The sequence below is a fragment of the Nonomuraea sp. B208 genome (assembly GCF_057536035.1).
This window is the reverse complement of the sequence record NZ_BAAJOU010000029.1, coordinates 54,163-136,947: the sequence shown is the minus strand read 5'-3', so window position 1 is coordinate 136,947 and position 82,785 is coordinate 54,163. Positions and strand designations below refer to the sequence as shown.

Below are 82,785 nucleotides of genomic sequence, written 5' to 3'. Positions count from 1 at the left end.
GCCGGACACCGACGAGTACACGCCGCTGCTGAAGGACTTGGACCGGGGTGACCGGGTGTTCTTGCCGAACCCGGGCGGGCGCGGCGGGCGCGAGGTGATCCTCCTCGGCGTGCCGGAGAAGGTGGGGACGGGCCCGCGGGCTCGGGCTCGCATCTCGTACGTGGGGAAGGACGGGCGGCGCGGGTCGGAGACCCGTTCGTGGAACGCCAAGCTGACCGTGCTGCGCGGCTGGGAGCCGGTGCCCGCCGACGACGGCAGCGCCGCGCCGGATGCGGGGCGGCGGCTGGAGCGCGAGCTGTCGCTCCGGCCGGGCCTGGTGCCGCGCGAGGTGGAGCAGCGTCTCGCGACGGCGCGCGGGCGCCTGATCGAGGCCCTCGGCGGCGACGACTACCGGGCCGTCGAGCGTACGTCACTCGACTACGAGCGGGAGCTGAACGCCGCCCTGCGAGGGCTGGACCGCCACATGCCGAGGCGGGACATCGCGCAGGAGGAGATCACGAGGACGAGCCGCGCCGTCAGGGGCGCCCGGCACGAGTGGACGCAAGCCCACAACGAGCTGCCCGACCCGGGCACGCTCGACGTGGCCAGGCTCAGTGATGACGAGCTGGACGAATGGGCGTGGCGGGCGCGGAACAACGGGGCGGGTGACGGCGTCGCTCAGCGGGTCCTGACGAAGGTGACCGACGAGCAGGGGCGGCGGCAGGCTGAGCGGGAGCGTGGGCGGGATGAACCCGCACAGGTTGACACGAATCGTGATGATCCTGCTACTTTAAGTTCTACAATGGGCGCCCCCAAGACCGGGCCAGCGCCGACCGGAGAGAGCCCGGCCGAGGGAGGAACCGATGGCGATGACGACGGACGAGCTGGTGAGCCTCGCTCGCCGGTACTGGGAGACGTACCTGCCGAAGGCGTACGCCGACCTGGAGAATCCGGACGAGCACTTCCTGACGCTGGCGCACCGGGTGGAGGACCTGGTGGACGAGCGGGCCGAGGACCTGGCCGGGAGAGCGCCCGAGGGCGAGAGCTTCGAGGATCGTCTGGGCAGGCAGCGGAACGCCGAGACGACGGCCTGGGGGATGGTGCTGCAGGAAGAGGTGTACCTGACGCCCGAGCCCGGCAGGGAGAACGAGGAACTGCCGCCGGCGTAGCCTCCGGCAGCTTCCGGCCGGCGTCCCAGGACGATCTGGCCCCGGCGGGTGAGAAGGCGAAAGCCCGCGCGAACATCGCCGCCGTCCGCACCCTCCGGCAGTTCCAGGCCGAGAACCGTCCGGCGACGGAGGAGGAGCGGCGGATCCTGGCCCGCTGGTCGGGCTGGGGTTCGCTGCCGATCGTCCTGGAGTCGGAGCCGCTTCCGCAGGAGAAGCGGTTCCGCGACGACGACGGCAATCCCGACCCGGCCAAGTTCGACCGCGCCCTGAAGCGGTGGCAGTCGTTCGCGCCCGAGCGCGCTGAGCTGCGGGGGATGCTGAGCGACGCCGAGTGGCGCAACGCCGAGGTCAACACGCTCAACGCCCACTACACCGACGCCGCGATCGTCTCCGAGGTGTGGGACGCGGTGCGGGCGCTCGGGTTCAACGGTGGCAACGTCCTCGAACCCGGCTCCGGCTCAGGCACGTTCATCGGGCTCGCCCCCGAGGGCGCCCACATGACCGGCGTGGAGCTCGACCCCACCACGGCGGGCATCTCCCAAGCGCTGTACCCGGACGCCGTCGTCCGCAACGAGAGCTTCGCCGACACCCGCGCCCCCGCCGGCTCATTCGACGCCGTGGTGGGCAACGTGCCGTTCGGCGACTACTGGCTCGTGGACCAGGAGTACAACCCCGGCAAGAAGCACTCCATCCACAACCACTTCATCCTCAAGAGCCTCGGCCTGACCCGGCCCGGCGGCCTGGTCGCCGTCATCACCTCGCGCTACACCATGGACTCCGAGGACTCCTCGGCGCGGCGCGAGATGGCCCGCATGGGTGACCTGGTCGGCGCGGTGCGGCTCCCGTCCGGCGCCCACCGCAGGGCCGCGGGCACGGACGTCGTCACCGACCTGCTCATCTTCCGCAAGCGGGAGGAGGGCGAACCGGCCGGGGACACCTCCTGGATCAACGCCCCGTTGACCGACGTCAACGGCAGTCAGCACCCGATCAACAGCTACTTCCAGCAGCACCCGGAGAACATCCTCGGTGAGCTGACCACCGGGCGCGGGCAGTTCACCGACCACGACATCGTGGTGAAGGGCGAGCGTGACGCCGCCCCGGCGATGCGGGAGGCGCTCGACCGGATCGTGGCCGACGCCCAGCAGCGCGGCGACACGTTCGAGCAGTCCGCCGCCCCGGTGGAGCGGCTACAGCTCGCCTCCCGCCACGAAGGGCACGACGGGGCGCTGCACCTGAACGACGACGGCTCGTTCTCCCAGGTGCAGAAGGGCGTCGCCAATCCGGCCAACGTCCACCCCTCCCAGGTCGAACAGCTCACCGCGCTCGTGGGGCTGCGCGACGTCGCCCGCGCGCTCCTCGCTGAGGAGAACGCCTCAGAGGCGGACACGCCGCGCATGGCCGAGCTGCGCGCCGAGCTGAACCGCCGCTACGACGCCTACACCCGCAAGTGGGGGGCGATCTCCAAGCGCGCCAACCGCCGCTTCACCCCGGCCGAGGCCAAGCAGAAGGCCGACAGCGAGGGGCGCAGCGTCACCGAGTCGGAGAAGGCGTCCACCGCTGTCGGGTTCATGCGCACCGACCCGGCCGGCGCCGTGGTGTTCGCGCTGGACGACTACGACCCCGACACCGGCAACACCCGCAAGGCCGACATCCTGTCGCAGCGGGTCGTCGCCGCGAAGAAGCCGATCACGTCGACGGACGACCCGGGCGAGGCCTTGGCGGTCGTCATCGACCGGTTCGGCGAACTGCGCCTGGACGAGGTCGCCAAGCTGCTCGGCGTCGACGAGGAGACGGCGCGGCAGCGTCTGGGCAACCGCATCTACGAGCAGCCGCCGTTCTACACCGAGTCGGGCGAGCCGTACTACCTGCCCGGCCAGGCCCAGTACGTGGCAGCGGCCGACTACCTGTCGGGCAACGTCCGGCAGAAGCTGGCCGCCGCCCGGCAGGCGGCCGCGAACGACCCGCGTTTCGCGCTCAACGCCGCGGCGTTGGAGGAGGTCCTCCCCCGCGACCTCACCCCGGGGGAGATCGACGCCAAGCTCGGCGCGGCGTGGATCGACGCCGCGACGGTCACGGAGTTCCTGCGCGAGGTCCTGAACGACCCCAGCGTGCGCGTCAATCACGCGGGCGGGTCGCTGTGGGAGGTCAACGGCAACAAGGACGGGTACGAGGCCCGCAACACCTACGGCACGGACTTCAAGCAGTGGTCGGCGATCGAGATCGCCGAATCCCTGCTGCGCCAGGCCACGATCAAGGTCACCAGCTCCACGCCGGGCGGCGGCAGCGTCCCGAACCCGGGCGGGACGATCGAGGTCCAGCAGAAGGCCCAGGAGCTCGCCGAACGCTTCTCCGAATGGGTGTGGGAGGACGCCGACCGGGCCGAGCGGCTGGCCCGCGTCTACAACGACCGGTTCAACAGCATCGTCCTGCGCTCGTACGACGGGGCGAACCCGCTCCTGCCCGGCCTCGCGCACGGGTGGAAGCCGCGTGAGCACCAGAAGGCGGCCGTCGCCCGCATCGTCAACGAGCCGGCCGCGCTGCTCGCGCACGAGGTCGGCGCCGGTAAAACCGCCGAGATGGTGATGGGCGCGATGGAGTTGCGCCGCACCGGCATGGCGAAGAAGCCGGCGATCGTGGTCCCGAACCACATGCTCGAACAATTCACCCGCGAGTTCCTGGAGCTGTACCCGAACGCCAAGATCCTGGCGGCGGGGACGAAGGACCTGGAGAAGGACAAGCGGCGCGAGTTCGTGGCCCGCGCGGCGACGGGCGACTGGGACGCCGTCATCCTCACTCAGAAGGCGTTCGAGAAGATCGACATGCACCCGGACGTGCAGCAGGCGTACCGGGATGACGAGCTGAACAAGCTCCGCGACGCCGTCGAGCGCGCCAAGGCGTTCGGTGAGGACTCCCGCCTGCTGAAGCGGCTGATGCGGCAGCTCGTTCAGGCCGAGGAGAAGATCAAGGCCAAGCTCGCCGGCGCCAAGCGCGACGAGGGCAACATCCACTTCGAGCACACCGGCATCGACTACCTGATGGTGGACGAAGCCCACATGTACAAGAACCTGCGCACCCCGTCCCGGATCGAGGGCGCAGGGATCGACGGGTCGGGCCGCGCCAGCGACCTGCACATGAAGCTCCACTACCTGCGCGGCCGGTCGGAGTCCGGCCGGATCGTCACGTTCGCCACCGGCACCGACATCGCCAACTCGGTGACCGAGGCGTACGTGATGATGCGGTACCTGCGCCCGGACCTGCTCGAAGAGGCCGGGATTGACGACTTCGACACGTGGGCGGCCACGTTCGGCGACGTCATCACCGACATCGAGCTCAACCCGGACGGCAACGGCTTCCGGCAGAAGGCCCGCTTCGCGAAGTTCCGCAACGTGCCCGAGCTGTTGCGCATCTACCGGGTGTTCGCCGACGTCAAGACCGCCGACGACCTCGGCCTGCCCACCCCGCCGGTGCGGAAGGACTCCAACGGCAACCGCGGCGAAACCGTCGTCGTCCCGGCCACGGCCGAGCAGCTCGACTACATCGCCGACCTGGGCCGCCGCGCCGAGGACATCAAGCGCAGCAGCCCCCGCCGGTGGATCAACGGCATCCCCGAAGACGAGTACATCGCCAAGTACGGCGAGCCGGACCCCGACGACCCGGACGTGCGGATCGTCGAGGACAACATGCTCAAGATCTCCGGCGACGGCAAGCGGGCCGCGCTGGACATGCGGCTGCTCGACCCGACCCTGGAGCAGGCGGGCGGGAAGCTGGAGGTCGCCGCAGGCAAGATCGCCGAAATCTACGAGCACTCCAAGGACTGGCAGTACCCCGTCCGCAAGGACAGCGAGGAGATGCACCCCACTGCGGGCGCGCTCCAGATCGTGTTCATGGACCAGGGCACGCCGAAGAAGAAGCCCGGCAAGCCCCGATCGACGCAGGTGGCCGCCGAGAAGCTGAAGAGAGGCCAGTGGGTCGACCACAACGGCGTCCCCGCGAAGATCACCGGCATCACGTGGGACACCGACGAGCAGGTGTACGTGATCGACCTGGAGCGGCCGTCCGGTGCCACGGCGAGCATCGAGGCGGGCCGCGGCGACAAGATCACCAAGATTCCGGAGCCGAAGGGCGACGTCTCCGACGAACCCGGCGACGCTCCGGCCGGGGACGGCGACACCTCGACGTGGGCCGCCTACGACGAGATGAAGGCGCTGCTCGTCGCCCGGGGCGTCCCGGCCGAGAAGATCCGCTACATCCACGAAGCCTCGACGGACGCGCAGAAGGCGAAGCTGTTCGAGGACGCCCGCAACGGCAAGATCGCCGTCCTGCTCGGCTCCACGGAGAAGATGGGCACCGGCACCAACGTGCAGGCCCGCGCCGTCGCGCTCCACCATATGGACTGCCCGTGGCGGCCGGCCGACCTCGCCCAGCGCGAGGGGCGCGTGGAGCGTCAGGGCAACTTCAACCTGGACCATCACGACAAAGACGTCCGAATCCTCCGATATGTGACGGAAGGGACGTTTGATGGATATAGCTGGCAAACGGTCGAAAGAAAGCAGAAGTTCATCGCCCAGATGAAGAAGGGGTCGCTGGACGTCCGCGAGATCGAGGACATCGGCGACGCCGCCCTGTCCTTCGCCGAGGTCAAAGCCCTGGCGACCGGCAACCCGTACCTGATGGACAAGGCGAAGGCCGACACGGAGCTGAACCGGCTGGAGCGCCTGAACCGAGCCCACGACCGCAACCAGGGCAACCTCGCCCAGCAGATCACCCGCGCCGACCAGATGATCGGCGAACTGACCGCCGACATCCGCGAGTGGCACGAGGCGATCGCCTCCCGCGTGGACACGCGCGGCGATCGCTTCGTCATGAAGGTCGGCGACCTGGAGACCGACAAGCGGCCCGACATCTACGAGCCGCTGCTGAAGGCGATCCGCGACGTGCGGGACGGGCCCGCAGCCGAGGACCGGCCGGTCCCGATCGGCGAACTCGGCGGCCACACCGTGTACGCCACCAAGACGCGCCGCTACTACGGTGACCAGCTCTACCGGGTGATCGACGTCGGGTTCGACTTCTCCGGCGGCGTCTCCTCCTACCGGGGGCACCAGCTCACGGACGGGTCCGGCAACGGCATCCTGCGCGCGCTGGAGAACCGGCTCGCCGGTCTGGAGCCGCAGATCGAGGCCGCGGAGAAGCGCATCACCACGCTGCAGGAGCAGGCGGCGAAGATGCGGGGCGCGGTCGGCAAGCCGTTCAACAAGGCCGGGCAGCTCGCCGAGGCGCGCGAGCGGTCCCGCCTGCTCGGCGAGATCATCCGCGTCCAGTCGCACCTGGACGAGATGAAGGCCACCACCGAGAGCGACCAGTACAAGGCGGCGGCCGAGGAGTTGGCGCTGCTGAAGGGGCAGCTCGATTCGCTGCGGCCGGCGCCGACGCCGGACCCGGTGACGGACCCGGACCCGGACCTGAACGTGGTCCTGGACGACCCGACGCCGACCGTGCACGCCGACGACGACGGGTTCGCCGTCCCGGACGTGCCGGACTCCCCCGACGTCGCGGCCCCGGCCGCCGATGTGCTGCCCGACGCGGACGAACCGGACGAGTTCGTACCGAACGGAACTTCCCGCGCGGGAAGCTTCGATGCCGGTCCGGCCCCTGCTGATGAGCCCGAGCCTGTGGGAGACGACGACCAGGCCGCCCCGGTGGAGGAGCCTGCCGAGCGGCGGCAGCGCACCCAGGAGCCGCGGGCCCGTGCCGAGGTTCCGGCCGACACCACGCCGGATCCCGCGCCGAGCCCGGCCACCGGCGACGTGGACGAGCCCCCGCCGCTGGCCGACGTGGACGAGCCAGCCGACGTTCCGGCGGCCGACGTGGACGAGCCCGCGCCCGTGGTGGAGCCCGGGGCCGACGCCGTACGGGAGACGGAGGCGGTGGAGCCAGAGGCCCTGCGGCCAGGCGACCGCATCCGGTTCGTCCGCACGAGCGACGGCGTGCGCCGTGTCCGCACCCGTGGCGGCGGTACCCGGCTCGCCCAGTCCGGTGGGCGGGTGTGGGAGGGCACCGTCCCCGACAACTACCGGCCTGGCAGCGCCGTACGCCTCCAGGACGTGGTGGAGACCGAAGGCGATCAGCCGCCCCGCCACGTGGCCGACCCCGGCCTTGTACGGCTCACAGACGCCGTTGATCGTCTCGGCACGGACGAGGCGGCCACCTCGGCCGCCGAGGCCGCCAGGCTGCGCGACAGCCGCGAGCAGGCCCGCGAGCAGAACCGGCGCGAGCAGGCCGAGCGGCGCCGCCAGATGCTGGAGGAGGAAGGCGGCACCGCCCTGGCTGACGCCGTCGAGGCGTTCGAGGCCGCCGCCGCCCAGGGCAGCGGCGCGTCCCGGCGGGAGATCGAGGACGCGTGGCTGCGCGCGGACGCGGCGCTCGCCTCGGCCGAGGAGACCGCGACGCATTGGGCGCGTCAGGCGCAACTCAAGACGCTCCGCTCCACCCTGCGCGACCGGCTGCGCATGGCGGGCGGCCGCGAGGGTGAAGCGCGCCGCCGGGCGGCCGAGTGGGAGCAGGCCAAGGCCGACGCCGACCGGATCGCCGACGACGGCGCCCCCGAGCCCGCACCCGCCGAGGACCTGCAGCCGGGCGACCGGGTGGACACGCCGGCCGGTGACGAAACCGTCGTCGTGGAGGAGGTCACCCGCGCGGGCGACATCACCTTCACGACCGAGCGGGACGCCGACGACCGGCGGACGATCCGCGCCCGCAAGGAGGGCGCCCAGGTCACCAAGCGGTCCGGCGGCCGGAAGGCCCCGGAGATCGACCAGGTGCAGGCCGCCGACGTCGTGGTCGGCGAGTGGCTGATCGACGACGACGGCACCGCCGCCAAGGTCGTCACGATCGACCGGGACGGCGACCGGATCACGTTCGAGGTGGTCGGCCCCAACGGGCCCAGCCTGGTGGACGCCGACTTCGGCGAGACGGTGACACGCGGCCGCGGGCTGCGCATGAAGAGGCCGCGCCCGCCGCGCCCGCCGCGCGAGCGCAAGCCTCGCTCCACGATCACGGCGCTCGATGACGGCACGCCCGCCACCCGAATCCGGCTCCGGTCCGACATCCGCAAGCGGGTGCTCGCCCTGGCGATCGAGGACGACGTGAACGCGCCCGAGGTGGCGCGTACGGCGGCCGCGCGCCTGCGCGCGTCGCAGCCGGTCAGCGCCGAGCAGATGCGCGCCCTCGGCCAGTACCTGCGCACGCTGGCCGCCCAGGACCGGCCCGCCGTACAGCGGCGGTCCCTGGAGCGGGCCGCCTCCTGGGTGGACGCCTCCTACGCCCGCCTGGCCGGGTATCCGGCGCCGCCGCACGAGTCGCACCGCGACGCGCCGGAGAAGGCGTACCCGGAGAACCTGACCGCCGGCGACATCATCGCCATCCCGGACGGCGCGGGCGGCGACATCCGGCCCGTCCGCGTGGTCGACGTGAAGCCGACGCCGCGCATGCCGTTCGTGACCGCCACGGTGGAGCACGGCGACGGCCGCCGCGAGCAGCGCATCCTCGCGGCCGGGGTGGACGTGTGGCTGATGCCGGACCTGCCCGCCGACGTGGACGTGTCGCCGACGCCGGACGACGAGTTCGACCCGGAGGAGCACATCCACCCGGACCGGCTGGAGGTCGGCGACGCGATCCGCCACCCGGTCGGGACTTCGCCGATCGGACGGGTGATGGCGATCCGCAAGACCTCGCGCCCGTTCGCGGACGTCGAGGAGTGGCAGGTGGATCTCGCCACCGTGGACGACCAGGACCTGCCGATCAACCAGACGAGGGTCACGCTCACCTCGCGCGGCGGGCCCTCCGTGGTGCGCACGTGGCGCGGGGAACTGTCGAAGCCGCAGCCGTGGGACTCGGCGCTCGACAACAGCACCGGCGACGGCATCATCAGCCCCGCCCAGGTCGAGGTGGGCGACCGGATCACCGTCACCGACGCCGCGGGCAACGTGCAGGAGGGCGTTGTCACGGCGCTCGTGGGCGTGTACGGCGACGACGGGCTGCAGATCGGCAACACGGCGCTCCTGCGCGGCTACGACGGCGAGGGCGACTTCGCCGGCCTGCTGGCGGGCACGGAGATCATCCGGCACGCGAAGGGCGGCGCCGGGGCGCAGGAGCGCATCCGCGCCCAGATCGAGGCGCAGGAGAAGGCCGCCCGCCAGCGCGCCGTCACGCGGGCACTCGCGGACGCGGAGACCGGCCTGTACCGGCAGGTGGCAGCGACCCTGCTGGGCGAGCTCGACAACACCCCGGTGGTGCCTGCACGGGACCGGGGCGACGACGAGGTGTACGGGCAGGCGCTCACCCGCCTTGAGGAGGTGTGGCGGCGCCAGCCGGAAGGACTGGCCGAGCAGGTGGCCGACGCGCTGGAAGCGCCCACGGAGGAGCAGCACGCCGAGATCGTCCGCACGCTGCGCCCGGTGGTCGCCGAGGTGCGCGACCGGGCGGCGGCGAACATGACGGCGGCCATCGCCGAAATCGACCCGATGCCGGGCGAGACGTGGGATCAGGCGCTGCGCCGCGTCATGATCCAGTACAGGGACATGCCGCCGTCCGACTCGCTCGCGCGGGCGGGCGAAGCCCTCGCCAAGGCCGACCTGGACGGCTCGACGGACACGGCCGTACCGGACGTGCCCGCCGTGAAGGAGGCGGATCTGCCCGCCCGGATGGCCGCCTACCGGGCCGCGCTGCCCGAGGACCTGGCCAACATCGGTCGCAAGCAGGTGCGTCGGCCGGTGTTTCGCCCGACCACGCTGGCCGACCTGGAGGCCGGGCGCGTTCCGGCGGCCGACACGGTCACGACGTGGGTGGACGACATCGCCGCCGATGGCGGGCCGGGCGAGCACGCGATGCGGCACGTGGCCGTGCTGCGCGCGGCCGGAGCGGACCTGGACGACATCTACCGCGCCCGGCTGGCGGCGGCCGAGCCGAAGGGGACCGACGCCCAGGTCGAAGAACTGACGGAGCGGGCCCGCATCCTGCGGGAAAACGCGTACGTCGCCGACCGGAACGTGATGGAGGCGAAGAATCGCACCCGCACTCAGGTGGCCAAGCAGTTCGGCTACTCCTCGATGAGGACGCTCAACTCGGGCGCGTCGTATCAGGAGAAGCTGCGTGCCGCGAAGGCGTGGGAGGACGCCTACGCGGCCGAGGTGAAGGAGCGCGACGACGCCATCGCCGCCTACCGGGCCGCCACCGACGACCTCATGGCGAACATGCGCGCAGGCCGGGAGGCCCGCCGCCAGGCCGCGATCGAGGCGCTCTCCACGGTGCGGGACCTCGGCGGCGAAGGGATCGACTACCGCGGCTACGGGGGGTCGCTGCTCGACTCGGACCGGTACTTGCAGGCGATGCGGATCGCCGAGGCTGGCTACCCGTCCGACTGGCTGGCGCTGGCCCGCGACGCTGGTCCGATCAACCTCGAACCGGGGCGCGGCAACTACGCCCAGCGCGGCATCTTCGGCGACAAGCCGCGGATCACGCTGCCGTGGGAAGCGCCGCGCCACACCGTGGCCGTCAACGGCGAATGGGTCGAGGAGGAGATGCCCGGGTCGCCGATGGTGGGCGGCAACTCCGCCACCCGCGGATCGGTGCACGAACTCGGCCACCACATGGAGAAGATCGTGCCCGGCCTGATCGCGGCCGAGCGGGCGTTCCTGTGGGAGCGCACCTCGACCGGGCGCGTGGGCGAGCGGGAGCGCAACCTGGTCCAGGAGAAGCCGAACGGCGCCGAGACCATCCGCTACCGGGATGGCGGGTTCGCCGACGACTACACCACCCGCGAGTACGACGATCACTCGTTCGAGCTGTTCACGGTCGGCGTTGAGACGCTGCTGGCGGGGTCCACGTACGCGGACAACGACGACGATCACCGGGCGTTCACCTTCGGCGCGCTGGCGCTGCTCGGCACCAGCACGGAGGGGCCGCGCCGGTCTCCGCTGACTGGCGTCAACCTGTCGGAGCTGTCCGAAGCCGAGCTTCGGGCCCTCCTCGGCCGGGTGTGGGGCAACGCGGACGAGGTCGCCCAGGTGATGGCCGCGCTCGACCGGCTCGACAACCGGCAGGACGATCCGCTCGCCGGGGTGGAGCTCGAACGGCTCGACCTCGGCGACCTCGTCAGCCTGCTTGGGCAGGTGGACGACGACTACAGCGTGGCCCGCATCAGCGCCGCCATGGAGGCGTGGGAGGCCGAGCGGCGGGCGCAGGACGAGGAGGATCGGGCGTTCGCGGAGCGTTCGGCCCGCGTCGACCAGCTCATCGCTGAGGGGGTGCCGGAGCTGGAGGCGTGGGCGCAGGTGCACGGCCTGTCGTACGAGCAGGTGGAGCGCGACGTGCGCGCCGGCGACCGGATGGCCGGGGAGACTCGCGACCAGATGGCCAGGCGGCACTACGACCTGTGGCTCCACTCCCAGTACCTTCAGGCAGTGGCCGACACGAAGGGCTACCTGCTCAACCCGGACGGGGTCGCGGCTGGGGTGGACGAGAAGTCGCTGTTCTCCGGCCGTCGCGACCGCGCCCGCAAGTACGCCAGCGAGGAGCTGCGCCGGTGGTTCGACGGGAACGGGTGGATGAACTTCACCGAGTTCAAGGCGCAGATGCTCGACAGGGAACGAGACCAGCGGGCCGCCAGGGCGGGCCGGGGCGCACGAGACTTCAACCGGTAAGGGAGCTGACCAGATGAGCGAGAGCGTGTCGCGGGTGGCACTGGCCGCCGCCCGCACCGCGGGCCGCACCACGGCGTGGGCCGGGCGGCCGATCACGGCCTGCCCCTACCCGGCGGGGCCGCGCCGGTTCGCGTTCGTGGACGCCTACCTTCAGGTGCGTCCCCCGGCGGCCGGGGCGGTCGCCTACGACGAGCAGGAGGCATGACGGTGGAGAAGGTGTACGGGTACATCAACGGCATCGCGTACGCGGTCACGGTCGGGCAGGCCCGCCCGGACGCGGCTGACACGGTTGGCGTCGTGTCCGGCTCCCCCCGCGCGGTGTCGCTGCTGCGCGTCCGCAACGGCGACATGATTGAGCAGCCGCACCATGCCCCGATCCGGCTGGATGTCAACGACCCGGCGTCGGTGTTGGCCGCGCTCACGGCCTGGACTGAGGTAATAGAGAGGACCAAGAACTGAGCAAGCCAGCGACCGAGGGTGCTTGATGTTAATGCGAGGCGTACTGAGGGTGCGGCTCCCGTTCTGGCAGTGCTCAGCTCGCTGGTATACGCGTAGTTCGTTGGCTGATCAGTCGCTCATCCAGGTGAAGGTGAGTCGCTTGCCGAGATTCTCCGAGACATTCAGAGTCTTGGCTGCAACCCAGGCGCCTAGTCCGATGACGCCGTGTTTCCAGAAGTCGAGCTGGATGGTGCCACCGAGATCGTCCAGGGTGAAGGCGCGTGTGCTGATTCGGTGCTCGCTGTTCACTCCCAGTTCGCCCGCGGTCACCCACGTCCCGCCGATGTGGGTCCGCACCGGCATGGTCTTCCATGCCCAGAGCTCATCGCTGAGGACGAGGCGGAAAGTGATGCGATCGTCCGCACCGATTGTCTCCACTTCAAGGCGTACGAGGTTGTGACCGTCATCGATGATGTTTCCGCTGATCAGTCCCGATGCGGCTGCTCGCAGGAATTGGAGAGATGGAGTTGCGCTCACTTCTTTGAGGCCTTGCGTGCCATCGAGTTTATCTTCGGGCATTTCGGTTGTCCCTATCTTGTCGATGTATTAGGGTTCGCCTTTTATTGATCAACCTCCTCGCCGTATGTTGCATATTGATCAATGCAATCCTTGTGATCTATTCGACGGGGCTAGCGAAAGTAATCCTCTAACGTCTTTCTCAACATCGCCATAGCGGGTTCATGCGTGGTGTGTCCACTTTCGGACATCTACAGGAGCCGCCCGAGATGACGCAAGCACCCGCGACGGGCATCCTCCCGCCCTATGGACTCGGGGATCTGGTGGCGTGTCGGCTTCGTGATCGGGGTCATGATCGGCGCGGCGCTCCTGCTGCTCTACATGACGCTGTGGGCGCCGCGCGTGGTCGTTCTGGTGCCGGCCGACCCGCCCGCCACCCCCACACCACAACCGGGGGTAGAGATGACCTTGTACGCCAAGAGCGGCAACACGTACGTGCAGCTCACCAAGACGGCCGCCACCGCGAAGACGGCTGCGTACGTCGAGAACGACCCGCTGATCAAGATCAGTGAGGACCTGCTGGAGGGGACGCGGCCGGACGGGACGGCGTTCCCGGAGGGTCGCATGTCGGTGCGGTTCCCGGCGGGCAGCGTCGTGCGCAAGTCGGTGTTCGACAGGTGCTTCCCCGACGCGACCATCGAGTCGGTGTTCCCGGCGTCGGGCGCGGCCGCGGGCGGCACCGCCCTCACCATCCGAGGCCGCAACTTCACGCCCGGCACCACCGTGACGATCGGTGGCACGGCCGCCACCGACCTGGTGGTGAAGAACGAGACCCTGATCGAGTGCAAGAGCCCGGCGCACGCCGCCGGCGCGGTGGCCGTCGTGGTCACCACGGACGCGGGCGCGGCGACGAAGGCAGGTGGCTTCACCTTCGCCTGATCGTGGGTGACCCCACCCACCTCACTGCGGCATCGTGAGGTGGATGGGGGATGCACCCTACCCGGCCGTCTCGTCATCGCCTTGATCGCGCCGATTCCGGCCATCCCTGAGTTGCCGCAGCGCGATCAACGTGCTGGGGACGCTGCCAATTAAGGCGATGAAGCTCGCAATGTCGCCGGCTGCCTCGATGAACTCGTGCATCGAAGAGGAGACCCTTCCCGTTGGCCTGCCTTGGCCGGTGGTCTCCTCTGTCGTCAGCACAGAGAAGACCTCCGGCTTATGGCACGCATGCCGATAAGCCGGAGGTCTCTCCCACCTTGATCACCGAGCTTGCACTCGGCAGAGTTCAAGGCCGCATACCCGGGGGCCCCATGGCGCGGGACTGCACCGTACTGACGACTATGTCGCTTGCGGGATACTCCCCTCTCTGCCTCCTACGGTAGCTCCAGACACCCGGGCTTGCGCGGCTGTTACATGTTCTCGCTCGGGCGACGTTAGCGCTGCTTTCGGGCACTCTGCCCCGGTTCGCATGCCGGGAGGGGGCCCAAGGTGCAAGTGCAGCTCGAACACAAGTCGGTGGCGGTGTCGCCGCTCGCCGCGGCGGCAGACGATCCCGTGGGGACGATCCGCTGCCTGGTCGCGATCACAGGGATCGAGGACAACGTCGGCGACATTATCATGCCCGGCGCGTTCTCCCGCACGATCGCCCTGCGCAAGCCGAAGGGCATCCACTCCCACGACACCAAGGCGTGGGTGTCCCGTGCGGAGGAGTACGAGGAGTGGCTGCCCGGCGATCCGCGCCTGCCCAAGGAGACGAAGGACGGCAAGCCGTGGCCGCCGCAGGCCGGCGCGGTGTTCGTGCGCGCCTTCTACAACCTGAACGCCAAGCGCGGTCGCCAGGCATATGAGGAGGCCGCGTTCTACTCCGAGACGAATGAGCAGGAGTGGAGCATCGGCTACTCGGTGCCGCCCGGCGGCGCCCGCATGGACGCCAAGACCGGCGTCAGGCGCATCTACGACCTGGACTGGTTCGAGTACAGCCAGGTCCTTTTCGGTGCTGCCTCGCACACCATGACTTTGTCGGTGAAGTCCGGCATGCCGCCGGTCGAGCGGGAGGCCGACCCCGGGGCGGACGGCTGGAACGAACTGCTCGACGGCTACGACGAGCCTCCCGCCACGGCCGAGGCTGAGCAGGCGCGCAGCGTGGACGAGCTGCGGTCCATGGTGTCGCTCACCATCCCCGCCGATGTCGCCGAGCAGGTGACGGTCGAGGGCGGGCTGCCGGCGGCCGAGCTGCACGTGACGCTCGCCTACCTCGGCGAGGGCCTGGACGATGCCGCGCTGGCCGAGGCGGCGCTGGTGGTGGAGAAGGTGGCGGCCGAGTCGGGCCCGCTGTCCGGGATCATCGGCGGCGTCGGCGTCTTCCCGGAGAGCGACGACGGCATCCCGGCGTGGGTGCCGGTGGACGTGCCCGGCCTGACCGAACTTCGGCAGAAGGTCGTGGCCGCGCTGGACGAGGCCGGCATCTGGTACGCGGTCGATCACGGGTTCACCCCGCACATGACGCTCACCTACCTCGCCCCGGGCGACCCGATGCCCGCGCCGGTGGAGGTCACGCCGGTCACGTTCGGGGCGCTGACCCTCGCGGTCGAGGACGACCACGAGGATTTCCCGCTCGCCGCCGGTCCGGCCGAGCCCGCGCCGGAGCCGGGGCCAGCACCCGCGCCGGAGCCTGCGGGGCCGCTGGAGGACCTGGAGACGCCGGAGGACGGCGACGGCCTGGCCGTCAAGCGCCACTCCCCCGGCCTGGAGGTCAAGGCCGGACGTGTCCTGTCCGACCGCAACCTGCGCAGGATGGCGCAGGCCCTGGACATCCTCAAGGAAATCATGCGGGAGGCCGGCGTCGAGGTCGCCGACGAGCACGACCCGGCCCGCCGCCAGGCGCCGGAGCTGCCGCCCGAGCCGATGACTCACCCCGACTCGACCGCGCCCTCAGCGCTGCCCGAGGAGGTGAAGACGCTCACCGTCGAGCAGCTGCACGCGGGCAAGGCGATTCTTGACTTCCTCGCGGAGGCGGGGTGAACGTGCTGCGGCTGGTGCCGGTGAGCTTCGCGCAGGCGTGCGCGTACGTGGACGGCGAGCACCGGCACTTGAAGGCGCCGCGCGGGCACAAGTTCTCGATCGGCGCCATGGTGGACGAGCTCGACCCGCGCACCGGGAAAATGAGCGAGGGCGAAAACCTGGTCGGGGTCGTGATCGTCGGCCGTCCGGTCGCGAGGCTGTTCGACAACGGCCGGACGCTGGAGGTCACCCGGTGCGCAACGGACGGCACCCGCAACGCGTGCTCGCGGCTGTATTCGACGGCCTGGCGTGCTGGGCGGGCGATGGGCTTCACGCGGATGATCACCTACACGCGGGCCGACGAGAACGGGGCATCGCTGAAGGCCGCCGGCTGGAAGGAGATCGCGGCACGGCGGCCGCGCGGCTCGTGGAGTTGCCCGTCGAGGCCGCGCGGCGATGATGGCGTGGAGCGGATCGGGCGCACCCTGTGGGAGGCCCCAGGATCGGCCTAGCGGCCCTCGTAGTCGTCGATGGCGTCGAGGACGGGCTTGATCACGGCCGCGTTGCCGTACTTGCTGGTGGGAATCTTCCAGCGGGTCACGCCGGTCGGCGTCGACCACTCCAGGGTGCCGCCCGGCTTGGGCACGTCGAACGAGTAGTAGAGCACTTCGGGGCTGCCCGGCTGAATGTTGATCCAGGGGCCGTCCGTACGACCTACCCACGGGCTGCTCATCGCGTTGCCCGAGGTGTCGGTGTAGGCGCGGCCGCCGATCCTGATCCGCCAGCCGCTCCGCTCCGGCGTGCTGGGGATGCGCTCAGTCTTGGACAGGGCCGTCACCTTGACCGCGATGGCGACGAACCACTTCTCTCGCGGCTGGGTGAACTTCGCGTCGCTCGGCCGGTGGTAGTAGACGCCGACCGGCGTGATGCGGAGCGGGCGCCCCTTCTCCCCCTTGATGCGGATCGACTGGCCGAATTTCAGCACCTTCGGAGCCGCCGCCACGGTAGTCGCCGTGGCGTTCGCCGACGCGGGGGCGGCGGTGAGCGCAGCGACGGCGAGTAAGCCGGCTGCGGGCAGGGCGGCGAGTCGGTGCAGGCGCATGAGGACCTCCAAGAGTCTTCGGATCGTTCCACTCCCCCGAGCTTGATCACCCTAGTGGCGCTGGGCGGCGCGACGTTAGCACCGATTCGGCCTAGCTTGCCGCCTTGATCACGGGGTGTCCCGGTGCTGACCGGGCGCGGATCGCACACAACCGCACACCGATGTCAGCCAAACCGGGGGGTAAGGCAGATGACTGCCGTCGCAGAGAATGCGCGGATCCGGGAGCTCAAGAGTCTCCTGGCCGAAGAGGGCGCCAAGATCGAGCGCATCCAGAACAGCATGAAGGACGAGACGGGCCGCGGCCACTTCGTCATGTCCAAGGAGATGCACTCCGACTACCTCAAGAGCGTCGAGCGCGCCGAGGAGATCCAGGCGTTCATCGTCACCGAGCAGAAGGCCGCGGGCATCATGTCCTATCTGGCCGAGCCGGAGACCACGCCCGTGGCTGGCCGGATGGCGGCCGACCGTCAGCGCGGCCTGGAGCGCAAGAGCCTGTCCCAGCACTTCATGGAGTCCGAGGCGTACCAGGACATGAAGGCCCGCGACTTCCGCGAGCCTCGCGGCGTCGTCACCATCGACCAGGGCCTGTACTCCTTCGAGGAGCAGAAGGACCTCTTCACCCTCTCGGGCGGCACCCACACCACGCCGGCGTTCGGCCACGAGGAGTCGATGGGCATCTCGGAGCGGCAGCGCCGCCCCAACCGCGTCCGCGACCTGTTCCCTGCTGAGCGCACCACCGCCAACATCATCTCCGGTGTCCGGCAGACCGGTTTCGTCAACAACGCCGGCATGGTGCCGGAGCGGACGGCCGCGAACGGCGGCCCGGCGACGGGCGGCCCGACCGACACGTGGGGCAAGCTGCCGCGCAGCTCCATCCAGTTCGAGCCGTACACGCGTCCGATCAGCGAGATCGGCCACTACGAGACGATCCACAAGAACACGCTCGCGGACGAGAGCAGGCTGCGCGGCATCCTGGAGCGCGACCTGATCGACGGGGTCAAGCTCAAGGAGGACGAGCAGATCCTCTTCGGTGACGGCCTCGGCGAGAACCTGCTCGGCATCACCCAGACCCCGGGCATCCAGCTCTACACCGGCCTCGCCTCGGACAAGAAGACCGCCCAGGTCCGTCGCGCCCTGACCAGGGCAATTCTCAGCTACTACGACCCTTCGGGCGTCGTGATGCATCCTTTGGATTTCGAGGACATCGAGCTGGAGGAGGACAAGCAGGGCGGCTACAGGGTGGCCGTCAGCGTTGCGATTGGCGCGGAGAAGCGCGTGTGGAGGCTCGCCGTCATCGACACGCCGGCCATGGTGCAGGGCCGCTACCTGCTCGGCGCGTGGGGCTACGGCGCGAAGCTGTTCGACAGGGAGACCGTGGTCGTCCAAGCTTCGACGGAACACGGCCAGAACTTCATCGAGGGGACCGTAACGATCAAGGCCACTGAGCGGATTGGCCTTGCAACCGACAGACCGGAGTCATTTGTGTTCGGCTCCTTCACTGCTTACAGCGGCTCGTGAGCGGCCCGGTAGAGCAGCCGTCCGCCCCCGTCGAGGGGGCGGACACCGCCGCCGTCAAGCACCCGCCCAACTGCCGCTGTATCAAGCCCAAGCCAGCGCCGGTGACGCCGCAACGCGCGGAAGAGACCAAGGCCCGGCCAGCCTCGGCCGAACTGCCGCCCACCCAGGCGGTCAGTATCGACATCTACGCGAAGGGCCCGTCAGTGCCGCCGGAGGAGCGGACGGGCCCCCACACGGTCACTGTCCCGCACCGGATCGTGCTCGACGGCCAGCCGGTGTACCTGCCCGCGGACTCCCAGATCACGGTCACGGCCGGAACCATGGAGGCTACGGCCGTCACCCTGACCCTGTTCGCTCGCAGGGTCCGCATCGGGTATGACGACGAGCTGGATGGGCCGGTCGGCCAGCCTGCCGGGCAGCCCGCGCCAGCGGCCGACGCCTGACCCAGGATCGCCCTGATCCCCGCCGTGCGCACGGCGGGGATTTCGGCGTTCCCGCACCTGGCGGGCCGAAAAGACGTAAGCGTGTGATCTTGCTACGGTCCCCCGCCATGACGACAACCCTCCCGCCCGAGGCTCGGGCCCGCGCCGCTGTGCTCTACCAGTCGGGCGCTTCCATCCGCGCGATCGCCACCGCCCTCAACGCGAGTTACAGCCGCGTACGCAACAGCCTGATCGAGGACGGCGTGCCGCTCCGGCCGCGCGGACGCCCCAGCTCCTCCCCCGCCCCGGCCAGGATCGTGCAGCCGCCCTACCCGGTGTCGCACGCTCGGGCCCGCCGCCCCTTCCCGCTGGAGAAGGCGACCGCCATGTACGAGGCGGGCAAGACGCTGCGCCAGATCGCCGCCAAAACCGGGTACTCGCGGTCGCGGGTGCACGTCTACCTGACGGAGGCGGGCGTCCAGATGCGCACCGTCAAGCACCCGCGCGCCTCCCGCATCACCGCGGCGAAGCGCCGAGCGATCCTGCGAGGCGTCCGGGCGGGCCGCTCCAACGCCGAGATCACCACCCAGGTCCGTACCACTACGACCACGATCAACCGCGTTGTCAGCGAGGCGGGTCTCGCGCCGCGCCGCCGCACCCGCAAGCACGACCACGACCGGATGAAGAGGCTCCGCACCGTCGAGGGCTGGACGCTCGCGGAGGTCGCGGCCGAGATGGGCACGACACCCCAGTACGTGTGGACGATCGTCAACGGCTGCCACCTGAAGTCGTACGTGAAGCGCGGCCACCGCCGCGCGCACGCCGATGCGACGTAAAGCCCGGCATGTGCTTGAGTCGGCGACGACTTCGAGCGGACCAGGTCAGGGAGGGCAGCGGTGACGACGAGCACGAGCCGTAAGGCACGCGGCAGCAGCGCGGAGGCGACCGCCGCCGCCCCCGGCCAGACGGACGCCGAGCAGGCCGGCAAGCCCGGCCAGGACCAGGCCGGCGAGCCCATCGCGGCGGGCCCCGCGGCTGATCCGGCGCAGGCCGCGCCGCTCGCCCCGCCCGCCCAGCCCGCCCAGCCCGCCCAGCCCGCCCCGGACCCCGGCCCTGCGCCGAAGATCCGGATGCTGGCCACGCCGGGCGCCGAGTTCGTGGATCTGCTGTGGGGAGACAGCGACCCGAGCGGGTCGAAGGAGAAGGCCCAGCCCGACGAGCTGTTCCATGACCCGGGCGAGCAGTTCTCGTACGTCCTGGTCAAGCGCCCGCTGGTACGCCTGTTCCACATGCCTGGCGGGGACGGCAGCATGCTCGGCGAGCAGCTTTTCAAGGGCAAGAACGTGCCCGTCAACAAGGCGCACGCGCGGAAGATCCGCGAGGACCTGGCGGCGATCCGCGCCGCCGAATGAAAGCTCGCGCGGGTCTGGCCTGACGGCGACGGGCGGCACGGGCTTGGTGTCTCTGGGGGGTGGCACCAAGTCTCGCGCCCGCGCCGACCAGGCCGGGCCCGCGCGGAAGACACCGCTCCCGGGCCTGGTCCCAGCGGACGCGGCCGAGTCGGAGGGAAGCTAAGGCGTTCGACGGTGGGGGACCCCGAATGCTGACCCTTGCTCCGCATGGTGCGGGGCCGGTCGACCGGCCTGGGAGCGGGAAGACGTTGGCAGCCTGGCGGGCACGAGACCACGGGGGAACGGCATGGATCTGGTCACGCCCGAGCAGGTCGCCGTACGCGCCGGGCTGCCGACACCCTTGGACGCTGACGTCCGCGCGGCGGTCGAGGAAGCGATCGAGGATGCGTTCGACGAGGCGGCCACCTACCTGTGCTGCTCGCCCGTCCCGGAGACGTTCACGCAGCGCGGCGTCGTCCCGGACGGGCGCGGCGGTTGGCGGCTCGACCACGAACCGCTGATCGAGGTCCTGTCGGCGACGCCGGAGGTGCACCCGGTGACCGGGGTCGCCACCGACGCGTTCACAATCGTCTACCGGGCGGGGCTCGACCCGGAGGGCAACCGCAGGTACGGGCGCACCCTGCGTCGCTTCGTCCTGTGGTCGGCGGTGGCGAACCCGATCATCCGCCGCATCGCCCAGGCGAAGGGCATCCGGCTCATCACGAGCGTCAACGTCGAGGGCCAGGGCGTCACCTACGAGTCGGGGCAGGCCGCGGCAGGGTCGGGGGTTGCGGGGGCTCCCCCGACCTTGGCCGACCTGGACGAGTGGGTGACCTACACCGTGTACCAGCGGCCGGGCCGCGCCCCGCACCCGATCGAGACGGGCGCCGCATGGCTGTGATCGGCGCCAACCTGATCCTCGGCCTGCGCCGGCGGACGGCCGGGGTGGACCCGCATGGGACTGCTGTGGCTGGTGTGCTTGGTGGGGCAGGTGAGTGGAAGCCTGGCCGGATCGTGACCCGTCCGGAGGTGGACGGGGACGGCGAGACGGGGCCGGGCGTGTGGGTGCTTGCGGTCGATCCGTCGTGGTGGCCGTTCGCCGCGCGTGACGTGGTGGTCGAGCAGGGCGCCGGCCAGGCGTGGACGGTTGTGAAGGCCGTACTGCGGCGCAGCGACTTCGACTCGGCGGTGGACTACGTGCGGGTGCAGGCGTCTCCGGCCGGGGGAAACGAGGAAGGGCCCGCCGTGGCGGGCCCCTCGTGATGATCTTGTCGCACATGTGCGACAAGATCATTTACTGCTTTGTGCTGCCACTCGGGCGGCGCGGAGCCTCTTGGCCGCGTTCTCCAGGACCGCCGCCATCTCCTCGGCCTGCTCGGGGTTGGTCCGGGCAAGCTGCTCCAGCGCGGCATCGTCACGCCAGAGCGTCACGCCCTTCGTGTAGCGGGGCAGCAACTCGGGCGCCGGCTTGTCGGGTAGCGGTGCGGGCTCCTCGGGTCCCAAGACCACGTGCAGTTCGTCCACGGCCTTCTGCAGCGACGGTGGGGAGGTGTCTTCCCGCTTCTCGGCCAGACTCCACACCTTCTGTCGGGTGACGGCGTCCTTCAACCTGGCGAGGATCGCGATCTGTCGGAAGGTCAGCCGCTCGACGTGGGGCAGGTCGCGGTGGACCGGGGCGGCCTGCATCATCTTGTAGGCGTGCTGGCGGGAGATGTTCAGCCGCTGCTCGACGTACTCCTGGAACGACTTGTAGCCCAGGAGGCTCCACAGGTCGTCTTTCTTGACCGCCTCCAGCGCCAGACCCTGGGTGAGGGTCAGGTACCGGTCAGCGCGCTCGACAGCGCCGTCGTGGGCCTCCTGTGCGGCCAGGATAATCCGCTCGTAGTGGATCAGCTTGTCGCGCGGGTCGGCCGCCTCTGGCGCGGCCTCGAACTGCGGGCCAGTCGGAACCTGGAACGCAGGCTGAGGGACGCCGAGCACCGTGCCAACGAGCGCCGAGTCCGGTGGAAGGTCGAGGACACCGGCGCCTGCTCCCCCGCCGCCGGCGGCGTTGAGCTTGGCCAACTCCTCCTTCGCCTTATCCAGGGACTTGAACGCGGTGTCGGCGCGGTCTTCCCCACTGCGGCCGCCCCCGGTGCGCTGCCGCTTGGGCCGCTGGCGCTCGCTGGGTTCGGTCATTGTCTCCGTCACCTAGTTCCCTCCGTCGAGGCTGACCGCCTTCTTCGGGTCAGCGGGCACCTCGTCCAGGTCGAGAGCGAAGGCGACGATCTCGGCCAGGATCTCGGGGTACTGGACCCATTCGCGGGGGAAGACGGGGAACGCCTCGGCGTACTTGCCGTTGTCGTACAGCGGCATCGGCAGAACCGGCCGCTTCTTCTCGGCGAGCCGCGCGTACGACTTGCGGGTGAGGTGGGTGTCCTTGCCGCCGGGCTTCTTGGCGCGAGCGAACATGACCACGCTGGCCAGTTCCTTGATGGCGTCGATCCGCTCGGCGAGCTCGAACGTCGGGTCGAGCTGGCTCGTGTCCATTGGGGTGGACTGGCACGGGATCAGGAGGGTGTCCGTCACGTACAGGGCGGACTCAAGGACGCCCTTGTGCTGGGGGCCGGTGTCCACGACGAGGTGCTTGAATTGGCCCTCCATCGCCTTGATGCGCTTGGCCAGGTCCGGTGTTCCCCAGGCCATGACCTGAAGGTTGGTCGGCCAGTGCTCGCCGGCGCCGAGCTTCCACAGCAGGCAGGAGTTGTTGGTGCCGTCGCCGTCCACGAGGAGGACGTTCTCCCCGGTGAAGGCCACGAGAAGGGCGAGGAAGACGGCGGTGGTGGTCTTGTTGACTCCGCCCTTGAGGTTGCCGATGGTGATCCTGATCGGCTGACCGTTCGCCACGATGGCGGCGACGATCACTTGCAGGTAGGCGCGGTCCTCGGGGGTCATCAGCTCCCACAGGATGGAGAGCTGCTTTTCGACTTCCTCGCGGTTGAGCTGGACGGGGGCAGGTGGCATGGTCACCGGCTCCACCTCGCCGAGCGGTGTGTGACGTGCATGGATGTCCTTCCAGTGATGAGGTGGCGGCTCCGGCCGGCTCAGGGGGGCGGCGGGAGTCCCACACGAGGACATCCTAGAGAGTTACGAGCGCACGGTCTCGGACAAAGAGCGGCGCCGCGCAGACGAAAGGGCCGCCGCCCCGATCCGGGGTGGCGGCCCTTTCAAACCTCATCACTGGTTCGCGCCCCAGCATACCGGCGCGGTCGGCCCTGGTAGAGGGCTATCGCGAAGCCCGCCCGCAGCGTGTTGATGATCTTGTCGCACATGTGCGACAAGATCATCAGGCTCTCTATCCGGGATGGCAGTGAATCTTCACCGTGGCGATCCACCGGCTGCGGCCGTCCGCCTCAGCCACAGGCCCGCCGCCGGCCGATGACTCGACTTCCGTGATGACAACCTGGCCGTCTTCGTGCGGCCGGGCCGGCAGGGCGGTCAGCTCCTCCAGGGCGACGTACAAGATGTGGCGTAGCTGCCACTCCCCCACCGGCGCCTCGACCGAGTCGAGCGCCTCCAGCTTGAGCAGGACTCGCATCTCCCCCGTCCGCAGGTTCTCGCTGCCGCCGGGCGTGGGCCGTACCCGCAGGCGCGGGTACGGCGGGACGTGCTTGGCGCCGACTCGCCCCGCCCCGCCCAACTCGGCCGCCAGGCGGGCGCTGCCGGTCAGGAGGTCGATGGCGGGCGGGATCGGGTCGGCGTCAGCGATCGAGTGCATGGAGGCTCCGGGCCTACTCGGCCTTGCCGCCGCTGGCGGGCTTGGTGGCCACGGCCGGGGCGGGCTTGATCGGCTTCAGCGCGTCCGCCCATCTGGCGCGGTTGTTGGTGTCCGCGCCGAGGACGAACCCGGCGCCGGCCAGCCGCTCAGCCTCACGGCGCAGCAGGGTGAGCTGCTCTCGGACGTTGTAGACGCGCGGCTCCAGGCCCAGCTCCTCGGCGTCCTTGGTGCGCAGCGGGTGGGCCAGGGTGAAGGTGACGTACTGCTCGGACATGGTTCTCCCCCAAATCGGTGGCTGGTCGCCGGGTATGGTGCCGGGCTCGGGGCTTAACGTCGCCTCGCCCTGCTGCGGGCGGCGGCGGCGCGGACGGCTTCGGCCACCCAGCCGCCGCCGCGCTCGGCGTGTTCGGACTCGGCGACCCGCTTGAACGACACGGTGACGGCCGCCGCGACCTCGTTACCGCGCGGCTGCGCGGGGGTGGAGCGGACCTGCGACGCGATCGCCCCCGGCACGTCCACGGCCTCGCACCGGCAGTTCGCCACCTGGTGGACGGGGAGCCGCTCGTCGCGTGGCCGGTCGGCCAGGTCCCACACTCCTTCCAGCAGCTTCCAGCCGCCGCCCCGGTTGACGGCCTTGCCGTCCCGGCCGCGCCCCTTGGGCACGTACTCCATCGCGGGCAGCCGGAAGTCCAGGTTGGCGGGAATGGTCTGGCCGTGCGCTTCGGCGTGAGCGGGCCGCACCTGCTCGTCGGCGTCGGTCTTCCACGTCTTCGCGGCGGGCGCGTTGCCGCGCAGGCCCTGGGCGACGTCGTCGGCGACCTGGTCGACGCGGCGGGCCACCTTGGCGGCAATCTGCTGGGCGAGGCCGCGGTTGATGCGGGTCTTCGTCATGGGCAGGCACGGTACTTGATTACTGCCTTAAGGCAGAGGAGGCCAGATAGCAAAATCTATCTGCCACAGAGCGGCGCGTCCGGTCAAATGGAAGCATGGCTGCAGCAAGCTCCCCTCTACGCCTGACAGAAGAAGAACGCTGGGCCCGCCTTGCGATCGCCACCTTGAGCGGCGGTTTTGGGATGGTGGCGTTTCTAGCATGCTTCGGTTTGGTGTTTCATTACTGCTTCTATTGGCTGGGCGATCTCGTTCACCTTGGCGAGGTTCTTTCATGGGTGGACCGGCTGGTCCCCGAGCCTCGTTTGAAGTTGACACTTGATCCACTTTGGATCGACAAGATCAAATGGGGGTTGGGGATCTTGCTCGGCCTCTACGCATTCATCTCCGGTGCACGGGGTGGCTGGCAGATGGAGCGTGAGGTCTGGCAGGGCGAAGACGACCTCCGCAAGATCGAACCCGTACTGCGAAAGCTCACAGCTGAAGCTGAGGACCAGCAACGGCTCATCGAGATGACCCGGGAGCAGGCCGAGGCGATCCACCGGTTTATCCAGGGCGATAGGCAAGCAGAACGGCGGCAACAGCGGCGCGAGCAGTGGAGGTTCCTGCTTATTAGTCTCGTGGCCTCCGTCCCCATCGGCATCATCATCAACCTCCTAACAGGCTGACCAAATCCGCGCAGCGCGACCTAAGCACCCGGATTTGGCATGGTCGGGGGCGTGAATACGACCCCTCCCCGCCGTGTCCTCGATGTCGATGAGGCCCGGCGTCTCTACCTTGATGAGCGGCTGAGCGTGCGGACGATCGGCGTCCGTCTCGGCTGGTCTCACACCGCCATCCACGAGGCGCTCGTCGCCGCGGGGGTGACGATGCGGCCGCGCGGCGGCCCGTCGACCAAGCGCATCCCCGCCGGGACGCGGCAGGCGATCGTGGTCGCCTACCGGGCGGGGGAGAAGACGGCCGCGTTGCGGGCCCGGTTCGGGGTGTCGGCCCAGTCGATCCGGAACATCGTGGCCGAGGCCGGGGTGCCGCTGCGGCCGGGCGGCCGCGCGCCGGGCGGGCGGCGGCGCCGGTTCGACCGGGGCAGGGCGGCCGTCCTGGCGGGGCAGGGGTGGCCGGCCGGGGCGATCGCCATCATGACCGGCTTCTCAGAGGGGCACGTCCGGCGGGAGCTGCGGGCCCTCGGGTACGGCCGCCGTCCGATCCCGGCGGGGGAGGCGCTGGCGATGGCGTACGACCGGGCAGGCTCGATCCGCCGGCTGGCCGCCGAGCTGGAGTGTTCGCCGGGCCGGGTGAAGGCCGCGCTGGAGCGAGATGGGATCACCCGGTTGCCGAAGGCGGCCGAGCTGGTGGCCTTGGTGCGGGAGGCGGGCGGCAGGAGGGCGGCAGCGACGTTGGGGTGCAGCCTGGCCAGGCTGCGGGCCGCGCTGGAGGCGGCGGGGGTGCCGGTCAGGACGGTGCCGGCGGCAGCCTGACCGCAGGCATGCGGAAGGGGCGGCACCCGCACAGGATGCCGCCCCTTCGCTTGTGGGCCTACTCGGCGATGAGCTGCTTGTAGATGGTCTTGGCCTTCATGATCAGGTTTTCACCCGCCCCCACGCGTACGGACCGCTGTCCGTGTATCCAAGACTCGGCGGCGCCGTAGATCCTGATCTGGGTGTTGAGAGCCTGGACACGCGCGTCATAGTCTGCGCGGTCGGGTGCCTCGGCGAGCCACTTGGTGACCGTCTCGACGTCGTGTGGCAGGTGCTCCATCCGGTTGTACGCCTTAACGTCCCGGTTGGCCGTCGTGGCGGTGAGGTTCAGGGTGGCGAGGCTGAGCGCTGTGCTTCGGACGGTCAGCATGTCGGGTGCGGGCCTGACGGGGCGGACCTGACGGACGATTGGCGTCGGCTCGGTCTCCTCGGCGGCCGGGGCGGGGCGCTTGCGGGTCAGGTTGAGCATCGGGGTTCCTTCCTGGGGTGGTCCCGGCACCGCTCGCGCGGTACCAGGGGTGGGTCACTGGTTGACGGCGGTGTCGGTACCGGCGTCTGCCGCTTCGGTACCGGCGGGCTCGGAGGAGTCAGGCCCGGTACCGGTGGTGCTGGTACCGGACGGGTCGGGGGAGTTGGGCGCGGTACCGCTGGCGTCGGTCCCGGCGGGCGGGGTGGGCGCGGTACCGGCGTCGGCCGGTCCCGCCTTCTCCGGGCCGGTACCGGTTCCTCTGGTACCGGCCTGGGCGGTGGTACCGGCGCCGGCCGCCTCGACTGCGGTCGCGATGTAGGCCCGGATCCGCAGGGCGCGGCCGCTGCCCATGCCGCCGTCCATGAGGTTCTGCTTGGTCGGCGTGACGCCGGGGTTGGCGGCCATGAACTGCTGGGCGAAGTCGATGTCCTGGGCGGTGAGGAGCGTCGTGCCCTGCTCCTGCTGGGGGCGGGGCGCGGGGGCCGGCCTGGGCGGGCGGCGGCGCGGTGGTACAAGCGGGCTGCCCGGGGTTGTAGCGGCCCCTGAGGCGGTACCGGTCCCGGGGGTGCTCGCCGGTACCGGCGCGGTACCGGGGCCCTGCGGTACCGCCGTCCCGGTGCCGGTGCCGGTGTTGGGGCGGGCGCCGGGACCGGACTTCGCCTCAAGGCGGCGGGCCTGCTGCTCGGCTGCCCGCGCGGCGCGGGCCCGGTCCTGCTCGGCCGCGCGCTCGGCGCGGGCCCGGTCCCGCTCGGCCGCCTCGGCGCGGTCCTGGTTCTGCAGGGCGCGCAGGTGCGCGATGGCGGCCAGTACCACGGGCGGTACCGCGCCGATCAGTACCGCCAGCATCACGCCGTGCCCGGACTCTGCGCGGTACCGCAGCATCGTCAGGGCGTGCGAGACCGAGTTCAGTACCACGCTGCCGCCGATCGCCCACCAGGCACCGAGGCGGGCGTGATCGCGGGTGGCCTGGCTGATCCACTTGCGGCGCATCAGCCAGGCCCGCGCGGTGGCGATGGCGTAGAAGTCCACCGCGACGGGCAGGGCCCACGCCATGCGGATCGTCCAGCCGTTCGGCAGCTCCCACTCGGTGGACCATCCGGCCAGCTCGGCAAGGTGGGTGAGCGTGTCGAACGACACCCACAGCACCACGGCGCCGATGCCGAGGAACAGCACGTCGCCGAGGAGGTCGCGGTCAAGCTCACGAGTCTTAGTCACTGTCAGTCACTTTCAAGGGGGTTCGTGGGCGGGGCGGCTGTGGGGGTGTGTGGGTCGGGGAGGGGGAGGGGGTTGGCGGGGCTGGAGCGCTGCGCGGGGGAGGGGTCTGGGGGTCGCACAACCCCCACACGCGAGGCCGTTTCTGCTGTTCACGGCTGGTGTGCGGCCCCCACGTGGGAGGGTGTGGGGGTGTGGGACTCCCCCACGTGGGGGTCGTGGGGGTCGCCGCCCTCCCGGGCCTCGTCCCGCCGGTCACCCTGCGTGGCGGGCAGGAAGTCGGCTCGGTCGTAGCCGCGGCGCCGCTGACCGTTGCGCTCGAACGGGTTCTTGAGCGCGGTGACGCCGTACGGGGCGAGCGCCGCCGCGAGCTCGTTCTTGCTGGGGAAGCCGAGCGCGGCCGCCAGGTCCTCGGAGTGGATGCGGGTGTCGCCGGCCGCTTGGAAGACGGCCAGCGCTCGCGCGATCAGCTCCGGCACCTGCCCCGTGGCGGGCAGCGCCGCCGCGATGCGGACGTTCGCCGACGTCGTCGGAGGGCGGCCCGCCAGGGCGGCGGCGATGTCCATCGGGTGCGGCCAGTCCGCCATGTTCGCGCCGAACTCCAGCGCGAACCCGCCCGTCTGCTGCTGCGGGACGGCAGGCACTGGAGCGGGCGTGTGCACGGCCGGAAGCGCCGCCTGACCGTCCTCGTACTCGTCGTCATCGACGTCGAGGTCGGTGAACGCCTCCCGCATCCGCTCGTACCGGGTGTCGAACAGCTCGCCGATCGCCGCGCGAGCGGCGCGGACGGCGGCCGGGTCGAACTCGGGCCGGATGCGAGAGATCGCCACGGCGGCGCGGCCGATCTGGAGGAACTCCATGAACGACGCCTTGAAGGGGCGCGGCCGCTCCTGGTCGTGCTGGATGAAGGCGCAGCCGGGGCCGTCGAGGTCCTCGATGCTGATGCCCTTGTTCCAGCCGAACAGGTAGGCGATCTCCTCGGCGTCCTGCACGAACATGCCGATGCGCAGCGTGGACTGCTTCTTGACGTTCGGCGAGATGACGTCGGAGGTGGCGCGCAGCGCGGAAAAGTACACCTCGACCGCCTCGTTGCGGCCGATCCGCTGCACCTCCTCCATGTTGGCGCGGAACTCCGCGTACAGCGGGTGAGCCGACGCAGCCATGCCCTCGGCCGACTCGTCCATGAGGACCACGTACGCGGGCAGCTCCGGCGAGATCGGCAGGAGCTGGGAGTTCGCCGCCTTCTTGATCCGCCGCGTCGACTTCTTGCGGTCCTTGGCGATCGCCAGGAGCGCCCGCGACACGAGCACGGCCTCCTCAATGTTGGAGGCGGCCCAGCCGAGCGGGCACCGCTCGATCTCGCCCTCGATCCACGGGTCGAGCCACGCCTGGGAGACGCCGCCGCCGTTGAGGTCGATGTGGATGACGATGGCGTCGCGCGACCGGCCCACCTCGGCAGTGGTGACGTGCAGCAGGCCCGTCTTGCCGCTGCCGCGCTGGCCGGTGAACAGGCCCGCCTTCTGCCGCAGCACGACCTCGACGGGGGAGCCGTCGCGGAACTCGCCGAGCGTCTTCGGGTCCAGGAACGAGGTGGCGGTGAAGTCCTCCGGGTAGGGGATGGTCTCGGCGAGCCGGTTGACGGTGCCGACGCGCAGCCACGCCGAACCCCGGTCGGGGCCCTTGGTGACCTCGACGCCGCACCCGTTCGGCAGGCGCGCGTCGGAGGCGAGCGCGTCCGCGCCGCGCTCCAGGTCGGAGCGGGTACGGCCGCCGCCGGGCAGACGGACGAGCAGGTCGTAGCCGGTGCGGCCGGGCCAGAACCGCAGGTCCTCGACCAGGACGTTCATGGTGCAGACGCGGGCGATGCGCCGCTCCCAGTCCTGGGCGAGGCGGGAGGTGGAGCGCAGCACGAGCGCTCCGCGGCCGGCGGCGACCTCCAGGCGCTCCCGGTCGCGGGAGGCGAGCGGGGAGGCGAGGGTGGCGGCGAGCGCGCCGATGCCGAGCGCGGCGAAGCTGCCGGTCTGCCACAGGCCGGTGGCCAGGACCCAGGTCAGCCACGTGCCTGCCCCGCACCAGCACGACAGCCGGTACAGCAGGGCGGAAGGGGAAGCGTGGCGGGCGTTGGCCACCACCGTGGTGGCTGCGGCCGCGACGGTGCCGGCCGCACCCCACACGGGATGCAGGCCGAACACGTCGCCGAGGGCGCCGGTCGCTGCGAGGGCGCCGGTCGCCTGGACGGCCGAGGCGAGGACACCCTGAAGCGCGGTCGGCTGCTGCCGCCGGTTGCGCTGTGGGGTGGTGGTGGCCACGTGCTTCTCCTTCGGTGTCGTGCAGGTGCGTGCGTCGAGGCGGATGGGGTCAGGCGGGCATGTTCCAGAGGTGCTCGTTGATGCGGGGCTTCTCGCGGCGGGCGATGTCGTCGGCGTGCGCCTGGCGGAACGTGGCCGCGAGCTGCTGGGCGGGGTCGATCAGGGCTGCGGAGCCCTTGATGAGGTGCTGGAAGTGCTCGACCACGGCCAGGTGGATCGGGTAGGCGGCCTGCAGTCGGGCGCCGAACCGCTGGTAGGAGAGGGTGAGGTTCTGCCCGACCTGGTGGAGGGCGTCCAGGTGCTCGGCGACGATCATCATGTCGGGCACGGTGTAGCTGGAGGCGGCGCCGATCATCTCGGCGGACATGATGACGAGCGGGTTGTCGGCGCTGCTGGTGGCGATGATGCGACTCACGGTGGGGGCGCTCCTTCCGGGACGGGGCTGGGTCGAGTCGGCGGGGTTCGGGGTCGAGGTGCGGGGCTGGTCGTTGCCGGCGGCCTGCTGCCCGGCCTGCTGCTCGGTGGTGGGGGCGGGGGCTCGGCCGAGGAGACGGCGGGCCCGCGCGACCAGTCGGGCGAGCAGGGCGTGCAGGCCGATCCGGGTGGCGGTGTCCCATGCGTGCAGGCGGCCCACCATGCGGGCCAGGTCGGGCCGGAAGCGGAGCTGCCAGCCGCGCGAGCGGCCGGTGCGCCGATCCACCCAGGCGCGGACGGTGCGGCCCGCACGGCGGGTGCGGGCGAACCGCTCGCGCTTGCCGCCGTGGCGCGACGTCGACGTGGAGCCGCCACCGGCGGGCGGGCGGCGGGATCCGGACGAATTGGACTTCCCGCGTGGGAAGTTCAATCTGTCGGCGCGGTTGCTGCCACGGCGTGACCGGCGACCGCCGATCGGCCCGCCGCTGGGGTGCGCGGCCGCGTCGCCGCCGGATCGTTCGCCCCGGCGCGAGCGGCGGGAACCGCCGCCGTTGGCCGAGTCGGCGCTGCCGTTTCCCCCGCCACGGCCGGGCCGCTTGCGGAGGAGGGTGCCGCGCCGGTGCGCCACGTAGGCGGCGCCCGCCCCGGCGACCGCGACGCCGCCGCCGACCAGGCCGCCGACGCCGGCGAGCTGGTAGAGGCCGGTGACGAGCAGCGTCGCCGTGGCCAGGCCGCCCACGAGCAGTGTCCGGCCCGGTGTCATCGGGGCGGCCGCGCCGTCGTCCATGACGGGCGCGGGGTGCTCGGTCGGGGCCGGCTCGGGCACGTGCTCCTCCACCGTGACCTCGTCCTCGACGTCGTCGGCGGTGCTCTCCGGGGGTTCGACCTTCACGTAGGTCACGGCGTCACCGCCAGAAACGTGGCCATGGCGTCGGCGAAGGCGTCGAGGTCGCCGGTTAGGAACGCGACGAACGCGCCGCCGGCCGCGGACGCGGCCAGAAGGGCGAACGCCTGGAGGGCGACGAGCTGGAACGTGTGCCAATCGCGGGTCTGCCCCGTGCCGGAGCAGCCCCAGCAGCGGACGACGAACGCCCCGCTGTAGGTCATGGAGCCGCCGCCCTGGCACATGGGGCACGGCTCGCGCGGCGGGATCAGAACGCTCATCTCCTCGCCCCTTCCGGTCGTCTCTTGGCTATCTACACCTTACAAGCTAGCTTGATAGGTGTAGATAGACAAGAAGGGGTTGTTGACGTTGATAGCCAAGACCGGTATCCCGGTGGCGCGAAGGGCTGGCACTCTTGGTGTCGGCACACCACCAACAGCGATGGGATGGATACTCATGGCCGCAGGGCACCCCTTCGAGGAGATCGCCAAGACACTGCGGTCAGAGATCTTGAGCGGCCAGCGGAAACCAGGCGAGAAGTTGCCGAGCGAGAACGAACTTCAAGACAGATGGGACGTGTCGCGGGTGACAGTGCAGCGAGCAGTAGATGACCTCGTCGCCGAGGGCCTGGCCTTGACCGTCCCGAAGAAGGGCGTATTCGTACGCGGCTACGATCGAACGCTGCGGACGGTGGAGCTCGACACGATCAACCGGGAGTTCGGCGCCACGGTAGAGGTCGCCGTCGTGGACACGCCGTCCGTGATGGAGGAACCGAACGCGGTCGAGCCGGGCGTCTTCCGGCGGCGCGTGGTCGGCAACAGCATCCGTGACACCTACTGGTCGCGTGCCGTCACCTCCCAGATTCCGGAGCTGACTCGGCCGGCCCCGCTGGACAAGGCGGACCTGCTGCTGCTCGTGGATGTCGGCATGCTGCCGGTCCAGGGGAGAGCGACCGTGGTCGCGCGGATGCCGACCCACGAGGAGACCACGGCGCTGAGCCTTCCCCGAGCGACCCCGGTACTCGAGCAAGTGGTGCGGCTGTTCGTGGACCGCCGGCTGGTCGGCATGCGGGTCGAGGTGTATCCCGGTGATCGGACCAGCCTGCAGTACGACCTTGCCCCGCTTGATGGCCCGGAGAGATGAACAACGCACACCGTAAGCCTTGGTGCAACACGCCTTACGGGGGTGCGCGCAAGGCGGTACAGTCAGGGAGATAGGCATGTGCCTAGTAGGCGCATGACCAGCCTGTCTTCATGACGACGGCGAGGCGGCGCCGCGCGAGTCCGGTGGCCATCCAGACATACTGCGCGACACCGCCTCAGTGGTTGGCGTTGAGTCAGGAGGTTGCAGCCTCCTGCTCAACGACCGACTCTGAGGATCACCTCCACCACAATCAGAACCACGCGGACGACGATCATCGCGACGTCCTGGGGCTTAGGCGGTTCCCAGTTTCGGTACCACGGCTTCTTCTCCTCCATCTTGATCCCTTCTCTCAGGGTGGGATCGATCGACGGCCCTTGTGCCGGTCGATGCCCGCGCGGAGCCGGCCAGTACGAGGGAGAGAAGCAGCTTGGTGACTACGGTAAAGGAAGTCTCTCGGTGTCGGTGGCAATGAACGCGGCCGAGACGCTGTTTAGCTAACACAGCTATTTCTCCTACTAGTTCAGCTAGTTCGCTGTACTCCCTTCCTGCTCTGACCAGCGACGATAAGAGCCAAGAAGATCAAGCTGGACGCTCAGCTGACCTCAATGTGATATGCATCACATTTTTTGTGCACTACCGTCGAGGTCGCCGTGTGGGCGCGGGATCATCCAGAAGCACGAGCGCGGCCACCCGCAGGTCCATGTCGGCGGTCCGGCTGGTGTCCCGCCAGTAGTCGCGGTCCTCCTCGGCCTGCTCGCGGGTGGCCCGCATGCGCGGCGTCATCCAGCCGGAGGCGTCGCCGACCTGCTTGGCGTCGACCACGACGTAACCGGCCACCAGTTCGGCGGGCGCGGTCGGCTCGGGGATGGTGATCGTCATCGGGTGACCTCCTGGTCGTCGGTGAGGGGTTTGCAGGACAGGAGCCGGATCGGCACGTCGTCATGGCCGGCCTCCAGACAGGTGCGGCAGAACGAGAGGTCTTCAATGCCCCGGCTCGTCTCGATGGCGGCGTCTCGGTGCATGGGGCAGACGCGCTGCGGGGCCCGCTCGCAGCCCCGCTCGCACGTGAACCGGATCTCGGCGACGGCGCGGTTGTGGCAGCGGCCGAGGTCGATGCTGAACCATGTCGTCTCGGTGTCGCACCGGTTCGCTTCGGCGGTGGCCGCGCGGGCGGCGCGCTCGGCGTCGGTGCTGACGTGGCAGGCGATGAGCCCGGCCGGGTAGGAGTCGATAGTGCCGTCCTGGACGGTGATGTAGTGGCCGCCTTCCGGGGTGCAGCCGTTGCAGAGCGGCCCGCACCAGGGGAGGGCCCGCACCGTCCGCACCGTGACCTCGGCCGCGGGGGTGTCCACGGTGACGTCGTCGTGCAAGGCGAATTCGAGGGCGCGGCGGTGGATGTCGGCCGGATCGGTGCCGGGCACGAGCAGGGCGAGCCCATCAACGTTGACGAGCAGCCGGATTCGGTCAGTCACGGATGGGGCCCTTCTGCGGGTTTGGGGTGGAGTGGCGGAGGTTGTCGAGGACTTCGGCGACGGCCTGGCCGGCGGCGTCGACGCCGGCGCGGTAGCCGGTCCGGTAGGTGTCGATGTCGGCGGCGACGAGGAGGGTGAGGGTGCGGCCCTCGGCGAAGCGCAGCACGTCATACCAGGCCGGGTGTCCGGTGACGATGGCGTCGGTGGTGTACCAGTTGCCGAGGTTGGATCGGTTGGCGACCCACACCTGCTGGCGGGGGCCGCCCCAGTCCATGGCGACGACGGAACCCGCGGGCGGCTCCTCGGTGATCATCTGGGCTCCTGGGGCGGGTGGTAGGCGATCTCGGTCAAGGTGGTGCGCAGGTGGGGGCTCGTGTCGCGCCGGTAGACGGTCATCTCCTGGCAGGCGGGGCATCGGCTGGCCTGGTAGCGGATGAGCGGCCGGTGGCCGGGGTGTGGTGCGGCCAGGCCGATGGCCATCTGCCGGGGGCCGGGGTGAGCGCACTGCTCGCACGAGGGGTCGATGTAGGACATGAGCAGGGCGGGCTCCCAACGCCGCCACGTGATCGGGGTGGCGCCGTCGAGCTCGGGGAGGGCGGGGACGAACCGCTGTTGGACGGCGACCATGCCGCGCAGTTGCTCGTTCTCGACGCGGAGGTGCCGGATTTGCAGGTCGATGTCGGCCTGGAGCGCCTCGATCCGGGCGTGCAGTCTGGCCGTCTCGTCGCGGGGGCCCGCACCCTCGGCGGGGCGCGGGGTGGTGGGGCTGCTCATGCGACCTGTCCTTCCTGGTTGGCGGGCTGGTCGGCCTGCTGGGCGCGGAGGGCGAGGATGCGGGCGGGGTGGATGAACCCGATGGTCTCGACGCCGTCGCCGCTGATACACCACGAGCCGGGCGTTTCCCCGTGCCGGGCCTCAGCGCCGCACTTCTCGCAGTAGACGCGATCCCGGGCGGCCTGGAGCTCCCTCTCGCGGTCCGAGAGCTTGCGGGGGCGCAGGGATGCCCTGGCGGCCTCGATCGCCGCTGCAGCGATCTCTCCGCGCGCCGCAGGCGCCTTCTGCGGGCGGGGGCGGGGCTCCTCGTCGTCGGCCGGGACAGCGGTCAGCGCGGCCAGTTCGGCGAACTTGTCCGCAACCGGGGGAGGCGTTGGCGTGGGCCTGGCCGACGGGGCGACTCCCACCGGGGCCGCCGCCGCGGGCGCGGCCGGCGCGGGCGTGGGCTGCTGGGCAGGCCGGTCGGTGCGGCGCTTGCCGCCCTCGCACGCCGGGCAGTCCCCGCCCTGGTCGAGGTCCTGGCCGTCCTCGCACCGCACGTTCGCGCAGATGCGGGCCTGAACGATGGTGATGGCGGCGGCGACCGGGTCGTTGACGCGCTCGCCCTTGTGCTGCCACCACGTCCAGCGGCGTTCGATCCGCTTGACCAGCTCGGCCGGGGTGCGAGTGGCCAGGGCCCGTTGGATCGCGGCCAGCACCTTGCCGGACGCTCCGCGGCTGATGCGGCGGCGCAGCTCCTCGGGCAGCTGCTCGAACACGGCGGCGGCCGGGTGGGTCGTCGTTGCTGCTGTGGGAGTGGCGGATCCGGGTTCTGCTCCGGGCCGCAGGCCCGCGCCGCCCGGCTCCCCACCTACCTGTAGTGCGCCTACGGCGGGAGGAAGATCTTCTTTCTCTTCCCCTTCCTTTCTCTTAGGTTCCTTTCTCTTGTGGTGCGCAGAATTTTGCGCGGGGCCCGTGCAATCTGTTGCGCTCCCCCCCGTGCAATTTTCTGCGCCCCCCTCCTGAGGCTCCGCCGCGTCGCCTACCCCCCGTGCAATTTTTTGCGCCCCCTGGCTGACCTGGTCTTTCTTCAGGGTCCGGGTGTCGATGGCTGGGGTGATCTCCCGCGTCTGCCGCTTCTCGGGCGGGAGCGGGTTGAAGTGCACCCGGTAGCGGTTGCGGTCCTGCCCGCCGGTCTCGTCCCACTGCGGCGTGATCGTCAGGTACCCCTGGTTTTGCAGCCGGTCGAAGCAGGCGTCGATGGTGCGGACGCTGGACTTGCCGAGCTCCCTCGCCAGGGTCGTCCGGCCCGGGAAGATGCCGTTACCGGCGCGCCCGTGCCAGAGCAGGATGCCGTACAGGCGGACGTCGACGTCCTTGAGCGCACTGTTGAACAGGACGGTGTCCGGGACCATGCGAAAGCCATCAGGCCCGTCTACCTCGATGAAGCCGCCGTCCGAGTAGTCGCTCATTGGGCGTCCACCTGCACGTACGGGTGGCGACCGGCGGGGACGTCGGCGGCGGTGATGTGCGCGAGCCAGCCGGCCAGCTCCGTGTCGGAGGGCGCGGCGAACGTCTCGGGCAGGGCGGAGGCGGCCGCGGTGCGGCGCTTCCAGAAGTCGAACAGCATGCTGCAGAGGTCTTTCTCTCGGCGGGGGACCGATGGGCCGGCGTGGGTTGCCGGGCTCGCGGACCCAAACAGGTCGCGAGACTTACGTCCAACGGCGAAGATCTAAGGCGTGTTTTGGCCGGTCACGCCCGGGTGGTTTGTGCATCCCGGGCGTGTCGCCGGCCTGTTAGGCGGCGGCGGTGGCCAGGCCCTGGCGGGCGCGGGCCTCGTCGCGCAGCTCGTCGGGGTTGAGCCCGCCCCGGACGGTGTTCCGCTCGCCCATGGCGATGGCCTCGTCCAGGCACCGCTCACGGACCGGGCACCGGCGGCAGAACGCCTTGGCCTTGGCCTCGTCGTACGCGGGGCGGGGGCGGCCGCCGCGAAGCGGCTCGGTGTCGTTGACGAACACCCAGCCGGGCACGCCACGGCAGGCGGCCCGGGTGTGCCACTCGGGGAAGATGAGGGCCCGCTTGATCCGGCTGGCCATCACTCGCCGCCCTCAGCGGGCGGGAGGGCGAGGATCGACGCAAGGCGGGTGCCGGTGAGCAGACCCGCCCGGTAGGCGTCCTCGATCACCTGGTCGGCGTCCTTGGTGAACGTCACCGTGGGGGATGGGTTGGTCGGTATGACCCTCACGCCCGGGATGTCCACGCACTCGCCGGTGAGCGGGTTGGCGGTCACGCCGTTCTTGGCCGCCTCGGTGATCAGCGTGTGGAACGCGGGCCGGACCTCCACCGTGAGCTGGGCGCGGCCGGGGCCGAGCAGCTCATCGAGGGCGGCCATCACCCGGTCGGCCTCCTTCGCCGACACGTCGATGGTGATGGTGCGGGCGACCTCGGTGGGCGCGTTCGCCTCCACCCACTCCTGGTACTTGGCGGGGTCGGTGACCTTCACCTGGTAGCCGACCTTCGGCTGAGTGACGGTCGCGAACTGCCGACCGGCGATATGGGCGATCTCCGTGCCGCCCGGCGGGAGCAGCGGCATCCCGTCGTCGGCGGTGGTCTTCAGGGTGTTGATGCGGTCGGTGATGACCTTTCCGACCTTGCGCTTCTCCAGGTAGCGGGCCATGGCCAGTTCGGTGGCGATGGCGCGGCCGGACGGGGCCGCCGGGGCGGCGGGCGTGGCGCCCGCCGCCTGGACGTCGTTGGTGCTCATACGCCCGCCTTCATGGGCTCGTCGGCCTGCGCCGCCTGCTCGGCCCGGTGGGCGATGTCGCGCGCGGCGAGCAAGATTTCCCGCTTCGGCATGAACACCGCGCCGATCGCCTGCTCGTCCGCCTTGCTGATGTGGCCCGCCGCGATCTCGGCGTCGATCTGGTTGCCGATCGCGGTCATCTGGTCGAGCGAGGTCGCGCCGCTGATGGCGACGATGATCCTCGACAGCAGCGACGGGCCGGTATCGGCATTGAGCGGCCGGTCGGTCTCGTCGTGGCCGAGGGACACCTGCTGAGGCACGTTCGCCTGGATGTCCTCCGGCTCCTCGGGGGAGGTGCTGGCGCTGTCCGCCTGCGCGGCCTGCTGGGCGGCGATCTCCTCCGGCGTCGGGTCCGGCCAGGCCAGCGTCCCGCCCACCAGCGCGTCAGTCTGGCCCTTGTTGTAGAGCGACAGGCCGAACTGGTCGCCGAGCGGGATGGACGCCCGCTTGGTGGCGACCGAGATCGCCGACTTCATCGCCAGTTCGTGCGCGTCGCCGCGCGTCTGGTTCTGCGCCGTCTCGGCGGTGCCGTTCTCGTAGTGGCACATCACGTTGCCGTCCGGGTCCTTGATCGTCAGCCGGACAACGGCCCGGTAGCAGACGTCCCACCGGCCCGGCTTGTCGCTGCGCTCCTGCTCGAACACGAGGTCGAGCCGGAGAAGGTCGGTGTCCCAGTTGCCGAACCCGAACACCCGGTTGAGGTGGGCGAGGTTGTCCTGCTGGGTGATGTGCGAATGGCCCTTGCCGTCGCGCATGACGCGCTCGGGGGCGATCGGCTTGAGGAGCTGCCGGATCTGCCGCCGCAGGAAGCCGCGACGGCGAGGCTTCCGGGCCAGCTTCATGGTGGTGCTGAGCAAGGTGACTCCGTTTCCTGGGGCTACGCCAGGGCGTTGGGACCGCTCCCGCCGCCGCTGCCGTGAGTCGAGCCGCGTCGGGGAGGCGCGGCGCACACTAGACCGCTCCACTCTTAACCACTCGAAACATAAGGGTCATTTATTACGTGATTACACTATAGCCCAACGCGAAACCGGTCAATACACTCACCCCTACAGTCTCGCAACTCCTGAACGATCACTCAGCAGGCGCATGCCTGACCACGCCAAACACGCGAGGGGGTTACCAACCGGCCTTAAGATCTCTACGCTTCACCCAGAACATCACGCCTACTGCGCAGCGCCACCGCAGCACGCTGACGCGACACCCAACGCCGAAGCACAGGAGACCTTCCCCATGTCTCAGCCCCCCAACGGATTTGAACTCCGCTTCACAACAGCGGACATGACCGGAGACCAGGTCGCCCGCCTCGGCGTCTCGAACGCGGCCGCCCACACCATCAACCGGCTGCTCAACCTCGTCTCCACCGTGGACGACGACCGCCGCATACCCGGCGACTTAACCCGGGAAGCGCTCGACGCGCTCAAGACCGTGAACAAGGTGGTCGCCCGCTGCCTCATGACCGACATGATGCGCGGCGCCCCAGACGAGGACCTGGCCGACGAATTCGGCATGGACGCATTCACCTTCGTCCGCCAGTACGGCAACCTCAACAAGACCCACCTGGCCGGCGACCCCCAAGGGTTATGGGAAGAACTCCGCCCCACCTGCCCCGCCGAGATCCACGACTCGTGCCCTGGAGACCCAGCCACCGCCGCCCACCACCTCGATCAGTGGATGGCGCGGCATCTCGACTCGCGCGAAGCCGCCCCCGCCCCCACGCACCCAGTGTCCGCCCGCCTGTGACCGCGACCCCTCCCCGGGGCACGCGAGAGGGCCCTCTCCCCACAGCCACGGGGAGAGGGCCCTCTCGCGTTCAAGATCAGTGTGCGCGCCCGGACTCCGGCGGGCAGTCAGCCCCCGAAAGAGCTGAAGGCGGTACCCCTGTCCGGCGGGCGCGCACGACGTCCGCCCCAGGAAAGGACCGCAACGTCTGCCGCACATCATAAGCGGCCCCGGGCGGGGTTACATTCCCGCGAGCTTGACGTCCTCCGCCTTCACCGGCCGCACCACGTTGTAGAGAGCGGAGATCACCGCAGCTCCGCCCGCCTGAGCGACCGCGAAGAGGATGGTCTTCAGATCGCCCGAAGCGACACCAGCCGCGGCCGCGCCGCCGGCGACGATCGCGCCCGACAGCACGTTCTGCCACAGGGAGCGGTTCGCGCGCAGCGGCACCTCGCCGACGCCCGGAGCACCCGCGGGCTTCCACTGGTTGTAGAGCCAGGCGAACACCGCGGCGAGCGCGGCCTGACCGCCGACCACGCCGAGGGTACCCGCGTCGACGGCGTCGCCAGCCGTGAAGATCGCGCCGCCGCCGGCCACGACCGCCACGGAGAGCACGTTCTGCAGAAGGGAGCGAGCACCGCGCAGAAGCGCGTCAGAGATGCCCGGAAGACGATGAACCATGATCGTGGCTCCTTCGCAAAGGGGTCTGGACTGTCCGATTGCGGATGGTGCACGAGTAGGCGGTTAGTGTCGCTTCGGGCTGCTCTCTGGTTATGAACCACGCGCCCGGATGTGCCGACCTACCATGTAGTCACTACATGGGACCGACCTGGATGCGAGAGCCGCCGGTCCACGGCCCGGCACTGTCCGCCGGCCGTATCCGCCTGCTGCTACCGCGGGTCGTAACCCACAAAAGGGGCAATGGTGCCCCTTTGGGGCGCCATCGAGCGTCCGAACCGCCGCACGGGAGCGTGCGACGGAGCTGCTGAGGACAGGGAAAGGGAAGGGATCTGTATGCGTAGACCCCGAGCCATGGTGGTCTACGGCCATATGGCCTGACGGGAACCGGAGCGGGGACAGCTACAGCCGCGGTCCTATCTGGACAACCCATGGTCGCCGTCGTTCTGGTGGCCATACCGGCATGCGTTGCGCTCCTGTACGGAGCCTTTCACGGCATCCTCGTTGCCCAAGCCGTTTGGACAGCGCTCCGGGCAGACGAGGAACCGCGCCGGGAAACAGCTGTAAACGTCCTCAACATCCTGCTCGACAATCCGCCTGACGGACGTCCCCAACCACGAAGGCGGGGACGGCGATGAAGTCAGGCTTCCGGCCCCGCGCCCCGCCATGCGTTCGCGGCCGTACGGCCGCGAACGCGGTCAGGCCCACGTCTTGAGCACGATGCCGAGCACGCCGAACACGAGCGACACAGCGATCGGCACCCACGTCGAGAACCGCTTCGCGTTGTCCGCCATCGTCTGCACCCGCGACCGCTCGGCCGCCCGCTCCTCAGCCGCCGCCTGGATCGCCTTCGCGTGCTCGTCCAGCCGCTCCGACACCGCCCGGTGGTTCTCGGCCACCGTGTCGGCCAGCTCGGCGTGCCGCCGCTCGCCGTGCTCAGTCCGCTGCAGGATGAGCGCCAACTGGCCGCGCACGTCGGTGAAGCCCACCTCGGCGATCCGCCGAACCTCGGCCACCTGCCCCGCCACCCAAGCCTGCTCGTTCTGCTCGTCGGCCATCCCGCACCCCCACTACCGTCAGGCCCGTCACGTCGGGGCGGCACGATAGGGACAAACCGGGCTTGCGTCGCCGAGGAAACTGGTCAGAACTTGGTGGTTGAGTCCACTGTGGCGTGATTCACTAGCCATCCTCGATCGGTCAGTCCCACGGCCTCGCGCAGATCGGCCCCGCGCAGGTCGGCCGTGTCCAGGGCGGCCTCACGCAGGTCGGCTCGGCGCAGGTCGGCCCCGCGCAGGTCGGCCCCATGCAGGCTGGCCTCGCGCAGGTCGGTCCCGCGCAGGTCGGCCCCGCGCAGGTTGGCGAAGGGCAGGATGGCCTCAGCGAGGTTGGCTTTGCGCAGGTCAGCCCCATGCAGGTCGGCCCACCACAGGTCAGCTTTCTGGAGTTGGGCCAGGGGAGTGCGCACCTGGGCCAGATTCAGCCAAATCCTTCCAAGGGATACTTCATCTAAATTGGGGGGATTACGAGCGAGTACAGTGAGTGCCGCCGCGATATCCGTTGTGGGCGGCAGTGGCCCGGTTTTAGGCCACTTGGCCTCCGGCTTCGGGTCATGTTCGCGGACAAAGGCCGCGAGCACGTCAACAATCGTCTGACGGTCGCGAGGGGAATCCGCCGCAAGGCGCTCAAGCGCGTAAATCGCGCCCACCCGGACATCTAGCGACTTGGAGCCGAGTTGCTCAACCGCTTTGGTGTACCGGTCTGTAATCTGGCCCTGCTGTGCCGTCTCCAATGTCCGGGCGGTGTAGATGAGGCCGCCGGCGGTGAACACCAGCCCGAAAACGACACCCCATGCAGTGATCCGTTGCACGACTGCCCCGTGGCTGGCGTGGAGGGCATCGAGGCGCTCCTTGGGCGTGAGCTGGTCAAGCTCGTCCGGAGTGAGGGCCAGTACCCGCAGAAGCTTTGCACGCCGAAGCTGCGCGAGAACCCACCGCACAGCCCCTGTCAGGGCAACCGCGCACCCAAGAACCGCCAGCAGGACCGCAGTCAGGTTGTCCGGCAAGGTATCCAGCACCGGGCTCAACCACGATGGCACCGATGTAGGGGAGGCCAGGAGGAGGCCAAGCGTCGCCGTCGCAACGACGGTGACGATCAGGACGGGCGTGATCCAGATCAACGTCCGCAGCAGGCGGGCACGTCGCGCACTCACACATCCAGAAAACCCCAGAAACTCGGCCAACGGCCGACTTCGATCTTAGGCTAGCCACAATTCGGCGGTTCCGCTTGCGCTACGAGGCGTTGCACGATGTGCTTCCCGCGTGGAAAGTCCTGATCAAACACCGGACGAAGAGACGAAACCGGTCCTCATCCACTACACGACCGGTCAGCTCACCGGCACCCAGGCCGACGCCGTCAACCGGTGGCGGGACCGGCTGGACGAGGATCGACCCCTGCCCGGCATCCAGCACAAGGGCGGCCCGCTGCGCACGTTCTTCAACCTGGACGACCGGCCGCCCTGCTCCCTGTCCGATGTCATCGCCACCGCCGTCATCCGGTTCATGAAACGGCCGCCCGAACCGCTCGCCGTCGCCCGCTACGCGCACGCCTCCCGCCAAGCCCAGATCGACATCGGCCGGTTCGGCGCCCGACCGGATTCGCCCGTGCACAAGAAGGTCAGCTTCTACCTGCCCGAACCCGTGGCCATCGAATGGGAACGCCTGCGCAAGGCCACCGAGCCGGCCGTCCGCGAGTTCGTCGACGCCCTGCGCGAGGAGGTGCGGCAGGAGTTCCCCGGCGCCGACCAGGAGAAGCAACGCGCCATGGCGTTCGCGATGCGGCTGGCCGCCAGCGGCTTGCCCGCGCAGCCGCCCCGCATCCCGGGCGGCGTCATCGCCCGCATGGCCATCGACAAGCACGCCAACCGCGACGTCGAGAAGATGATCGCCGACGCCGTCGAATACGCGCAGGAGACCCACGAGCAGCCCCACCGCGCCCGCCGCGACGTCCACGGCCGCGACGAAACCCCCAACCGAGGCCCCACCCGCAGGCGTCGACGCTGAACTTCCCGCGGGGGAAGCCCAGCGTCGCGCCCACCCGCTACCGGTGCGAGCCGGCCACCACGGCGACGGCCGCCGAACCGGTGTTGACCTTCACCTGCACGTCCACCATCTTCCGCGCGCCGAACGCCCACTGCTCCGGCAGGAACCCGCTCACGGTCACCGTGCCCGACGCCGTCACCGTCCGGGAGCCGATCTGCGCCCCGTCCGCGCGCAACTGCACCTCGGCCGACGACGCCCCCGACAGGGTGAGCGACACGTCCGCCGTCACCGCGCTCCCCGACCGAGGGAACGTTGTCCAGGCGACCCGCGTCAGCGTGGTCGACGTGACGCTGGTGGCCACCGCCACGAACGGGATGGTGCGCACGCTGGCCTGCAACTCCAGCGCCTTCACCCGGGCGCGCAGGTCCGAGATCATGCGTACGAGGTCGGCCTGCTGCAGGTCTCCCGCCCCGATCTTCGCCATGCCTTCTCCTCAGTCCGCGGCGACGGTGTGTTCGCCGGTCATCACGGTCACTAGCTCGCCCTCATCGCTGTCCGGCTGGACCTTCAGGCTGACGATCTTCATAGGCCGGTCCAAGCCCGGCGAGCCATCCGGCAGCGCCGGATACAGGTGGTCGGTCACCACCACGCGCGCCATGCCGCCCAGCTCCCACTGCCACCACCTCACGTCCGGCGTGATCGCAAGGTCGAATTCAAAGAGCTGCTTGGCGCCGCCGGCGGCGTCCGACGCGCGCTTCGTCTCCGCGTCCAGCGCGGCCTGGCTCGTCAGCCCGTCGAACGTGTGCGCCTCCTCGATGAGCGGCCACCCCTCCGCGAGCAGGTCCGTGCGGGTGACGCTCGACAGGAGCACCCCGCCGTCCGGGATGCGCAGTTGCCCCCACGTCTTCGTGGCGAGCCCGCGCCGCGTAGACCTTCGGAACCTCCTGACCGAACCGGGGAACTCGAGGGTCAAGCCGGTGTCCGGCGGCTCGTCGCGGTTGATGCGGCGCAAGATGAACCGGGGCCGGTCGTTGACCGCGTCCCATCCCGGCTTCACCCACCAGTCGAATCCGCCCGGCGCGGCGGCCACCTCGCCGGCCTTGTCGAGGATGGTCGAGAAGTCCTCGCTGCGGTACTCCCGATCGACGGGGGCGCCGGTGCCCTGCACGCCCTCGTAGGTGAGCCACCGCCGGTCGGCCTCGGCCGACGCGTGTTCGAGCAGCCACGTCATCTCGGTGTCGGCCATCGTCCCCGTGCGGGGGCCGGTGAACGCCACGTACCGGTGGCCGTAGATAGCGATGCATTCCTCGGCGCTGATCTTCAGCACGCCGGATTCGCTGTCGTAGTCCTGCGGGTCCACGACTCTGCCGCCCCACACGAGCTGTTCGCCCCGGTAGACGAGGATCATGGTCCGTTCAGGCCTTGTCGCCGCGGCGATCCGCCCGATTGTGTACGCGGCGTCGTACAGCGGGATGTCCGCCGCGAGGGTGCCGGTGCCGCCGAGCGTGATCTCGAAGGAGACGTTCTGGAGCGGCAGCGAGTCGAGCGGCAGGTGCGAGTCCCAGTCGTACAGGACGTACTCGTACGGCGGCGCCGCCCCGGACAGGTCCTGAAGGGTGGTGGCCTGAAGCATCGTCCGGGCGGATCGGTTGCCGAGCTCGTCCGTCGCGTCGACGCCGACCGAGTAAGTGACGCCCGGCGTGAGCCCGGTGAAGGTGTAGACCCTGGACGGCACCTCGGCCACGCGCAGGCCGCCCAGGTAGGCGCCATACCCGGTGACGCCGACGTTGTCGTCGGTGCTCGCGTTCCACGTGAGCGTGATCGCCGTCTTGGACGTGGCGACCACGTTGACCGCGCCCGGCAGCGTCGGCGGCGTGGTGTCGGCCTGCGCCTTCACTGTCCGCGTCCCCTTCGCCGACCGGTTGCCCAGCAGGTCGAGCGCGTCCACCGCCACCGTGTAGACCGCGCCGGCCGTCAGCCCGCTGAAGGTGTAGGTGCGGCCGGCCTGCTCGGCCTTCTTCGCGCCGTTGAGGTAGACGCCGTACGACACCACCGCGGACTGATCGAACGGGGTGTCCCACCCGATCGTGATCCGGCCCGCCCCCAGGTCGGTCACCTTGATGACGGGCGGGACCGGCGGCGTGGTGTCGTTGATCGGCGTGACGACCAGTTCGGACTTCTCCGACCGGTTGCCCTCGTAGTCGTAGGCGTCCACCTGGATCGTCACCGACACGCCGGGCGTCAGCCCGGAGAACGTGGCCGTCCGCGAGGAGGTGTTGCCGCGCGCGATGCCGTTCAGGTACGTCGTGTAGCCCGCCACCCCGGAGCTGTCGTCGCTGGAGGCGTCCCACGCCACCGTCACGCTGGACGGGGTCATGCCGGTCAGGCGCAGGTTCCCTGGCGCCGAGGGCGGCGTCTCGTCCGGGTCCGGGCCGAAAGTCGCGGCCGCCCACGCATAGTTCGGCGTGTCGGACGGCAGGCCGGTGATCAACTTGTGCGACCATGACACCGCATCGGACACGAATTCGTCAACGGCCGTGGTCGAGAAGACGCGTTTGATCGCGCCGTCGTTCCAGTCCCGGGTCACGTAACCCTTGTGGCTGTAGCCGGACGGCCACGAATGCACCGACGTGTCGTTGCCCAGCACGTAGGCGGCCGCGCCGACGAGCGACACGCACCCGTCCGGCAGGTCCGACACGCTGTGGTAGGCCGACCCCGATGTGAGCCCGGTGCTGGAGCCGTAGTAGTGGTCCGCGTTGGACAGCTCGAACATCCAGATGGCGATCCGGTCCGTCGAGTCGCTGACATTGACGGTGACGGACGAGTCGCTTCCGAAGCTGATCTTGCTGAGCAGGCGGATCGGAAAGGTGTGCCGCGTCCACTCGTGCTCCTCGTAGCTGCCGGAGATCGAGTTCACGCCGGCGTAGCTGGAAACGAACAAGACGATGCGGTTGCCGTAGCCGACGCTGCCGAACGAGTAGGTGTGTGAAGTCGATGGCGACTGCGTGCTGTACGGCAGTGCCATCCGAACCAATCCCATACCGCCGCCCCCCGATGGCCGATGTGGGTAGATGCGCGGCGGATCATCCCGAATCGGGGGGTTAGCGTCGCCTCAGCTCCGGCAGGGTCACACCCAGGCGTCAAATGCCTCCACCACCAGCCGTGGAGTGCCCTGGACGCCCTCGACCGGCTGACCGGCCAACGTGAGCGTGTTGACGCCGGGCAGCAGCATGAACCACGCCGGCAGGTGCGCCACGGCGCTGCGCCCGGGTCGAGGATCCGGGTAGATCTCCGGCGGCACGTACGCCCACACCTGCCTGGTGGCCAGGTCGAACGACAGGCTGTACTGCGGGTTCGAGGGCAGGCTGGAGCCCGTCATGGCCCGCATCACCGTGCCCGACTCCTGGTGCGTGATCGTCCAGTCCTTGATCGGCCCGTACAGCCTCATGCGGGCCGGGATCTGCGGGTACGTGCCCGCCATCGTCAGCGTCAGCGACGCCTCGCCCGGCAGCGCCCCCACGACCGCCGTCGCCGACACGGGCGCCACCGCGTAGCGGCGCGGATCGCCCGACTTTACGGTGAACGACCACCGGAACGCCATCGACCCGGCATCCTGCGGCGGCGGCATGTCGCTCAACCGCACCCGCGCCTGCAGCGTGTGCAGGGCGTCCTCGACCCTGAGCACGCCGATCTCCCGCGGCTCCAGCATCGCGAGGAACCGCTGCTTGGCCTCCCGCATCGCTCCCCGCGACGGCGCGACCGCCACCCCGGACAAGGTCACCACCCGGGACGCGTACTGGCCGGCGCCCGCCCACGCCCCATCGACGCCGCCAAGCGGGGACGAGCGCGGCCGCACATCCGGCGTCGAGGACCAGCCCTGAGCGGACTCCACCACCCAGTCCACGCCCCACGCATCCCGGACGTTGCCCGCCCACGAGCCCACCCGGTAGACGGGCGACTCGATCGCCGAGTACGGGACCGGCGTCGTGCCCACCCGCACGGCGTTGTCGGCCGACTCCTGGCCGAGCGCGTCGAGCGCGACCACCCGCACCCCGTAACCGACACCGGCCGTCAGCCCGGTGATCGTGTGCCGCCGCGTGACCGGCCCATCCACCGTGTAATCCATGCCGGGCGTCGAATGCACGCCCTGCCCGTCGAGGTCGATCCGGTAGCCGACCACCCCGAAGTCGTCGCTCGACTGCGTCCACGCGACGGTGATCGACTCCTCGGCCGCCTCCACCGTCAACTCCGGCGGCGTGGGCGGGGTGTCATCGAGCGTCCGCACCACCAGCTCGGCCGGCTCGCGCGAGCGCTGCCCGATCGCGTCGATCGCCCACACGCCCACCGCGTAGTCGGTGTTCTCCACCAGGCCCTCGAACGACATGGTCCGCTCGGCCCGATTACTGGCCACCTTGTCGCCGTTGAGGAAGACGTCATAGCCGGTGACCGGGTCCTCGTCGGCGGCCTCATCCCACGCCACCGAGAACGCGGTGTAGTCGACGTCAGTGGCGCGCAGGTTCGGCGGCGTCGAGGGCGGCGCGTCCGGCGCGGTACGGACTTCAAGGACTGCCCGCGCCGACCGGTTGCCGGTCGGGTCGGCCGCGTCCACCTCCACCAGGTAGGCGTGATCCGCGACCAGACTGGTGAACGTGACCGTGGTGGCCGTCTGGTCGCCGCCGTGTGGTTCGCCGTCCAGCCACACCCCGTACCCGGCCACGCTGACGTTGTCGCTCGCCGGCTGCCAGGCCACGGTCAGCGTGGTCCTGGTCCTGGCCGTCATCTCCAGCCCGGCCGGAACGGTGGGCGGGGTGACGTCCGGCGTCGTCACCTGGAGCTGCAGCCGGTCGGAGCGGCCATCGGCGGCGGCCGCGTCCACCTCAATCAGGTACGTCCGCCCCTCGACCAGGTCGGTGAACGTGTAGGTGGTGCCGGTCTGGTCGTCGCCCACCTTGGAGCCGTCGAGATAGACGCCGTACCCGAGCGCGCCCACCTCGGGCGGGGTCCACTCGACCGTCACCGAGTTCGGGCCCAGCGACGTCGCTCGGACGCTGAGCGGCCCCGGCGGCAGCGTCGAGACCGGAGGCGCCACGCGCCTGGCCGGAACCGGGTAGCCGCGGCCGTATCGAGCCATGGGCAGGTCACCTCACCATTCCGAGAGCGAAGGCCGGGGAGGGGGTGAGGGGTTGGAGGGGGTTAGAAGCGGGACGCCCGGGTCACCGCGGCCTGCCAGTTGGAGACCGGCTGCGGCGGCAGCACGTCGATGGTGAACGTCAAATTGTCGATGTACGCGGCGTCATCGCCCGCGGCCTGGCTGCCGTCCTTGACATAGCGGAACGTCAGCACCTGGCCGGGTGTCACCGCGAACTCGGGCGACTGCGTCCACGAACCCGCCCCAGAAGCGGCGACCTCGGTCTTCTCCGTGCCGGCGATGAGGAACCGGAACCAGTCGTAGCCGGACTCCGACGACACCCGGTACCAGAAGCGGACCGCGCTTCCCCCGGGCGGGACAGTCACCGTGCAGTCGGACGTGCCGTTGTCGTTGGTGGTGGGGGACTTGAAACAGCCCGCACCGGACTGCGGCGACGTGGTGGAGCGGGCCCAGTTGCCGCCGAACGTGACGACGTACGCGGTGTCGTTGAAGTCCTCGACAAGCTCAGCCATCGGTCAGTGGCCCTCGCGCCAGTACAGCTGCGCAGTCACATCCACCGCAGCCGCCGCGATGACGACGACCGCGAGCCAGCCGCCGGGCGCGACGATCACCTCGTCACCGAACGGGATGAACTCGCTGACGCCGGCCTGCGGGTGAATCCGCTGCCCGATCACGATGTCGCCCAGGGTCGGCTCCGTGGTCCAGGCGGCGGCCGGACCCTTAACGGCGGTGATGGTCGAGTCCGGGGTCGCCGGGTCCAGCTTCACGACGGGCACGGCGACGGGCACGGACGCGCCGCCGCCGCCCGCCGTGGTCTGGCGGGCCACCAGGGACCGGACGGGCTGCGCGGCGCTGTTGGTGCCCCGGTAGGAGATCCGGTAGCCGTAGACGGCGATCCGGTGACTACCGGGGTTGGCGATCGGGTTGGTGATCTGAAGGATGGTCTTCTGCGCGGTGCCGGACGCGACGTCGTCGGCGGACGCGGTGTACTTGGCCATTTATCCCCCCGAATGCTTGGTTCGGCGGGGAGTATGCCGATCAAGGCCGCTTACGTCGCTCTGGCGCTGGTCACCGCCACGAGTCCCACGCCTGGACCACCATGCGCGGCATCCCCGCCTCCCCCGGCACCGGATCCCCGGCCAGGACGAGCGTGTTCGGGCCGTTCTGCAGCGCGAACCGGGCAGGGAAGGAGCCGAGCAGGCCACGGCCGGGGCGCGGCTCCGGGTGCACGTCGGGCGGCACGTACGCGAGCACCACCCGCGTGGCCAGGTCGATGTCCAGGCTGTAGCGGGAATCCGCGAGCAACTGCGTGCCCGGCTTCGTCCGGATCACCAGCCCGCTCTCCCGGTGGGCGATGGTGAAGTCCCTGATGGGCCCCCACACGCGGATCTGCGCCGGGATCCACCGGTAGTCGCCCGCCATGTGGACGCTGACCGACGCCGACCCCGGCAGCGTCTCGATCTGCACTTCGTCGTAGATGGGGCGGACGGCCGTGCGGCGAGGGTTCGGCGCGAGCAGCGGCAGCACCCACGAGAACGCGGTCGAGCCCTCGTCGGTGATGTCGATCCCGCCGTTCAACCTGACCTGAACCTGCCTTGTCAGGTCGCCCTCCTGCACGCGCAGCGTGCCGAGCTGCCGCGGCGTCAGCGCCGCCTTGATCCGGTCCTGCGCGCCCAGCATGCCCACCCGCGAACGGGCGACCGCCTTCCCCGCGAGAGTGATCCGGCGAGGCCCGAAGCTCCCCGGCCCGGAGAACCCGCCGTCACCCGAGTCCGATTCGGCATCCAGCGGCGCCACCTCGGCCGTGGACGCCCACCCCTCCTCTTCCTCCACCACCCAATCGACGCCGTACGCGTCGCGCGCGTTACCCGTCCACCCCTCCAGCCGGTAGACCGGCGTCGCGTTCGGCGCCCAGTCCGCCGCCAGCGTCGACACCTGCCGTTCCACGATGGGGCCACGGCCGCCGCCGTCATCAACCGCGCGCACCCCGATCAGGTAGGTGCTGCCCGGGTTCAGGCCCTCCACCACGTAGCCGAGCGCCGCCGTCGCGCCGGTGACCGCCCCGTCCAGCAGCACCTCGTAGCGGGCGATGCCGAGGTCGTCGGTGGCGGGCTGCCAGGCCAGCGTCACCGACTCCACGCCCGGCGTCGCGGTCACGCCGGGAGGAGCGCCGGGCAGCGTGTCGGCGAGCGTGGTGAAGCCGATGGTGGAGATGGGGGAGCGGTTGCCGCTGGTGTCCACCGCGTCCACCCCGGCCGTGTAGGTGCGGCCCCGGCCGAGCCCCTCGAACAGGTGGGACAGCTCGGTCTGGTCGTCGCCGATCTTGCTGCCGTCGAGGTACAGGCCGTACCCGGCCAGGCCCACATCGTCGGTGGAGCCGTCCCACACCAGGGTGGCGGCGGTGTGCGCGAGGTCGAGCAGCCGCAGGTTCTCCGGAGCGGTGGGCGGCGCGAGGTCGGTCACAGCGAGCACGCTGATAGTGGAGCGCTGCGATCGGTTGCCGGCCGCGTCCCGGGCGTCCACGCCCAGCTCGTACGTGGTGCCCTTGGTCAAGCCGGTGAAGGTGTAGGTGCGGCCGGTCTGGTCGGCGCCGACCTTGGAGCCGTTCCGGTACAGGCCGTACGCGGTGACGCCGACGTCGTCGCTGGCCGGGCTCCACGCGATCGACGCCGTGGTGTCGGTGACGTCGGTGGCGTGCAGGCCGGGCGGCATCGTGGGCGGGTTCGGGTCGATCCGGCCGAACGCGGCCAACGCGATGCCGGTGTTGTAGGAGCCGCCCGTCGAGCTGGCCCGGTAGGTGACGCGGCCGGCGGCCGGCAGCCCGCCGGCGTACACCTGCCCCCGGACGACGGTGGTGGAGTACCCGCCCGCCGACGCGGCGGCGGTCAACCCGGATGGCGACCAGGAGGAGCCGGGGCTGCCGGGCGTGATGCGGCCCTCGGCGGCGATCACGTACCCCTGCGCGGCGGGCACCGTGACGGCCGTGCAGGTGACGGAACCGGTCGAACTGTAGCCGTCCGTCGCGTACAGCAGGTCGGGGCAGTCGTCGCGTTCCTCCGCGTACATGATGACCGCGTTGTCGCCGGAGAGGTCGAACACGCCGGCGTACGCCTCGGTGCCGTTGGCGATCTTGGACCACACTGCGACCTGGGCGTAGCCGAAGTTCTCCGCGACCTTCGCGTACGGCGTGTGTGTCGCCGACTCCTCGCCTGGGTCGTCCACACCGAACAGCGACACCGTCACGACGATCAGCCGGTTCCCCGCTTTCGGCGTCTGCGGGAACGACACCGAATAGAACGTGTTCCCCTCAGCGAGGCTGTAGCTCTGCCATAGACGACCCATACCTGTGCCCCCCGTCTACCGGACCAGCGCGCCGAGCCGCCGCGCCGCCTGGTTGCCGATCTGAACCTCGTCCTGGCCGGGCTGCGGGTAGACGTTCACCGTCGCCGACCCGCCGACCCCGGCCGTGCCCTGGGCGACCTGGCGGGCTCGCGGCGCCGACCGCGACGCCGCGTACAGGTCTGCCGCCGTGGTGCCGACGACGCCGCCGGACGCGAACCGCTGCAGGCGGCCCTGCCGGGCGGCGGTGTTGACGGCGTTGATCCACCCTGTGCCGAGCCAGCGGGCCGCTTCCGGGCGCAGCCACGCCTCACCGGGGCTGACGGCGGCGAGCATCGTGTCCCGGCCGGGGGAGTAGCCGGGCAGCACCCCGTACCCGCCGCCCGGGACGACACCGCCGAGCGCGAACGACAAAGCGGGCAGCGTGGGCAGCTTCAGCTTGCCCGCCACGCTGTTCCAGAGTTTCGCGATGCCGTTCGTGTAAACCGTGTCGATCACGGACTTGATCGGCCGGCGGATGCCCTCGGCCACGCCGGACCACGCCGTGCTGATCGACCCCTTGGCGTCGCCGAAGAACTTCTTCACCCGGTCGATGAAGCCGGACACGCCCGTTTCAGCCGGTTTAAGCCCTGATGTCGTGCTGTCGGTTACGCCCTTCCAGGTGGCCCTGGCCGACGCGGGCGCGTCCTTCTGCAGCTTGAGGAAGGCCAAGCCGCCGTCCTTGATGAAGGCGTCGATCTTGGCCTTGCTCGGCGGCAGACCTGCGGCCGCGTCCGACTGGATGGATCGCCACGCGTCTTGCAGTGCCTTGGGCGCCCCGGCCTTGAGCTCCAGGAACTTGGCGTTCCCGGTCTGGACGAAGGACGCGAACTTCTGCTGGGTGATCGGCAGACTCGCGGCCGCGTGGTTCTGGATGTCGGCGAGCATGCCGTGGACGGCGACCGGCGCATCCTTCTTCAGGTCCAGGAACTTCGCCCCGCCGGCCTGCACGAAGGCGTCGATCTTGGCCTGGCTGGGCGGCAGACCTGCGTTGATGTCCGCCTGGATGGCCGCCCAGGCGTCTTTCACATGCTGCGGCGCGGTCTGCTTGAGGGTCACGAATTTGGCGCTCGTCCCCGTGGTGAAGGCGCCGATCTTAGTGTTGAGGGCGGCCGAATATGTGTTCGACTGGCCGGTCAGTGACGTCCACATGTCGGCCCAGTTCTTCTTGACCGTCATGATCGCGGGCGCGAGCTTCTTGACCAGCTCCTCCGGGGAAGGGACCAGCCCGGCGGCCAGGCCCATCGGCCCGGACACGAGCGACCCAAGCGCGGCCGCCGTGGTGTTGCCGCCCGCACCCTTCACGGTGCCGTTGATCGCGCCATAAACGGCGCCCAGCAGCGACCCGATCGGCCCGACGACCGACCCGATCAACCCGCCGTCGATCGCGCCCTTCGCCGCGCCCGCGCCGGTCTTACCGAGATGCTCCTCAGCCTTGGCCACGACATCGTTAATCCAATCGCCGCCGAACATCGACGCCACGGCGAGGCCAACGCTCGCCGCGCCGACCCCGACCTTCGCGGCGGTGCCCGCCTTGCCCGTCTTGCCCGTCGTGGCCGGGGTGGGCGTGCCGGTCGTCCCGCCGGTCTTCTTGCCGGCCCCGGCAGAGGTGTCGAACAGGGCCGCCGGGTTGAGCTTGGTGAACCACGACGACGCATCGATCTTCTTCTTCGTGTCGAACACCGAGTCGGGGCGGACCTTCTGCATCCAGCCGCCGGGGTCGAGCTTCTTGTCGCCGATGTCCCCGACCAGCCCTTTCGGGTTCAGCTTGGACACCCACCCGGACGGGTTGATCTTTTCCCCGACCGCGCTGATCAGGTTCTTCGGGTTCAGCTTGGAGAACCACGACGACGTGTTGATCTGCCCGGTCGGCTTCGCGATCAAGCTGGTCGGGTTGACCTTCTTCAGTGACCCGGCCACGTCCACCTTGGACAGCGCGGTCTTGAGCTTCGTGCCGACGTCGCCGAGCTTGTCCAGGCCGAGCACGCCGGCCAGGCCGCCGAGCCCGACGCCGACCTTCCCGACCGACGTCTTCAGCCCGTCCAGCGCCTTGGACAGGACGCCGGTCTTCTTCGCCCCGCTGTCCGCCTTCTTGCCGGTGGCATCGACGTCGCTGCCGAGGCTGCGCGTCTTCTTCCCGGCCTCGTCGGCGGACCGGCCCACGCCGTCGTAGGCGTCGGCGAGCTGGTCGGCGTTCTTGGCCGCGTCCTTCGTCTTCTTCCCGCCGTCGCCGCCGAGGTCCACGTCGACGTCGGGGCCGCCGCCCTTCTTCCCCTTCTTGCCGCCGTCGTCATCGTCGTCGCTGCCGCCGAGCAGCTTGGACAGGCCGGTCAGCTTGGACAGGCCCTTGCCCGCCTTGCCGAGCAGCTTGATTCCCTTCGACAGCATCGACAGCTTCTTGATCAAGCCGCCGATGACGACGCTGACCAGGCCGAGCACGAAGATCCAGCCGAGGATGTCGCCCACGAACGGGATGTCGCTGATCTTGGTGAGCCACTGGACGACGCCGCGCAGGAACGCCAGGAAGTCCGTCAGCGTGCCGTCATCGACCACCGCCTCAGTGATCCGGCCCAGGAAGGTGGCGACGTCCTTGATCAGCCCGCCCGCCTCGCGCATCAGCGGAATGAGCTGGTCAAAGAAGCGCTTCAGCCGCTCCTGCGTCTCCGGCTGGTCGATCCACCGGTGGAACTCCTCGGCCGACTTGGCGAGGTCCTCCAGCATCGTCCCGCCAGCCTCCTGGCCAGGCCGGAACAGGCCGGCGATGGCGCCGCCGACGTTCTTGACGATCCGCCACAGCTTGGAGGCGGTCTCCCACGCCTCGCCGAAGTACCGCGCCAGCGACCCGTCATCGCGGACCCGCTTGGACCACGAGTCGAACCGTTCGGCCCCGTCGAGGATGAGGTCGGCGAACCGCTCGACGTACGGGAGCGCGACGACGATGATGTTGCGGATCCCGGACAGCGCCTTGACCCCGGCCCGCCCGAAGGTGCCGGTCGCCCGCGCGTTCGACGCCATGACCGCCGTGACGTCCTGGTTGAACCCCTTGTCGCCGAAGAGGGCGCCGAGCCCCTCCTTGGGGTCAGAGATCACCTTGCCGATCTCCTCGGCGGTCGCGACCAGCCCCTTGCGGATGGTCGTCAGCAGAGGCATCCCCTGCTTGACGGCCTTCTTCAGGGGCGGCGCGAGCGCGTCCTGCACGTCCCACTTGAGGTCCTTCAGGACGGGCCGGACCTCGCGGTGGATGAACAGGACAAGATCACGCATGAGCGGAGACAACTCGGCGAGCGCCTGCGCCGCCGGATCCACCCCACCGCCGCCGGTCTGGCCTGCGGTCTTGGCCGCCTTGCGGGCCTTCGCGAGCTCGGCCTCGGCGTCCTTCAGCCGTTCGACGGCCAACATCTGGTCCCACAAGGCTTCGCGAAGATCGCGAGCCGCCCTGACCTGGGCTTTCTGGGCCGCCTTGACGCCGTCCTGGGCTTCCTTCACGCCATCGATCGCCGAGGCGACGCCGCGCTGGGCGTCAGCGATGGCGCGAGCGCTGTCCACGGCCGATTTCGCCGCATCCTTGCGCGCCTGGCCGAGTTCGTACTCTGCATCCTTTTCGGCCTGGATTGAGGCGGCGAGGCGTTCCTTGGCCGCCTCGACCTCCTTGGAGCCCTCGACCCCGCGGGCGTCGGCCTCGGCCTTCTCCTCGGCGAGGTCCCCATTCCTCTCCTTGACCTCGTCGAGCCGGAGCAGCGCCTGACGGTAAGCAAGATCGGCCTCGCGTTTGTCCAGGTCAGACGCGAACGGATCCTTGGTGACCTTCTCCAGGCGTTCCTTGGCCCGCTCGATCGCGATCTTCGCGGACTCCTCATCGAGCGCCCCGCCACGCTCGGCCAGCGCAAGATCCTCAAGGCGTTCCTTGGCCTGCCGCCTGGCCTCGTTCAGGTCGTTCGTGGCCCGCGCGGTGGCGCGTGAAGCCTCGGCCACGCGGCGCTCGCTCATCTCGACGCGGCGAGCCGCCTGCTCCTGCCGGTCGGCCGCCGCGGCGACCGCGTCGCTCACCCTCTGACGTGCCTCGGCTACGCGATCAACGGCCTCACGGACGCGGGCCTCGGCCTGCTCGACCGCCTTGGCCGCCTCAACCGTGGCGTCGCGGGCGTCGCCGACCCGCTCGTTGGCCAGCATGCGGGCGTGAGCCGCGTCCCGGATGCTGCGTTCGGCGTTCTTGATCCTTTCGGCTGCCGCCTCGCGGGCCTGCGCCGACGCCGCCCCCGACGCCGCCGCCTGCTTGTCCGCCTGCGACAACGCGCCCAGCGCCGTACCGACCCCGGAGAAGCCGACCAGCAGCGTGGCGAGGCCCTGCGCGGCCGTCGTCACCAGGCCGGGCAGCACGCCGAGCACGCCAACCGCCTGAGCGCCGGCGGCGACGACCGCGCCGAGCCCGGACGCGAGCGCCGTCGCCCCGGCCGTCGCGAGCAGCAGCCCCGAACCGGCCGCCGCGACCTTCCCCAGGGTGGCGACGAGCGCGCCCGCCTGACGGGTGGCGGACTGGTCGAACTGGACCGGTATCCGGACCGGGCGCCGCTCGGTCTCCTGCCGGAACTTCTCGCCCTCCGACCGGGCGGGGGAGGTGTCCGCGCCGACCTCGACATCCGTCGCTGCGGCCCGCGCCGCCTGGTCGACGTCGGCCCGCAGTTGGGAGCGGTCAACCTCGGCCTGGAACCGGATCCGGACATCGGACCGGGCGACCCCGTCGAGGTCTCGGCGAAGCTGCGACCGGTCCACAGTCGCCTTCACTCGTACCTCGGCCTCACGCTCGGCCGCCCGCGCCGCCGCCTTCGCCTCGGTGGCGACCTGCCGCGCCTCGATCTCGGCCGCAAGCTTGGCCTTGACCGCTCTCGTGCGCTGGTCGATCTCCCGCTGAAGCTTGCCCTCGTCAACGGCCGACAGGTCGGCCACGACCTTGATGTCGATCCGACCGCCGTCGAGCCCCCCGCCAAGCTCGTCCGCCATCCGTCCTCACCCCCCGATGAGCCGCAGGGGAGGGTGACGTAAAAGGCCGCTAACGTCGCCCAGGGGGACGCAAGCGGCCTAACTGGACTTCCCGCGTGGGAAGCCAGGGGCTGGGCGAGCAGCGAGCGTACGATGCGCTGCAAGCACTGGAGGGGCCCATGACTTTGTACCTGCATCTGCCGGGCGACACCGGCAAACTGAAGCACCTCATCAGCCTGCCGGGCAGCGAGGTCTTACCCAGCGCGCCCGGCGGTCTCGACGAGGTTTCTCCCGACAGAGCGCTTATCTGTGTGCTGGACACGGGGCCGCGCGACGTGGCGGGGTACATCGTCTCGGAAGTCGACTTCGCCAACTGGACCCGTCCCGGCGACGACCGGCCGAAGACCTGGCTCCTCATGGACCGCCAGGTCGCTGACGGCCTGTGCCCCGAAGCGCCGAAGCGGCGCCAGCACTGGCAGTCCGGCCTGGAAGCCGACGCCGAAGCCGCCGCGCACCCCGACAACCTCATCCCCGTGGCGCGCACAAGCCGCAGCGGGATCGGTTTCAACATCGAACTGCTGCGCAGGTACGCGAAGGCCCTACGCGGCGAGCCACAGGGCGACAGAAGGGATGACCTCCTGACAGATGCCGGGGTACGGCGCATAGCCGCCACCGACCTCACTGCCCTCGCCGACGAACTGGAGAAATGGGCCGCGCACGACTGGATCGCCATCATCGACCTCGTCGGAGGGGAACGCGAGAATCTGGCGGGGCCGCTCCCTCCCTTCCCTGGTGCCGGCCCGAGCGAGAACCGACCAGCCTAGAAGAGGGCTGAGCCTCCGGCGCGACTAGTCGGAGGCTCACATCCCCCGCTAGCCGGGCCAGAGAGCGCACACAAGCTCGAATCGGACTTTCCGCGTGGGAAGTCCCTTTCAGCCGCCGCGGGGACGCTAGGGCGCCGTGCTGGCACCATCCGGCCCATGACGGCCGCGACCTTGGCCCTGCTGATCGAGCAGGGCGCCACGTTCGAGCACGAGCTAGCCCTGTCCGACGACTCAGGCACCGTCGTCCTGACCGGCTACACCGCCCGCATGGACATCCGGCCGTGCGCCGGATCCGCGACCCTGCTCCACCACCTCGACACCGCCGAGGGCGGGGAAATCGCCCTCGACGGCCCCGCCGGGCTCGTGCAGCTGCGCATCCCCGCCACCATCACCCGCGCGTTCACGTGGGAGCGCGCCGTCTACGACCTGCTGCTCACCTCCCCGGACGGCGACGACACCCGCCTCATCGAGGGGCCAGTCACGGTCAAGCCGGGGGTGACCACCTGATGGCCCTGCACGCCCCGATGATCGTCACCAGCACCGAGCAGCGCACGCACATTCATGTCCACCCCCGGCCGACCGTCGTTCAGGTCCGCACGCCCGGCGTGCAGGGCCCGCCAGGGCCGCAGGGGGAGCGCGGCCCGGCCGGACCCGGCGGCGGCGGCTTTCACACCCACGAGCAGACCGAACCCGCTCTCGTGTGGACCATCCCGCACGAACTCGGCCGCCGCCCCGCCGTGGCGGTCGAGGACGGCGACGGCAACGAGATCGACGCACACGTGTCCTGTCCGGACATCGCGACCGTCATTGTCACCCTTGGCGCGGCGACCGCCGGCCAAGCCCACCTCAGCTAAGGAGCCCAGCATGGCCGTGAAGAAGATGCTCGCCGGCGACTACGACTTCGGGCAGGGCAAGCTACTCAACGTCGGCGACGCCACCGCAGACACCGGCGTCCCCTCCTGGGGCCAGGTGAAGACCCTCGTCACCTCGGCGGTCTCGAACCTCGACTACAAGGGGTCGGTGCGGGTCGCCTCGACCGGCAATGTCTCGATCTCCTCGGCACCGGCCACGCTGGACGGGGTCACGCTGGCCGCGGGGAACCGGCTGCTGCTGAAGGACCAGACCGCGCAGGCCGAGAACGGCATCTACGTGTTCGCCTCGGCCGGGCAGCCGCTCGCCCGCGCCGTAGACGCGGACGCCGGGACCGAGGTGACCCCCGGCCTATGGGTCACCGTGGAGGAGGGCACCACCCACGCGGACACCGCGTGGTGGATCACCACGGACGGGCCCATCACGATCGGCACCACGGCGATCGTCTTCTCGCCATTCCCGCTCACCTCCGGCGGCGGCGACGGGCTCGCGAGCTACGACGCTGTCGGCCCCGCCACCGCGGGCAACACGTGGACGGTCAACCACGGCCTCGGCAGCACGGCCATCGTCGCCCAGGTGTGGGACGTGGCCACCGGCGAAGAGGTGGACGTCAAGAAGGTCGTCACCAACGCGAACACGCTGACCATCTCGGCCGGCGTGACGCTCGCCCAGAACGGATACCGCGTCGTCGTCTTCGCCAGGCCGGTCGGATGAGCCGCCACCTCTCCCCGCTGCACCTGGCCCAGCTCGACACCGACCCCGACCCGCCCCCGGCAGGGCACCTCGCCGTGTACGCCGGACAGGACGGCACGCTGCGCGGCATGAACCCCGCCGGCCGGCCCGCCCGGCTCGCCCCGTGGCGTACCAGCCGGGCCGACACCGACCTGCTGGTGCCACCGGACCAGTCGGGGACGCCCGCCCTGTCCTTGGACGTACAGCCCGGCCTGCACGAGATCCGTGCCTACCTGGTGGTGCGGCCGTACGAGGCCAACCGGGTGCTGATGGGCATGGACCTGGCCGGGCCTGCGACGAGTCTCCTGCACGCCACGACGACGGTGATCTACTCGCCCGACAACGAGACGGCATACACGTACGCGACGGCCGAGTACGGGCCGCTCACGCACCAGTGGATGTTCTGGATCATGTGGGGTGCTCCCGTCATCCAGCTCCGCGTGGACGGGGTGGTGGACGTGACCGAGGCGGGCACGCTCAGCCTGGCACCGACCGTCCAGCGCATGCGGTGGTCGTACGACATGAGTTGGCCCTACGACTGGAACACGAACGGCGGCGAACTCAACGCCGCCGAGACGCCAGCGCACAGCGAGGGAGGCTCCGCGCTTCTTACCGCGTCGGGCGAGGACGGGTGGGCGGAGCTGTGGCGGTCCGACACCTTCAGCGGCAGCACCTACCGGTACACGGCCTGGCTGTACTCGCCCGCAGGCTGGTCGAGCGCCGGACTGACAATCTACTGGTACGACGACAGCGGCTCACAGGTGGGGCAGGGGCAACTGATGGAGCCGATCCCGGCCGGCGAGTGGAAGCAGTACGTGATCGAGGGCCAGGCGCCGGAGAGCGCCAGCCGGGCCGAGGTGTACGTCAGCATGGCCGGGTCGCCTCCGGCCGGGACCGAGCTGTACGTCGATGACGTCGTGCTGGAGCAGATGTCCGGGCAACTCCAGGTGTCGGCCGGCTCCCTGCTCGCCGCCTCACCCATGTGAGCCCTGGGTTAAGGCCGTCGCTCGGGCTGGTGCGACGCGAGGCAACGTGCCGAGTACCTGTCTCGTGCCTTGGCGGGGCGTGGAGTGCGGCGTACCGCTTTAGCGAGGTGGCCGCCTTTCCAAGAGGCCAGGCCGGGCACGGAGGTCTTACTGCCGCGCCCTAGTACGCCCCCACCCGCGATAACTACTGTCAGTTATCAATCCATAGCGTTAGGTAGTATAACTGGAGGGTTATGCGTCTCCCCCTGCGCTTCGCAGTCCTTGCTGTCGCGGTCCTGGCCGTCCCGCTCACTGCTCCCGGTCCTGCCCACGCCCAAGCGCGTCCTATCCATCAGGCCGCGCCCCCGCCCCTGCTGCGGGCCGCCATCGCCGATCTGACCGTCGCCGCCGAGAGCCGGGAAGGCTACAAGCGCACGTCGTTCAAGCACTGGGTCGACGACGACGCCGACGGCTGCTCGGCCCGCTACGAGGTGTTGATCGCCGAGGCGATCGACGCCCCCGAGGTCGGCCCGAAGTGCGCCCTGACCGGCGGCGCCTGGTACAGCTACTACGACGACGTCGTGGTCGAGGCGGCCTCCGCGCTCGACGTCGACCACCTGGTGCCGCTGGCAGAGGCATGGGACTCCGGCGCCTCCGGCTGGGACGCCGGCAAGCGCCAGGAGTACGCCAACTACCTGGCGGCGCCCGAGCACCTGGTCGCCGTCACCGCCCGGTCCAACCGTCAGAAGGCAGACAAGGACCCGGCCGAGTGGTTGCCGATCGAGCAGGTGCGCTGCCGGTACATCGCCGAGTGGGTGGCGGTGAAGCGACACTGGGAGCTGAGCGTGGACGCCGCGGAGAAGGCCAAGCTTGCCGAGGTCGCTGAAGGCTGTCCGAACGCGCCGCTGGCGCGAGCCTCCTGACGGCAACGCTCTCAGCCGTGGCGGCTCTCCGGGGACTGTAGGGATTCCGGACCGGAACGGGGCGGCAGATACTTCTGCCGCCCCGTTCTACTTGATCGTGTTCGCCGTCGCGGCCATTATGCCGAACGCCCTGTCGATGCCCTTCTTCGCCTTGCCTCCGATCCAGTCCGGCCGTCGTGCTTCGCGGGGCTTCGGCCGACGCCGGTCGGCGGCCAGCACCGCGATCTCCTCCAAGATCTGCGTGAGGATCTCGTAGTCGCGCGGCCACGGGTCGGCCCGCTGCGCGGGCGTCAGGTTGACGATGGCATCAGGGGGGAGACCTTCCGCTCGGGTGAGTAGCCGCCGTACTCCAAAGAACCCGGGCTGCCCGGGTCGCTTCCAGGCTCCTCGGGCGTCGAATCCGGGGTAGTGGTGGGCGAGTGAGTTGTCGAGGTCGTCCCACCGCTCGATGAGTCGGAGGACGGAGAGGATTCCCCCAGGCGCAGCCCGTACGCCCTCAGCAGTCCCTTCACGAGCGCCACCATGTCGGGCAGGGCCGGACGCAGCGCGAAGAAGTCGGCGAATCCCTGCTCGCCGAGCAGCCGGACCGCCATCTGGTGGACGGCGCCCATCACCTGGTCGGGCAGCTTCTTGTTGATGACGAGCTGGTCGATCACCATGTCGAGCAGCGCCATGTTGGCAGCGTCCGGGTCCTTGGATCGGGCGGCGTCCAGCGCCGTGCGCACGATCAGGCCGAGGTCCACCGCGACGTGCGTCAGCGGCTCCAGCACGTCGAGCGGCAACTCGGTCGGGAGCTGGGCCACGACGCGGCCGCGGAACTTCAGTGGGAACGTGTCGGCTACGGCCGCGCCGCGTTCGGCGGCGATGGCGGCCAGGCGCTCATCGCGGTCAATGTCTAGGTCGATCATCCCCGAGTCCTCCAGACGGTGCGGGCAGGTCGCCGGGGACCGTAGACCAACGGGGGCTTTGCGTCGTCTCAGGCAGGTTCAGGTGGCGAACCTGTCGAGCTGCCAGCGCTCCCGCGCCACGTCCGGGGGCGAGGAACCGGCGGACAGCCGTTGGCGCTGAGAACGATCAAGAAGCATTGAAGGCTGAAACATCCTCACCTGTAACGCGTTAATCACTATGAGTTGATCGCGACCGATATGGTCCTACCGTGCGGGCTATGCCTGCGGAATTTCTGTCTGTCGAGCAGAGGGCCGCCTACGTCTCGTTCATCGAGGTGCCATCGCTGTCAGACCTGGAGAAGTTCTTCTTCCTGGACAGCTTCGACCGGCATGTGATCGCGCAGTCGAGGGCCGATTCTCACCGGCTGGGCGTTGCCGTTCAGATCGGGACCGTTCGGTACAAGGGGTTGTTCCTGGAGGATCCGCTGGCGGTGCCCTGGCCGGTGGTGGACTACCTGGCCGAGCAGCTGGGGATCGGTGACACGTCGCAGGTCAAGAAGTATGCCGAGCGGCTCAAGACGACGTACGAGCACGCGTGGATGATCCGGGACGCCTACGGTTACCACACCTTTGATGACACCAGCAGCTGGAGCGAGCGGCAGCTGACGCGCCAGTTCCGGACCTTCCTGCATGGCCGGGCGTGGACACACGCCGAGGGGCCGGTGGCGCTGTTCGAGCAGTCGGTGGCGTGGCTGCGGCGGCATCGGGTGCTGCTGCCCGGGGTGACCGTGCTGGAACGCCTGGTGGGCAGCGTGCGGGAACGGGCCGACGTCCGCATGTACACCGTGGTGACCAAACAGGTGCACCGTGCCGATCCGAACCTGCCCGCCGCGTTGTCGGGTCTGCTGGTGGTGCCGGAGGGCTCGCGCATCTCGGAGTTGGAGAAGCTGCGGCAGGCACCCAAGCGCACGTCAGGGACGGAGATGGTGAAGGCGCTGCAGCGGGTGGACAACCTGGCCGGCTTCGGACTGGGCCGGGTGGCGGTGTCGAAGGTGCCGGTGCGGCGGATGAAGACTCTGGCCAAGTACGGGGCGGGCAGCAAAGCGCCGGCCCTGGACCGGCTGGTCGAGCCGCGCCGGACCGCGACGCTGCTGGCGGTCACCCGGAGCCTGGAGGCCGAGGCGATCGACGACGCCCTCGATCTGTTCGCACTGCTGATGGCCACCAGACTGATCAGCCCGGCCCGCCGCAAGTCCGCCGACGAACGGCTGCGGATGCTGCCCCGGCTGGAGCGGGCCTCCAAGCTGGTGGCCAAGGCCGGACGCGTCCTGGTCGACCAGCTCGACCTGATCGACCACGAAGGCGCCGACCTCGACGTGGCAGCGATGTGGACCGCAGTGGCCGAGATCGCCGGCACCAGCAAGGAACAGGTCCGCGCGGCGCTGGACGTGGTGGAGGACCTGGTCCCCGAGGACGACGGCGCGGCCGAGGTGGCGATGCGCGCCGCGCTGGTCGAGAAGTACCACACCGTACGCCCGTTCCTACGGCTGCTGGGCGAGTCGAAGGCGCTGTCGGCTGCACCGGGCGGGCGCCGGGTGCTGGCCGCGGTGCGCCGGCTGCCGGAGCTGTCGCGACGGCAGGTCAGCAAGAAGCCGCTGCTGCCCAAGGAGATCGACGCCGCGTTGGTGACCGCGTCGTGGAAGCGGGCGGTGTATGCCAACCCGGACCTGCCGCAGGGTGCGGTGGATCGGGACGCGTACGTGGTGTGCGTGCTGGAGCACCTGCTGCGGGCTCTGACGATCAGGGATGTGTTCGCCTCGCCGTCGCTGCGCTGGGCCGACCCGCGCGCGCATCTGCTGGCCGGGGCGCAGTGGGAGGCGATCGCCGAGGACGTGCTGGCCTCCCTGTCGCTCACCGACCCGGTCCAGAAGCATCTGAACGACAAGGTCGTGGCACTGGACGCGGCCTGGAAGCAGATGGCCGCCCGGCTGGAGGAGGCGGGCGAGGACGCGCTGGTCTCGGTGGTGACCCCGGCTGGCGGCGGGCGGGCCCGGCTGTCGGTGGAGAAACTCGGTGCGCTCGGCGAGAGCGAGTCGCTGGCCTGGCTACGGGCCGCCTGCCAGGCCATGCTGCCCCGCATCGACCTGCCCGAGCTGCTGCTGGAGGTGCACGCATGGACCGGTTTCCTGGCCGCCTACGTGCACCTGGCCGATGTCTCCACCCGCATGAACGACCTGCCGAGATCGCTGGTAGCACTACTGATCAGCGAGGCGTGCAACGTCGGAATAACGCCGGTGATCAAGGCCGGGGATGAGGCGCTGACCCGTGGCCGGCTTTCGCACGTGGACCAGAACTATGTGCGCGCTGAGACGCACGCCGCGGCCAACGCGATCCTGATTGAGCACCAGGGCCGGGTGCCAATCGTTGCGGAGTGGGGCGGTGGCTTGCTGGCGTCGGTGGACGGGCTGCGGTTCGTTGTCCCGGTTAAGACGATCAATGCCGGGCCCTCACCTAAGTACTACGGTTACAAAAGGGGTCTGACGTGGCTCAACGCAGTCAATGATCAAGTTGCGGGGATCGGGCAGATGGTGGTGCCGGGCACTCCCCGCGATTCCCTGTACATCCTGGACTGCTTGATCAACCTGGATGCCGGGCCGAAACCCGAGGTGGTCACGACGGACCAGGCCAGCGACAGTGACATGGTGTTCGGGATCTTCTCCATGCTCGGCTACCGGTTCGCGCCCCGCTTCGCCGACCTGGGGGACCAGCGATTCTGGCGCACCGAGCTGCCCGACCGCAGCACCGGCGACTACGGAGTGCTGGAGGCGATCGCCCGGAACAAGCTGAACCCCAAGAAGGTGACCACCCAGTGGCCGGACATGCTCCGCGTCGCCGGATCGCTGGTGACCAACCAGGTGCGCGCCTATGACCTGCTGCGCATGTTCGCCCGCCAGGGCAACCCGACTCCGCTGGGGCAGGCGTTCGCCGAGTACGGCCGCATCGACAAGACGATGCACCTGCTCAGCATGCTGGACCCGATGGATTCCAGCTACCGCCGCAGCCTGGGCAAGCAGTTGTCGGTCCAGGAGTCCCGGCACCGCCTGGCCCGCAAGATCTGCCACGGCAACGCCGGCCGGATCCGGCAGGCATATCGGGAAGGCCAGGAGGATCAACTCGCGGCTCTGGGACTTGTTGTCAATGCCGTCGTTTTGTGGAACTCACGGTATCTGTCGGCGATCGTGGACCAGCTGCGCGCCCAGGGTGTGCCGGTCAAGGACGAGGACGTGGCGCGGCTGTCCCCGCTGGGCCACGCCCACCTCAACTGCCTGGGCCGCTACGCGATCGCTTCCTCGGCCCCGGACAAGGGCCTGCGACCGCTCGGCACGGCGGCGCTGCCCGAGGTCAGTGCCGCCAGCACCACTATCGTGGACGATGACGGTGTCTGAACCCCTGACCGATGACCGTCTGAATGACGCCCAGCTCATGGAAGAATGCCACCTATGGCACGGTTTATCGGTTTCGGCAATGTAGTCCTGCCCGCGCGGGATCTGCCCGCCAGCATCGCGGCCTGGACCGCGTTGCTGGGCGGACCACCCGCGTTCCAGAGCGACGATTTCGCGGCGTTCTCCGGTGATGGCGTGGAGATCGGGCTCACCGCGGCGCCCTGGGTGGATCATCCGCTGGTCTTTTGGGCGGTCGAGGATATCGAACAGGAGCATCGCGCACTGGTCGCCGCCGGGGCGACGGCGATGACCGAGATCTCCGACGGATCGCTCGCCGAGGTCGGTACCGCCGAGGCCGCCGCGGGGGACAACATCGACCCGGCAACCGGCATCGTGGACATGCCCGGAGCCCGGCTGGCCGTCCTGAAGGCGGCCGACGGCAACCTGATCGCCATCACTCAAGAGGTACCGATGGACTGGTCGGCCGACCAGTCGTGAGATCGGGCGTACCCGAGCTGTCCCGGAGGGTACTGAACCGGACACTCCTGGAGCGGCAACTGCTGGCCCGGCGCGTTCCTCGTACTCCGCTGGAGGCGATCGAGCACCTCGTGGCGATGCAGGCACAAATGCCCAACGGACCTTATGTGGGGCTGTGGGCGCGGTTGGAGAACTTCCGGCACGATGACCTGACGGCCCTGCTCGAGAGCCGCGACGTGGTGCACGCCACTATGCTGCGCTGTACCCAACACCTGGCCAGCGGCGAGGACTTCCGTTGGCTGTGGCCGACGGTCGCGCCCGCTGTGCGGAAAGCCTTGACCGACGCGTACTACGCCACCCAGATCGAGGGGATGGATCTCGACGAGCTCGCCCGCGTCAGCCGACAGGTACTGACCGGAAAGACGCTCACCCGCCGGGATCTCGGCCAGTTGCTCACCGACCGATTCCCCGGCCGCGCCCCTGGCCGGCTGGCCGAGGCCATCGAGCTGCTGGAGGCGTTGGTGCATCCACCACCCCACTCCACCTGGGGCCGGTGGGGGCATCGGCGTGGGACACCGGTCACCCTGGCTGACGAATGGCTCGGCCGCCCGCTGACCGACGCGCCACAACCGGAGGCGATGGTCCTGCGCTACCTCGCCGCGTTCGGTCCAGCCAGTGTCATGGACATCCAGGCCTGGTCGGGATCGACCCGGCTCCGCAAGGTCGTCGAAGGGTTGCGGCCGAAACTGCGCGCCTTCCGGGACGAGCAGGGAGGCGAACTGCTCGACCTGCCCGACGCACCGCTGGGCGAACCGGACCGACCAGCGCCGGTCCGGTTCCTGCCCGCCTTCGACAACGCCGTCCTCGGGTACCGGGACCGGACCCGCGTGATCAGCGAGGAGAATCGCCGGCGGATCGCGCCCAGGGCCTCCGGGGGCGTGCCATTGTTCCTCGTCGACGGCTTTGCGGAAGGCAGCTGGACGCTCACGAACGGCCACCTGCACATCGCACCGTTCCGGCCACTGTCGGGATCCGAAAAAGCAGCGGTACGAGACGAGGCCGCCCGCCTGCTCGCGTTCGTCGCCCCGGACAACACCGAACCGTCGTTCACACTGGAGTAAGCCCGATCGGGACTCGGGCCAGGGCGAACCGGTCGAGGTTCATCACCTCGCCCCGCGCCGCGACGAAGTCGCGAACGGGCCCGCGAGGGGGATCGGAACGGGATTGTCGTCGACCGACTTGCCCTCCAGGTAGATGACGGTGGCCAGCAACGTGGCCAGCTGACGTGAGGGGCCGTGCCGGCGCAGCGTGGTCGCCGTGGCGGTCATCCCGTACCGGGCCAGGTCCACCATCCGCCGGTGCGGCACCCCCGGCGGCAGCTCCATCGCACCCAGGCCGACGCTGAGGATCTCCCCGGCGCGCTCCAGCGCCTTTCCATGTTCCGGCCCGAGGGCACCGACGGGCCCTTGCACCAGCGCTCCAGATCCGACGATCGCGCCCCTCCGGCACCTCCAGCAACCGGGCCAGGATCGCCTGTTGCCGCGGCGACAAGATCCCGTACAGCGTGTCGTGCAGCCGCTCGGTCGCCTCATCGCGCACCCGGGCGATCAGCCGGGTCAGCGTGGTCCCCCCCCGGCAGCAGCACCTTGTTGGAGCGCAGCCAGCTCACGCCGTCGATGAAGATGCTCTTCTTGCCGTCCCCGGTGTTCCACGCCCGCGCATCCACCCACGCGGTGAACTCCGCCTCGACCGCGGAGAACTCCCGCAGCCCGTACGCCTTCATGATCTCGTCCTGGTGGCCGAACTGCGTCTGGCGCCGCTCGGTGTACTGTTTGATTGCGAGACGTCCGCCACGCCGAGCTGGTCGGCCAGGTAGTCGATCACCTCGGCCGGGACCTCCAGCGGGTCCGGCAGGAACCGGCCCACGTACCGGGCCGTGGTGAGTTGCAGGGCGAACCCGAGCCGGTGCTGATCGCCGCGGCGGCGCCCGATCAGCTTCCGGTCCGCGTCGTCGAGGAAGAACATCTTCTCCAGCTCGGCCCGCGTCGGTGCCCCTACGTAGCGGCCGTACGCGGCCGCCTCTTCATCGCTCAAGAACTCAACTGGCATGAGCCCCGAAGGTAGGACTCATCCATCAGCGCGGGCCAGGTGCAAAATCGAACTGTTACGGGGAAACGGCTTCGACGACCCTCTGAGCAGCACGATTCCGCAGGTCAACCGCATCGGAACAGCCATCCACGCCAAGCGGGGCTTTGGGGATGGCTAAACGAGACTTTTCGTTCGCATGCTGCTCAACCCCGCCTTCCAGAGGCGCCAGACGTTCACCGCCACGCTTGCCGTGTGATGTTCTTCACCGTCGGCGTCCGCAGCGACCCTCAGCCGGTTGCTCCATGCGAGCGGGGCCTTGCGGTGCGAATCAGCAGGATGGAGACCAATGGTTACGGGATAGCTGTTGTTATCTGGCAAGATGGCCGCCGCGGGCCGGGCCCGAGCTGGGCAACCGTCGTCCGGCGCGGATGCTTCGTTTCCCGGTTATCTGGCAACCTGGGGGATGGTGGAGGTCGGCACGGTGGATCCGGTCATCGCCGAGCAGCTCGGCCGCTCCCACCCGCTCGCCCGGCATCTGGACGACTTCCTCACCGACCTGGCCAACGCCGGGAAGTCGGCGCACACCCGGCGCGCCTACCGCGGCGACCTGATCGCGTTCGCCGCCCACCACGGCGAAGAACTCGCCGAGTTGACCGCCGCGCCGGTCCGCGCGTTCCTGGCCGAGCTCGCCGAGCTGTCGCCGGCCAGCCGCAAGCGCAAGCGCGCCGCCGTCGCCTCCTTCACCAAGTGGGCCGTCCGCCACGACCTCCTGGACGCCAACCCGATGGACCGCATCGACACCGTCAAAGTGCCCAAGAACCTGCCCCGCCCGGCCGCGGCCGCCGACGTGGCCAAGCTGCTGGCGGTGATCTGCTCGCGGCGGCCGCGCAAGGACCTGCCGCTGGACCGGCTACGCGACCGGGTGCTGTTCGAGACCGTCTACGTCTGCGGCACCCGAGCCTCGGAAGTCTGCGGTCTCTATGTGGAGGATCTCGATCTGCGCCTAGACGACGAACACGTGCGCATCCACGGCAAGGGCGGCAGCGTCCGCACCGTCCTGCTCGACGACCGCGGCTACGTCACCCTGCTCAAGCTCTACCTCGCCCGCGCCGGCTACAGCGCCGGGCCGCTGTTTCGCGCCTCTATCAACGGCCGCGGCGGACCTCTGTCCTACGACGCCGCCCACCACCGCTGGCAGAACTACTGCCAAGCGGCCGGGGTGGAGATCGACATCCACCAGCTGCGCCACGCCCACGCCACCGAGCTCATCAACGCCGGCGTCTCCATCGAGGCCGTCCGCCGCCGCCTCGGACACGCCTCCACCGAGACGACCCAGTTGTACGCGCTGCTCGACGACAAGGTCGCCGACGCCGAGATCCGCGCCGCCCGCCGCCGCCGGGACCAGGCAACACGTTAGGGAAGCTTCGCAACCAAGAACAGCCTCAGCTCCCTGCAGTCAAGATCGTTCTCAGCGCCAACGGCTGTCCACCGGTTCCTCAACCCCGACGTCCAGCGACAGGACGACCACGCCGGCTCCCGCCTCGGATGAGGCCTCAACCCGGTAGTGCCACACGTCCAGCGGGGCGTCGTACGGCAGATCCTCCCGCCACCACTCCCCGGCGGTGGTCCACGCCTGCAGCACCTCGCCCACCCGGTATGTGCGCGGCCGCCGGCCTCGGCGGGCCCACGTGAACCGCACGGGCCGGCCGAGCGGGTATTCGGGCGCGTCGTCCGGCTCGGTGACGACGTCGACCACGGTTGGAACCTCTGCCACCAGGCCCAATGTAGCTGCGCCGGCCGACGGGGCCGAGGTGCGAAAGGGGCGCCAGCCTGTACGGCTGACGCCCCCGCGCGCTGATCCCCAGTTATGGGGTAGTGCCGTCCGGGTCCGGGTCGAACGCTGCCCAAGTGGCGGGGAGCAGATCGTAGTAGGGGGCGCCAATGTCGCCGCCGAGCACGCTCAGCCGGAGCGGCAGCGTAGACGCCTCCGTCTTCTGGAAGCTCTGCTCGACACCCTCAGTCTGCTCGCACCGGGGCACCATGCGGCGGAGCCTCTTGTTGCCGTCGATCAGTTCCAGGCAGGCCGCGGTCTCGACGCGGGAGCCGATCGCGGGCGGCGTGAACCGGAAGTAGGCGGCGCCGCCGCCCTCGGGTGTCACCTTCTCGATCGTGCCGCCGCCGTACACGGCTCTGAAGGAGGCTGCGGACCACTCCAGGAGGTCCACCTCGATCGTGGCCGAGTCCTCGGTCTGCCAGCGCCTAACCGCGTAATTCGACTGGTGGGCCCGCGTCTCTTCAAAGCTCGGGTCCGTGCTCCAGTTGAAGCTGTCCGGGGTGAACAGGCCGATGTCGAACCAGGCGTTCGGCATGGTGGCGAGCGGGCCGTCCGGGGCGGCGGTGCCGACCGGAGCGAGCCACAGCCGCGCCTGCTGCGGGATGAAGACGTTCTCGGAGCCCACGCGGGACCTCCCAGCCACTCAGCGCCCCGGCCCGCCGTGGCGGACAAGGGCGTGTCAGGTTGGGGACCCGGGCGCAGAGAGTAGGGACGAAACGGGCTAACGTCGCGCTGACCAGCAGCGCAGGACACTAAGGACGGTTTGCGCTACACACCCCGGCCATGACGACGACGATGGCCAGGGCCGCCGCCGACGAGCCGAAGCGGCCGCGCTGGCGCTGCCTGATCCGGGGGTGCCCGACGCGCGCTTCCTGGCAGCCGGCCCCGCACACGCCGGCGGCGTACGCCGGTTGGCGGAATCACTTCCTGCGCGAGCACCACCTTCGGGGGCGGTCATGACGGCCGCCGAGACGGTGGTGGCGGTGATCAAGTGGGCGTGCGTGGCGTCGCTGGCCGTGGTGCCGGCGGCGGTGTGCGCCTACATGGTGGGCGCGCGGGTGGGGCGCGCGGCGGGGGAGCGGGAGCGCGGGCGGCTCGCGCAGCGGCTGGCGACGTTCACGACGATCCTGCAACCGGTCGCGGCGGCGGCGCGGGAGGGCAAGACGGGGTTCCGGATGCCGCCCCAGGACATCGCGGTGCTGACGCTGCTCGTGGACCTGCCGGGGGAGGACGGCGACAAGATCGCCGAGCTTGAGGCGCTGTTCCATGAACTTGGGCCGCCCGACTAGACAGGAGAATAAATAACCCCTATGCTTTTACTTGTGAGTGAGCGAGGGGGAGCGGTCCCCCAGCCCGCTCGATCCGCCCCAGGAATCACGAAAGGACCACCATGGCCATCGACTACACGCTGCGCCCCTTCCACGGCTACCTGCACGCGGAGCTGACCGGCCTCGGGTTCGCCGACCTCGGCCGCGACCCCGAGGAGCTGGGCGGCTACGACGCCCTGTTCACCCGCGTCTACCAGGGCTTCGGCTTCCACGTCGAGGTGCACGAGCAGGACGGCGACGTCACGCTGCGGATGTTCGGCCCCGGCGAGGCGCGCGACGGTGAGGACACCTACAAGGGCGGCTCCGAGTCCGACGTGAAGTTCGACCGCCGGATGCGCCCGGAGATCGTCCTCGGCGCCATCTCGGCCGCCGTGCAGCTCGGCAAGGACACCGACCGCCTGTACGCGGTCCCCGCCGCCGCCTGACCCTCCCGGCCCTCCGGTCCCCGCCCGACTACTCCCGGGCGGGGGCCCTCCTCCCCACGCTGGAGCACACACCCGTGACTGACGTCACCCTGCCCATGACCGTCGCCAAGGCCCGCGCCGCCCTGGCCGTCGCCACCAAGTACGAAGAACCGGACGACGACCCGACCCCCGTCATGGTGAGCAGCTTCTACGGCTCGCTCGCCTGGCGGCTCACCGGCCGCGTAGAGATCGGCTACTTCAAGCAGTTCGAGGACACCTACCACCCCGAGCAGACGGTCGGCCACCTCACCCGCAACCCCGGCGACGGCCCCCGCGTCGCCGCCCTCATCGCCCCCTACCACGAGAGCATCGACAACCACGAGCTGGACAAGGCCATCAACACCCGCCAGCTCGCGAAGCTGCTCGAACACCTCGCCCTGGTGGACCCGGACATGCTCATCGTCGTCCCGGACCACGACTACGACGACAAGGCCCGGTTCGTACCGCTCGGCGCGCACATGGACTACGAGTACTACGACCCCGAGGGCGACTACCACCCCGGCGCGTACGGATACGACCCGGGGGACGGCCCCCCGGTGTTCGCCCTCTGGCCCGCCAGTTCCTTCGGCCCGCCCCCGGCACCTCCCACGTCGCCCGCCCCGGCAGCGCCCGAACCGCCCGCCCCGGCGAACTGGTTCGCCCGCCTCGGCCAGACGGACACCTGGACCGACGAGCACGGCAGGCCACACCGCATCGCCGCCATGACGCCCATCCAGGCGTACTCGGCGCTGTCCTGGCTCGACATCCACGCCCGCCGGATCTCCAACGACGTCATCGGCTACCTCCTCGGCAACCCCGCCGAAGCCCTCGCCGAGAGCCGCACCCGCGCGCCGCTCCTGGAGTCCGCCGTCGCCGTCACCGACCCGCGCGGATGGATCGCCACCACCCCTCTCGCCCTCGCCCTCGCCGTCAAGGCCGCCTGACCCTGAAGGACCCCCATGCACTCGAACTGGTACGCGCGCCTCGACGACGAAGAGACCTGGATGGACGAGCAGGGCGTCGAGCACGACATCGCCCGGATGAGCCCCCGATACGCCCGCAACATCCTCGTCTGGATCGACCGGCAGCACGAGGGCATCGTCCAGGCCGCCGCCAACGCCTTCCGCGACGTCCCGATGCCGCCGTTCCACACGCAGGCGTACGACGAGGTGCTCCACGCCTGCGACGACGAGGCGAGCGCCATGATGCGCAACCCGCGCGCCTGGCTCGCCGAGACCCCCCTCATCCAGGCCCTCACCGAGGCTGCCACCCCCTACATCGCCCGCCACCGGCGGCCCAAGCACCACCTGCGCGCGGTGCCCCTCGCGGACGACCGTCACCTGTACTCCGTCTGACCCCAGCCCCCGCCCGGCCCGCGCGCCGGGCGGCCCCCCACCCTCGACACTCCCCTGGAGCCCTCATGGCCCGCCGCTGCTACATCCCCAAGAAGTTCAACACCACCCACCTCGACATCATCGACAAGGCCAACGCCATCTGCGCCGACTACCAGCGCCAAGGCTTCGACCTCACCCTCCGGCAGCTCTACTACCAGTTCGTCGCCCGCGGCTGGCTGGAGAACAGCCAGAAGAAGTACAAGTGGCTCGGCGAGATCGTGTCCGACGCCCGGCTGGCCGGCGCCATGGACTGGGACTACATCGTGGACCGCACCCGCAACCTGCGCGGCCTGCCCCACTGGAACGACCCCAGCCACATCATCGACAGCGTCGCGTACAGCTACCGCACCGAACGGTGGGCTAATCAAGATCACCGGATCGAGGTATGGATCGAGAAGGACGCCCTCGTCGGCGTCATCTCTGGCGTCTGCCAGCGCCACGACGTCGATTACTTCTCGTGCCGGGGCTACACCAGCATCAGTGAGGTCCACCAGGCCGCCCAGCGGCTCATCCGCTACAACCGGCGCGACCAGAAGCCCGTCATTCTCCACCTGGGCGATCACGACCCCTCCGGTGTGGACATGACGCGCGACATCCGGGAGCGCCTGGAGCTGTTCGGCGCCGACGTCGAAATCATCCGCATCGCTCTCAACATGGACCAGGTCGAGCAGTACAACCCGCCGCCCAACCCGGCGAAGATGTCGGACTCCCGGTCCGGCAGGTACGTCATCGAGCACGGCTACAGCTCGTGGGAGCTCGACGCCCTCGACCCCACCACCCTGGACGCGCTCATCGCCGACCAGATCGCTGACCTGCTCGACCACGACCAATGGCAGCGCGACACGACCGCCATGGAGGAGGAGCGGACTCTCCTCACGGCCGTCTCCAACCGCTGGGGCGACGTCGCCGAGCTCGTCAGGCCGGCCGAGTGACCGAGCAGGAGCCCGAGGAGTTCCTCATCCTCAACCAGGCCGCCACCGAGAAGCCCGACACTGCGCCCAGCGCACCGCCCGACTGCAATGGGGCATGCACCACCGCCCGTGACCTCGGCGTGGACGAGTACGGCGACATGATCGCCTACCCGCACCCCTCGTGCCCCCTACACGCCTGACCCACGTCCCCGCCCGCCCGGCCGCGCCGGGCGGGCATCCTCCCGAGGAGAACCACGTGAACCGCAACCCCCTCGTCCAGGCCGTAGGCGCCAAGCTCAACGAGCACTGGCCGCACCTGCTCAACGACGGCGTCCAGTACCGCGTCGCCGCGGACGCCCTCGACGCCGCCGCCGAGGCCGGCGCGGTGCCAACGGCCGAGCGCGCCCACCTCCAGGAGCGCCTGGACGACGCGCACGCCCAGCGCCAGCAGGCCGAGACCGAACGCGACCGGCTCCGCGAGCGCCTGGACGACGCGCTCGCCAAGCGCGAGGCGTACTCCATGGCGATGCACGAGCTGTTCGGCGGGATCGCCGCCGCCCGCAACGCCCTCAGCCAGTGGAAGAAGGGCAAGGCCGTTGACTGGGACCTCCTGGAGCAGCGGCTCGTCGGCAAGGTGGAGTACGCCGACGAACGCCTTGGCACCCGCCTGCAGAGGGAACCATCCGAACTCCGGCAGCGCGCCGAGGAGGCCAAGCAGGAGGCCGCCGAGCTGCGCGCCAAGCTCGGGGCCGCCGAGCGGGAAGCCGCCCGTGCCCACCAACTCGCCGAGGTCATCCACGCCAGCTACGGCCTGCTCAACACCACCAACCTGGACCTGCGGGCGCGCATCACCGAGGCGATCGACCTCATCGCCGAGTACGACGGCCCCGAAGCGCCGTTCGAGCACCACCCGAAGTGGGCCCACGTCCGCCATACCCTCATCACCCCGAAGGCCGCGCTCGTCGCCGAGCAGCCGCTCGGCGACGAGCACGCCGGCCTGCCGATCGCCGTGCTCGTGGACGTGGACGGCACGCTCGTCAAGCGCGGCGACCGTGGTCCGTACGACTGGGCGCGCGTCGGGGAGGACACTCCGAACTGGCCCGTCATCGAGACGGTGCGCGCCCTCCACCACCGCGGCTACCGGATCATCATCATGTCCGGCCGGTCCGACGAGTGCCGGGCGGCGACCGCCGAGAGCCTGCACGAGCACCTCGGCGTGCCGTACGAGGCGTTGCACATGCGGGCCGCCGGCGACTACCGCAAGGACTCCGAGGTCAAGACCGAGCTGTACGAGCAGCACGTGCGCGGCCGATACGACGTCCGCGTGGTCCTGGACGACAGGCAGCAGGTCGTGGATGCCTGGCGGGGCTTGGGCCTGACCGTCCTCCAGGTGGCGCCCGGTGACTTCTGACCTCGCCCGCACGCTCGCCGAGCTGCCCGACCACAGCGAGCACGTCACCGTCATCTGCGCCTATGACCACCCCGAAGCCACGAACGTCCGCCGCGCTCTCGGTCTGGCCCCGCGCCAGGTGATCGAGGCGACCACGCCGGAACGCCTGGCCGGCATCTGCGCATGGGAACTCCGGATCCTCGAGACTCGCCGCTTCAGCAGCAGGCCCGACGCCGAGGCGATCCGGCAGACGCTCGTCGGAGTCTCCTGCAGCTCCCAGATCGTCCGCACGATCCGGGCGGCGCCCGGTGACTACTGACCCGGCTCCCGACGCGGACGCCGAGGACGAGTTCCTGATCCTCGACCAGGCCGCCGCCGCACCTCGGCGGCGGCCCTGGGCCCGATGCCTCGGGTGCGGACACCGGATCTGGGCCGCCAAGTCCCTGCTCCATCGCCGCGGCCGCCAGTGCCGCGGCCCCGGCCACCGCCGACGCGGTCATGGCCGCCCTGCTCGCGCGTGGCGGTACGTGACCGGACAGACCGACCTCTTCACCAACAAGGAGACCAGCATGGCCCCGATCGCCCCCACCGTGGACGTCGCCGACATCGCCACAGTGTTCGTCGCCGACACCCTGGACGACTCCGGCATTGACGTCACCATCCGTCACGATCAGGCCGACCGGCCCGAGGTGACGGTCACCCTCGACGGGAAGCCGTTCCGGCTCCACCTCACCCAGCTCCCCGCCGAGCCGGACAGCAACTGACCAGGCAGGACAGAACGTATCTACATCGTAAAGGCGGCCGCCCCGGGCACCCCCGGGACGGCCGCCTCGTCGCGCTATGAGGAGCGCTAGCCGCCGATGGAGAAGCCGATCGTGGCGCCCTGCTGCGCGAGGACGACCACGACGACCACGACGACGATGGCGCGCCAGATGAGCCGGACGACCGGCTTCGGCACGCAGACATTGAGGGTCATGCCAAAGAGCTCCACAGTGAGCCCCCTCCCGCGGGTTTCGCCCGCATCCGATACCAACATGTGGCCGGACCTGGGCTTTTGCCACCCTTAACGCGGTACACTGGAGGCGCGAACATCCCGGTACAGCACTCAGGGCTTAGGCCCGGCTGATACCGCCAGGGCCCCACACCTCTTGCCGGAGGTGCGGGGCCCTTTCGGTTGAACACTATTATGCCGCCCCCGCAGGGCCCGTGTGACAATTCGGGTACCGGGATGCGCGGAAACTTTTGGGCATGATCGCCCGCTGGGCTTCAAGGCCCCCCGCTAGCCCGTGTACACGGGTTCAGCGCTGCAGGGATTCGGGTGACTGGCCGATCAGTTCTGGGGCTCCCGATCGCCGAGTTAGAGTTAGCAAAGGTAATGCCGCATGCTAACTAGTTCGACGAAACTACCCTTGCATAAGGCGGTTTCGTGGACCAGCTATAAATACGAGCAGCAATATGAACTACCAATAAGAATTAACGATAAGAATTAACACTGCAGAATCTCTTCGTGTGGCGTGACGACTCTAAGCCCCCTCGGGGCACCCCGAGGGCGCTAGGAGGGGCTCGGGCTGCGTCTTCCTTGCGCCGGCGTGGCGTGGCCCGGCGCGGGAGCGCTGGAGCCAGGCGGGGTTGAGTCCGATGGTACGCCAGTCATCCGGATGACTCCGGACGATCAGGGCAGGCCGTACTCGGCGCGCTCTGTCCGAGAAGAGTAGACCGTCCAGATAGCCCACACCGTACCGATTGCAGGACGGCGTAAACCGCCGTGCAGCCCGCCTTACACCAGAGAGGCAAGCCGACCCGTGTTGGCTGACACTCGAACACATGTGCGTATTGATGCGCACCGGTCACGGCGTGCGATCCTGGGGGTATGGCCGTCGTCTCGATCAGCGCCCCCATCGTCGTCCCCGAGGGCTACACCATGGACGACCTCGACACCTGGTCCTTCGCGTGCGCCACCGGCAACCACCGCGAGTGCAAGGGCAACCGGATCAACCCCGACCTCGGGTGCGCCCCCAGCGAGACGATCCTCCCGTGCGGGTGCGGCATCTGCGCCCACGCACCCAAGCCGCGCCGAGGCCGGCCACGCAAGGAGCAGCCCGCCGATTAGCCCGATCACGCCCCTGACCAGGGCGACGCGACGCTAACGAAACGACCTGCTACTCCTCCCGGCGTGACAGACACGCCGATCTATGACCGCCTCGTCGCCGAGTACCGCGACCGGCACCAGGCCACCCGCCCCTTCCGGAAGGCCGCGACGCCCACGCCCGCGGCCGCCGACGAACCCCGCGGCTGGTTCAACCCCGCAACCCCCGGGCCCGCGCCCCTGAGCGAACTCGATCTCGCCCCGGCCCGCGTCGAGCCGACGCCGCCGCCCGGCCTGCGCGGCATCGCCAACATCCTCGCCATGTCGCAGATCGCGCTCGCCGTCCGCGAGCCCAAAGAGTCCGTGCGCATCGTCGGGACGCTCTCATGAGGCGGCGCGGCGGCGACGGCTGCCTCGTCCTCCTCATGCAGGCCGCCACCCTGGCCGCCCTCATCTGGTCCGGTACCACCACCGACATCACCGCCCTGTCGATCCTGTGCTGGATCCTGGCCGGCTCCGTCATCCTCGGCCTCATCCTCCTCGCCGCCGACTGAAACCCACACGCCACCAGTACGAACCCGGCCCGGCAGGACACTAACGCGCCGATGTGTCACACTCCCGCCGCTCGACACCAGACCCACCCGAAGGAACCAACCGCAGCCGTGTTCACCGAGACCATCGACCACGCATTCCACGCCGCCCACTCCCTGCCGCACCTCGACGGGAAGTGCTCCAGCCTCCACGGCCACACCTGGCGGGCATCGGTGACCATCGCCGGCCCCCACCTCGGAGCTGACGGCATCCTGGTCGACTTCACCCCCTTCAAACAGGCGATGAAGCACTGGATCGACACCCGCCTCGACCACGCGCTCATGCTCGGCGCCGACGACCCCCTCATGCCCCTCCTGCAGCCGGGCCCGGACGGCACCCCCAGCCCGCTCGCCGCCATGTTCACCCGACGCGGCCAGCGCCTGTTCGTGTTCGGCCGCGACTTCCCCGACGCCGCATGGCCCACCGTCGAAGGCGTCGCGCAGCTGCTCGCCCACCACGCCCACGCGTGGCTGGAGCAGGCCACCACCCGCCGAGACGTCCACGTCTCCCAGGTGACCGTCCGCGAGACCGACCACAACTCGGCCACCTGGCACAACCCCGACCCGCCCACCCGCGCCCCCCAGCCGGCGGCCATCCACGTACCCGACGAGTTCCGCGACATCCCCCCGGACGTGCTGCGCGACCTCCTCACCTCCATGGCCCCCCAGATGGCCATCGAACTCGCCAACCAGTTCGGCACCCCCATCGGCGTCGCCCGCTACTTCGTCGACCAGGCCAACGCCAACACGGTCGCCGAGCGCCAGGCCGAACACGACGCCCAGCTCAACGCCGCGATCGCCCGATTCCTCAACCCCAACAAGTAACCCCCTGAAGGAGACCACCATGGCCACCACTCCCAACCACTTCCCCGCCGACACCTACACCGTCGTCCCGATCGCCCAGCTCACCCGCGTCACCTCGCTCGCCGACGAGCTGCGCAGCGCCTCCCAAGACCTCGCCGCCTCGATCGCCACCTCCACCCCCAGCCGCCACCAGAGCGCCCTCCCCTCCGCGCCCGCAGCCGTACCGGTGGCCTCGCCCACGGCCGCTGTCGAGCCCGACGCCACCAGGCGCCGCATCAGCCCGGCCGAAGCCGTCGCCACCCGCGAACACCTCTACAAGCAAATCCACGCCACCGGCACCCACGGCGCCACCACGGCAGACCTCGCCGCCCTCAGCGGAGAACAGTCCAGCCGCGTCCACCCCTACGCCCGAACCCTCGAAGCCCACGGCCGCATCTTCCGCAACGGCAACGGCACCGTCCGCTGGTACGCCACCGAACACCGCACAGCCGTCCTCAACGCCATGCGCCGCCGCGTCCCCAACCACGACCTCACCGTCGCCGAAGCCTCCGACATCCTCGGCCTGTCCCCCCGCACCATCCGCGACATGGCCGACGCCAAGCAACTCGCCGGCCGCCGCGTCGGCAACTCCCTCCTGATCCACCCCAAGGGCGTCCTCGCCCACATCAACACCATCGGCGCCACCCCGCCCGCCGACACCACCACCCAGCCCACCCAGCCCGCCGCATAACCACACCCAGACCACCCACCCCCCGACCCCCACGAGAGGAGGAACACCACCATGGGACGCCCCACCAAACTCACCCCCGAACTAGCCGCCGCCCTATGCGAAGCACGAGCCAACGGCCACGGAACCCGAGGAGCCGCCGCAGCCTGCGGCATCAGCCGATCAACCCTCCAGCTCTGGCTCTCAAAAGGAGAAGAGGGGGAAGACCCAGACCCGATCTACTCGGACTTCTCGGCCCGGTTTACGCGCGCGGGCGCGAGGGCGATCGGCCGGCTGGTGAACGCGGTGTTCGAGGATGCGGTGGGCGGGGTGGAGATCAAGCGGACGGTTCGGCCGGACGGGTCGGAGGAGGTGCAGGTGACGCCGCCGAACGGGGTGGTGGCGTTGAAGGCGTTGGCGCAGCTCGATCCGGAGGATTGGCAGCCTCGCAAGGCGTTGGAGGTGTCCGGCCCGAACGCGGGCCCGGTGGAGGTGGCGCAGTCGGAGGTGATCGAGGGCGTGCTCGCGAGGGTGCGGAAGGCGAAGGAGCGTCGGGCGGCCGAGGCGGCGGCCCGTACGGGGCAGGCCGGGCAGGCCGGAACGGGGGAGGAGCACGGTGGGTAGTCATGAGCCGGGGGATTCGGGAGACCTTGGCACGGAGCGTTACGTGCGGGTGGTGGTCGAGGCCGAAGCGGACCCGTACGGGAACCTGCGCGCGCCACGCTGGTCAACCGCGCGGCTGCTGCCCGAGGGCGAGGAGGTCGAGCCGGGCCCCCACGACATGGTGGTGTCGGTCCCGGCCGAGCGGGCGTCGGAGCTGACGAGCTCGCCGCGGCCGTGGGACGCGCCGGGGACGTACGCGACGTACGACGAGTGGCGGGCCCGGGAGGAGGCGAAGCGCCGGCACCCTGCCGGGCGGGCGTTGACGGGCATCTTCTCGCAGTCGCATCCGTGGCTCTCGCCGCCGGAGCCTGCGGTGTCGGTCGAGCGTCCCGTGCTGGCGGTCGGGCGGGTCGAGGCGTTGGAGGCGCGGGTGGCCGAGCTGGAGGCGCGTCTCGCCGTGGTGGAGGGCCGCGACGTGATCGAGGTGTCCACGCTGGCGAGCGAGGAGCCGCGCGTGGTCGAGCTGTGAACGAGCTGCACGCCTACCCGGTCGGGGACCTGGTCGAGCACGACGTCGCCGAGGGCGATCGGGGCTGTGTGTGTGGGCCGGGGACGCGGCCGGTTGCCCGCGATGACGGGTCGTTCGGGTGGCTGGTGGTGCATCACTCGCTCGACGGCCGGGAGCTGCTGGAGCCGTTGGGGGTTGTGGCCGGCGGTTGGGCCCTGGCAGGCTGTCCAGCATGATCAGACTCAGCGACACAGGCGGCTGGACGGCGAGCGTGGGCGGCGGCTTCCGCAGCACGACGGGCGGCATGCGGCACACGGGCGGCATGCGTGCCCACCTGGGCGGCTGGTAGCCCTGTAGACAGCGAGGGCCCGAACCTCGGCAGAGGGGGGTTCGGGCCCTTCGTATGTCGGACTACTGGTTTGCGCTCAACCAGCTGAGCAGCGCCCACAGGACGGCCGCGCCGGAGAGGAGCCCGGCAAGGATCGCGGAGGGCCACGACTTGCGGTCCGCGAGCATGAGGGCGGCGACGATGGCCGCAGCGGCGACGGCCGCGAGAATGATCAGGATGACGCGTTCAGGGGACATGAAGTCGATTCCACCAATCTGAGAACGGACACAATGCGGCCAGGCAAGCGACCTATTCGCGGCGTTTGCCCTGGTCGCGATACGTATGGCGTTCGTGTGTGCCTTTCTGAGTGCCCGTCCCTCCTTCCAGGGGTCGACGCTGCGGCTTGGTGGAATGGGCTCATCGTACGAGAAAGCCCGAACTCGTGGGGCGAGTTCGGGCTCTTGTGCCTGATGTCTCTTACGTGGTGGAGGTGGCGCGGGCGCGGTGGGCGAGCATGCGCGCCTTGCGCAGCGCGTCACCCGGGTCCACCCACGAGTGGCTGCCGACCGGCGTCGTGTAAAGGCCCTGGTGGTGGTACTGCTCGACTCCGCACCACCCGCAGCCGTTCGGCGGGTTCCCGTCGTCCTCGACGGCCGGGGCGGACCGGCCCGAGTAGGTGACCGTGCGCTGCCCGTTCTCGCCGTGGTAGGTGACCACCTCCAGCTCCCAGCCCGGGGCCAGGAGCGGGCGGACCGCCTCGAAGTAGGCGCGGGACAGGCCGGGCACGCCGTCCTCGGGCCGGATGCACAGCTCGATCCGGTTGAGGCTGATGTGGGCGTGGTGCTGGTGCGGGCCGCGCTTGTCGAGGCGGGCGGCGCGGATGATGTCGGCAAGCTGCGACTGGTTCACTGGGGTTCTCCTCAATCCTGGGGCTTCGGTAGGGGGCGGGGCGGGCCCGTACCGCACGGGCCCGCGCGCTGTGGGTCAGGTGCCGGAGACGGCTTCGTGGTGGCAGGTGCCGCAGAGCGGTTCGGTTCGGCCGGTGACCTGGTTGTGCTGCTCGGTCAGGTCCTCGCTGATGCCGCACTCGGCGCAGCCGCCGAGCTTGGGGGTCCAGGTGGGGCGGCTGGCCTCGACGTACTGCGCGTACTCGGCGGGGAGCTCATGGGGGTCGCCGGGCTGACGGCCCGGGATCGCCCGGTAGAAGCCGTAATCGGGCTGGGCGAACTGCCCCGCGGGGGTCTGCTGTCCGGCCACGATGGGGCCGAACAGCTCCGTGTCGATGTGGGTCCATCCGGTGGCGGCCGTCCACACCCATTGCACGGTGATGCTTTCGGGGGTGAAGTCGCGGCCAGAGTGCGCGGTCAGGGTGGACGTCTCGGCGAAGTGCATGCGGACCAGGGTGCGGGCGACGGCGGACTCGAAGATCACAGTGTGGTTCTCCTGGGGATCAGACCGGGGAACCGCTCCCCGGATCACAAATAAAAGTATATGGGTCATTTATTTATTGGCAAGTGGATGATCAAGGGGCGAGACGCGGGCCGGTGCCGTCCGGCCCGCGTCGCGACGGTCAGCGCGTCAACGCCGAACGGCGCTGACGGCCGTGGCTGGCCAGGTCGAGCCGCCGAGCGACCGGGGCCGACACCGGGCGAGGCCAGGACGGGCGACGCCGGGCGGGCCCGCGCTGCATGGTCAGCCGGCGAACCGGGCGGCGCGGCGTGGTGTGGCGGCGCGGGGCGGCGTGCGTGACGGCCCGACGCTCGACGGCCGGGGCCACCTCAGCGGGCCCGGCCACCTCCTCGGCGACGTCGTCGTACGTGGTGACGTCCACCCCGTTCAGCGTCACCGTGCCGTCCGCCTCATAGACGTAGTCCGGGCGCGGCCCCCAGATCGCATCCCACG

General features: G+C 70.0%; 87 protein-coding genes and 1 pseudogene (1 of these 88 only partly in view). 44 read left to right on the top strand and 44 right to left on the bottom strand.

The genetic code is table 11. From position 1 onward, the window contains the following. Positions 1 to 210, bottom strand: a 210-nt coding sequence (locus tag AC27IY_RS41615) for a hypothetical protein (protein WP_487181387.1), incomplete at its 3' end; no start/stop codon positions are given. 632 nt (positions 211 to 842) lie between these two features. Here AC27IY_RS41615 and AC27IY_RS41610 point away from each other — a divergent pair. The 4 genes from AC27IY_RS41610 (at position 843) to AC27IY_RS41595 (ending at position 12,304) form a co-directional block, all read left to right on the top strand. Continuing rightward, positions 843 to 1,148, top strand: coding sequence for a hypothetical protein (locus AC27IY_RS41610; RefSeq protein WP_487181386.1), 306 nt, complete (start codon positions 843 to 845; stop codon positions 1,146 to 1,148). Between the two features lie 314 nt (positions 1,149 to 1,462). Then, positions 1,463 to 11,845 (top strand): helicase-related protein, encoded by a 10,383-nt coding sequence (locus AC27IY_RS41605; protein WP_487181384.1) that lies wholly within the window; start codon positions 1,463 to 1,465, stop codon positions 11,843 to 11,845. A gap of 13 nt (positions 11,846 to 11,858) precedes the next feature. Continuing rightward, the gene (locus tag AC27IY_RS41600; protein WP_487181383.1) at positions 11,859 to 12,050 is read left to right on the top strand and encodes a hypothetical protein; all 192 of its coding nucleotides are present in this window, start codon (positions 11,859 to 11,861) and stop codon (positions 12,048 to 12,050) included. Beyond that, complete coding sequence (locus AC27IY_RS41595) at positions 12,047 to 12,304, top strand: hypothetical protein (protein ID WP_487181382.1); 258 nt, start codon at positions 12,047 to 12,049, stop codon at positions 12,302 to 12,304. Before AC27IY_RS41600 ends, AC27IY_RS41595 begins: the two co-directional genes overlap by 4 nt. 108 nt (positions 12,305 to 12,412) lie before the next feature. Here the strand turns inward: AC27IY_RS41595 and AC27IY_RS41590 are convergent, their stop codons facing one another. Next, the gene (locus AC27IY_RS41590; RefSeq protein WP_487181381.1) at positions 12,413 to 12,862 is read right to left on the bottom strand and encodes a hypothetical protein; all 450 of its coding nucleotides are present in this window, start codon (positions 12,860 to 12,862) and stop codon (positions 12,413 to 12,415) included. 243 nt (positions 12,863 to 13,105) lie between these two features. Between AC27IY_RS41590 and AC27IY_RS41585 the strand changes: the two genes are divergently transcribed. Beyond that, positions 13,106 to 13,738, top strand: a complete 633-nt coding sequence (locus AC27IY_RS41585; RefSeq protein ID WP_487181380.1) for an IPT/TIG domain-containing protein — start codon at positions 13,106 to 13,108, stop codon at positions 13,736 to 13,738. 57 nt (positions 13,739 to 13,795) lie between these two features. Here AC27IY_RS41585 and AC27IY_RS41580 read toward each other — a convergent pair whose 3' ends face one another. Further along, positions 13,796 to 13,939: a hypothetical protein gene (locus AC27IY_RS41580; RefSeq protein ID WP_487181379.1), complete on the bottom strand. Its 144-nt coding sequence runs from the start codon at positions 13,937 to 13,939 to the stop codon at positions 13,796 to 13,798. 354 nt (positions 13,940 to 14,293) lie between these two features. Between AC27IY_RS41580 and AC27IY_RS41575 the strand changes: the two genes are divergently transcribed. After that, positions 14,294 to 15,820 (top strand): 2'-5' RNA ligase family protein, encoded by a 1,527-nt coding sequence (locus AC27IY_RS41575; RefSeq protein ID WP_487181378.1) that lies wholly within the window; start codon positions 14,294 to 14,296, stop codon positions 15,818 to 15,820. Positions 15,821 to 15,822: 2 nt separating this feature from the next. Continuing rightward, positions 15,823 to 16,311: an XF1762 family protein gene (locus tag AC27IY_RS41570; RefSeq protein ID WP_487181377.1), complete on the top strand. Its 489-nt coding sequence runs from the start codon at positions 15,823 to 15,825 to the stop codon at positions 16,309 to 16,311. Here the strand turns inward: AC27IY_RS41570 and AC27IY_RS41565 are convergent. Then, positions 16,308 to 16,901: a hypothetical protein gene (locus AC27IY_RS41565; protein WP_487181376.1), complete on the bottom strand. Its 594-nt coding sequence runs from the start codon at positions 16,899 to 16,901 to the stop codon at positions 16,308 to 16,310. The genes AC27IY_RS41570 and AC27IY_RS41565 overlap by 4 nt on opposite strands. A gap of 123 nt (positions 16,902 to 17,024) precedes the next feature. Here AC27IY_RS41565 and AC27IY_RS41560 point away from each other — a divergent pair, with 123 nt between their 5' ends. The 6 genes from AC27IY_RS41560 (at position 17,025) to AC27IY_RS41535 (ending at position 21,495) form a co-directional block, all read left to right on the top strand. Then, entirely contained in the window at positions 17,025 to 18,419 is a 1,395-nt protein-coding gene (locus AC27IY_RS41560; RefSeq protein WP_487181375.1) for a phage major capsid protein, read from the top strand. Continuing rightward, positions 18,416 to 18,862 carry a hypothetical protein gene (locus tag AC27IY_RS41555; protein WP_487181373.1) on the top strand — a complete coding sequence of 149 codons (447 nt, stop codon included), beginning with the start codon at positions 18,416 to 18,418 and terminating at the stop codon, positions 18,860 to 18,862. The genes AC27IY_RS41560 and AC27IY_RS41555 overlap by 4 nt, the downstream gene beginning before the upstream one ends. A 107-nt stretch (positions 18,863 to 18,969) precedes the next feature. Beyond that, on the top strand, positions 18,970 to 19,677 hold the full coding sequence (locus AC27IY_RS41550) for a helix-turn-helix domain-containing protein (RefSeq protein ID WP_487181372.1): 708 nt from the start codon (positions 18,970 to 18,972) through the stop codon (positions 19,675 to 19,677). A 60-nt stretch (positions 19,678 to 19,737) separates the two neighbouring features. Further along, complete coding sequence (locus tag AC27IY_RS41545; protein ID WP_487181371.1) at positions 19,738 to 20,253, top strand: hypothetical protein; 516 nt, start codon at positions 19,738 to 19,740, stop codon at positions 20,251 to 20,253. Between the two features lie 286 nt (positions 20,254 to 20,539). Beyond that, positions 20,540 to 21,133 carry a hypothetical protein gene (locus AC27IY_RS41540; RefSeq protein WP_487181370.1) on the top strand — a complete coding sequence of 198 codons (594 nt, stop codon included), beginning with the start codon at positions 20,540 to 20,542 and terminating at the stop codon, positions 21,131 to 21,133. Between the two features lie 113 nt (positions 21,134 to 21,246). Further along, complete coding sequence (locus tag AC27IY_RS41535; RefSeq protein ID WP_487181368.1) at positions 21,247 to 21,495, top strand: hypothetical protein; 249 nt, start codon at positions 21,247 to 21,249, stop codon at positions 21,493 to 21,495. 27 nt (positions 21,496 to 21,522) lie between these two features. On the opposite strand, the gene AC27IY_RS41530 is transcribed toward AC27IY_RS41535, so the two are convergent. From AC27IY_RS41530 to AC27IY_RS41510, 5 genes are all read right to left on the bottom strand, one after another. Continuing rightward, a complete protein-coding gene (locus tag AC27IY_RS41530) occupies positions 21,523 to 22,410 on the bottom strand; it encodes a hypothetical protein (RefSeq protein ID WP_487181367.1) in 888 nt (295 codons plus the stop codon). Between the two features lie 12 nt (positions 22,411 to 22,422). Beyond that, a complete protein-coding gene (locus AC27IY_RS41525; RefSeq protein ID WP_487181391.1) occupies positions 22,423 to 23,235 on the bottom strand; it encodes an AAA family ATPase in 813 nt (270 codons plus the stop codon). A 331-nt stretch (positions 23,236 to 23,566) separates the two neighbouring features. Continuing rightward, complete coding sequence (locus AC27IY_RS41520; RefSeq protein WP_487181366.1) at positions 23,567 to 23,989, bottom strand: hypothetical protein; 423 nt, start codon at positions 23,987 to 23,989, stop codon at positions 23,567 to 23,569. Positions 23,990 to 24,002: 13 nt separating this feature from the next. Beyond that, the gene (locus AC27IY_RS41515) at positions 24,003 to 24,263 is read right to left on the bottom strand and encodes a hypothetical protein (protein ID WP_487181365.1); all 261 of its coding nucleotides are present in this window, start codon (positions 24,261 to 24,263) and stop codon (positions 24,003 to 24,005) included. 53 nt (positions 24,264 to 24,316) lie between these two features. Next, positions 24,317 to 24,880 carry a hypothetical protein gene (locus AC27IY_RS41510; RefSeq protein WP_487181364.1) on the bottom strand — a complete coding sequence of 188 codons (564 nt, stop codon included), beginning with the start codon at positions 24,878 to 24,880 and terminating at the stop codon, positions 24,317 to 24,319. A 95-nt stretch (positions 24,881 to 24,975) separates the two neighbouring features. On the opposite strand from AC27IY_RS41510, the gene AC27IY_RS41505 reads away from it, so the two are divergent. Both AC27IY_RS41505 and AC27IY_RS41500 read left to right on the top strand, forming a co-directional pair. Continuing rightward, positions 24,976 to 25,545, top strand: coding sequence for a hypothetical protein (locus AC27IY_RS41505; RefSeq protein ID WP_487181363.1), 570 nt, complete (start codon positions 24,976 to 24,978; stop codon positions 25,543 to 25,545). A 51-nt stretch (positions 25,546 to 25,596) separates the two neighbouring features. After that, on the top strand, positions 25,597 to 26,352 hold the full coding sequence (locus AC27IY_RS41500) for a hypothetical protein (protein WP_487181362.1): 756 nt from the start codon (positions 25,597 to 25,599) through the stop codon (positions 26,350 to 26,352). A 58-nt stretch (positions 26,353 to 26,410) separates the two neighbouring features. On the opposite strand, the gene AC27IY_RS41495 is transcribed toward AC27IY_RS41500, so the two are convergent. From AC27IY_RS41495 to AC27IY_RS41475, 5 genes are all read right to left on the bottom strand, one after another. Continuing rightward, on the bottom strand, positions 26,411 to 26,821 hold the full coding sequence (locus AC27IY_RS41495) for a hypothetical protein (protein WP_487181361.1): 411 nt from the start codon (positions 26,819 to 26,821) through the stop codon (positions 26,411 to 26,413). Positions 26,822 to 26,875: 54 nt separating this feature from the next. After that, positions 26,876 to 28,036 carry a hypothetical protein gene (locus AC27IY_RS41490; protein ID WP_487181360.1) on the bottom strand — a complete coding sequence of 387 codons (1,161 nt, stop codon included), beginning with the start codon at positions 28,034 to 28,036 and terminating at the stop codon, positions 26,876 to 26,878. A 149-nt stretch (positions 28,037 to 28,185) separates the two neighbouring features. Then, a complete protein-coding gene (locus tag AC27IY_RS41485; RefSeq protein WP_487181359.1) occupies positions 28,186 to 30,342 on the bottom strand; it encodes a hypothetical protein in 2,157 nt (718 codons plus the stop codon). Positions 30,343 to 30,391: 49 nt separating this feature from the next. Further along, complete coding sequence (locus AC27IY_RS41480) at positions 30,392 to 31,657, bottom strand: hypothetical protein (RefSeq protein ID WP_487181358.1); 1,266 nt, start codon at positions 31,655 to 31,657, stop codon at positions 30,392 to 30,394. Continuing rightward, the gene (locus AC27IY_RS41475) at positions 31,654 to 31,920 is read right to left on the bottom strand and encodes a hypothetical protein (protein WP_487181357.1); all 267 of its coding nucleotides are present in this window, start codon (positions 31,918 to 31,920) and stop codon (positions 31,654 to 31,656) included. The genes AC27IY_RS41480 and AC27IY_RS41475 overlap by 4 nt, the downstream gene beginning before the upstream one ends. An 82-nt stretch (positions 31,921 to 32,002) precedes the next feature. Here AC27IY_RS41475 and AC27IY_RS41470 point away from each other — a divergent pair, with 82 nt between their 5' ends. After that, a complete protein-coding gene (locus AC27IY_RS41470; RefSeq protein WP_487181356.1) occupies positions 32,003 to 32,782 on the top strand; it encodes a GntR family transcriptional regulator in 780 nt (259 codons plus the stop codon). A gap of 633 nt (positions 32,783 to 33,415) precedes the next feature. On the opposite strand, the gene AC27IY_RS41465 is transcribed toward AC27IY_RS41470, so the two are convergent. The 9 genes from AC27IY_RS41465 to AC27IY_RS41425 form a co-directional block, all read right to left on the bottom strand. Further along, the gene (locus AC27IY_RS41465; protein ID WP_487181355.1) at positions 33,416 to 33,661 is read right to left on the bottom strand and encodes a hypothetical protein; all 246 of its coding nucleotides are present in this window, start codon (positions 33,659 to 33,661) and stop codon (positions 33,416 to 33,418) included. Further along, positions 33,658 to 34,254, bottom strand: a complete 597-nt coding sequence (locus tag AC27IY_RS41460; protein WP_487181354.1) for a hypothetical protein — start codon at positions 34,252 to 34,254, stop codon at positions 33,658 to 33,660. Before AC27IY_RS41460 ends, AC27IY_RS41465 begins: the two co-directional genes overlap by 4 nt. Beyond that, positions 34,247 to 34,567: a hypothetical protein gene (locus tag AC27IY_RS41455; RefSeq protein WP_487181353.1), complete on the bottom strand. Its 321-nt coding sequence runs from the start codon at positions 34,565 to 34,567 to the stop codon at positions 34,247 to 34,249. The genes AC27IY_RS41460 and AC27IY_RS41455 overlap by 8 nt, the downstream gene beginning before the upstream one ends. After that, positions 34,564 to 35,028, bottom strand: a complete 465-nt coding sequence (locus AC27IY_RS41450; protein WP_487181352.1) for a hypothetical protein — start codon at positions 35,026 to 35,028, stop codon at positions 34,564 to 34,566. Before AC27IY_RS41450 ends, AC27IY_RS41455 begins: the two co-directional genes overlap by 4 nt. Next, positions 35,025 to 36,479 carry a hypothetical protein gene (locus AC27IY_RS41445; protein WP_487181351.1) on the bottom strand — a complete coding sequence of 485 codons (1,455 nt, stop codon included), beginning with the start codon at positions 36,477 to 36,479 and terminating at the stop codon, positions 35,025 to 35,027. Before AC27IY_RS41445 ends, AC27IY_RS41450 begins: the two co-directional genes overlap by 4 nt. Beyond that, on the bottom strand, positions 36,476 to 36,637 hold the full coding sequence (locus AC27IY_RS41440; RefSeq protein WP_487181349.1) for a hypothetical protein: 162 nt from the start codon (positions 36,635 to 36,637) through the stop codon (positions 36,476 to 36,478). Before AC27IY_RS41440 ends, AC27IY_RS41445 begins: the two co-directional genes overlap by 4 nt. 166 nt (positions 36,638 to 36,803) lie before the next feature. Next, positions 36,804 to 37,103 carry a WhiB family transcriptional regulator gene (locus AC27IY_RS41435; protein ID WP_487181348.1) on the bottom strand — a complete coding sequence of 100 codons (300 nt, stop codon included), beginning with the start codon at positions 37,101 to 37,103 and terminating at the stop codon, positions 36,804 to 36,806. Next, entirely contained in the window at positions 37,103 to 37,771 is a 669-nt protein-coding gene (locus tag AC27IY_RS41430; protein WP_487181347.1) for a hypothetical protein, read from the bottom strand. The genes AC27IY_RS41435 and AC27IY_RS41430 overlap by 1 nt, the downstream gene beginning before the upstream one ends. Beyond that, positions 37,768 to 38,667, bottom strand: a complete 900-nt coding sequence (locus AC27IY_RS41425) for a Rad52/Rad22 family DNA repair protein (RefSeq protein WP_487181346.1) — start codon at positions 38,665 to 38,667, stop codon at positions 37,768 to 37,770. Before AC27IY_RS41425 ends, AC27IY_RS41430 begins: the two co-directional genes overlap by 4 nt. Positions 38,668 to 39,088: 421 nt before the next feature. Between AC27IY_RS41425 and AC27IY_RS41420 the strand changes: the two genes are divergently transcribed. Next, the gene (locus tag AC27IY_RS41420) at positions 39,089 to 39,550 is read left to right on the top strand and encodes a hypothetical protein (RefSeq protein WP_487181345.1); all 462 of its coding nucleotides are present in this window, start codon (positions 39,089 to 39,091) and stop codon (positions 39,548 to 39,550) included. A 219-nt stretch (positions 39,551 to 39,769) separates the two neighbouring features. Here AC27IY_RS41420 and AC27IY_RS41415 read toward each other — a convergent pair whose 3' ends face one another. The 3 genes from AC27IY_RS41415 to AC27IY_RS41405 form a co-directional block, all read right to left on the bottom strand. Then, entirely contained in the window at positions 39,770 to 40,210 is a 441-nt protein-coding gene (locus AC27IY_RS41415; protein ID WP_487181343.1) for a hypothetical protein, read from the bottom strand. A gap of 695 nt (positions 40,211 to 40,905) precedes the next feature. Continuing rightward, complete coding sequence (locus AC27IY_RS41410; protein WP_487181342.1) at positions 40,906 to 41,265, bottom strand: hypothetical protein; 360 nt, start codon at positions 41,263 to 41,265, stop codon at positions 40,906 to 40,908. An 83-nt stretch (positions 41,266 to 41,348) separates the two neighbouring features. Continuing rightward, positions 41,349 to 42,383: a pentapeptide repeat-containing protein gene (locus AC27IY_RS41405; protein WP_487181340.1), complete on the bottom strand. Its 1,035-nt coding sequence runs from the start codon at positions 42,381 to 42,383 to the stop codon at positions 41,349 to 41,351. 142 nt (positions 42,384 to 42,525) lie between these two features. Here AC27IY_RS41405 and AC27IY_RS41400 point away from each other — a divergent pair, with 142 nt between their 5' ends. Next, positions 42,526 to 43,266: a hypothetical protein gene (locus AC27IY_RS41400; protein ID WP_487181339.1), complete on the top strand. Its 741-nt coding sequence runs from the start codon at positions 42,526 to 42,528 to the stop codon at positions 43,264 to 43,266. A 37-nt stretch (positions 43,267 to 43,303) separates the two neighbouring features. Here the strand turns inward: AC27IY_RS41400 and AC27IY_RS41395 are convergent, their stop codons facing one another. From AC27IY_RS41395 to AC27IY_RS41365, 7 genes are all read right to left on the bottom strand, one after another. Next, the gene (locus AC27IY_RS41395) at positions 43,304 to 43,729 is read right to left on the bottom strand and encodes a hypothetical protein (protein WP_487181338.1); all 426 of its coding nucleotides are present in this window, start codon (positions 43,727 to 43,729) and stop codon (positions 43,304 to 43,306) included. A gap of 9 nt (positions 43,730 to 43,738) precedes the next feature. Further along, positions 43,739 to 46,270 (bottom strand): fibronectin type III domain-containing protein, encoded by a 2,532-nt coding sequence (locus AC27IY_RS41390; RefSeq protein ID WP_487181337.1) that lies wholly within the window; start codon positions 46,268 to 46,270, stop codon positions 43,739 to 43,741. A gap of 102 nt (positions 46,271 to 46,372) precedes the next feature. Next, complete coding sequence (locus AC27IY_RS41385; RefSeq protein WP_487181336.1) at positions 46,373 to 48,376, bottom strand: fibronectin type III domain-containing protein; 2,004 nt, start codon at positions 48,374 to 48,376, stop codon at positions 46,373 to 46,375. Positions 48,377 to 48,438: 62 nt separating this feature from the next. Further along, entirely contained in the window at positions 48,439 to 48,906 is a 468-nt protein-coding gene (locus AC27IY_RS41380; RefSeq protein ID WP_487181335.1) for a hypothetical protein, read from the bottom strand. Between the two features lie 3 nt (positions 48,907 to 48,909). Then, entirely contained in the window at positions 48,910 to 49,392 is a 483-nt protein-coding gene (locus AC27IY_RS41375; protein WP_487181334.1) for a hypothetical protein, read from the bottom strand. Positions 49,393 to 49,462: 70 nt separating this feature from the next. Then, positions 49,463 to 51,682, bottom strand: coding sequence for a fibronectin type III domain-containing protein (locus AC27IY_RS41370; RefSeq protein WP_487181333.1), 2,220 nt, complete (start codon positions 51,680 to 51,682; stop codon positions 49,463 to 49,465). Between the two features lie 69 nt (positions 51,683 to 51,751). Then, positions 51,752 to 56,770 (bottom strand): coiled-coil domain-containing protein, encoded by a 5,019-nt coding sequence (locus tag AC27IY_RS41365; protein WP_487181332.1) that lies wholly within the window; start codon positions 56,768 to 56,770, stop codon positions 51,752 to 51,754. Positions 56,771 to 56,928: 158 nt separating this feature from the next. On the opposite strand from AC27IY_RS41365, the gene AC27IY_RS41360 reads away from it, so the two are divergent. From AC27IY_RS41360 to AC27IY_RS41335, 6 genes are all read left to right on the top strand, one after another. Beyond that, entirely contained in the window at positions 56,929 to 57,573 is a 645-nt protein-coding gene (locus tag AC27IY_RS41360) for a hypothetical protein (RefSeq protein ID WP_487181331.1), read from the top strand. Between the two features lie 156 nt (positions 57,574 to 57,729). After that, complete coding sequence (locus AC27IY_RS41355; protein ID WP_487181330.1) at positions 57,730 to 58,080, top strand: hypothetical protein; 351 nt, start codon at positions 57,730 to 57,732, stop codon at positions 58,078 to 58,080. Then, a complete protein-coding gene (locus AC27IY_RS41350) occupies positions 58,080 to 58,427 on the top strand; it encodes a hypothetical protein (RefSeq protein ID WP_487181329.1) in 348 nt (115 codons plus the stop codon). Before AC27IY_RS41355 ends, AC27IY_RS41350 begins: the two co-directional genes overlap by 1 nt. Positions 58,428 to 58,437: 10 nt before the next feature. Further along, the gene (locus tag AC27IY_RS41345; protein WP_487181328.1) at positions 58,438 to 59,157 is read left to right on the top strand and encodes a hypothetical protein; all 720 of its coding nucleotides are present in this window, start codon (positions 58,438 to 58,440) and stop codon (positions 59,155 to 59,157) included. Further along, the gene (locus AC27IY_RS41340) at positions 59,154 to 60,161 is read left to right on the top strand and encodes a carbohydrate binding domain-containing protein (protein ID WP_487181327.1); all 1,008 of its coding nucleotides are present in this window, start codon (positions 59,154 to 59,156) and stop codon (positions 60,159 to 60,161) included. The genes AC27IY_RS41345 and AC27IY_RS41340 overlap by 4 nt, the downstream gene beginning before the upstream one ends. A gap of 233 nt (positions 60,162 to 60,394) precedes the next feature. Continuing rightward, positions 60,395 to 61,063, top strand: coding sequence for an HNH endonuclease family protein (locus AC27IY_RS41335; RefSeq protein ID WP_487181326.1), 669 nt, complete (start codon positions 60,395 to 60,397; stop codon positions 61,061 to 61,063). An 87-nt stretch (positions 61,064 to 61,150) separates the two neighbouring features. On the opposite strand, the gene AC27IY_RS41330 is transcribed toward AC27IY_RS41335, so the two are convergent. Together AC27IY_RS41330 and AC27IY_RS41325 are read right to left on the bottom strand one after the other, a co-directional pair. Further along, complete coding sequence (locus tag AC27IY_RS41330) at positions 61,151 to 61,297, bottom strand: hypothetical protein (protein ID WP_487181325.1); 147 nt, start codon at positions 61,295 to 61,297, stop codon at positions 61,151 to 61,153. 56 nt (positions 61,298 to 61,353) lie between these two features. Further along, on the bottom strand, positions 61,354 to 61,971 hold the full coding sequence (locus tag AC27IY_RS41325; protein WP_487181324.1) for a hypothetical protein: 618 nt from the start codon (positions 61,969 to 61,971) through the stop codon (positions 61,354 to 61,356). A gap of 257 nt (positions 61,972 to 62,228) precedes the next feature. Here AC27IY_RS41325 and AC27IY_RS41320 point away from each other — a divergent pair, with 257 nt between their 5' ends. The 3 genes from AC27IY_RS41320 to AC27IY_RS41310 all read left to right on the top strand — a co-directional run bounded on the left by AC27IY_RS41320 (position 62,229) and on the right by AC27IY_RS41310 (position 66,991). Further along, positions 62,229 to 65,396: a Tn3 family transposase gene (locus AC27IY_RS41320; protein WP_344220273.1), complete on the top strand. Its 3,168-nt coding sequence runs from the start codon at positions 62,229 to 62,231 to the stop codon at positions 65,394 to 65,396. A gap of 54 nt (positions 65,397 to 65,450) precedes the next feature. After that, the gene (locus tag AC27IY_RS41315) at positions 65,451 to 65,891 is read left to right on the top strand and encodes a VOC family protein (protein WP_344220275.1); all 441 of its coding nucleotides are present in this window, start codon (positions 65,451 to 65,453) and stop codon (positions 65,889 to 65,891) included. Positions 65,892 to 66,001: 110 nt separating this feature from the next. Then, the gene (locus AC27IY_RS41310) at positions 66,002 to 66,991 is read left to right on the top strand and encodes a winged helix DNA-binding domain-containing protein (protein ID WP_344220277.1); all 990 of its coding nucleotides are present in this window, start codon (positions 66,002 to 66,004) and stop codon (positions 66,989 to 66,991) included. A 42-nt stretch (positions 66,992 to 67,033) separates the two neighbouring features. Here AC27IY_RS41310 and AC27IY_RS41305 read toward each other — a convergent pair whose 3' ends face one another. Beyond that, on the bottom strand, positions 67,034 to 67,342 hold the full coding sequence (locus AC27IY_RS41305) for a hypothetical protein (RefSeq protein WP_344220279.1): 309 nt from the start codon (positions 67,340 to 67,342) through the stop codon (positions 67,034 to 67,036). Between the two features lie 116 nt (positions 67,343 to 67,458). Further along, positions 67,459 to 67,979: pseudogene (locus AC27IY_RS41300) on the bottom strand (DUF4158 domain-containing protein). A gap of 460 nt (positions 67,980 to 68,439) precedes the next feature. Between AC27IY_RS41300 and AC27IY_RS41295 the strand changes: the two are divergent. Beyond that, complete coding sequence (locus AC27IY_RS41295; RefSeq protein ID WP_148031684.1) at positions 68,440 to 69,375, top strand: tyrosine-type recombinase/integrase; 936 nt, start codon at positions 68,440 to 68,442, stop codon at positions 69,373 to 69,375. Between the two features lie 51 nt (positions 69,376 to 69,426). On the opposite strand, the gene AC27IY_RS41290 is transcribed toward AC27IY_RS41295, so the two are convergent. Next, complete coding sequence (locus AC27IY_RS41290; protein ID WP_487181323.1) at positions 69,427 to 69,732, bottom strand: DUF6504 family protein; 306 nt, start codon at positions 69,730 to 69,732, stop codon at positions 69,427 to 69,429. Between the two features lie 91 nt (positions 69,733 to 69,823). After that, positions 69,824 to 70,417 carry a phage tail tube protein gene (locus AC27IY_RS41285; protein WP_487181322.1) on the bottom strand — a complete coding sequence of 198 codons (594 nt, stop codon included), beginning with the start codon at positions 70,415 to 70,417 and terminating at the stop codon, positions 69,824 to 69,826. A 331-nt stretch (positions 70,418 to 70,748) separates the two neighbouring features. Between AC27IY_RS41285 and AC27IY_RS41280 the strand changes: the two genes are divergently transcribed. From AC27IY_RS41280 to AC27IY_RS41240, 9 genes are all read left to right on the top strand, one after another. After that, entirely contained in the window at positions 70,749 to 71,081 is a 333-nt protein-coding gene (locus AC27IY_RS41280; RefSeq protein WP_487181321.1) for a hypothetical protein, read from the top strand. Between the two features lie 101 nt (positions 71,082 to 71,182). After that, positions 71,183 to 71,545 (top strand): hypothetical protein, encoded by a 363-nt coding sequence (locus tag AC27IY_RS41275; RefSeq protein WP_487181320.1) that lies wholly within the window; start codon positions 71,183 to 71,185, stop codon positions 71,543 to 71,545. A 74-nt stretch (positions 71,546 to 71,619) separates the two neighbouring features. Continuing rightward, complete coding sequence (locus AC27IY_RS41270) at positions 71,620 to 72,507, top strand: hypothetical protein (RefSeq protein WP_487181319.1); 888 nt, start codon at positions 71,620 to 71,622, stop codon at positions 72,505 to 72,507. A gap of 15 nt (positions 72,508 to 72,522) precedes the next feature. Further along, entirely contained in the window at positions 72,523 to 72,918 is a 396-nt protein-coding gene (locus AC27IY_RS41265) for a hypothetical protein (RefSeq protein WP_487181318.1), read from the top strand. A 65-nt stretch (positions 72,919 to 72,983) separates the two neighbouring features. After that, positions 72,984 to 73,889, top strand: a complete 906-nt coding sequence (locus AC27IY_RS41260) for a hypothetical protein (protein ID WP_487181317.1) — start codon at positions 72,984 to 72,986, stop codon at positions 73,887 to 73,889. Next, a complete protein-coding gene (locus AC27IY_RS41255) occupies positions 73,886 to 74,068 on the top strand; it encodes a hypothetical protein (RefSeq protein ID WP_487181316.1) in 183 nt (60 codons plus the stop codon). Before AC27IY_RS41260 ends, AC27IY_RS41255 begins: the two co-directional genes overlap by 4 nt. Positions 74,069 to 74,124: 56 nt before the next feature. Beyond that, a complete protein-coding gene (locus tag AC27IY_RS41250; protein WP_487181315.1) occupies positions 74,125 to 75,279 on the top strand; it encodes a phosphatase domain-containing protein in 1,155 nt (384 codons plus the stop codon). After that, on the top strand, positions 75,269 to 75,577 hold the full coding sequence (locus AC27IY_RS41245; protein WP_487181314.1) for a hypothetical protein: 309 nt from the start codon (positions 75,269 to 75,271) through the stop codon (positions 75,575 to 75,577). Before AC27IY_RS41250 ends, AC27IY_RS41245 begins: the two co-directional genes overlap by 11 nt. Further along, positions 75,567 to 76,022: a hypothetical protein gene (locus AC27IY_RS41240; protein WP_487181313.1), complete on the top strand. Its 456-nt coding sequence runs from the start codon at positions 75,567 to 75,569 to the stop codon at positions 76,020 to 76,022. The genes AC27IY_RS41245 and AC27IY_RS41240 overlap by 11 nt, the downstream gene beginning before the upstream one ends. Positions 76,023 to 76,108: 86 nt before the next feature. Here the strand turns inward: AC27IY_RS41240 and AC27IY_RS41235 are convergent, their stop codons facing one another. After that, on the bottom strand, positions 76,109 to 76,234 hold the full coding sequence (locus tag AC27IY_RS41235; protein ID WP_487181311.1) for a hypothetical protein: 126 nt from the start codon (positions 76,232 to 76,234) through the stop codon (positions 76,109 to 76,111). A gap of 894 nt (positions 76,235 to 77,128) precedes the next feature. On the opposite strand from AC27IY_RS41235, the gene AC27IY_RS41230 reads away from it, so the two are divergent. The 7 genes from AC27IY_RS41230 (at position 77,129) to AC27IY_RS41200 (ending at position 80,576) form a co-directional block, all read left to right on the top strand. Beyond that, the gene (locus AC27IY_RS41230) at positions 77,129 to 77,368 is read left to right on the top strand and encodes a hypothetical protein (protein WP_487181310.1); all 240 of its coding nucleotides are present in this window, start codon (positions 77,129 to 77,131) and stop codon (positions 77,366 to 77,368) included. A 63-nt stretch (positions 77,369 to 77,431) separates the two neighbouring features. Beyond that, a complete protein-coding gene (locus tag AC27IY_RS41225; protein ID WP_487181309.1) occupies positions 77,432 to 77,734 on the top strand; it encodes a hypothetical protein in 303 nt (100 codons plus the stop codon). Then, positions 77,731 to 77,898, top strand: coding sequence for a hypothetical protein (locus AC27IY_RS41220; protein ID WP_487181308.1), 168 nt, complete (start codon positions 77,731 to 77,733; stop codon positions 77,896 to 77,898). Before AC27IY_RS41225 ends, AC27IY_RS41220 begins: the two co-directional genes overlap by 4 nt. Before the next feature lie 108 nt (positions 77,899 to 78,006). Then, entirely contained in the window at positions 78,007 to 78,759 is a 753-nt protein-coding gene (locus AC27IY_RS41215; RefSeq protein ID WP_487181307.1) for a 6-pyruvoyl trahydropterin synthase family protein, read from the top strand. Between the two features lie 19 nt (positions 78,760 to 78,778). Next, entirely contained in the window at positions 78,779 to 79,468 is a 690-nt protein-coding gene (locus AC27IY_RS41210; RefSeq protein WP_487181306.1) for a helix-turn-helix domain-containing protein, read from the top strand. 282 nt (positions 79,469 to 79,750) lie between these two features. Then, on the top strand, positions 79,751 to 80,068 hold the full coding sequence (locus tag AC27IY_RS41205) for a hypothetical protein (RefSeq protein WP_487181305.1): 318 nt from the start codon (positions 79,751 to 79,753) through the stop codon (positions 80,066 to 80,068). Positions 80,069 to 80,111: 43 nt separating this feature from the next. Then, positions 80,112 to 80,576, top strand: coding sequence for a hypothetical protein (locus AC27IY_RS41200; protein ID WP_487181304.1), 465 nt, complete (start codon positions 80,112 to 80,114; stop codon positions 80,574 to 80,576). A gap of 390 nt (positions 80,577 to 80,966) precedes the next feature. Here the strand turns inward: AC27IY_RS41200 and AC27IY_RS41195 are convergent, their stop codons facing one another. From AC27IY_RS41195 to AC27IY_RS41180, 4 genes are all read right to left on the bottom strand, one after another. Beyond that, positions 80,967 to 81,140 (bottom strand): hypothetical protein, encoded by a 174-nt coding sequence (locus tag AC27IY_RS41195; RefSeq protein ID WP_487181303.1) that lies wholly within the window; start codon positions 81,138 to 81,140, stop codon positions 80,967 to 80,969. 220 nt (positions 81,141 to 81,360) lie between these two features. Continuing rightward, positions 81,361 to 81,792, bottom strand: coding sequence for a hypothetical protein (locus tag AC27IY_RS41190; RefSeq protein ID WP_487181302.1), 432 nt, complete (start codon positions 81,790 to 81,792; stop codon positions 81,361 to 81,363). 75 nt (positions 81,793 to 81,867) lie between these two features. Then, positions 81,868 to 82,314: a hypothetical protein gene (locus AC27IY_RS41185; protein WP_487181301.1), complete on the bottom strand. Its 447-nt coding sequence runs from the start codon at positions 82,312 to 82,314 to the stop codon at positions 81,868 to 81,870. 139 nt (positions 82,315 to 82,453) lie between these two features. Next, positions 82,454 to 82,785, bottom strand: partial view of a hypothetical protein gene (locus AC27IY_RS41180; RefSeq protein WP_487181300.1) — the 3' portion only. It continues 508 nt past the right edge of the window; the window shows 332 of its 840 coding nt (coding positions 509-840); the start codon falls outside the window, past its right edge; the stop codon is at positions 82,454 to 82,456.

Bases quoted from the DNA above. Each gene is read 5' to 3' on its own strand.
- AC27IY_RS41610 (WP_487181386.1), top strand. From the start codon at position 843: ATGGCGATGACGACGGACGAGCTGGTGAGCCTCGCTCGCCGGTACTGG.
- AC27IY_RS41605 (WP_487181384.1), top strand. From the start codon at position 1,463: ATGCTGAGCGACGCCGAGTGGCGCAACGCCGAGGTCAACACGCTCAAC.
- AC27IY_RS41600 (WP_487181383.1), top strand. From the start codon at position 11,859: ATGAGCGAGAGCGTGTCGCGGGTGGCACTGGCCGCCGCCCGCACCGCG.
- AC27IY_RS41595 (WP_487181382.1), top strand. From the start codon at position 12,047: ATGACGGTGGAGAAGGTGTACGGGTACATCAACGGCATCGCGTACGCG.
- AC27IY_RS41590 (WP_487181381.1), bottom strand. From the start codon at position 12,862: ATGCCCGAAGATAAACTCGATGGCACGCAAGGCCTCAAAGAAGTGAGC.
- AC27IY_RS41585 (WP_487181380.1), top strand. From the start codon at position 13,106: ATGGACTCGGGGATCTGGTGGCGTGTCGGCTTCGTGATCGGGGTCATG.
- AC27IY_RS41580 (WP_487181379.1), bottom strand. From the start codon at position 13,939: ATGCACGAGTTCATCGAGGCAGCCGGCGACATTGCGAGCTTCATCGCC.
- AC27IY_RS41565 (WP_487181376.1), bottom strand. From the start codon at position 16,901: ATGCGCCTGCACCGACTCGCCGCCCTGCCCGCAGCCGGCTTACTCGCC.
- AC27IY_RS41550 (WP_487181372.1), top strand. From the start codon at position 18,970: ATGACGACAACCCTCCCGCCCGAGGCTCGGGCCCGCGCCGCTGTGCTC.
- AC27IY_RS41540 (WP_487181370.1), top strand. From the start codon at position 20,540: ATGGATCTGGTCACGCCCGAGCAGGTCGCCGTACGCGCCGGGCTGCCG.
- AC27IY_RS41530 (WP_487181367.1), bottom strand. From the start codon at position 22,410: ATGACCGAACCCAGCGAGCGCCAGCGGCCCAAGCGGCAGCGCACCGGG.
- AC27IY_RS41525 (WP_487181391.1), bottom strand. From the start codon at position 23,235: ATGCCACCTGCCCCCGTCCAGCTCAACCGCGAGGAAGTCGAAAAGCAG.
- AC27IY_RS41520 (WP_487181366.1), bottom strand. From the start codon at position 23,989: ATGCACTCGATCGCTGACGCCGACCCGATCCCGCCCGCCATCGACCTC.
- AC27IY_RS41515 (WP_487181365.1), bottom strand. From the start codon at position 24,263: ATGTCCGAGCAGTACGTCACCTTCACCCTGGCCCACCCGCTGCGCACC.
- AC27IY_RS41510 (WP_487181364.1), bottom strand. From the start codon at position 24,880: ATGACGAAGACCCGCATCAACCGCGGCCTCGCCCAGCAGATTGCCGCC.
- AC27IY_RS41505 (WP_487181363.1), top strand. From the start codon at position 24,976: ATGGCTGCAGCAAGCTCCCCTCTACGCCTGACAGAAGAAGAACGCTGG.
- AC27IY_RS41495 (WP_487181361.1), bottom strand. From the start codon at position 26,821: ATGCTCAACCTGACCCGCAAGCGCCCCGCCCCGGCCGCCGAGGAGACC.
- AC27IY_RS41475 (WP_487181357.1), bottom strand. From the start codon at position 31,920: ATGAGCGTTCTGATCCCGCCGCGCGAGCCGTGCCCCATGTGCCAGGGC.
- AC27IY_RS41465 (WP_487181355.1), bottom strand. From the start codon at position 33,661: ATGACGATCACCATCCCCGAGCCGACCGCGCCCGCCGAACTGGTGGCC.
- AC27IY_RS41455 (WP_487181353.1), bottom strand. From the start codon at position 34,567: ATGATCACCGAGGAGCCGCCCGCGGGTTCCGTCGTCGCCATGGACTGG.
- AC27IY_RS41450 (WP_487181352.1), bottom strand. From the start codon at position 35,028: ATGAGCAGCCCCACCACCCCGCGCCCCGCCGAGGGTGCGGGCCCCCGC.
- AC27IY_RS41445 (WP_487181351.1), bottom strand. From the start codon at position 36,479: ATGAGCGACTACTCGGACGGCGGCTTCATCGAGGTAGACGGGCCTGAT.
- AC27IY_RS41440 (WP_487181349.1), bottom strand. From the start codon at position 36,637: ATGCTGTTCGACTTCTGGAAGCGCCGCACCGCGGCCGCCTCCGCCCTG.
- AC27IY_RS41435 (WP_487181348.1), bottom strand. From the start codon at position 37,103: ATGGCCAGCCGGATCAAGCGGGCCCTCATCTTCCCCGAGTGGCACACC.
- AC27IY_RS41430 (WP_487181347.1), bottom strand. From the start codon at position 37,771: ATGAGCACCAACGACGTCCAGGCGGCGGGCGCCACGCCCGCCGCCCCG.
- AC27IY_RS41420 (WP_487181345.1), top strand. From the start codon at position 39,089: ATGACCGGAGACCAGGTCGCCCGCCTCGGCGTCTCGAACGCGGCCGCC.
- AC27IY_RS41415 (WP_487181343.1), bottom strand. From the start codon at position 40,210: ATGGTTCATCGTCTTCCGGGCATCTCTGACGCGCTTCTGCGCGGTGCT.
- AC27IY_RS41410 (WP_487181342.1), bottom strand. From the start codon at position 41,265: ATGGCCGACGAGCAGAACGAGCAGGCTTGGGTGGCGGGGCAGGTGGCC.
- AC27IY_RS41395 (WP_487181338.1), bottom strand. From the start codon at position 43,729: ATGGCGAAGATCGGGGCGGGAGACCTGCAGCAGGCCGACCTCGTACGC.
- AC27IY_RS41390 (WP_487181337.1), bottom strand. From the start codon at position 46,270: ATGGCACTGCCGTACAGCACGCAGTCGCCATCGACTTCACACACCTAC.
- AC27IY_RS41385 (WP_487181336.1), bottom strand. From the start codon at position 48,376: ATGGCTCGATACGGCCGCGGCTACCCGGTTCCGGCCAGGCGCGTGGCG.
- AC27IY_RS41380 (WP_487181335.1), bottom strand. From the start codon at position 48,906: ATGGCTGAGCTTGTCGAGGACTTCAACGACACCGCGTACGTCGTCACG.
- AC27IY_RS41375 (WP_487181334.1), bottom strand. From the start codon at position 49,392: ATGGCCAAGTACACCGCGTCCGCCGACGACGTCGCGTCCGGCACCGCG.
- AC27IY_RS41365 (WP_487181332.1), bottom strand. From the start codon at position 56,770: ATGGCGGACGAGCTTGGCGGGGGGCTCGACGGCGGTCGGATCGACATC.
- AC27IY_RS41360 (WP_487181331.1), top strand. From the start codon at position 56,929: ATGACTTTGTACCTGCATCTGCCGGGCGACACCGGCAAACTGAAGCAC.
- AC27IY_RS41355 (WP_487181330.1), top strand. From the start codon at position 57,730: ATGACGGCCGCGACCTTGGCCCTGCTGATCGAGCAGGGCGCCACGTTC.
- AC27IY_RS41350 (WP_487181329.1), top strand. From the start codon at position 58,080: ATGGCCCTGCACGCCCCGATGATCGTCACCAGCACCGAGCAGCGCACG.
- AC27IY_RS41345 (WP_487181328.1), top strand. From the start codon at position 58,438: ATGGCCGTGAAGAAGATGCTCGCCGGCGACTACGACTTCGGGCAGGGC.
- AC27IY_RS41340 (WP_487181327.1), top strand. From the start codon at position 59,154: ATGAGCCGCCACCTCTCCCCGCTGCACCTGGCCCAGCTCGACACCGAC.
- AC27IY_RS41335 (WP_487181326.1), top strand. From the start codon at position 60,395: ATGCGTCTCCCCCTGCGCTTCGCAGTCCTTGCTGTCGCGGTCCTGGCC.
- AC27IY_RS41325 (WP_487181324.1), bottom strand. From the start codon at position 61,971: ATGATCGACCTAGACATTGACCGCGATGAGCGCCTGGCCGCCATCGCC.
- AC27IY_RS41320 (WP_344220273.1), top strand. From the start codon at position 62,229: ATGCCTGCGGAATTTCTGTCTGTCGAGCAGAGGGCCGCCTACGTCTCG.
- AC27IY_RS41315 (WP_344220275.1), top strand. From the start codon at position 65,451: ATGGCACGGTTTATCGGTTTCGGCAATGTAGTCCTGCCCGCGCGGGAT.
- AC27IY_RS41280 (WP_487181321.1), top strand. From the start codon at position 70,749: ATGACGGCCGCCGAGACGGTGGTGGCGGTGATCAAGTGGGCGTGCGTG.
- AC27IY_RS41275 (WP_487181320.1), top strand. From the start codon at position 71,183: ATGGCCATCGACTACACGCTGCGCCCCTTCCACGGCTACCTGCACGCG.
- AC27IY_RS41265 (WP_487181318.1), top strand. From the start codon at position 72,523: ATGCACTCGAACTGGTACGCGCGCCTCGACGACGAAGAGACCTGGATG.
- AC27IY_RS41260 (WP_487181317.1), top strand. From the start codon at position 72,984: ATGGCCCGCCGCTGCTACATCCCCAAGAAGTTCAACACCACCCACCTC.
- AC27IY_RS41235 (WP_487181311.1), bottom strand. From the start codon at position 76,234: ATGACCCTCAATGTCTGCGTGCCGAAGCCGGTCGTCCGGCTCATCTGG.
- AC27IY_RS41230 (WP_487181310.1), top strand. From the start codon at position 77,129: ATGGCCGTCGTCTCGATCAGCGCCCCCATCGTCGTCCCCGAGGGCTAC.
- AC27IY_RS41220 (WP_487181308.1), top strand. From the start codon at position 77,731: ATGAGGCGGCGCGGCGGCGACGGCTGCCTCGTCCTCCTCATGCAGGCC.
- AC27IY_RS41210 (WP_487181306.1), top strand. From the start codon at position 78,779: ATGGCCACCACTCCCAACCACTTCCCCGCCGACACCTACACCGTCGTC.
- AC27IY_RS41195 (WP_487181303.1), bottom strand. From the start codon at position 81,140: ATGTCCCCTGAACGCGTCATCCTGATCATTCTCGCGGCCGTCGCCGCT.